General features: G+C 63.5%; 107 protein-coding genes and 2 pseudogenes (1 of these 109 running past the window's edge). 62 read left to right on the forward strand and 47 right to left on the reverse strand.

Annotated features, from left to right (window positions below):
* Positions 1–196: 196 nt before the first annotated feature.
* The 7 genes from NKI22_RS05580 to NKI22_RS05610 form a co-directional block, all read right to left on the reverse strand.
* On the reverse strand, positions 197–688 hold the full coding sequence (locus tag NKI22_RS05580; RefSeq protein ID WP_023716855.1) for a F0F1 ATP synthase subunit B: 492 nt from the start codon (positions 686–688) through the stop codon (positions 197–199).
* 10 nt (positions 689–698) lie between these two features.
* Entirely contained in the window at positions 699–1,280 is a 582-nt protein-coding gene (locus NKI22_RS05585) for a F0F1 ATP synthase subunit B (protein ID WP_352913992.1), read from the reverse strand.
* Positions 1,281–1,361: 81 nt separating this feature from the next.
* Positions 1,362–1,586 carry a F0F1 ATP synthase subunit C gene (locus NKI22_RS05590; RefSeq protein ID WP_006206606.1) on the reverse strand — a complete coding sequence of 75 codons (225 nt, stop codon included), beginning with the start codon at positions 1,584–1,586 and terminating at the stop codon, positions 1,362–1,364.
* Between the two features lie 67 nt (positions 1,587–1,653).
* Complete coding sequence (locus NKI22_RS05595; protein ID WP_023716853.1) at positions 1,654–2,412, reverse strand: F0F1 ATP synthase subunit A; 759 nt, start codon at positions 2,410–2,412, stop codon at positions 1,654–1,656.
* A 70-nt stretch (positions 2,413–2,482) separates the two neighbouring features.
* Positions 2,483–2,881: an AtpZ/AtpI family protein gene (locus NKI22_RS05600; RefSeq protein WP_023716852.1), complete on the reverse strand. Its 399-nt coding sequence runs from the start codon at positions 2,879–2,881 to the stop codon at positions 2,483–2,485.
* Positions 2,882–3,136: 255 nt separating this feature from the next.
* On the reverse strand, positions 3,137–4,321 hold the full coding sequence (locus NKI22_RS05605) for a cell wall hydrolase (protein WP_023716851.1): 1,185 nt from the start codon (positions 4,319–4,321) through the stop codon (positions 3,137–3,139).
* Positions 4,322–4,428: 107 nt separating this feature from the next.
* Positions 4,429–5,748 carry an MFS transporter gene (locus NKI22_RS05610; RefSeq protein ID WP_352913994.1) on the reverse strand — a complete coding sequence of 440 codons (1,320 nt, stop codon included), beginning with the start codon at positions 5,746–5,748 and terminating at the stop codon, positions 4,429–4,431.
* Between the two features lie 120 nt (positions 5,749–5,868).
* Here NKI22_RS05610 and NKI22_RS05615 point away from each other — a divergent pair, with 120 nt between their 5' ends.
* Positions 5,869–6,786, forward strand: a complete 918-nt coding sequence (locus NKI22_RS05615) for a LysR substrate-binding domain-containing protein (protein WP_352914097.1) — start codon at positions 5,869–5,871, stop codon at positions 6,784–6,786.
* A 14-nt stretch (positions 6,787–6,800) separates the two neighbouring features.
* On the opposite strand, the gene der is transcribed toward NKI22_RS05615, so the two are convergent.
* Together der and NKI22_RS05625 are read right to left on the reverse strand one after the other, a co-directional pair.
* A complete protein-coding gene (der, locus tag NKI22_RS05620; protein ID WP_352913996.1) occupies positions 6,801–8,234 on the reverse strand; it encodes a ribosome biogenesis GTPase Der in 1,434 nt (477 codons plus the stop codon).
* Between the two features lie 59 nt (positions 8,235–8,293).
* Positions 8,294–8,959: a tetratricopeptide repeat protein gene (locus NKI22_RS05625; protein ID WP_352548679.1), complete on the reverse strand. Its 666-nt coding sequence runs from the start codon at positions 8,957–8,959 to the stop codon at positions 8,294–8,296.
* A gap of 198 nt (positions 8,960–9,157) precedes the next feature.
* On the opposite strand from NKI22_RS05625, the gene NKI22_RS05630 reads away from it, so the two are divergent.
* On the forward strand, positions 9,158–10,147 hold the full coding sequence (locus NKI22_RS05630) for a polysaccharide deacetylase family protein (RefSeq protein WP_502897683.1): 990 nt from the start codon (positions 9,158–9,160) through the stop codon (positions 10,145–10,147).
* Between the two features lie 28 nt (positions 10,148–10,175).
* Here the strand turns inward: NKI22_RS05630 and sbmA are convergent, their stop codons facing one another.
* The 3 genes from sbmA to NKI22_RS05645 form a co-directional block, all read right to left on the reverse strand.
* Positions 10,176–11,453 carry a peptide antibiotic transporter SbmA gene (gene sbmA / locus NKI22_RS05635; RefSeq protein WP_023716846.1) on the reverse strand — a complete coding sequence of 426 codons (1,278 nt, stop codon included), beginning with the start codon at positions 11,451–11,453 and terminating at the stop codon, positions 10,176–10,178.
* Positions 11,454–11,568: 115 nt separating this feature from the next.
* Positions 11,569–12,723, reverse strand: coding sequence for a YbfB/YjiJ family MFS transporter (locus tag NKI22_RS05640; RefSeq protein ID WP_352914000.1), 1,155 nt, complete (start codon positions 12,721–12,723; stop codon positions 11,569–11,571).
* A gap of 111 nt (positions 12,724–12,834) precedes the next feature.
* Complete coding sequence (locus tag NKI22_RS05645) at positions 12,835–13,044, reverse strand: hypothetical protein (RefSeq protein WP_352484072.1); 210 nt, start codon at positions 13,042–13,044, stop codon at positions 12,835–12,837.
* Positions 13,045–13,141: 97 nt separating this feature from the next.
* On the opposite strand from NKI22_RS05645, the gene NKI22_RS05650 reads away from it, so the two are divergent.
* The gene (locus tag NKI22_RS05650; protein WP_352914002.1) at positions 13,142–14,056 is read left to right on the forward strand and encodes a LysR substrate-binding domain-containing protein; all 915 of its coding nucleotides are present in this window, start codon (positions 13,142–13,144) and stop codon (positions 14,054–14,056) included.
* Here NKI22_RS05650 and NKI22_RS05655 read toward each other — a convergent pair.
* From NKI22_RS05655 to NKI22_RS05665, 3 genes and pseudogenes are all read right to left on the reverse strand, one after another.
* Positions 14,053–14,685 (reverse strand): annotated as a pseudogene (locus tag NKI22_RS05655) (IS5 family transposase). The gene NKI22_RS05650 and the pseudogene NKI22_RS05655 overlap by 4 nt on opposite strands.
* Before the next feature lie 190 nt (positions 14,686–14,875).
* Entirely contained in the window at positions 14,876–15,718 is an 843-nt protein-coding gene (locus NKI22_RS05660; RefSeq protein ID WP_352548684.1) for an SDR family oxidoreductase, read from the reverse strand.
* A gap of 102 nt (positions 15,719–15,820) precedes the next feature.
* Complete coding sequence (locus tag NKI22_RS05665) at positions 15,821–16,204, reverse strand: DUF1330 domain-containing protein (protein ID WP_352484075.1); 384 nt, start codon at positions 16,202–16,204, stop codon at positions 15,821–15,823.
* A 152-nt stretch (positions 16,205–16,356) separates the two neighbouring features.
* Here NKI22_RS05665 and NKI22_RS05670 point away from each other — a divergent pair, with 152 nt between their 5' ends.
* The 3 genes from NKI22_RS05670 to NKI22_RS05680 all read left to right on the forward strand — a co-directional run bounded on the left by NKI22_RS05670 (position 16,357) and on the right by NKI22_RS05680 (position 19,129).
* Positions 16,357–17,247: a LysR family transcriptional regulator gene (locus NKI22_RS05670; protein WP_352958286.1), complete on the forward strand. Its 891-nt coding sequence runs from the start codon at positions 16,357–16,359 to the stop codon at positions 17,245–17,247.
* A 211-nt stretch (positions 17,248–17,458) separates the two neighbouring features.
* Positions 17,459–18,715, forward strand: a complete 1,257-nt coding sequence (locus NKI22_RS05675; RefSeq protein ID WP_352914005.1) for an aminopeptidase — start codon at positions 17,459–17,461, stop codon at positions 18,713–18,715.
* Between the two features lie 57 nt (positions 18,716–18,772).
* Positions 18,773–19,129, forward strand: a complete 357-nt coding sequence (locus tag NKI22_RS05680) for a DUF488 domain-containing protein (RefSeq protein WP_023716841.1) — start codon at positions 18,773–18,775, stop codon at positions 19,127–19,129.
* A gap of 201 nt (positions 19,130–19,330) precedes the next feature.
* Here NKI22_RS05680 and NKI22_RS05685 read toward each other — a convergent pair whose 3' ends face one another.
* The gene (locus NKI22_RS05685; RefSeq protein WP_023716840.1) at positions 19,331–19,684 is read right to left on the reverse strand and encodes an ArsC family reductase; all 354 of its coding nucleotides are present in this window, start codon (positions 19,682–19,684) and stop codon (positions 19,331–19,333) included.
* Positions 19,685–19,858: 174 nt separating this feature from the next.
* Here NKI22_RS05685 and NKI22_RS05690 point away from each other — a divergent pair, with 174 nt between their 5' ends.
* Positions 19,859–20,209 (forward strand): ArsR/SmtB family transcription factor, encoded by a 351-nt coding sequence (locus tag NKI22_RS05690; RefSeq protein ID WP_031193345.1) that lies wholly within the window; start codon positions 19,859–19,861, stop codon positions 20,207–20,209.
* A 2-nt stretch (positions 20,210–20,211) separates the two neighbouring features.
* Entirely contained in the window at positions 20,212–20,691 is a 480-nt protein-coding gene (locus tag NKI22_RS05695) for an SRPBCC family protein (protein ID WP_352914100.1), read from the forward strand.
* A gap of 17 nt (positions 20,692–20,708) precedes the next feature.
* Here NKI22_RS05695 and NKI22_RS05700 read toward each other — a convergent pair whose 3' ends face one another.
* The 7 genes from NKI22_RS05700 to NKI22_RS05730 all read right to left on the reverse strand — a co-directional run bounded on the left by NKI22_RS05700 (position 20,709) and on the right by NKI22_RS05730 (position 27,494).
* On the reverse strand, positions 20,709–21,344 hold the full coding sequence (locus tag NKI22_RS05700) for a 2'-5' RNA ligase family protein (protein ID WP_352484078.1): 636 nt from the start codon (positions 21,342–21,344) through the stop codon (positions 20,709–20,711).
* Between the two features lie 221 nt (positions 21,345–21,565).
* The gene (locus NKI22_RS05705; RefSeq protein WP_023716836.1) at positions 21,566–22,651 is read right to left on the reverse strand and encodes an ABC transporter ATP-binding protein; all 1,086 of its coding nucleotides are present in this window, start codon (positions 22,649–22,651) and stop codon (positions 21,566–21,568) included.
* Positions 22,641–23,249 (reverse strand): cupin domain-containing protein, encoded by a 609-nt coding sequence (locus tag NKI22_RS05710; RefSeq protein WP_352914008.1) that lies wholly within the window; start codon positions 23,247–23,249, stop codon positions 22,641–22,643. The genes NKI22_RS05705 and NKI22_RS05710 overlap by 11 nt, the downstream gene beginning before the upstream one ends.
* Before the next feature lie 59 nt (positions 23,250–23,308).
* A complete protein-coding gene (locus NKI22_RS05715) occupies positions 23,309–24,379 on the reverse strand; it encodes an ABC transporter substrate-binding protein (protein ID WP_352484080.1) in 1,071 nt (356 codons plus the stop codon).
* Positions 24,364–25,242: an ABC transporter permease gene (locus NKI22_RS05720; RefSeq protein ID WP_023716833.1), complete on the reverse strand. Its 879-nt coding sequence runs from the start codon at positions 25,240–25,242 to the stop codon at positions 24,364–24,366. The genes NKI22_RS05715 and NKI22_RS05720 overlap by 16 nt, the downstream gene beginning before the upstream one ends.
* Positions 25,239–26,126 (reverse strand): ABC transporter permease, encoded by an 888-nt coding sequence (locus NKI22_RS05725; protein ID WP_352484081.1) that lies wholly within the window; start codon positions 26,124–26,126, stop codon positions 25,239–25,241. Before NKI22_RS05725 ends, NKI22_RS05720 begins: the two co-directional genes overlap by 4 nt.
* 84 nt (positions 26,127–26,210) lie before the next feature.
* Positions 26,211–27,494, reverse strand: coding sequence for an NAD(P)/FAD-dependent oxidoreductase (locus NKI22_RS05730; RefSeq protein WP_352914011.1), 1,284 nt, complete (start codon positions 27,492–27,494; stop codon positions 26,211–26,213).
* 225 nt (positions 27,495–27,719) lie between these two features.
* Here NKI22_RS05730 and NKI22_RS05735 point away from each other — a divergent pair, with 225 nt between their 5' ends.
* On the forward strand, positions 27,720–28,877 hold the full coding sequence (locus NKI22_RS05735; RefSeq protein ID WP_352639069.1) for a fumarylacetoacetate hydrolase family protein: 1,158 nt from the start codon (positions 27,720–27,722) through the stop codon (positions 28,875–28,877).
* A gap of 45 nt (positions 28,878–28,922) precedes the next feature.
* Here the strand turns inward: NKI22_RS05735 and NKI22_RS05740 are convergent, their stop codons facing one another.
* Together NKI22_RS05740 and NKI22_RS05745 are read right to left on the reverse strand one after the other, a co-directional pair.
* On the reverse strand, positions 28,923–29,357 hold the full coding sequence (locus NKI22_RS05740) for a substrate-binding domain-containing protein (protein ID WP_352958289.1): 435 nt from the start codon (positions 29,355–29,357) through the stop codon (positions 28,923–28,925).
* Between the two features lie 85 nt (positions 29,358–29,442).
* Positions 29,443–30,099, reverse strand: a pseudogene (locus tag NKI22_RS05745) (LacI family DNA-binding transcriptional regulator); the annotation flags it as partial.
* Here NKI22_RS05745 and NKI22_RS05750 point away from each other — a divergent pair.
* Complete coding sequence (locus NKI22_RS05750; RefSeq protein WP_352914103.1) at positions 29,981–30,271, forward strand: AMP-binding enzyme; 291 nt, start codon at positions 29,981–29,983, stop codon at positions 30,269–30,271. The pseudogene NKI22_RS05745 and the gene NKI22_RS05750 sit on opposite strands and share 119 nt — an antisense overlap.
* A gap of 6 nt (positions 30,272–30,277) precedes the next feature.
* Here the strand turns inward: NKI22_RS05750 and NKI22_RS05755 are convergent, their stop codons facing one another.
* The 4 genes from NKI22_RS05755 to NKI22_RS05770 form a co-directional block, all read right to left on the reverse strand.
* A complete protein-coding gene (locus NKI22_RS05755) occupies positions 30,278–31,486 on the reverse strand; it encodes a CaiB/BaiF CoA transferase family protein (RefSeq protein WP_352484086.1) in 1,209 nt (402 codons plus the stop codon).
* On the reverse strand, positions 31,486–31,977 hold the full coding sequence (locus NKI22_RS05760) for a MaoC family dehydratase (RefSeq protein ID WP_023716825.1): 492 nt from the start codon (positions 31,975–31,977) through the stop codon (positions 31,486–31,488). The genes NKI22_RS05755 and NKI22_RS05760 overlap by 1 nt, the downstream gene beginning before the upstream one ends.
* Before the next feature lies 1 nt (position 31,978).
* Positions 31,979–32,215 (reverse strand): biotin/lipoyl-containing protein, encoded by a 237-nt coding sequence (locus NKI22_RS05765; protein ID WP_023716824.1) that lies wholly within the window; start codon positions 32,213–32,215, stop codon positions 31,979–31,981.
* Between the two features lie 172 nt (positions 32,216–32,387).
* Positions 32,388–33,575, reverse strand: coding sequence for an ABC transporter ATP-binding protein (locus tag NKI22_RS05770; protein WP_352914015.1), 1,188 nt, complete (start codon positions 33,573–33,575; stop codon positions 32,388–32,390).
* Positions 33,576–33,821: 246 nt separating this feature from the next.
* On the opposite strand from NKI22_RS05770, the gene NKI22_RS05775 reads away from it, so the two are divergent.
* From NKI22_RS05775 to NKI22_RS05810, 8 genes are all read left to right on the forward strand, one after another.
* Positions 33,822–34,955: an enolase C-terminal domain-like protein gene (locus tag NKI22_RS05775; RefSeq protein ID WP_023716822.1), complete on the forward strand. Its 1,134-nt coding sequence runs from the start codon at positions 33,822–33,824 to the stop codon at positions 34,953–34,955.
* 39 nt (positions 34,956–34,994) lie between these two features.
* On the forward strand, positions 34,995–35,792 hold the full coding sequence (locus tag NKI22_RS05780) for an SDR family NAD(P)-dependent oxidoreductase (protein ID WP_023716821.1): 798 nt from the start codon (positions 34,995–34,997) through the stop codon (positions 35,790–35,792).
* A gap of 19 nt (positions 35,793–35,811) precedes the next feature.
* Positions 35,812–36,285, forward strand: coding sequence for a VOC family protein (locus NKI22_RS05785; protein WP_023716820.1), 474 nt, complete (start codon positions 35,812–35,814; stop codon positions 36,283–36,285).
* Positions 36,286–36,380: 95 nt separating this feature from the next.
* Entirely contained in the window at positions 36,381–37,388 is a 1,008-nt protein-coding gene (locus NKI22_RS05790) for an alpha-ketoacid dehydrogenase subunit beta (protein ID WP_023716819.1), read from the forward strand.
* Positions 37,385–38,419 (forward strand): thiamine pyrophosphate-dependent dehydrogenase E1 component subunit alpha, encoded by a 1,035-nt coding sequence (locus tag NKI22_RS05795; RefSeq protein WP_352715765.1) that lies wholly within the window; start codon positions 37,385–37,387, stop codon positions 38,417–38,419. Before NKI22_RS05790 ends, NKI22_RS05795 begins: the two co-directional genes overlap by 4 nt.
* A complete protein-coding gene (locus NKI22_RS05800; RefSeq protein ID WP_023716817.1) occupies positions 38,398–38,682 on the forward strand; it encodes a muconolactone Delta-isomerase family protein in 285 nt (94 codons plus the stop codon). Before NKI22_RS05795 ends, NKI22_RS05800 begins: the two co-directional genes overlap by 22 nt.
* A 15-nt stretch (positions 38,683–38,697) precedes the next feature.
* Complete coding sequence (locus tag NKI22_RS05805) at positions 38,698–39,702, forward strand: MaoC family dehydratase (RefSeq protein WP_023716816.1); 1,005 nt, start codon at positions 38,698–38,700, stop codon at positions 39,700–39,702.
* Positions 39,699–40,913 carry a CoA transferase gene (locus NKI22_RS05810; RefSeq protein ID WP_031193340.1) on the forward strand — a complete coding sequence of 405 codons (1,215 nt, stop codon included), beginning with the start codon at positions 39,699–39,701 and terminating at the stop codon, positions 40,911–40,913. Before NKI22_RS05805 ends, NKI22_RS05810 begins: the two co-directional genes overlap by 4 nt.
* A 113-nt stretch (positions 40,914–41,026) precedes the next feature.
* On the opposite strand, the gene NKI22_RS05815 is transcribed toward NKI22_RS05810, so the two are convergent.
* Together NKI22_RS05815 and NKI22_RS05820 are read right to left on the reverse strand one after the other, a co-directional pair.
* A complete protein-coding gene (locus NKI22_RS05815; RefSeq protein ID WP_352484090.1) occupies positions 41,027–42,043 on the reverse strand; it encodes a LacI family DNA-binding transcriptional regulator in 1,017 nt (338 codons plus the stop codon).
* Positions 42,044–42,048: 5 nt separating this feature from the next.
* Positions 42,049–42,846 carry an SDR family NAD(P)-dependent oxidoreductase gene (locus NKI22_RS05820; protein ID WP_023716813.1) on the reverse strand — a complete coding sequence of 266 codons (798 nt, stop codon included), beginning with the start codon at positions 42,844–42,846 and terminating at the stop codon, positions 42,049–42,051.
* A 294-nt stretch (positions 42,847–43,140) separates the two neighbouring features.
* Here NKI22_RS05820 and NKI22_RS05825 point away from each other — a divergent pair, with 294 nt between their 5' ends.
* The 9 genes from NKI22_RS05825 (at position 43,141) to NKI22_RS05865 (ending at position 52,359) form a co-directional block, all read left to right on the forward strand.
* Positions 43,141–44,583, forward strand: a complete 1,443-nt coding sequence (locus NKI22_RS05825; protein WP_023716812.1) for an extracellular solute-binding protein — start codon at positions 43,141–43,143, stop codon at positions 44,581–44,583.
* A gap of 37 nt (positions 44,584–44,620) precedes the next feature.
* On the forward strand, positions 44,621–45,544 hold the full coding sequence (locus NKI22_RS05830) for a carbohydrate ABC transporter permease (RefSeq protein WP_352484091.1): 924 nt from the start codon (positions 44,621–44,623) through the stop codon (positions 45,542–45,544).
* Positions 45,541–46,374, forward strand: a complete 834-nt coding sequence (locus NKI22_RS05835) for a carbohydrate ABC transporter permease (RefSeq protein WP_352850407.1) — start codon at positions 45,541–45,543, stop codon at positions 46,372–46,374. The genes NKI22_RS05830 and NKI22_RS05835 overlap by 4 nt, the downstream gene beginning before the upstream one ends.
* Positions 46,371–47,279: an SMP-30/gluconolactonase/LRE family protein gene (locus NKI22_RS05840; protein WP_352515634.1), complete on the forward strand. Its 909-nt coding sequence runs from the start codon at positions 46,371–46,373 to the stop codon at positions 47,277–47,279. Before NKI22_RS05835 ends, NKI22_RS05840 begins: the two co-directional genes overlap by 4 nt.
* Entirely contained in the window at positions 47,276–48,103 is an 828-nt protein-coding gene (locus NKI22_RS05845) for an SDR family NAD(P)-dependent oxidoreductase (RefSeq protein ID WP_352588911.1), read from the forward strand. Before NKI22_RS05840 ends, NKI22_RS05845 begins: the two co-directional genes overlap by 4 nt.
* 357 nt (positions 48,104–48,460) lie before the next feature.
* Complete coding sequence (locus NKI22_RS05850; protein WP_023716807.1) at positions 48,461–49,393, forward strand: substrate-binding domain-containing protein; 933 nt, start codon at positions 48,461–48,463, stop codon at positions 49,391–49,393.
* 107 nt (positions 49,394–49,500) lie between these two features.
* Positions 49,501–50,487 carry an ABC transporter permease gene (locus tag NKI22_RS05855; RefSeq protein ID WP_352493998.1) on the forward strand — a complete coding sequence of 329 codons (987 nt, stop codon included), beginning with the start codon at positions 49,501–49,503 and terminating at the stop codon, positions 50,485–50,487.
* A gap of 4 nt (positions 50,488–50,491) precedes the next feature.
* Positions 50,492–51,286 carry an ATP-binding cassette domain-containing protein gene (locus NKI22_RS05860; RefSeq protein WP_023716805.1) on the forward strand — a complete coding sequence of 265 codons (795 nt, stop codon included), beginning with the start codon at positions 50,492–50,494 and terminating at the stop codon, positions 51,284–51,286.
* A 50-nt stretch (positions 51,287–51,336) separates the two neighbouring features.
* On the forward strand, positions 51,337–52,359 hold the full coding sequence (locus NKI22_RS05865; RefSeq protein WP_352810320.1) for a LacI family DNA-binding transcriptional regulator: 1,023 nt from the start codon (positions 51,337–51,339) through the stop codon (positions 52,357–52,359).
* 544 nt (positions 52,360–52,903) lie between these two features.
* Here the strand turns inward: NKI22_RS05865 and NKI22_RS05870 are convergent.
* On the reverse strand, positions 52,904–53,485 hold the full coding sequence (locus tag NKI22_RS05870; protein WP_023716803.1) for a TetR/AcrR family transcriptional regulator: 582 nt from the start codon (positions 53,483–53,485) through the stop codon (positions 52,904–52,906).
* Positions 53,486–53,737: 252 nt separating this feature from the next.
* Between NKI22_RS05870 and NKI22_RS05875 the strand changes: the two genes are divergently transcribed.
* From NKI22_RS05875 to NKI22_RS05905, 7 genes are all read left to right on the forward strand, one after another.
* The gene (locus NKI22_RS05875) at positions 53,738–54,013 is read left to right on the forward strand and encodes a hypothetical protein (protein ID WP_023716802.1); all 276 of its coding nucleotides are present in this window, start codon (positions 53,738–53,740) and stop codon (positions 54,011–54,013) included.
* A complete protein-coding gene (locus tag NKI22_RS05880; RefSeq protein ID WP_023716801.1) occupies positions 54,007–57,186 on the forward strand; it encodes an efflux RND transporter permease subunit in 3,180 nt (1,059 codons plus the stop codon). Before NKI22_RS05875 ends, NKI22_RS05880 begins: the two co-directional genes overlap by 7 nt.
* A 16-nt stretch (positions 57,187–57,202) precedes the next feature.
* On the forward strand, positions 57,203–58,357 hold the full coding sequence (locus tag NKI22_RS05885; RefSeq protein WP_352639057.1) for an efflux RND transporter periplasmic adaptor subunit: 1,155 nt from the start codon (positions 57,203–57,205) through the stop codon (positions 58,355–58,357).
* A 259-nt stretch (positions 58,358–58,616) separates the two neighbouring features.
* On the forward strand, positions 58,617–59,342 hold the full coding sequence (locus tag NKI22_RS05890; RefSeq protein ID WP_023716799.1) for a GntR family transcriptional regulator: 726 nt from the start codon (positions 58,617–58,619) through the stop codon (positions 59,340–59,342).
* A gap of 51 nt (positions 59,343–59,393) precedes the next feature.
* A complete protein-coding gene (locus NKI22_RS05895; protein WP_352484096.1) occupies positions 59,394–60,500 on the forward strand; it encodes a mandelate racemase/muconate lactonizing enzyme family protein in 1,107 nt (368 codons plus the stop codon).
* Positions 60,501–60,725: 225 nt separating this feature from the next.
* Positions 60,726–62,048 carry an NAD(P)H-dependent oxidoreductase gene (locus NKI22_RS05900; RefSeq protein WP_023716797.1) on the forward strand — a complete coding sequence of 441 codons (1,323 nt, stop codon included), beginning with the start codon at positions 60,726–60,728 and terminating at the stop codon, positions 62,046–62,048.
* Positions 62,049–62,068: 20 nt separating this feature from the next.
* Positions 62,069–63,568 carry a xylulokinase gene (locus NKI22_RS05905; RefSeq protein WP_023716796.1) on the forward strand — a complete coding sequence of 500 codons (1,500 nt, stop codon included), beginning with the start codon at positions 62,069–62,071 and terminating at the stop codon, positions 63,566–63,568.
* On the opposite strand, the gene NKI22_RS05910 is transcribed toward NKI22_RS05905, so the two are convergent.
* Positions 63,558–64,520: a sugar-binding transcriptional regulator gene (locus NKI22_RS05910; protein ID WP_031193335.1), complete on the reverse strand. Its 963-nt coding sequence runs from the start codon at positions 64,518–64,520 to the stop codon at positions 63,558–63,560. The genes NKI22_RS05905 and NKI22_RS05910 overlap by 11 nt on opposite strands.
* A 292-nt stretch (positions 64,521–64,812) precedes the next feature.
* Here NKI22_RS05910 and NKI22_RS05915 point away from each other — a divergent pair, with 292 nt between their 5' ends.
* From NKI22_RS05915 to NKI22_RS05935, 5 genes are all read left to right on the forward strand, one after another.
* Positions 64,813–65,796, forward strand: a complete 984-nt coding sequence (locus NKI22_RS05915) for an ABC transporter permease (RefSeq protein WP_198030454.1) — start codon at positions 64,813–64,815, stop codon at positions 65,794–65,796.
* 149 nt (positions 65,797–65,945) lie between these two features.
* Entirely contained in the window at positions 65,946–66,884 is a 939-nt protein-coding gene (locus NKI22_RS05920) for a sugar ABC transporter substrate-binding protein (RefSeq protein ID WP_352484098.1), read from the forward strand.
* 33 nt (positions 66,885–66,917) lie between these two features.
* The gene (locus NKI22_RS05925) at positions 66,918–68,426 is read left to right on the forward strand and encodes a sugar ABC transporter ATP-binding protein (protein WP_023716792.1); all 1,509 of its coding nucleotides are present in this window, start codon (positions 66,918–66,920) and stop codon (positions 68,424–68,426) included.
* Between the two features lie 126 nt (positions 68,427–68,552).
* Positions 68,553–69,317 (forward strand): SDR family oxidoreductase, encoded by a 765-nt coding sequence (locus NKI22_RS05930; RefSeq protein ID WP_023716791.1) that lies wholly within the window; start codon positions 68,553–68,555, stop codon positions 69,315–69,317.
* Between the two features lie 8 nt (positions 69,318–69,325).
* Positions 69,326–70,111, forward strand: coding sequence for a glucose 1-dehydrogenase (locus NKI22_RS05935; protein ID WP_023716790.1), 786 nt, complete (start codon positions 69,326–69,328; stop codon positions 70,109–70,111).
* 56 nt (positions 70,112–70,167) lie between these two features.
* On the opposite strand, the gene NKI22_RS05940 is transcribed toward NKI22_RS05935, so the two are convergent.
* Both NKI22_RS05940 and NKI22_RS05945 read right to left on the reverse strand, forming a co-directional pair.
* Complete coding sequence (locus tag NKI22_RS05940) at positions 70,168–71,244, reverse strand: D-alanine--D-alanine ligase family protein (protein ID WP_023716789.1); 1,077 nt, start codon at positions 71,242–71,244, stop codon at positions 70,168–70,170.
* A 291-nt stretch (positions 71,245–71,535) separates the two neighbouring features.
* Positions 71,536–71,718 carry a hypothetical protein gene (locus NKI22_RS05945; RefSeq protein ID WP_023716788.1) on the reverse strand — a complete coding sequence of 61 codons (183 nt, stop codon included), beginning with the start codon at positions 71,716–71,718 and terminating at the stop codon, positions 71,536–71,538.
* Between the two features lie 85 nt (positions 71,719–71,803).
* On the opposite strand from NKI22_RS05945, the gene NKI22_RS05950 reads away from it, so the two are divergent.
* The 4 genes from NKI22_RS05950 to NKI22_RS05965 all read left to right on the forward strand — a co-directional run bounded on the left by NKI22_RS05950 (position 71,804) and on the right by NKI22_RS05965 (position 77,633).
* Positions 71,804–72,778 carry an ABC transporter substrate-binding protein gene (locus NKI22_RS05950; protein WP_023716787.1) on the forward strand — a complete coding sequence of 325 codons (975 nt, stop codon included), beginning with the start codon at positions 71,804–71,806 and terminating at the stop codon, positions 72,776–72,778.
* A gap of 73 nt (positions 72,779–72,851) precedes the next feature.
* Positions 72,852–73,928 carry a quaternary amine ABC transporter ATP-binding protein gene (locus NKI22_RS05955; RefSeq protein WP_023716786.1) on the forward strand — a complete coding sequence of 359 codons (1,077 nt, stop codon included), beginning with the start codon at positions 72,852–72,854 and terminating at the stop codon, positions 73,926–73,928.
* Positions 73,925–75,907, forward strand: a complete 1,983-nt coding sequence (locus NKI22_RS05960) for an ABC transporter permease (protein ID WP_352958292.1) — start codon at positions 73,925–73,927, stop codon at positions 75,905–75,907. Before NKI22_RS05955 ends, NKI22_RS05960 begins: the two co-directional genes overlap by 4 nt.
* 160 nt (positions 75,908–76,067) lie before the next feature.
* Positions 76,068–77,633, forward strand: coding sequence for a hypothetical protein (locus NKI22_RS05965; protein WP_352484106.1), 1,566 nt, complete (start codon positions 76,068–76,070; stop codon positions 77,631–77,633).
* A 123-nt stretch (positions 77,634–77,756) separates the two neighbouring features.
* On the opposite strand, the gene NKI22_RS05970 is transcribed toward NKI22_RS05965, so the two are convergent.
* The 5 genes from NKI22_RS05970 to NKI22_RS05990 are packed head-to-tail and all read right to left on the reverse strand — an operon-like array spanning position 77,757 to position 82,562.
* Complete coding sequence (locus tag NKI22_RS05970) at positions 77,757–78,938, reverse strand: M20 aminoacylase family protein (protein ID WP_023716783.1); 1,182 nt, start codon at positions 78,936–78,938, stop codon at positions 77,757–77,759.
* A gap of 42 nt (positions 78,939–78,980) precedes the next feature.
* The gene (locus tag NKI22_RS05975) at positions 78,981–79,754 is read right to left on the reverse strand and encodes an amino acid ABC transporter ATP-binding protein (protein WP_023716782.1); all 774 of its coding nucleotides are present in this window, start codon (positions 79,752–79,754) and stop codon (positions 78,981–78,983) included.
* Positions 79,741–80,661, reverse strand: coding sequence for an amino acid ABC transporter permease (locus NKI22_RS05980; protein ID WP_023716781.1), 921 nt, complete (start codon positions 80,659–80,661; stop codon positions 79,741–79,743). The genes NKI22_RS05975 and NKI22_RS05980 overlap by 14 nt, the downstream gene beginning before the upstream one ends.
* Positions 80,662–80,669: 8 nt before the next feature.
* On the reverse strand, positions 80,670–81,539 hold the full coding sequence (locus tag NKI22_RS05985) for an ABC transporter substrate-binding protein (protein WP_031193332.1): 870 nt from the start codon (positions 81,537–81,539) through the stop codon (positions 80,670–80,672).
* Between the two features lie 33 nt (positions 81,540–81,572).
* Positions 81,573–82,562, reverse strand: a complete 990-nt coding sequence (locus tag NKI22_RS05990) for a substrate-binding domain-containing protein (protein WP_031193330.1) — start codon at positions 82,560–82,562, stop codon at positions 81,573–81,575.
* A 108-nt stretch (positions 82,563–82,670) separates the two neighbouring features.
* Here NKI22_RS05990 and NKI22_RS05995 point away from each other — a divergent pair, with 108 nt between their 5' ends.
* Positions 82,671–84,008 (forward strand): aminotransferase-like domain-containing protein, encoded by a 1,338-nt coding sequence (locus tag NKI22_RS05995; protein ID WP_023716779.1) that lies wholly within the window; start codon positions 82,671–82,673, stop codon positions 84,006–84,008.
* Between the two features lie 27 nt (positions 84,009–84,035).
* Here NKI22_RS05995 and NKI22_RS06000 read toward each other — a convergent pair whose 3' ends face one another.
* Entirely contained in the window at positions 84,036–85,394 is a 1,359-nt protein-coding gene (locus tag NKI22_RS06000; RefSeq protein WP_023716778.1) for a trimethylamine monooxygenase, read from the reverse strand.
* A 260-nt stretch (positions 85,395–85,654) separates the two neighbouring features.
* Here NKI22_RS06000 and NKI22_RS06005 point away from each other — a divergent pair, with 260 nt between their 5' ends.
* Both NKI22_RS06005 and NKI22_RS06010 read left to right on the forward strand, forming a co-directional pair.
* Positions 85,655–86,371: a helix-turn-helix domain-containing protein gene (locus NKI22_RS06005; RefSeq protein WP_023716777.1), complete on the forward strand. Its 717-nt coding sequence runs from the start codon at positions 85,655–85,657 to the stop codon at positions 86,369–86,371.
* Between the two features lie 156 nt (positions 86,372–86,527).
* Entirely contained in the window at positions 86,528–86,899 is a 372-nt protein-coding gene (locus NKI22_RS06010; RefSeq protein WP_023716776.1) for an endonuclease domain-containing protein, read from the forward strand.
* A gap of 135 nt (positions 86,900–87,034) precedes the next feature.
* Here NKI22_RS06010 and NKI22_RS06015 read toward each other — a convergent pair whose 3' ends face one another.
* From NKI22_RS06015 to NKI22_RS06030, 4 genes are read right to left on the reverse strand one after another with little or no spacing between them, the layout of a single operon-like run.
* Positions 87,035–88,075, reverse strand: a complete 1,041-nt coding sequence (locus NKI22_RS06015; protein ID WP_023716775.1) for a heme-dependent oxidative N-demethylase family protein — start codon at positions 88,073–88,075, stop codon at positions 87,035–87,037.
* A 9-nt stretch (positions 88,076–88,084) separates the two neighbouring features.
* Complete coding sequence (locus NKI22_RS06020) at positions 88,085–89,050, reverse strand: PDR/VanB family oxidoreductase (RefSeq protein ID WP_023716774.1); 966 nt, start codon at positions 89,048–89,050, stop codon at positions 88,085–88,087.
* On the reverse strand, positions 89,047–89,643 hold the full coding sequence (locus tag NKI22_RS06025; RefSeq protein WP_023716773.1) for a dimethylamine monooxygenase subunit DmmA family protein: 597 nt from the start codon (positions 89,641–89,643) through the stop codon (positions 89,047–89,049). Before NKI22_RS06025 ends, NKI22_RS06020 begins: the two co-directional genes overlap by 4 nt.
* A gap of 14 nt (positions 89,644–89,657) precedes the next feature.
* Entirely contained in the window at positions 89,658–90,791 is a 1,134-nt protein-coding gene (locus tag NKI22_RS06030) for an aminomethyl transferase family protein (RefSeq protein WP_023716772.1), read from the reverse strand.
* A 248-nt stretch (positions 90,792–91,039) separates the two neighbouring features.
* On the opposite strand from NKI22_RS06030, the gene NKI22_RS06035 reads away from it, so the two are divergent.
* The 16 genes from NKI22_RS06035 to NKI22_RS06110 all read left to right on the forward strand — a co-directional run bounded on the left by NKI22_RS06035 (position 91,040) and on the right by NKI22_RS06110 (position 108,729).
* Entirely contained in the window at positions 91,040–91,327 is a 288-nt protein-coding gene (locus NKI22_RS06035) for a hypothetical protein (RefSeq protein WP_023716771.1), read from the forward strand.
* A gap of 11 nt (positions 91,328–91,338) precedes the next feature.
* On the forward strand, positions 91,339–91,716 hold the full coding sequence (locus tag NKI22_RS06040) for a hypothetical protein (protein ID WP_023716770.1): 378 nt from the start codon (positions 91,339–91,341) through the stop codon (positions 91,714–91,716).
* A 16-nt stretch (positions 91,717–91,732) separates the two neighbouring features.
* Positions 91,733–91,894, forward strand: a complete 162-nt coding sequence (locus NKI22_RS06045; RefSeq protein WP_023716769.1) for a hypothetical protein — start codon at positions 91,733–91,735, stop codon at positions 91,892–91,894.
* 15 nt (positions 91,895–91,909) lie between these two features.
* A complete protein-coding gene (locus NKI22_RS06050) occupies positions 91,910–93,310 on the forward strand; it encodes an APC family permease (protein ID WP_031193329.1) in 1,401 nt (466 codons plus the stop codon).
* A 102-nt stretch (positions 93,311–93,412) separates the two neighbouring features.
* Entirely contained in the window at positions 93,413–94,042 is a 630-nt protein-coding gene (locus NKI22_RS06055; protein WP_051409557.1) for a hypothetical protein, read from the forward strand.
* Positions 94,039–94,359 carry a hypothetical protein gene (locus NKI22_RS06060; protein WP_031193328.1) on the forward strand — a complete coding sequence of 107 codons (321 nt, stop codon included), beginning with the start codon at positions 94,039–94,041 and terminating at the stop codon, positions 94,357–94,359. Before NKI22_RS06055 ends, NKI22_RS06060 begins: the two co-directional genes overlap by 4 nt.
* A 95-nt stretch (positions 94,360–94,454) precedes the next feature.
* Positions 94,455–95,348, forward strand: a complete 894-nt coding sequence (locus tag NKI22_RS06065; protein WP_023716765.1) for a class II glutamine amidotransferase — start codon at positions 94,455–94,457, stop codon at positions 95,346–95,348.
* 4 nt (positions 95,349–95,352) lie between these two features.
* The gene (locus NKI22_RS06070) at positions 95,353–96,087 is read left to right on the forward strand and encodes a GltB/FmdC/FwdC-like GXGXG domain-containing protein (protein ID WP_023716764.1); all 735 of its coding nucleotides are present in this window, start codon (positions 95,353–95,355) and stop codon (positions 96,085–96,087) included.
* A gap of 6 nt (positions 96,088–96,093) precedes the next feature.
* Positions 96,094–97,422 carry an FMN-binding glutamate synthase family protein gene (locus tag NKI22_RS06075; protein ID WP_023716763.1) on the forward strand — a complete coding sequence of 443 codons (1,329 nt, stop codon included), beginning with the start codon at positions 96,094–96,096 and terminating at the stop codon, positions 97,420–97,422.
* Positions 97,423–97,456: 34 nt separating this feature from the next.
* Positions 97,457–98,764 (forward strand): type III glutamate--ammonia ligase, encoded by a 1,308-nt coding sequence (glnT, locus tag NKI22_RS06080; RefSeq protein WP_023716762.1) that lies wholly within the window; start codon positions 97,457–97,459, stop codon positions 98,762–98,764.
* Between the two features lie 36 nt (positions 98,765–98,800).
* The gene (locus tag NKI22_RS06085; RefSeq protein ID WP_023716761.1) at positions 98,801–100,054 is read left to right on the forward strand and encodes a sarcosine oxidase subunit beta family protein; all 1,254 of its coding nucleotides are present in this window, start codon (positions 98,801–98,803) and stop codon (positions 100,052–100,054) included.
* 17 nt (positions 100,055–100,071) lie between these two features.
* Positions 100,072–100,347 (forward strand): sarcosine oxidase subunit delta, encoded by a 276-nt coding sequence (locus tag NKI22_RS06090; protein ID WP_023716760.1) that lies wholly within the window; start codon positions 100,072–100,074, stop codon positions 100,345–100,347.
* On the forward strand, positions 100,347–103,331 hold the full coding sequence (locus tag NKI22_RS06095) for a sarcosine oxidase subunit alpha (protein WP_023716759.1): 2,985 nt from the start codon (positions 100,347–100,349) through the stop codon (positions 103,329–103,331). Before NKI22_RS06090 ends, NKI22_RS06095 begins: the two co-directional genes overlap by 1 nt.
* The gene (locus NKI22_RS06100) at positions 103,324–103,953 is read left to right on the forward strand and encodes a sarcosine oxidase subunit gamma (RefSeq protein WP_023716758.1); all 630 of its coding nucleotides are present in this window, start codon (positions 103,324–103,326) and stop codon (positions 103,951–103,953) included. Before NKI22_RS06095 ends, NKI22_RS06100 begins: the two co-directional genes overlap by 8 nt.
* Positions 103,954–104,254: 301 nt before the next feature.
* Positions 104,255–106,624 carry a trimethylamine N-oxide demethylase gene (locus NKI22_RS06105; RefSeq protein WP_023716757.1) on the forward strand — a complete coding sequence of 790 codons (2,370 nt, stop codon included), beginning with the start codon at positions 104,255–104,257 and terminating at the stop codon, positions 106,622–106,624.
* 395 nt (positions 106,625–107,019) lie between these two features.
* The gene (locus NKI22_RS06110; protein ID WP_023716756.1) at positions 107,020–108,729 is read left to right on the forward strand and encodes a trimethylamine N-oxide permease; all 1,710 of its coding nucleotides are present in this window, start codon (positions 107,020–107,022) and stop codon (positions 108,727–108,729) included.
* A gap of 258 nt (positions 108,730–108,987) precedes the next feature.
* On the opposite strand, the gene NKI22_RS06115 is transcribed toward NKI22_RS06110, so the two are convergent.
* Positions 108,988–110,475 carry an aldehyde dehydrogenase family protein gene (locus NKI22_RS06115; RefSeq protein WP_023716755.1) on the reverse strand — a complete coding sequence of 496 codons (1,488 nt, stop codon included), beginning with the start codon at positions 110,473–110,475 and terminating at the stop codon, positions 108,988–108,990.
* A gap of 70 nt (positions 110,476–110,545) precedes the next feature.
* Positions 110,546–113,192, reverse strand: partial view of an efflux RND transporter permease subunit gene (locus NKI22_RS06120; RefSeq protein WP_023716754.1) — the 3' portion only. 488 nt of this gene lie beyond the right edge of the window; only the last 2,647 of its 3,135 coding nucleotides appear in the window; the start codon falls outside the window, past its right edge — the gene reads right to left on this strand; the stop codon is at positions 110,546–110,548.

The following is a 113,192-nucleotide window of genomic DNA, read 5'->3' on the forward strand; positions in this document are numbered from 1 at the left end:
GCCGCCGATGCTGCCAAAGTTCCCATCAGCCATCGCATCAAGAAATGCGCCTGGAACGACGACTATCTCATCAATGCCATCACTCATATGCGATAGCCCTGCCTTACAGGGGGAGATTTGCGCTCAGCCGCTTTCGCTAACAAAAAAGCCGCCAGGTTTCCCAGGCGGCCTTGGATGAATTTCTCGACGACGTCGCTTAATTCAGCTTCGACTTCAAATCCTGCAGCGAGGCGTTGAAAAGGTCGGCGCCGGCCTTGGCGTCGATCTTGCCGGCCAGCAGCGCGCGCGCGGCTTCGACCGCGATGTCGACGGCGCTGGCGCGCACTTCGCCGATCGCCTCGCGCTCGGCCTGGCCGATCTTCTGCTCTGCCAAGGCGGTACGCCGGGCGACATAATCCTCGGTCTTCTTGTGCGCCTCGGCGGCGAGCATGTCGGCTTCGCGCTTGGCGGCGGCGACGATGGCCGCGGCCTCCTGCTCGGCTTCCTTGCGCTTGCGCTGATATTGGCCGAGCAACTGCTGGGCCTCTTCGCGCAACCGGCGCGCTTCCTCGAGTTCGCTGCTGATCTTGTCGGCACGGGCATCGAGCGCCTTGGCGATCATGCCCGGCACCTTGATGTAGATGGCAATGCCGAGGAAGATTATGAGGGCAACGGTTGCCCAAAGCGTCGCGAGAGATGTGGCGTCCATGATGCGCTCCTCACCCGGCCACGGATTTGACCGCGGCCGCGATCTCGGCCTTGCTGGCCTTGCCGCCGACCAGCGCCTCGACGATGGCCGAAGCGGTGTCCTCGGCGATCGTGCCGACTTCCTTCATGGCATTGGCCTTGATGGAAGATATGCGCGCCTCGGCCTCGCCAAGCTTCTGGTCAAGCGCTGCCTCGATCGTCTTGCGGGCAGCCTCGGCTTCCGCCTTGGCCGCATCGTTGGCCTGCTGGCCGATCGCATTGGCCTTGCCCTTGGCTTCCGCCAATTCCTGCTCATAGGCGGCAACGGCGGCATCGGCCTCGCCTTTCAGCCGGGCAGCATGATCGAGATCCTGCGTGATGCGGTCGTTGCGCACGTCGATGATGCCGCCGACGCGCGGCATCACTATCCGCTTCAAGAAGAGGTAGAACAGCCCGAAAGTGATTGCCAGCCACAGCAGCTGTGACGGGTACGTCGCCGGATTGAATGGCGGGAACGTGCCGTGCGCCTCGGCAGGCACGCCGGTGGCGGCGTGCGTTTCGCCTTCCGTTGCGGCGGGCGCGGACTCTTGCGCAAAGGCAGATGTCACGAACATGGACTATCCCCGAAATTCAGACCCGCCGCAGGATCGCGGCCGGCCTGTTCAATTCTTCCCAATGTTCAGCCGAACAAGTATTCAGCCGAACAGGGCGAGAAGCGCGATGAGAAGCGAGAAAATACCCAGCGCTTCGGTCACGGCGAAGCCGAAAATCAGGCGGCCGAACTGGCCGTCGGCGGCCGACGGGTTGCGCAGCGCGCCCGCCAGATAGCTGCCGAATATGTTGCCGAGGCCAATGCCCGCGCCGCCCATGCCGAGGCATGCGATGCCGGCGCCGATGTACTTTGCTGCTTCTGCGTCCATTTGTTCAACTCCTTTGGATCTAAAATTCCGTTGCAAATTCGATCCGGCGGCAATGCCGGAAACCTTGTTAGTGCCCGGGATGCAGGGCGTCGTTGAGATACATGCAAGTCAGCACGGCAAAGACGTAGGCCTGCAGGAACGCGACCAGCAGCTCCAGCGCCGTCAGCGCCACGGCCATCGCCAGCGGCAGAACCGAGCCCGCCACGCCGACCGCGCCGAGCGCGCTCAGGCTGACGACAAAGCCCGAGAACACTTTCAGCGTGATGTGACCGGCAAGCATGTTGGCGAACAGACGAACCGAGAGGCTGACCGGACGCGAGACGAAGGAAATCACCTCGATCAGCACCACCAGCGGCAGCAGGTAGACCGGCACGCCATGCGGGACGAACAGCTTCAGGAAGCCAAAGCCGTGCTTGGTGAAGCCGTAGACGACGACCGTTCCGATCACCAGCGCAGCGAGGCCGAAGGTGACGATGATGTGGCTGGTGATGGTGAAGAAATATGGGAACAGGCCAAGCAGGTTGGCGACAAGCACGAACATGAACAGCGAGAACACGAAGGGGAAGAACTTCATGCCTTGCGTGCCCGCGGCGTCCCTCAGCATATTGCCGACAAATTCATAGGCCATTTCCGAGACCGACTGAAGGCGGCCGGGAACGAGGCTGCGGCTCGACGTGCTGAGGTAGAGAAACGCCGATGCAACAGCAACCGTCGCAAGCATAAACAGAGCCGAATTGGTGAAAGACAGGTCGTAGCCGCCGATGTGAATCGGAATGATCGGCTGAATCTGGAACTGGTGGATCGGATCGACCTTGTCAGCAGCCACTTTAAATCCCCATCGAAGCCGCAGACGGCTTGAGTATCCTGTTCAATGCGCCGGCATGCGGCGCCTCAATTCATTCTTTCGGATCGCGCGGTTTGTCGCCCGTTCCGAATTCCGACACAAGCCCGGCTGAACGCAGGACATTGAGCACGCCGGCGCCAAAACCCAGCAACAGCCCGACTATCAGACCCCATGGCGATGTCCCCGCCACGCGATCGATAAACCAGCCGAGAGCCGCGCCGACCACTATCCCGGCGATGAACTCGCTGGACAGCTTGAGCGCCTGGCCGTACCCGGCCACACTGCCCGCTTTCGCGTCGTCTTTCCCCTCGAGCCGGTCCGGCCGCCTTGTCGCAAGCGATGCTTCAAGGTCGCGCCGACGGCGCTCAAGATCGTCGTCGCGGATGTCGGCTTCATGCTGCTTGCCGCGGCCGGTTTTTCCGGTTCCGTCTGGCCCATTCTTGTCGGCCACGCAACCCCCCTGCCCGGTCAGACCGTCACCGTCCGTCCGCTTCTTAAAGTCGCCGGCAACATAGTTAGAGGGTCCGCGCCCGTCAAGCCACGAGCGGACGTTCAAGCTCAAGTATTTTTTCGTTATAAATCAGCTACTTGCTTGGGTGCGACATCGTGCCCGACGCGGTCTCTGGCGGGCTGCGGCCGAATCCCCACGACGACGGGTCTTCGATCGGCCGCTCTCCCGCGAAAGATGCAAGGGCTGCCCGAGCACTCAGCTCCAGCCGCCGCCATAGGTGCGGTAGAAGATATGCAGGCCGATCCTGGTCATTTTCTTCATCGTCCTCGCCCAGCCCGGATGGACGTAGTTGGCGTAATAATGGGTCGACGAGCCGACTTCCGGAATGAATATCTTGCCGGCTGTGACGGCCATGGCGACATCCTGGGCGGTCTTGTAGGCGGCGGGATTGTCGATGCGCTTCTTCCTGCCGTCGCAGGCGAAGGAAAACTGGCAGCGGTTGAACCAGTTGTCGTTCTGGTAGACGACGCCGCAGATCGAGTTCGGATAGGCCGGGTTGCGGACGCGGTTGAGGATAACCTGGGCGACGGCGGCCTGGCCGCGCACGGATTCGCCGCGCGCCTCGAAATAGATGCCGTTGGCGAGACAGGCCTGCTCCGGTTTGGAAAAGACGCTCGCCGGCAGCGGCGTCTGCATCCAAGAATGATCGCCCTTGCTCAGCGGTGGAATGAAGCGGCCATCGTTCGGGTCCTCGTCCTGCAGCAAGGCCTCGAAAGGCGATGCCTTGGCATAGTCGGGAGCCGACGAGGCATAGGCGGTTGCCAGCACGTCGGGATGATCGTTGTTGACCAGCGCGGCAAGCATCGCCGGCACGCCGGGATCCGGCTTCTTGTCGACGCGCGTGTGGAAGGCGGCGGCGATCTGGATTTCCTTGCCTTTGATCTCGGGCTTGGCGAAAGCCATCCTCAGGCCGCTGTCCATGCTTGGGCGGAGCAGTGAGGAGGTGCGCTCGAAGATCGAGCCGGCGTTGAAGTTCTTCGGCGGCGAGACGGGCGAGACCTGGATGATGCGGCCCTTCTTGTCGGCACGCGTGATACGGTTCTCGTCCGGCGTCGTGCCGGCGATGCCGCCCTTGCCGCGAAACGAGACGGAGCCGATGCCGGGCAGTTGGACGCCGGAGCCGGAGAGCGAGCCGGTGCTGCTGGAATCGAGGAAGGGCATTTCGGCGGCGTGAACGGAGCCGGCGACGGACTTCTCGACATAGGCGTTCCAGCGGACGCTCGGCGCCTCAAGGCCGGAGACCAGGCTTGTCATGTCCTGATAGGCAGCGACCGTCGGAAAGCCGATCCAGATGCCAAGGCCAATAATAAACGGAGACAGGAAGGAACGTTTTTTGTCACCGGCGGCGGCGACAAGCCGCGTCAAAACACGTCGATGCACGGAACTCTCCAGAAACGCAACGGACCCCACTGGAGAGCTACAATGATGCATTAACCTTGATGGGGCGTTAACAGCTTAGAACGTTGTTTTCCCATCTCATGTCGAAGTCAGGCGCTTTTGCGGCCATCGCTTGACGGAAGAAAGATCGGCCAGGCGATCAGTGCGCAAATAGCCGCACCCAGCCAGACGCCTGCCCACGAGCAGAGCACGAGAAGTCCGGGAATGGCGATCGGCACCAGGAAGAAGGCAATAAAGACCAGGCTGTTGGCGAGGCCGAGCGCCGTTCCGGCCTGGCTCGCGCCGGCCAGCGTCGCAAGCTCGGTGTAGGCGACGCCATGCCAGGAGGAGACGCAAATGCCGGCCACGACCAGCATCGCGACGATCGCCGGCGACAGCATCGGCACTTGGCCTGACAAGAATTGGGCCGCCAACAAGACGAGCGCCGCAAGCACGGTGAAGGCGATCAGGCTCAACAGGCTGCACAGACGCAGAAACGACCGGCGGTTGCCGTGACGGTCGGTGTAGCGGCCGCTCCAGACGCGCATGACCATGGCGCCGACCTGCACGGTGGCGAGGCTGGCGCTGATCACGGCTGTTCCCATGCCGGCGAAATCATGCAGGAAGACGGAAGCAAAGGTGAGCACCGCCACCTGCGGAAAGCACAGCAGGCCGATGGCTGTTGCGATGCGCCAGACGGCCGGGTTGCGCAGCGGCGCCGGGCCGGCCGGCAATGCCGTGCTGCTCGAATTGGTATCGTCATGCACCGGTGGCTGATGCAGCCAGCGCCAGGCGAGAGAGGTCGAGACGGCGGATGCAGCCGCCAGAAGTCCGAAGACCGCCGTGAAGCCATGGGCCGAAGCGAGCGACGGCAGCACGAGCGCGCCAAGCCCGCCGCCAAGCGGCACCGCTGTCTGCCTGATGCTCATGGCAAAGCCGCGCTCGCCTTCGCCGAACCAGGCCATGATGGCACGGCCGCTGGAGCCGTTGACGCTGCCGCCGAGCAATCCGGTGACCAGCAGGGCAGCGGCGAGAAGCGCGATGCCAGGAATGTGGGCCGGTGACGGCACGATCAGCGCGGCCATGACAAGCAGCCAAACCGCGGTTGCGCCGAGCCCGGTCAGCAGCACGCGGCGGTCGCCCCAGCGATCGGTCAGCAGTCCCCACGGCAATTCGCTCAGCGCTACGCCCAGGCCGAGAAGACCAAGCGCCATGCCGAGTTCGCCATTGGAGAGATGATAGCCCGAGCGCAGGAACACCGCCGTCGCCGGAATGCCGGAGAAGGTCGCGGAAAAGCAGGCATTGGCGGCGACGCCGATGCCCAGCACCTTCCAGCGATGATTGGCTCGAAGTGCCGCCGCTTCCGACGGGGCGGCAACGGCGCCTGGGCGAAACGGTTTGCAATCTGGTCCTGTGGCGACAGCAGACATGGTTCAGCTCCTGCATGGGCTGGTTGCGTTCGGTCTTGACGCGCTGTCTCTATCGCCATAGCTTCGTCCTGAATATCAGGAAGTTTTTGACGTAATGTCCCAAATACCAGGATTATTGCCATCCGACGCGTGACATTCCATCTCGACGTCCTGCGCAGCTTCGTCACCGGTATGGAGTTGGGCAGCTTCGCCAAGGCCGCCGACCGGCTCGGCCGCTCGACCTCGGCAATCAGCGCACAATTGAAGAAACTGGAGGAGCAGGCGGCGACGCCGATCTTCCGAAAGTCGGGGCGCAGCCTGGCGCTGACCGAGGCAGGCGAGACCATGCTGGGCTATGCGCGGCGGCTGATCGAGCTCAACGACGAGGCCGCGTCCGCCATCCACGACGTCGAGCTGGAGGGCTGGGTGCGGCTTGGATTGCAGGAGGATTTCGGCGAGGCGGTCCTGCCGGAGGTGCTCGGGCGCTTCGCCCGCGCCCATCCCAAGGTCAAGATCGAAGCCAGGATCGCACGCAGCCACGAGCTTGCCGAACGGATCATTTCGGGCAGCCTGGATATCGCGCTTGCCTGGCACAATGGCGCGACGCTGCCTTACAGCCGGCATGTCGCCGACGTCCAGATGCGCTGGATCGGCCCGACAAAACCGATCGAGATCAGCCTGCGCGATAGCGAGCCATTGCCGCTGGTGGCGCTTGAGGCGCCGTGCCTGCTGCGCAGCGTGGCGACCGAAACGCTCGACCGCGCCGGCCTGTCATGGCGGATGGCGTTCTCCAGCCCGAGCCTTGGCGGCATCTGGGCGGCCGTTGCCGCCGGGCTCGGACTGACGATCCGCACCGATATCGGCCTGCCGGCCACCGTCAGGGCGATGACGCCGGAGATCGCCGGACTGCCCGCCTTGCCCAAGATGGCGCTGTTCCTGCACCGCAAGGAGGCCGAGCCCGACCCGGTGGCGGCGCGGCTTGGCGACATCCTGCTGCAGGCGGCGCTGGAAGCGTTGCCGCAGACGCAAACAGCGCCTGTCCTGCGCAACGTGGCGTAGAGGAGAAGTGGCGCTCAGTGGCGCTTCTTTGCCTTGCTGGCGAACGGGTTGTCCGAGGTGCGCAAGGCGATGCGGATCGGCACGCCGGGCATGTCGAAAGCCTCGCGCAGGCTGTTCGAGAGATAGCGGACGTAGGATTGCGGCATCGCATCCGGCCGTGAGCAGGAGACGACGAAGCCCGGCGGCCGCGTCTTGGCCTGCGTGACATATTTGATCTTCAGCCGACGCCCGGCGACGGCGGGCGGCGGATGATGCGCCAGGATGCCTTCCAGCCAGCGGTTGAGCTTGCCGGTCGACACACGGCTGTTCCAAACTCGATGCGTCCTGATGACGCCATCCATCAGCTTGTCGAGGCCACGCCCGGTCTCGGCCGACACCGGCACCGCCTGCATGCCGCGCGCCTGCGGCAGCAGCCGCTCGGTTTTTTCGCGCAGCTCGGCCAGCAACTCCTGGGGATGGTCGATAAGGTCCCATTTGTTGAAGGCGATCACCGGGGCACGGCCCTCGCGGATGATCAGGTCGGCGATCTGCAGATCCTGCTTCTCGAAGGGAATGGTGGCGTCGAGCACGATGATGACGATCTCGGCAAACCGGATGGCGCGCAAGCCGTCCTGCACCGACATCACTTCGAGCTTTTCGTGGATCCTGGCCTTGCGGCGCATGCCGGCGGTGTCGAACAATTTTAAGCGGCGCCCATGCCAGTCCCAGTCGACCGAGATGGAATCGCGGGTGATGCCGGCCTCGGGGCCGGTCAACAGCCGTTCCTCGCCGATCAGCGCGTTGATCAGCGTCGACTTGCCGGCGTTGGGACGGCCGACGACGGCGATGCGCATCGGCTTGGTGTCGTCATAGCTCGGCTCTGCGTCCGGGTCGGTGATGTCCTCGCCGATCAGCACCTCGCTGGCGGCGACCTCATCCTCGCCGGCCTCTTCGTCCTCGCCGAAGGCGCGCGCCTCGCCAAGTGCCGCGATCACCGCGTCGCGCAGATCGGGCAGGCCCTGGCCGTGTTCGGCCGAGACCGGGATCGGTTCGCCAAGGCCGAGCTCCCAGGCCTCCAGCATGCCGCCCTGGGCGCCGCGCGCCTCGGCCTTGTTGGCAACGACGACAACCGGCTTGCCGGACTTGCGCACGATCTCGGCGAACGTCTTGTCGTCGGGCATCAGCCCGGACTTGGCATCGATCGTAAAAAAGATCAGGTCGGCCTCGCGGATGGCGATCTCGGTCTGGGCGCGCATGCGGCCGGGCAGCGTCGAGGCGGCCGCATCCTCGAAGCCGGCGGTGTCGATGACGTCGAAATGCAGATCGTAGAGTTTTGCGGCATGGACGCGTCGATCGCGGGTGACGCCCGGCGTATCGTCGACAAGCGCCAGCTTCCTTCCCACCAGCCGATTGAAAAGGGTCGATTTGCCGACGTTAGGCCGGCCGATGATGGCGACTTTGAAGGTCATCCGGCCCTGCTATGCATGTCGTTGCCCCAAAACCGCTGTGCACTTTTGGGCGACATGCATTACGATACACCGCCCGAGCCGCGGATCAGCTCCGACATCAACGTCGCCCGCTCGCGCGTGTTGCGCGGGGCGCCGTCGTCCGCGGCGATCTGGTCGAACAGCTTCAATGCATCCGCCGCCTTGCCTTCCTTCCAGGCGGCAAGGCCAAGCGCCTCGCGCGCCGTATGGCGCAGCGTGTTGGTGTCGGCGGTCAGCGCCTCGACGCGGCTGGAGACATCGGCGAAAGAGCCATGGTCGACCAGAAGCAGCGCTGCCCTGAGCCGCGCCATGTCGCGAATGCCGGAGGGGATCTTGGTGTCGGCGGCGACCTCGTCGAAATCCTTGACGGCGGCGTCGACGTCGCCCTTGTCCGCCTTGACGGTTGCCGCACGCATGCGGGCGAGCAGCGGATAGGCGCCGTAGCCGTCCTTCTCAAGCCCCTCCAGAGCGGCAAGCGCCTCGTCGTTCTTGCCCTCATTGGCAAGCTTTAGCGCTTGCGAGAAGGCATCCCCCGAGCGGTTGGCGCGGGTCTCGTCCCAATAGCGGTAGCCGACGACAGCAGCGGTGCCGAGCACCACCAGCACGGCCAGCACAAGCACGGCGGGACCGAAACGGTCCCACAGCGCATGCGCCTGATCGCGACGAATCTCTTCGTTGACTTCGCGGATAAAACTGTCGTCCGACATGGATCAAAACCATTCATGCCCCGGCCGGGGCGGTTGATGAGCCCGCGTTTTAGCGAAATTTCGCCGGCATGGAAGGGGTTCGGCAGGAAAATCGCCCATTCACGAGGCAACCACCGCCAACGGCGGCCGCGCAGGTCGATCGTACCCGTGCCATATTTCACCGGTAGGCGGTGCTTCTACATTCCTCAATCCGGTCAGATGCCTTTGTCCCGTTTGTCCCGCGTTGTTGCGTTTTCGATTGCTACCGGCGCGGCTTTTGCCGACCCGCCGGCGGCGCCGGCAAAACCGAAGCAGATCGTCATCATCTCGTTCGACAGCGCCCGCGACATTTCGCAGTGGCAGCGCAGCCGGGCATTGGCCGCACGCACAGGCGCGCATTTCACCTATTTCGTCTCGTGCGTGTTCCTGCTGTCGCCCGAGACACGCAAGCAATACACCGCGCCCGGCAAGACAGAAGGCAAATCGAATATCGGCTTTGCCGCTTCCAAACAGGAAGTCGCCGAGCGGCTCGAGCAGATCAACCTCGCCGCCAGGGAAGGCCACGACATCGGCAGCCATGGCTGCGGCCATTTCGACGGCAAGGACTGGAGCAAAGCCGACTGGCTGAGCGAGTTCGGCTCGTTCAAGCACATTCTCCAAAACGCCTATTCGATCAACGGCATCGCGCCCGAACCAACGGGCTGGCGCGATTTCGCAGGCAAGGCAGTGGTCGGCTTCCGCGCGCCTTATCTGTCGGCAAACAAGGCGCTCTACGAGGCGCTGCCCGCGGCCGGTTTCCTGCTCGACGCAAGCGGCGTTTCGCGCGGGCCGGTCGAGCCGCCGACCGTCAACGGCATCACGCGCTTTTCGCTGCCGCAGATCCCGGAAGGGCCGAGCTCAAGGCGCGTGATCGCCATGGATTACAATCTCTATGTCAGACATTCCGGCGGCTTCGAGCGGCCGAGCATGGCAGAAGAGTTCGCTGACCGGACCTATCACGCGTTCCGCGCCGCCTTCGATGCGCAATACCAGGACAAGCGCATTCCGCTTGAGCTCGGCTTCCACTTCACGCTGATGAATGACGGCGCCTACTGGAATGCGCTGGAACGCTTTGCCGGCGAGGTCTGCGTCAAAGCGGACGTCGAGTGCATCAGTTTTCACGATTATGTCGCGCGGCGAGGCGAAAAGCAGGCGGCGGTGGGCGGCTGAGCCGCCCAGCGCCCTCCACCCGATTTTCTTAGCTTGCTGGCTGATCCTCAGGGCGCAGGCCAGCTTGCTCCCGTTCCAGATAGTGCTGATCGATTACCGGCAGCGGTGCCCCTTCAAGGGTCGCTTCGAACGCGCGCAGACGTTTGTAGATAGAAATCAACTCGACGATAGTAGGCCAGGAATTGACGAGATACTGGAACGAACTGGCGACTTGGGAAAAGGCGGAGACGACCTGCTGAAAAATGCCGAAGCTTATCTTGCCTACAGCGAGAGTCGGAACAAGAATAAGTGTGGCGAAAACATTGTCTACCTGGAGATAGAGATACCTGACCATGTCGAAGTAGACATAATGAGCGTAGAGGGTGAAATAGTTCTTCCGAACATTCGCGAACAGCTCAGCTAGGGTTGGCGGTTGCGCTCTTGCCATATCGTCCTCACCAAGGACAAGTTCCTTGCGCAGAGCGGCTTCAACCCGTTGATTCCGAAATTCCAGGCCAGGAAGCTTGACCCCGACCACGGCCAACAACCCAGTGCCGAACAACGACCACACGATTGCGGCGATGACCAGTGGATAGGGAATCGCTCCGACGATGGGAAGGGTTGGGACATGACGAGACAGAGCTGCCAGCAAGGGCAGGAATGCGATGAGGGTCATAACGGAATCGATGAAGTTCACTCCCAGCCCTTGCATTGTGCTCGAGAAGCGCATCGTGTCGTCCTGAACGCGCTGCGACGCCCCTTCGATATGACGTAGCCTCGGCCAATAGGCGGTAAAATAGTCGTTCATGGCCGTCCGCCAGCGGAAGACATAGTGCCTGACGAAGAAGACGTTCAAAACCGCGATGGTCATATAGACCAGCGCCAAAGAGAGGAACTGCCACACTCCGTAGTAAAGCTCGGCAGGCGTGACAGAGCCGGGCGTGGTCAGGGCCCTCTGCACCATGTCGTAGAACATGCCACGCCAATCGTTCAGCGCCACACTTATCTGGACGATGAAATTAGTGACAAAAACAACCAAACCAGAACCAAGGATCGACCAATTCTGCCAGGGATGGGGGGCGTACAGCGCCCAAAAAAGGTAAAATATGCCGATACCAGCGAAGAAATATCCGTAGAACCAGAGGAATGACGGCGTCAGGAATCTCACTGGGCTTATGACAGGCGCTGCCTGCGGATCGACTGGCGGCATGCCAAGCATCGTGCCGAGGTGTTCGCCGCCGAAAAACCAAAGAACAACGAGCAGAAGGCTCCAGACGGCCGCCGAGGTGAAAAACAGCTTCGGCTGCGGAAAAAACGATACAAACACTGTGGGAAAATCCTCGGTCGATGCGCAAATCAGCGGGTTCAGCGGGCATAAAGTCACACATTAGTGGGAAAGAAAATGCCCGCTACCCGACGCCCGGTGCCGAGCAAGACCATAATCATGGCGATTTTGGCGCAGCCGACCAGGCGATCGCGCCGGAGGCTAGCAGGACGGCGGCGGCCACGATCGAGGCAAGGAAAAAGTTACCCGAGGCCTGCGCAAGCAGCCCGGCGACGATCGGGCCGATGATCTGGCCAAGGCCGAAGGCGGCCGTCATTACCGCCAGCATCCGGCGTGGTGCTTGCGGAGCAAGCTGCCTGCCGGCCTGCAGGCCAAGCGCGGTGATGGCAATGAAGGTGCCGCCGACAAGAAGGCCGCCGAGCAGCGGCCCGGTGCACCCGCCCATGACGACACTGGCGCTGACGCCGACCACCTCGACCAGGCACCCCAAGGCGTAGGTGGCATAGAGCCCGATTTTAGCCGCGAGCTTCTGCCACAGCCAGACCGAGGGAAAACCGGCAAGTCCGGTGACCATCCAGACCACAGTCTCGAAGACGCGGCTGCCGCCGCCCTGGCGGACGATGGCGACCAAGAACGTTGCCGTGACGATGTAGCCGAAGCCGAACAGGCCGTAGGCGACGATGATCTTCACCAGCGACTGGTGTGTCGGCAATGCCGGCTCGCTCCCGGTGGTGCTGTTCGCGGCCGAGGTGCCGCCGGCCAGCAAGGCGACGGCGGCAAAGCCGCAGGCTGAAATCACCGCCGACCACAGCCAGCCCGCAGCCCAGCCGGCATGTTCGGTGACGAGGACTGCCAACAGCGCCGAAGACGCCGCGATGCCGAGGCCGACTCCGCCGAAATACAGCGCCTGCAGGTCGCTTCGCCCGGCTGCGGCGAGATGACCGAAAACGATGCTGGTCATGAAGACCAGCACGAAAGCGCTGGCGAGGCCAGCAAGAAAGCGGATGAGGAGAAAGGCGGGCATCGTGCCGGTCAGGCCCATCAGCCCGGCGAGGATCGCAGTGGCGGCAAGGCCGGCCAGCATCAGGTGGCGCTCGCGGCCTTGCGCCCAGCCGTCGGTGGCGGCAAGCGCGCCGACGAGGTAGCCGAGATAATTGGCCGATGCGATCCAGCCGGCATCGGCCGGCGACAGGCCGAGCTCTTCCATCATTCCGGGCAGGATCGGCGTATAGACGAAGCGGCCGATGCCCATGGCGACGGCCAGGGCGATCATGCCGGCGATTGCCAGGCGCAAGGGCGAAGCGATGTTCATCGCGGTGCACCATAGGTGCGCCTGCCGGTGAGACAATCCGCCTTTTATTGGGCCAGAAGTGTTCGCGGCCGCGTCGGCGGCTGGCTCACCTGAGTGCTTCGTTCAGGAGACTCAGTCGCAGCAGGTCCTTGTCGAGGCCGTCTCATAATGAGTGCGACGCGCGGTCAGCCTGAACGGCATGTCGGCGAGTTCGCGCTCCGACATGGTATCGAGGAGCGGATGCGCCAACGGATCGGTCACCCGATTGATGGCCTGGCTGTCATGCCGGTGTGGCTGCATTCCAATCGGAGAAAAGGCGCCGAGCCATGATAAAATCTTCATCGGATTTGCCTCCTCACTCTGAGTAACCCACCTAGAATCCGGCATTCGGCAGCGCTTGGCAATTGAGGTTTCAGCCGTACGAGTTTAGAGAAACTGTATGGCTATGCTGAACCGTGTCCATCTCAACGGCCTGCGCGCCGTCGAAGCCGTCGCCCGCCTGGGCTCGCTTGCAGCGGCGGCCGGCGAGCTCAACGTCTCGGTCAGCGCCGTCAGCCAGCAGATCAACCGGACCGAAAAGCAGCTCGGCCGGACGCTGTTCGAACGAACGCCAGCTGGCCTCGTGGCGACCGAATTCGGTGCCATCTTCACAACGCGGCTCAGCGCAGGCTTTCGCGAACTTGCGCAGGCGATGGCGCTTGCCGATGAAAGCTCGGAGTGCACGCTGGTGGTTTCGGTGGCGCCGGCTTTCGCCTCGAAATGGCTGCTGCCGCGGCTGTCGCGGCATTTCGCCCGCCATCCGAACGTGCTCCTGCGCATCGATGCCTCGGTGCGGCTTGCCGATCTCGATCGCTCGGACATCGACGTCGCCATCCGGCTCGGCGACGGCAAATGGCCGGGCGGGCGGGCAGAATTGCTGCTGGCGCAGGAGGTGTTTCCGGTCTGTGCACCGGTGATCGCCAGCAAGCTGAAATCGATCGAGGACCTTGCTTTGACCTGTGCGATCACCGACGAAAGATCGATGATCAGCTGGGGGAGCTGGTTCGAAGCGGCGGGGGTGGAGCCGGTCACCTTCATGAAGGGCGCGCGCTTCACCGATCCGATGCTGTGCCTGGAATCGGCGATTGCCGGTCACGGCGTCATGCTCGGCTGGCAGTTGCTGGCCGCCGACGCACTGGCCGACGGCCGGCTCGTCGCGCCGTTCGGCGTACGCGCGCAGAGCGGCCTCGGCTATTGGCTGGTGACTTCGGCCAGCAAGGGCGAAAGCCGCAAGGTCAGGGATTTCAAGACCTGGATGCGCGAAGAGATCGAGGCGACGATGGCGCAGTTCAGATCGCTCGAGAGGGCCAGCTAGGACGTAGACTCATTACCGCGTAGCCAGATGCGGATTGCGACGAGTTTGAGCGCGGTAAGATAGTTCTCAGCCAGCTTGTCGTAGCGGGTTGCGATGCGGCGGAATTGCTTCGCTTTGTTGAAGAAGCGCTCAACTAAGTTGCGGGCCTTATACAAGAAGGGGCTGAAGCAGATCGGGTCCTTGCGGTTGGCCTTGGGCGGGATGTTGGCCCATGCTTTTCGCTCGCTGACCGCATTGCGCAAGGCGTCGGCATCATAGCCCTTGTCGGCGAGTAGCATGGCACCCTCCGGCAAATCCGTGATCAGGTCCGCGGCCGAGGTAATGTCACTCATCTGACCTGCCGTGAGCATCAGTTTGATCGGCATGCCTTTGGCGTCGACAAGAGCATGGATTTTGGTTGTCAGCCCGCCTCGGGAACGACCGAGACAATGATCTCGATCCCCCTTTTTTGCCGTCGCGCCCTGCTGATGGACGCGAACAATAGAGGTGTCGATCATCTGCACCTTGCCGTCATGGACTTTGGTGATAGCACGCGCCGATCATCGACACGCGGCACACCTCGTGGCCTTTTTGGGCAAAAGTGGCTTGATCACGTGCCATTCGAAGTCGGTCAGGTCATATCGGCTCATGCAGAGTCTGGAATCAGATTCCCCTGCAATAGGAAAGCCGCCAGTCGACAATCGACCTCTTAGCGGACGTATTTGATCAATTCACAGGTGGTCTTGGGAGTGCCGCAGCCACGAAGTCTTGACCTCGGAATTGCAGTGCCAATGGTGTTCAGCCACCAGCACGGCAAGTCCGGACGTTCCGCAGGGGTCGTTAGTTGCGGCCGTTGTCGTCGATGGCGAGGGAACTCGACAGCTCGCGATAGGTATCGATCTGCTGCTGCAGAATGGCAATCTTCTGCTCTGCCGTGGCAATGGCATCGGCACCGGCAAGGAAACGGTGGGGCAGCACGTCCCCAGCCGCGAGCGTGATCAGGGCGCGCGCAAGCTTGGCGGGGTCACCCCCTTGCTTGCCGTTTTGAGAACGCCAGAAAGCGATCTGCGCCGTCCGCCGCTCATGGTAGTCCTCGACGGAAGGCGCGGCATAGTTGGTCGACTCTTCCGTGAGAAGCTCGGTGCGGAAGAAGCCGGGGTTCACGATCATCGTCTCGATGCCGAACGGCACGACTTCGGTCTGCAGCGCCTCCATCCAGCCGTCGAGGCCGAACTTCGAGGCTGAATAGGCCGAGCAGAACTCGAAACCCATCAGCCCGGCCGTCGAGGAGATCGAAATGACCCTGCCGGACCGCTGGTTGCGCATCGCTGGCAGAAAGGCCCGCGTCACCTTCATGGGACCGACGAGGCTGGTGCTGAGCTGCAGTTGCATCTGTTCGGCGGTCAACTCTTCGAAGTACCCGGCAAAGAAACTCGCCGCATTGTTGACCAGCACGTCGATGCGGCCAAACCGGTCAAGCGTTGCCTGGGCAGCGGCTTCGGCGTCGGCCGCGCTCGTCACGTCCAGCTTGACGATAAGGAGGTTCTCGGACTTTCCGACGGCCCTTGCGACCTTTTCCGTGTTGCGGCCGGTTGCCACCACCTTGTGGCCCGCCGCCAACGCGGCCTTGGCGATATCCAGACCGAGGCCCCGGCCTGCGCCGGTGATGAACCAAACACTCATATTGGGCTCCTGTTGTCTAGGCCGCAGCTCGGCCTCGAATTCGGACGGATGGCCAGCATGGGCTGACGTCCCATGCTGGTACCCATCCGCTAGCGGACTGCATCACTGCGGAAGGCCGGCGCCTTCGGTGATGATGCGAAATCCTTCGGTCGACTTGGTAAAAAACTGCCGGGCCGCCGTGTATCCCGGCGAGTTGTAGTAGCGCTTGGCGTCAGCAAGGCTCGGGAACTCGGCGATGGCGATCACCGATCTCGAGCTTCCTTCGATGGCAGTGACATTAGGATTGTAGACGATCACGCGGCCGCCATACTGGGTGACGAGCGGCGAGGCGGCTTCGATGTACTGCTGAAACACCGCCTGATCCTTGATGTCATAGCTGCCGATCATGTAGGCGCGGGGGACGGCGCCCGTCGCTTCCTGAGCAAAGGCGGCCGGGCTCACGATCATGGTGAGAGCGGTGAGCGCGCCCACGATTACCTTCTTCATTTTGTTCTCCTTCAGTGGGCCAGTTGGACGGTAGGCATTGCGCGGAGAGTTGCTCCGGTTGACCGTCTGGCCTTGATGTCAGGAAGTTAGCTCCTTTAGCGGCATGCAATTAGATGGTATAATTTGCATGAGCTTAGAAGGGGGATTGATGAATGCGTCGCGACAGCCTGGATGACTTCCTGACCTTCATCGCCGTCGCCCGCGAGCGCAGCTTCACCAAGGCGGCCGCCATGCTCGGCGTGTCGCAGTCGGCTCTGAGCTATTCGATCCGGACGATGGAAGAGCGCCTCGGCGTTAGGCTGCTGACCCGCACGACCCGCAGCGTCTCGCTAACCGAAGCGGGGGATCGCCTGTTTCGAAGCATCGCTCCCAAGTTAGATGAGATCGCAAGCGAGATTGCCGCCCTCAGCGCCCTGCGCGACAAGCCGGCCGGCACAGTCCGGATCACCACCGTGGAGCATGCCGGCGAGACCATCATCTGGCCCGCCATGGTCGGGCTCATGCGCGACTATCCCGACATCAGGGTCGAGATTATCCACGACTACGGCTTGGCAGACATTGCGGCCGATCGCTTCGATGCGGGTGTACGGCTTAGCGAACAGGTGGACAAGGACATGATCTCGGCGCGCGTTGGGCCAGACTTCCGCATGGCGGTTGTGGTAGCGCCTTCATACTTCGCAAGCCGCTCCCGTCCGGTCACGCCTGAAGACCTTGCCGATCATGCGTGCATACCCCTGCGACTGCCCACAGGCGGCTGTGCACCGTGGGAGTTTCGCAAGGAGGGGCGGGAGTTGAAGGTGCGCGTTCAAGGACACGCCGCGTTCAACACCCTCGCGATGATCTGTCAGGCCAGCCTTGAAGGATTCGGGCTCGCCTATCTGCCCGAGGATCTGGTGACCTACCCACTCGAACAGGGTCGCCTGGTGCGTGTTCTTGAGGACTGGTGCCCCCTTCGGCCGGGATATCACCTGTATTATCCAAGCCGGCGCCAACACTCGCCGGCTTTCGCACTCGTGCTGGAAACGCTGCGCTACCGCGACTGAGTGCGGTTGAAATAAGGGTCGTCAGACCTCGACGACCATGGCACCTATCCAAGCCGCCCAGTACAGGAAGTCCGGAGCGTCCGTTTCCCACCGATCCCAGTCTTCCCCAATTTATGAGTTCACGGCCTAGGGCTGCCGGCGTCATCAGAGTGGAAAGGTCGGTAGCGCCGGTCTATGTAAGACACAGTCCCCAATCACGGCAGGCAGGATCATGACCACACATTCGCGCGGCGTTTCCGCAACCATCGACCCGGTAAAGCTCGACAGGCTGGCGGAGGTCGCCGTCAAGGTCGGGCTGCAATTGCAGCCGGGGCAGGATCTGGTGCTGACCTCGTCTATCGCCGCGCTGCCTCTGACGCGGCGGATCGTCGAGCACGCCTACAAGGCAGGTGCGGGCCTGGTGACGCCGATCTTCAACGATGACGAGATCACGCTGGCGCGCTTCCGCTACGGCGCCGACGCCGGCTTCGACCGCGCCGCCGGCTGGCTCTTTGAAGGCATGGCAAAAGCCTTCGCCAATAATGCGGCGAGGCTTGCCGTGCGCGGCGAGGATCCGTCGCTGCTTTCTTCTCAGGACCCGGCAAAGGTGGCGCGTGCCAACAAGGCGAATTCGATGGCTTACCAGCCGGCGCTGGAGAAGATCACCGGCTTCGATATCAACTGGAACATCGTCGCCTATCCCGATCAGGCCTGGGCCAAGCAGGTTTTCCCGGACGACGCCGAAGACGTCGCCGTGGCCAAGCTAGCCGACGCCATCTTTGCGGCCTCGCGGGTGGACGTCGAAGACCCGATCGGCAACTGGACGGCGCACAATGCGGCGTTGAAGACCCGCACCGAATGGCTGAACGGCCACAATTTCCACGCACTGCATTTCACCGGCCCCGGCACCGACCTGACCGTCGGACTGGCCGAAGGCCACGAGTGGATGGGTGGTGCCTCGACCGCCAAGAACGGCATCACCTGCAACCCCAACATCCCGACCGAAGAGGTTTTCACCACGCCGCATGCAAGGCGCGTCGAGGGTCATGTCACCAGCACCAAGCCGCTGTCCTACCAGGGCACGCTGATCGACGGCATTGCGGTGCGTTTCGAGGCGGGGCGCATTGTCGAGGCCAAGGCCACGAAGGGCGAGGATGTGCTGCAAAAGGTGCTGGACACCGACGAAGGCTCGCGCCGTCTCGGCGAGGTGGCGCTGGTGCCGCATTCCTCGCCGATCGCCAAGAGCGGGCTGCTGTTTTTCAACACGCTGTTCGACGAGAACGCCGCCTGCCACATTGCGCTCGGCCAGTGCTACTCGAAGTGCTTCGTCGACGGCGCCTCGCTCAGCCAGGACGAGATCGCGGCGCGCGGCGGCAACAAGAGTTTCATCCACATCGACTGGATGATCGGCTCCGACAAGATCGACATAGACGGCATCCACAAGGACGGCAGCCGCGTGCCGGTGATGCGCAAGGGCGAGTGGGTTTAGGCCCGGGATCGCTAAGCGAAGGCCAGCAAGCATCGGCGCCTGCTGGCCCATGCGGAGTTGGCAATGGAGCTCGCGGTCAAGCGCATCTATGAGCCGCCGGCGCCCGATGACGGGCAGCGGGTGCTCGTCGATCGCATATGGCCGCGCGGCATCGCCAAGCAGGACGCGGCGCTGACGGCCTGGCTAAAGGACATCGCGCCAAGCGACGCGTTGCGCAAATGGTTCGGCCATGAGCCGGCGCGCTGGGCGGAGTTCCAGCGGCGATACCGCGATGAGCTCGAACGGAACGGCGAGGCGGTGGCGGAACTGCGCGCCTTGCTCCGTGAAGGCAAGGTGACGCTGCTCTACGGCGCCCATGACGAGGCGCACAACAATGCGGTGGCACTGGCTAGCTATTTGCGTGAGAACAATTAGTCACGCCGGCGGGACAGCACCCCTCTCTGTCCTGCCGGACATCTCCCCCTCGTGGGCCCCCAAGGGGGGGAGATTGGCAGCTTCGCCGAAAGCGCCCTTCTTTGGAGACTAGCGAACGCCGAAGTGACATCCAATCACCCCACTAGAGTGGGAGATGTCCGGCAGGACAGAGGGGGCGCGACGGATCGCGGCGGGTCGGTCCTATTTCCCACTCACCGCCTGCTGATAAACATCAGGCTTGAAGCCAACGAGAACCCTGTCGCCAAGTTCCAGCACCGGTCGCTTTATCATCGTCGGTTTGGCCAGCATCAGCGCCTTGGCCTTGTTCTCGTCCAGACCCAGTCTGTCCTCCTCCGACAGTTCGCGAAACGTCGTGCTCGCCTTGTTGAGCAGGATTTCCCAGCCGACCTTGCCTGACCAGCCGTTCAGCCGATCCGCGTCAAGCCCGTCTGCCCTGTAATCGTGAAAGCGATAGGCAACATCATGGCTCGCCAGCCAGGAACGCGCCTTCTTGACCGTATCGCAATTGGTGATGCCGTACATGGTGATCGTCAAAACGCTTCCTCGGATCGGTCGAATCTGATGGCACCCTAAAACCGTGCCTCTCACTTTTCCAGCTGCCTTGCCAGGCATCCGTGATTTTTGCGCTTGCCAATAGTAAGGAATTTTCCTAACTATTGTCCCGAGCTAATTTTGGTCACGCGGAATGGCCGAGGCAAGGAAATGACCATGACGAGCCTGCAGACCGAAAGCCCCCCACCGATCGACGGCATTTTCCGTGCGCTCGCCGATCCGACCCGGCGGCGCGTGGTCGAGCGGCTGAACCGAAGCCCCGCCTCGGTCAGCGAGCTTGCCCAGCCGTTCGAGATGGCCCTGCCATCCTTCATCGAGCATCTCAGGGTTTTGGAAGGCTGCGGGCTGGTGCGTTCGGAGAAGGCCGGCCGCGTCAGGACCTACCGGCTTGCGCCGGAGCCGCTGAAGCTCGCGGAAAGCTGGCTGGCCGAGCAGCGTGAGCTGTGGGAGCGCCGTCTCGACCAGTTCGACGACTACGTGCTGAAACTCAAGGAGACAGACAGATGAATATGGTCGCGTTTTTTCAACCCGATCCGAAGCTCGACCTCGTGCTCGAACGGACGATCGAGGCGCCACGAGAACTGCTGTGGACGGCCTTGACGAAGCCCCAGCATGTCCGCCAATGGTTCACGCCGAAGCCGTGGATCATCACCGATTGCGAGATCGACCTGCGGCCCGGCGGTCTGTTCCGCACCCGCATGCAGTCGCCCGACGGCAAGGAGGTCAACGACAGGCGTTGCTGCTACCTCGAGATCGTCCAGAACGAGCGGCTGGTGTGGACCGATGCGCTGCTGCCCGGCTACCGGCCGTCAGGCGACCCATTCATCACAGCCGTCATATCGCTGCAATCGCAGGGCGAGGCGACGCGCTACACCGCGACCGCTATCCACCGCGACGAAGCCACGCGCAACAGCCACGAGGAGATGGGCTTTTACGACGGCTGGGGCACGGTGGCGGATCAGTTGGCGGGCTACGTCAAGACGATCTGAGGGGACCCTGGCTTGGCTCACATTGCGGCCACGGAATCGTCGTGGCCGTTCAACCGCCAGCGCCCGAGCTCTTCGTACCGGCCTTGCCGGATCAGACTGCGGATGAGCACAAAGTCACGTACGGTCCAGCTGATGGGTTCGATCGCCCGTTCTCGAACCCTTTGAACCCGCAATTTGTCACGAAGCAATGTAACATGAGGTTCAAAGGAGCTCCCCACAAAGGGCTTCAGCGGGCTGTCGGCGATCAGGGCGGTAAGATTGCGCCAGAACGCTTGCAGCGGCGGGACGCCGTCGCTGCCACGCAGCACCAACGCACCGCCGCCGAAAGCCGACAACCGATCGAACGACACCTCAAACGGTTTCGCCTGGACCATCGAGGCGACGTGGCGGGCGATTTTGACCAATTCCTCCGGCAGTCCATCATAGTCGCCGAGCCCAATAAGCGAGATGTGCAGGCGTTCCGCCGGAAACACTTGCCCTCGCAATCCCGATTCTCGCCGCCAGACGGCGGCCCGGCGTGCAAGCGGCACGGCGATCGTACTTTCAAGAAGAATGGCGAAGAACAGCCGGTCATTCCAGCGCCGATCCAGCTCCTGCCAGTTGAACACGGCTTGGCCGTTTTCGGTGATCCTGAATGCGGGCAGCTCATTCATGTTCATTGCTCCTCTCAAAGCCATTCCCGCCCAGCCAAGCAGAATAGAACAAAAAGGGAACAAATCAAACGAAAATGATACGAGCGCCGGTACTGGCAGCACCAACGCTCGCAACCACATTTCGGTCGGCCGTATGTTGATGGCTCAGGCGCCGTCGCCGATGATGCCCTTGATCTCGAGGAAATCGTGGATCGCCCGGTCGGCGTATTCGCGGCCGTTGCCTAGCTGGACAGCATAGGGCAGTTGGCGCCACGGCGCAGGCTGATATGCGCCACGTCGCCGACGCTGAATTGAAAACCCTCCGCCCGGCGCGGCGCGTCGATCACCACCTGTGTCCCCTGCCCCAGCTCCGCATGAAGGCGCAAGGTGCGGCCGTGGAAGACGATGCTGTTCACCCGCACCGGTACAGTGCCGGCCGCCGCTTCGGTCGTCGCCAAAAAATCCTCTGGACGCACGCCGATGGTGCGCACCGTGCCCTCGCCAGGCAGTTCGCCCGTCTCCGAAACCGCTTCCAGCGGCAGGGCGCCGGCGGCGAACCGCAAGCGCTCGCCGTCACGGCCGACGAAGCGCGACTGCAGAAGGTTCATCGTGCCGATGAAGCTGGCAACGAATTTGGTGGCGGGCCGGTCGTAGAGGGTCGCCGGCGGCGCAATCTGCTCGATGCGGCCTTTGTTCATGACGACGATGCGATCAGAGATCGACAGCGCCTCGGTCTGGTCGTGCGTGACCATGACGAAAGTGGTGCCGAGGCGCGACTGCAGTCGCTTCAATTCGACCTGCATCTGTTCGCGCAGATGCGCATCGAGCGCCGATAACGGCTCGTCGAGCAGCAGCACGCGCGGTTCGCAGACGATGGCGCGGGCAAGCGCGACGCGCTGGCGCTGGCCACCCGACAATTCGGACACGCGGGCGCCGAGCTTTTCAGCAAGGCCGACCATGTCGAGCGCTGCGCCGACGCGCTTTGCCTGTTCGGCACCGGAGAGCTTGCGCAGCGACAAGCCGAAGCCGACATTTTCGGCGACGTTCATGTGCGGGAACAGCGCGTAGTCCTGGAATACGGTATTGACCGGACGGTCGAAGGGCCTGAGCGCACTGATGTCGCGGCCTTCGAGCAGAACCTTGCCGCTCGACGGGCTTTCGAAGCCGGCGATGACCCGCAGGCTGGTGGTCTTGCCGCAGCCGGATGGTCCGAGCAGGGTCAGGAACTCGCCGCGCGAAATATCGAGATCGACGGCATCGAGCCCGACGATGCTGCCGGGGAATATCTTGGAGACCTTGTCCAGCCGGACGAGTGGATCAGGTGCCATTGCGAACCTCGGACGGCTTGGTCGTGTTGACCCACAGGATCTGGCAGCGCTCGCTGCCCGGATTGCGGAAAGCATGCAGCAAGGTGCTCTTGAAGGCGAAGCTGTCGCCGGCCTTCAGGCCGTATCTGGTCGAATCGACCACCAGCTCGACCTCGCCCGAAAGGACGAACCCGAATTCATGGCCGGCATGGGCGTAGGCTTCGGCGGTGCCGCCACCGGCCTCCACCGTCACCAGCATGCCGGTCAGCGCAGCAGCCGGCGGCGACAGCAGCGACTTGGCGATGCCTTCCGACTTGACCGGGATCTGACGCCGGCTGTTGGCGCGCACACAATAAAGATCGTTGCCGGCGTCGTTGCCGTCGGCGATCAGCGCGGACGGCTCGATGTCGAGGGCGGCGGCGAGCGGCCAGATCACTCGGACCCGCAATGACGACATGCCGCGCTCGATCTGGCTCAGCGCTCCGATCGAGACGCCGGCTTTGGCTGCAAGTTCGGCCAGCGAGAGATTACGCTCCAGCCTGAGCGCCCGCACGCGCCGGCCGACCCTGACGTCGGCGTCGTCCTTCGGCTTCTCAGCCGCTTCGTCCAGCATGTCCATCCATTCGTCCTTTTTGCCAATGCTTTCCCTTCCCCTTGCGGGAGAAGGAAGAAGCAGGCTCAGCCGCCCGCCTTGACCTTCTCGAACATCTTGGCGAGTTCATCATTCTGTTTCATCGGCCCGGTGAAGATGGTGGTCTTCAACATCACTTCCGGATCGGACGGCAGCTGCAATTTCTCCAGCTCCTCCTTCGGCACGGCAGCGAAAGCCGAGCTGGTCGAGCTGCCATAGCCATAGGCCTGGATCAGGTATTTGCCCGAGTCCGTTTCCAGCCGGCTGTTGATGAAGTCATAGGCGAGGTCGACGTTCTTGGCGTCCTTGAGCATGACGAAACCGCAAGCCCAGGTAAGCATGCCTTCCTTCGGCTTCATGAACTCGACAGGCACGCCTTGCTTCTTCAGCGACGTGGCCGAGGCATTCCAGGTCATGGCGGCGACCAGCTGGCCGCTGGCCAGCGCCTGTTCGACCGATGTCATGTCTGTGGTGTAGTTTGAGAGCAGCGGGCGCTGCTCGCGCAGTTTCTCCGCAACCTTGTCCATCTGTTCCGCCGTCATGTCGAATGGATTGACGCCGGCAAGAAGGGCCGCCACCACCGGAGTGTCGTGGACGGCATCGATGGTCGCCATGCGCCCGGCATATTGCTTGTCCCAGAGCAGGTTCCAGCTCGCTTCCGGGTTCTTCACCAGATCGGTGCGGTAGAGAATCGAGGTGTTGCCCCAGTCCCACGGCACCATCCAGACCTTGCCGTCGCCGGCCTGCAGGTCGGGCAGGTTCTTGAAGACCGGGAAGATCGAATCCCAGTTCTTGATGCGCTTGGTGTCGATCGGCTGCAGCAGGCCTTCCTTGTTCCAGCGCGCCACCTTGTCATAGCATGGGTGCGCGACATCGGGGCGGAAGCCGGCCTTGACCTTGGTGAAAGCGTCATCGTCGTCGCCGAACATCGAGGCTTCGACACCATCCGGGTGCGCGGCGAGGAAGCTCTTGTTGAAGTCGGGCAGCTCATAGCCCGACCAGGTGAAATATTGCAGCTTGTCGCCGGCAAAAGCGACAGTCGACGCAAGCGCCAGCGCGAAGGCGGCCAGTCCGGTTTTCGCTGTCTTTGTCGTTATCGATTTCAGGTCGAATGCCATTGCAGTTCTCCTCTTTCGGTTTCTTCTGGTTTTGACAGGCTGGCGGTCGCTGGCCGCTGAGCGGCGGCAAGCCCGCGATGGCGCAGGATTTCGGCGAGTGCGGCGGTGACGAAGGACACGGCCAAGATCGCCGTGCCCAGCGCCATGACGGTCGGCAGCGATTTCGGGAAGCGCAGCTGGCTCCAGATATAAAGCGGCAGCGTCGGCTCGGTACCGGCAAGGAAGAAGGCGACGATGAACTCGTCGAACGAGGTCAGGAAGGCCAGCATGAACGCCGAGATAATGGCGGGCAGGCTGAGTGGCAGCATCACCCGCCTGAAGGTCGTCCAGTCGGAGGCGCCGAGGTCGAGCGCTGCCTCACGGATGGTCTTCGGGATGGCGGCGAAGCGGCTGCGCATGACCACCACCGTCGCCGGCAGCGCCACCAATATGTGGCCGAGCACAATGGCAATGCGCGACGGCCCAAAGCCGGCGAGGTTGACGAGGATGAGCAGCGATATGCCGACGATGACGCCTGGGATCAGGATCGGCAGCCGCGCTATGGCACTGATGGTGGCGGCCAGCGGCGAGCGTCCGTAGAGGTCCATGTAGGACACCGTGATGCCACAGAGCGTGGCGCCGGTGGCGGCAATGGCGCCGATGACGAGGCTGTTGGCGAGCGCACCGGACAGCGCCGAATTGCCTAACAGCGTGCCGTACCATTCAAGCGTAAAGCCTTGCAGGGGAAATGCCGCCTGGACGGAATTGTTGAAGGAAAACAGCGGGATCAGCAATATCGGCAAATACAGGAACACCAGATAGGCAAGGACATAGGCACCGAGCCAGCCGCCGCCCTGCCTTGCATCGATACGCGCTGTGTTCATGTGCGGCTGCGGTATCGGCGGTCGGCGAAGCGCACCACCAGCACCACGGCGAGAATGACAAGCATGACGGCGACGGCGAGTGCGGCGCCGAACGGCCAGTCATTGGCCTTGCCGAACTCGGCCTGGATCAGTGTGCCGATCATCGTGCTGGCAGGGCCGCCGACCAGCGCCGGGGTGACGTAGTCGCCGACGGTCGGCACAAAAACGACGAGGGCCGCAGCCAGCACGCCGGGCATCGAATTGGGCAGCACGACGCGGCGGAAGCTGGTGAACGGTTTTGCGCCGAGATCGGAAGCGGCTTCGAGCAGCGATTTCGGGATCGTGTCCAGCGCCACGTAGATGGGCAGGATAGCGAATGGCGCATAAGCGTGGGCGAGCGTGACGACGACTGCTGCCGGCGTATTCAAGAACGCCAATGTCGGCTCCGACCAGATGCCGCTTTCAATCAGCGCCGAGTTCAGCACGCCATTATAGGCAAGCACGATCTTCCAGGCGAAGACGCGCAGGAGATAGCTGGTCCAGAACGGCAGGGTCAGCAGGAACAGCAGCAGCCCACGCCGCCGCCCGGCATGGAAAGCCAGATAATAGGCGACGGGATAGGCGGTGACGACGGTTGCGAGCGTGACCAGGCCGGCGATGCCCAGCGAGCGCAGCGTCACCGTCCAGTACAGTGGATCGGTGGCCACAGTGACGAAATTCGCAAGGGTAAAACCAGCCCCCAGCAGCGAGCCGTCATTGCCGCGGAAGGCAAGGAAGAACACCAAGCCAAGGGCGAAAAGGATCAGCAGAAAGGTGACCAGCCCGCCGGGCAGCAGCATAGCGAAACGGAAGCCTGGCGAAGACCGGGTTTCCGGCAGCGGCTGCGTTGCGGCAATGGTCGACATTGACTGTCCGTCGAAATTTGAAATCGACTAAGCTTTTTTCATATTGGTGAAACTGTCAAGCTGTTTCACGCTGGGGAATGCAAGTCAGCGTTCGAACGCGTCCAGCATCCGGTACCAGGCGATGGTCGCGGCAACGCCGACCTGCCGAAACGCGTGAAAAGGGATCGGCCGGATCGGCGATATCGGGAACGGCAATTGCCTGGTGTCGCCGCTCGACAGATAGGAGGCGATGCGCTCGCCAAGCGCGGTCATCAGGCCGATGCCGCGGCCCTGGCAGCCGACGACCGCCAGCAGACCCTTCTCTGGCTCGTGGATATGCGGGAGATGGTCCGGCGTCATTGCCACCCGGCCGAACCACCGCTTTTCAATGGCAATGTCTGACAGCGCCGGATAAAGCCGCAGCAGCGCGCGTTCAAGATGCGCCCAGTCGGCCGGGCCGTTCGGCAAAGCCATGCGGCCGCGCCCGCCGAGCACCAGCCGGCCGTCGGCACTCTTGCGGTAATAGACGAGGATGCGGCGCGAATCCGAAACCGGCTGCCCTTCCGGCAGGATCGCCGCGGCGAGATTGGACGATAGCGGCGCTGTCGCGATCTGGAAGGAATGCAGCGGAACGATCGTCTCGGCGAGGCCCCGAAGCAGGCCGCCGGTATAGGCGTTGGTCGCCAGAACGACCGCCTTGGCCTTCAGTTCGGCGCCGCTTTCCGCCGAAACGTGCCAAATGCCAGCACCCTTGCTGATCTGCATCACGTTCTGGCGTTCGGCGATCTTCACGCCCGCCGCGGCAGCGACGCGCGCCAGTTCCGACGTGTAGGCGAGCGGATCGATGACACCGGCGCGGCGATCGAGCCAGCCGCCGAGATAGCCTTGCGCGCCGGTCATCGTCGCAATCTCCGTCGCGCTCAGCAGCCGGACATCGGCGCCGCGGGCGCGCCACTGCCGATCCCGGTTTGCCGCCGCTTTTAGCGCGGTCCCGGTATGCGCCGCCTGGATCCAGCCATTACGGACGAACGGCACCGCCAGTCCTTCGTCGCGGATCAATTCGAAGACGGTGTCAGCGGTCGAGGCGGCAAAGTTGACGAGCGCTTCGCCGCGCTCCAGACCAAAATGCTCCAGCAGCCAGTCCGGATCGTATTTCAGGCCGGGAATGACCTGACCGCCGTTCAGGCCGGATGCGCCATTGCCGATTTCGCCGGCGTCCAGCACCTGGACGGCAAGACCGAGCCGGGCGGCGTGCAAGGCCGTCGACAGCCCCATGATGCCGCCGCCGACGATGACGACATCGACGCGTCGGCCGGCTGGAAAAAGCGACTGGAACGCGGTTGCTGTCCGCGGCTTTTGCCAGATTGGATCGGAAAACCGTAAGCGCAAGCGTCACCTGGAGATTTCAGTAAGTGAAAACCCTAGCGACGGTTTCATTATTTTGAAAGAGCGTTTTCCATGGCCATGGGCGCACGTCAGGCTCGATCAAGGTCCAGCGATGCGAAGACCGCTGGAAAGAATTGACAAAGCTCACCCTGGAAGCGGGATAGACGTTTGGCGGGAATTTGTTGAAAGTGCCGCGGCCAAAGGACAAGACAACAGGAAACGCAAGTCATGACGAACGCCACACATTTGCCCGCCGAGGGCCTCTTCGTAGGCCGCGCCCGGACGAGCGATGCTTCCCATCCGCTGGTGGTCACGGTGCGCGACGGCACGGTCTTCGACATCACGTCAAATGTGGCACCGACCGTACGCGACATTTGCGAATTGCCGGATCCGGCAGGACACGTCCGCTCGGCCAAGTGGCGGCCGATCGGCCCGCTCGAAGCCATTGCCGCCAACAGTTTCGAGACAGCGCGCGATCCGGGAACGCCGTACCTGCTGTCCCCCGTCGACCTGCAGGCGATCAAGGCGTCTGGCGTTACCTTTGTCGTCAGCCTGCTCGAGCGCGTCATCGAGGAACAGGCGCGCGGCTCGGCGGAGAAGGCCGACGCCATTCGAGCCGACATCGCCGGGCTGATCGGCCACGATCTGTCGAAGCTCAAACCCGGCTCGCCGGAAGCGATGGAGATCAAGGCCAAGCTGATCGCGCGCGGCGCCTGGTCGCAATATCTGGAAGTCGGCATCGGGCCCGATGCCGAGATCTTCACCAAATGCCAGCCGATGGCCTCGGTCGGCTTCGGCGCCGATGTTGGCCTGCATCCGGTTTCGACATGGAACAATCCGGAGCCGGAGATCGCCATGATTGCCGCCAGCAGCGGCAGGATTGTCGGGGCGACGATCGGCAACGACGTCAATCTGCGCGACGTCGAGGGACGCTCGGCGCTCCTGCTCGGCAAAGCCAAGGACAACAACGCTTCGGCAGCACTTGGCCCCTTTATCCGGCTGTTCGACGAGACATTTTCCATCGGCGACGTGAAGAAGGCGGTCGTACGGCTGAAGGTCGAGGGCGAGGACGGGTTCTCGCTGGAGGGCGCCAGTTCGATGGCCGAGATCAGCCGTTCGCCGGAAGAGTTGGTCGCCGCCGCGATGGGGCCGCACCACCAGTACCCGGACGGGCTCGCGCTCTATCTCGGCACGATGTTCGTGCCGTCGAAGGATCGCGGCGAAAAAGGCAAGGGTTTTACCCACAAGGTCGGCGACATCGTCACCATCTCGTCGGAGAAGTTCGGCGCCTTGGTCAACCGCGTGCGGCTGTCACCCGACTGCCCGCACTGGACCTATGGCGCCAGCCATCTGATGCGCGACCTCGCCAGAGCCGACCTGATCTGAATAGAGAACGATCCAATTCGGCAGTAACCAGGCCGTGAACCGCCTCTATTTCGGGACGGGCAAGCAGGAGCCGCCGAGGATCAGATGGGTCGGAAAGGCGATGCGTTGCGCCGGCCGCTCGCTCTGGCGGCCGAGCCGCTCCAGCAGAAGCTGTGCTGCGGTGCGGCCGATCTCCTCGACGGCCCGGTCGATGAGCGTGATCGGGCCGGGATAAAGCAGCGCGACGTCCGACCTGTCGCAGCCGATCAGCGAGATATCGCCCGGGACCGAAACGCCTTGCTGCTGGATGGCGCGCAGCACGCCGACCAGAATGCGGTTGCCGGCGGCGATGATGGCGGTTGGACGCTCCTTCATCTGGAACAGGCCGGTGGCCTCGCGGAAACCGAAGTCCACCGAGAGGCTTTGCGAGCGGATCAGGTCCTGCGGCACCGGCAGGCCGCTGCGCTGGAACGCCTCGACGAAGCCGCGCACCCCGTTCACGGCCCGGCCTGATGTCGCTGCCGGCCGTGATGATGGCAATGCGACGGTGCCCGAGTTCGATCAGATAGCTTGTCGCCTGCCGTAACCCGGCGGCGTGCTCGGTCAGCACCGCGTCGATCTCGAGCGGAATGTCGCGATCGAGCAGTACTGATGGAATCCGCAACTCCTTCAAGCGCTTGATGGTGCGCGCATCCTGTTCGTTGTTGATGGTCATGATCATGCCGTCGGCCCGCCCATGCTGCAGCATGTCGATCGCCGCCGCCTCCTCGGTGGCGCGGCCGTTGGTGCTCATCAGGTAAAGCGAATAGCCGCGCTGGCGCATTTCCGCGTCCACCGCCTTGAAGCAACTGGCATGCCAGGGATTGGCAATGTCGTCGATGACGAAACCAACCGTCATGGTGTTTCGACGGCGCATGTTCTGGGCGCGCGAATCGGGCTGGAAGCCGAGCGACTGGATTGCCGCGCGTACCTTCCCCAACGTCTCCGGCCTGACAGTCTCAGGCGCGTTCAAGCTCCGCGAAACGGTTCCGACGGACACGCCGGAAACGCGCGCCACGTCGCGTATTGTCGCCGCCAGAATCCGGGTTTTCCATGTCGCGAAACTGAAAATCGAACGCGACATGATGAATGCTGGCGACTTCCGCGTCTCGCCGCTGGAAGTCGAGGCAGCGCTTGCGCCCTCCCCCAGCGTCGCCGAGATCGCCGTTGCCGAACACCGGGTGCGCGACGATGTCTCGGTCATCGCGGCCTATGTCGTGCGCAAGGCAGGCGTCAGCGTCAGCGCCGAAGATATCGTCGCCCTGGCGGGGCAAAGGCTCGCCGCCTACAAACGGCCGAAACAGGTGTTCTTCGTGCCGAGCCTGCCGCGCAGCGCCAACGGCAAATTGCTGCGCCGAAATCTCGCGCCGGACTGAAGTGGTTCAGGTCTTCTGCGTCGGCTTCTTTGCGGCTCCCCGACCCCCAGCGAAGCGGGCGAGCACCGCCTCGGTATCGGCGTCGAACGGACGGCCCTGATGACGCAGGCGGCCGGGTGTCTTCGACATGCCGGCAACGACATTCTGCATCACCACGCCGTCCACTTCGGCGATCATACCGCGGGCGCGGAAATGCTCGTCGTCAAAGATGTCCCTCATGTCGAGGACCTTGGCGATTGCCGCATCGACGCGGCGGAACTCGCGCAGCACCTCCTCGGATGGCCGGCCGGCGACCCAGGCGGCGACATAGGCCTCCAATGCCTCGCGGTTCTGGCTGCGGGCCTGGAAGCCGGCAAAGCGGGGATCGTCACCGTGACCGATCAAGGCCAGGACGCGGCGGGCGACGGAATCGGACGAGCTCGAAATCGCCACCCACACGCCATCGGCGCAACGATAGGTGCCGCGCGGGACGGTGTAGGGGATGCCGGAGCCGAGCCGCGGCTGCAGATAGCCGAGATGGGCATAGGCGGACGGTAACGGCCCCATGATCTGGAACATCGAGTTGAGCAGATTGACGTCGACTGTCTGGCCTTCGCCTGTCCGCTCGGCATGACGCAGCGCCGCCAGCGCCGCAAAGGCGCCGACAAGGGCGGTGACTTCGTCGGTCATGGCGATCGGCGGCAGCAGCGGCGGGCCCCCGGCCTCGCCGAGGAGCCCGGAAAACCCACTCATCGCCTCGGCAATCGTGGCGAAGCCCGGATGCATGGCATAGGGACCATCCTGGCCGAAACCGGTGATGCGCAGGATCACCAGCCTGGGATTGCGGCGCAGCAGTTCGTCCGGCGCAAAACCCAGCGCCTCGAGCTTGCCCGGCCGCATGTTCTCGATCAGTACGTTGGCGTCGAGCAGCAGCGACCAGAGATTTTCCTTGCCGGTATCGGTCTTGAGGTCGAGCGCAATGACCTGCTTGTTTCGGTTGACCAGTTTCCAGAAATAGGAATCCGTTTCCCCCGGACCGGTCCACCCCATGCGGCGGGTCGGATCGCCACCCGGCCCCTCGACCTTGATGACCTCCGCGCCGAAATCAGCAAGATAACGGCCGGCACCCGGCCCGGCTACGACGGTGGCCAGCTCGATGACGCGGACGCCGTCGAGCGGCCCCGACGCTTCGGCCTTCGGCACGGTCTTGGTCGCTGGCGGAGCCGGCTTGTCCATCACGCGTCCTTCCCGGGGCGCAGCGGCAGCAGGACCGAGCGCGTGAATGTGCAGACTTTGAGCCGGTCCTGGTTGAACCCATCCGTGCGAACGGTCAAAACCCCCTCGCCCTGCCTGGAGGCGGATGGACGCTGCGCCAGTATTTCGGTCTCGCCATAGAGCGTATCGCCATGGAACAACGGAGCGAGATGGCGCAGCTCGCTAAGGCCGAGATTGGCGACCGCGCGTCCGGAAATGTCGGGTACGCTCATGCCGAGAAGCAGCGAGTAGACATAGGTGCCGACGACGACATTGCGGCCTTGCGCCATTTCGGTCTCGGCGAAATGGCGGTCGATGTGGAGCGGGCTGGCCGCCATGGTCAGCAGGCAAAAGAGGTGGTCATCGGCCTCGGTAACGGTCTTGCCCGGCCAGTGCTTGAACACGTCGCCGATCTCGTAGTCGTCGAGATACGAGCCAAACCTTTCGTCGCGGGCCGAATGAACCCTCGGCATGTCAGACCTCGAGCACCAGGGTCGGGGCGCCGGTCCTCACGTCATCGCCGACAGCGATCAATATCTCGATGACGGTTCCGGCGAAGGGTGCGGGAACCTCGACCTGGGTTTTGTCGGTCTCCACCGTGAACAGGGTTTGCCCCTCGGTGATCTTGGCACCGATGCTGGCCTGGATTTCGCTGATGACGACTTCATCGACGGCATCGCCGACCTTGGGCATCTTGAGTGTGGAACGCATCGTCAGTTCTCCGTCTGCAAGGCGAGGGTTGAAGGAAGTCCGCCGGCTGGCAGCCAGGCTTCGCGGCGGATGGGCGCTTGAAAACACCCACTTCTTCGTTGCCAGACGACAAGACCCCCGCCAAGATCGAGCGCAAAGACTTCGGTGAAATTCGAGGCGGCACGCGTTCTCATCACAGCGCCTTGCCCGTGGTGCCGTCGAAGAGATGCGCGCGGCTACCATCGATGACGAGTTCCAGCATCGTGTCGCGGCGCGGCACCTTGTCGGCGCTGACGCGAAGCACGATCAGGCGGGCATCCCGGCGCACCAGCTCGGCCGGATCGGCGGGAGTGCCGATCGAATAATCATCAGCGGTGCGGATGACGACCTGGGGATTGGCTGGAGCCACCGCGATGAAGGATTCAGGTTCGAGCTGTTCGACCAGCTCGACACGGGCGGCCAGACAGCTTGCTGCCCCCCCGCTGGCCGAAGCTTCGCCTGCAGGCCGCCATGACAGGTGCTCCGGCCGGAGGCCGGCCAGCAATGTTCTGCCGGCCGGGAGGTCGTGGGCATCCGACTTCGGTGTCACAACCAGCCGACCGTCGCCGATGGACACGACCATCTTGCCGCGCCCGGCATCGACTACAGTTGCCTCAAGGAAATTCATCGCCGGGCTGCCGATGAAACCGGCAACGAAAATGTTGGACGGCGCGTGATAGAGCGCGTGCGGCGTGTCGTACTGCTGCAGCGCGCCGCGCGAAAAGACGGCGACGCGGCTGCCGAGCGTCATCGCTTCGACCTGGTCGTGGGTGACATGGATTGTGGTGACGCCGAGCCGCACATGCAGGCGGCTGAGCTCGGCGCGTAGCTGGACGCGCAATTTCGCGTCAAGATTGGAGAGCGGCTCGTCGAGCAAAAAGGCCTCCGGATCGCGCACAATGGCGCGGCCCATGGCGACACGCTGCCGCTGGCCGCCGGAGAGCTCGCGCGGCTTACGGTCAAGCAGATCGGCGAGGTCGAGAATTCGCGCCGCTTCGCTGACGCGGCGGTCGATCTCGGCCTTGGCAAATTTACGCAACTGCAGCGCGAAGGCGATGTTCTCGCGCACCGTCATTTGCGGATAGAGCGCATAGTTCTGGAAGACCATGGCAATGTCGCGATCGCGCGGCGACACCTCGTTCATCACCTTGCCATTGATGCTGATCTTGCCGGTGGTGATGGATTCCAGCCCAGCGATCATGCGCAACAATGTCGACTTGCCGCAGCCGGACGGGCCGACGAAGACGACGAACTCGCCGTCCTCGACCTCAAGGTCGACGCCATGGACCGCCGAAACGGCGCCATAGAGCTTGCCGACCTTCTGCAGGCTGATCGATCCCATCAACACCCTTCCCTGCGCAACGGCCTGCAAGCAGCCAGGCGCGGGCGATGCAGGAGCGCATTTCGCACCGTTGGCGACTGCCGACAAAAGCGGTCCCGCACCAGAAATTGTGGCGCGAGACTAGGCAATTCGAGAATCTATGTCAATCGTTTGACCAGACCAGATCAATCGGTTGACCAAACCGCCTCGCGGGGCTATGGTTGCTCCGCTTTCCCGGGTCGGCCGGGGTCCTTGGGAGGGGATGGAATGCCTGGTCCTTCAACTATCGTCGATATCAGCGTCGCCGCCATACAGGGCCAATTGCCGGCGCCGGTGATCTTTGGCGACTGGGTGATGAAGCAAAGGGAATTCGTGGTCGTGCGGCTGCGCACGCAGTCCGGCCATGAGGGCTGGTCGTTCACGCTGACGCGGGATGGCGCCTGCGCCGAGCAGATCCGCAAGAGCATCGCCCCAGTTTATATCGGTACCGACGTTGGCGACCGCGTGAAGACCTTCAAGACAGCCAAGGGGCGCAGCTACGGTTCGCACAGCGCCGGTGTCGGCTTGCGCGCGCTGTCGCAGGTCGACCTCGCCGCATGGGACGCGGCAGCAAAGATAGCCGACAAGTCGATCGCCGAGTTCCTCGGCGGAACAACCGCGCCAATGCCGGCAACCGCGATCGTCGGCTACCCGCCGGCGCTGATGAACCCGCAGCAGATCGGCGACCAGGTGAAAGGGCTCTATGCCGCGGGCTGGCGCCGGTTCAAGGCGCCAATGGGCGTCACGCTGGATGAATCCGAAGCGCGGCTGCGCGCCGCGCGCAGGAACGCGCCGGACGCCTGGCTCGGCACCGATCTGGTCTGGATGTTCTCGGACGTCGACGCGGCTGCCGCCTATGCCAACCGCCTCGCCGATCTCAATATGGGCTGCATCGAAGACATCTTCCCGCCGGGAAACGCCAGGAAGCTCGCCGAGCTGCGCAAACGCGTGCCGATGCCGATCTGGCAAGGCGACGAACAGGGCGGCTCTTACTATCCCGAAGCGCTGATCATGGCCGGCTCCGTCGACCGCGTGCGCGTCGACCTGACCTGCATGGGTGGGATTACCGGCGGCCGCGCCATCATCGACGAGTGCCTTGCCGCGGGCGTCGATTTCGGTCCGCACATGTTCGCGCATGTGCACAGCCAGGTGTTCAGCGCCTGGGGCTTTTCCGACAAGCCGGTCGAATGGGGCGTGCCGTGGAGCGGCGTCGACCCCTATGCGGACAGCCTGGTGCAACCGGAAATCATCAAGGGCGGGCTGATGAAGCCGCTTCCTGCCAAACCCGGCTTCGGCGACATGATCAACCGGGAATGGGCGCTGAGCCAACCGCACCAGGATCCCGACCACATTCTCGACTGACCAAAGCCGCCGCGGAGCGGCCTAGACACGGGCATAGCGATGACCGACGACCAGACCGTTCCCGCCAATTATGCAGCGGGCCTTTTCGACCTCTCCGGCCGCGTCGCCGTCGTGACCGGCGGCGGCAGCGGGCTGGGTGCCGCGATCGCGATCGGCTACGCGCAATTGGGCGTCACCGTCATCGTTGCCGACATCAACATGGCCGGCGCCGAAGCGACGCGCGCAACGATCGCCGAACAGGGTGGCAAAGCCGAGGTCGCCAGCCTCGATGTCACCAAGCGCGACCAGTGCTTCGCCTTGGCCGAGGCGGTCAAGCGCGGTCACGGCCATATCGACATACTGGTCAACAGCGCCGGCTCGGCCTTCCGCAGCCCGGCCGAGGAGTTCCCCGAGGACAAATTCAACTTCATCCTCGACCTCAACCTGAAGGGCACGTATTTCTGCTGCCAGGCCTTTGGCGGAGTGATGCTCGGCCAGAACAAGGGCTCGATCATCAACATCGCCTCGATCGGCTCGTTCAAAGCCTATCCCTGGGCGAGCGCCTATCTCGCGTCGAAGGGCGGCGTCCTGCAGGTCACCCGCGCACTGGCGCTCGAGTGGCGCGACCGCGGCGTCAGGGTCAACGGCATCGGGCCGACACTGATGGAATCGCCGCTGACCAGGGCGGCGGGAGCGACAAGCTCGATCACCGCCGATTTCATCAAGGCGCGCATGCCGCGGCCGCGACTCGGCTTGCCGCGCGAACTGATCGGCACGGCGGTGTTCCTCGCCAGCGACGCCTCGGAACTGGTCACCGGCCATGTCGTCATGTGCGACGACGGCTATCTGAACGCCTGACCAAAGGAGCGCAGACGGAATGGCCAGGATCACGAAAGCCCATCACACCGGCTTCACCGTGCGGTCGCTCGACCGCTCGATCGCGTTCTATCGCGACGTGCTCGGATTCGAGCTGGCGTTCCAATGGAACCCGCGTGCGCCCTATATCGGCGAATTGGTCGGCTATCCGGAAGTCGACCTGCACAGCGCCATCCTGCGCCTGCCCGGTACCGACGTCTGCCTCGAGCTTCTGGAATACCGCAATGTCGAGCAGATTCCCGTCGACATGCATAACGGCAATGTCGGCAATGGCCACATCGCCTTCAACGTCGATGACCTCATGTCGTTCTACGAAAAACTGACGGCGATGGGCGTCAAATCCGTGTCGCCGCCGGTGACACCGACGATCGGGCCGAACAAGGGCGGCAAGGCGGTTTACATGATCGACCCGGACGGCTTCCGCGTCGAGCTCATCGAAAGTGCCCAAGCCTTCGGCAGCTACAAACCGGAATGACGCCAGTGCCGATAAAAACGTTCCAAATTTCTTCCGCTGCGATAATTTCGCCGACGCTATCGACGATCCGGGCAGTGCATTGGGAGGTCTGAACCTTGGCTAAGATCTGGATACGGCAAGCGGTTCTGCGGGCACTTGACGACGCGATGACGGATGACCCCAGCGTCATCGTCATGGGTGAAGACATCGCCGCCGCCGGGGGTCCGTTCAAGGTGACCGAGGGGCTGCTTGCCACGCATGGCCCCGAACGGGTGATCGACACACCGATTTCGGAAATGGCGTTCATGGGTGCCGCGGTCGGTGCTGCCGTCTGCGGCCTGAAGCCGGTGGTCGAGATGATGTTCATCGAATTCATCGGCGTCGCGCTCGACCAGTTGACGACGCAGGCGGCAACGATGCGCTATCTGTCGCGCGGCCGGCTGACGACGCCGCTCGTCGTGCGCGCGTCAGCCGGCGCCGGCCAGGGGTTTGGCTGCCAGCATTCGCAGATGCTCGACCACTGGTTCCGCGGCACGCCCGGCCTCAAGGTCGCGGTGACCAGCAATGCGCGCACGACCTATGGCCTGCTGCGGTCGGCGATCGAAGATCCGGATCCGGTGGTGGTGCTCGAACCGCGCGTGCTTTACGCCGAGCGCGAGGAATACGAATTCGACCGCAACTACCGCATTCCGCTCGGCCAAGCCGAGATCGCGCGGCCCGGCAGCGACGTGACGCTCGTCACCTGCGGCGCGATGCGGCGGGTGGCGCTCGCGGCAGCGGAAACCAGCCACGCCAATATCGAGGTCGTCGACCTTCTGACGCTGTGGCCATGGGACCGCCGGACCGTTGCCGAATCGGTTGTGCGCACAGGCCGCCTGGTGACGCTCGAAGAGGCGCCGGCCGGCAGCGGCTGGGGCGGCGATGTCGTCTCGTCGATCGCCATCGAAGCGTTCGGCCGGCTGAAGGCGCCGCCGCATCGTATCACGCTTCCCGAAGCGCCCGTACCTTATAGCGGCGCGCTCGAAGCCCGTTTCCTGCCGAGCCCGGCCTATGTGGCCGAACAGATCGCAACGCTTGTCTCGACCAACAAGCCACCCCTTCCGTGGTGGAGGAACGCAGCATGACGCTCTCCAATTCGAATGTGCCGATCGTGCGGCGCGAGGCCTTGAAGAACAGGCTGGAGCAGCTCACGCGCATGGTCGAGATTCGCGCGGTCGAGGAGCGCATCCAGAAACTCTTCGCCGAAGGGCACGTCCGCGGCAGCACGCATCTTGCCAGCGGACAGGAGGCCGTCTCGCTCGGCATCGCGCGCTCGATCGATCCCGACGACATCGTCACCTGCACCTATCGCGGCCATGGCCATGCATTGGCGCTCGGCGTGTCGCCAACGGCGGTCATCGGCGAGATCTGCGGCCGCGTCATCGGTTGCGCCGGTGGCCTCGGCGGTTCCATGCATCTGGTCGAGCCGGAGGTCGGGCTGCTGCCGACCGCCGCCATCGTCGGCGCCGGCCTGCCGATCGCCTGCGGCGCGGCGATGGCGGCTCGCGCCCGCGGCAAGGACCGCATCGCCGTATCCATTTTCGGCGACGGCTCGGCCAATATCGGCGCCTTCCACGAGTCGCTCAATTTCGCGGCGATCCGCAAGCTGCCGGTGGTCTTCGTCTGCGAGAACAATCTCTACGGCGAATACACCCGTATCCAGCTGTCGACGCCGGTCGAGGACATCGCCATACGTGCCGCGAGCTACAACATGCCGGGCGTCGTCGCCGACGGGCAGGATGTCGACAAGGTGGCGGAGGCGATGGCGACCGCCGTCGCCCGCGCCCGCCGCGGCGGAGGGCCGACACTGATCGAAATGAAGACCTATCGCTATTCCGGCCATTCACGTTCGGACCCGGCGACCTATCGGCCGGCCGGCGAGCTCGATGCCTGGCTGAAGCGTGACCCTATCGACATCCTGGCAGAGCGGCTGGCCGGCGAAAAAATATTGGCGCCGGGCGGTCTCGACCAGCTTAAGGCCGACATAAGCGATGCCGTGGAGCGGGCGACAATGGAGGTGCTGGACTCACCGGCGCCGGATCTCGGCGAAATCCTGTCGCATGTCGGCGCCCATTCGGCTGGAGGGGACCAGAGATGGAATTTCTGGTCGAAATAGAGGTCAATTTCCCGCCCGACGGCGACCCCCGGCAAAAGGCGGAGCTGATCGCGGCAGAAGGCCGTCGCGCCAAGGAATTGGCCGCGGCCGGCATCGTGCGCCGGCTGTGGCGTCAGCCGGGCCGATGGGCGAATTTCGGCATCTGGGAGGCGCCCGACGCGACCGCGCTGCATGAGGCGATCGCGTCGCTGCCGTTCTACCCCTGGCTGAAGGTGGTGGTGCGGCCGCTGGCAGCGCATCCTTCTGATCCGGGCCGAAGCTGACGAAGGATCAGCAGCGTGAGCACGTCTCCACCCGCAATAGGCATCGACGGTCCGTTCTACGAGGATCTCCGCATCGGCGACCGCTTCGACGGAGCGCCGGTGATGCGGCTGAGCGACGGCCTTGCCGCTGCCCACCATACAATCGTCGGCGGCAGGCTGAGGCTGGCCTTCGATGCGGCACTGTCGGCATCCGTGACCGGACTAAAGCAGCCTTTTGCCGCGCCGGCGCTGGTCTGGGACGTGGCGATCGGCCAGTCGACGCTGGTGACGCAGCGGGCGATCGCCAACCTCTTCTACCGCGGTCTGATCTTTCGCCGGGCGCCGGCGATCGGCGACAGTTTGAAGACCGTTACCACCATCATCGGGCTGCGGTCCGCCGCCGCCAGGCCGGGGCGTGCGTCGCGCGGCCTGGTCACCATGCGGATCGCCACCAGCGATCAGGAGGACCGACCGGTACTCGATTTCTGCCGGTGCGCGCTACTACCGGCCAGACAGGCAGGGGATGGTGCCGCGCAGGGCGAAACCGATCCGCCGCGATCCGAGTTCATGGGAGCGCCGGCGGCGATCGGCGGATGGAACCTCGACGCTTACCGCAAGGCGGTGCCTGGCCCGCATTTCAACGATCTCAGCGCCGGCACCATCCATCGCCTTGCCGGCGGCGATGTGGTGAGCAGCGCGCCGGAGCTGGCGCGGCTGACGATGAACCTGGCGACGATCCACCATGACCGCACCCAGACGGGGCAGCGCCTCGTCTATGGCGGCCATACGATCGGGCTGGCAGCGGCACAGTTGACCCGTGCACTGCCGTCGCTGGTAACCATTTTGGGCTGGCAGGACTGCGATCATCTGGGGCCGGTGCACGAGGGCGACACGCTGCACTCCGAAATCGGCATCGGGCACTGCGAGCCTCTGCCCGGCGGCGGTGGGCTGGTGCATTTGCGCTCACTGGTGCGGGCGACCGCTTCCGATGGCGGGATTTCCGACGTGCTCGACTGGCGATCAGTGGGGCTGTTCGCATGAGCGGCGGCATTCTCGCCGGCCTTAGCATCGTCGAGGGCTCGGCCTTCGTGGCGGCACCGCTTGGCGGCATGACGCTGGCACAATTGGGGGCCGACGTGATCCGCTACGACCAGATCGGCGGTGGGCTCGACCATGGCCGGTGGCCAGTGGCGGACAACGGCCAGAGCCTGTTCTGGGCCGGCATGAACAAGGGCAAGCGTTCGATCCAGATCAACCTGCAGTCGCCCGAAGGGCAGGACGTCGTGGCCAGTCTGATCGCGAGACCGGGGCCGGGCAACGGCATCTTCCTGACCAATTTTGCGGCGCGCGGCGCCCTCTCCTACGAGGCCCTGAAGCACCGGCGCAACGACGTCATCATGATCGCGCTGACCGGCAACAATGATGGAACCAGCGAGGTCGACTATACCGTCAACGCGGCAACCGGCTTTGCCGAAATCACCGGCGCGCGCGGCGCCACGGAGCCTACCAATAGCGTGCTGCCGGCCTGGGACATCGCGATGGGCGAGATGGCGGCGGTGGGCGTGCTTGCCGCCGACCGCCACCGCAGCCGCACCGGCAACGGGTCATTGGTGAAACTGGCGCTATCGGACGTAGCGCTGGCCATGACCGGCAATCTCGGTCGGCTGGCGCAGGCCGAACTTGGAGGCAGTGCCGAAAAGGACGGCAACTATCTCTATGGTGCGTTCGGGCGGGATTTCCTCACCGCCGACGACCGCCGCGTCATGGTGATGGCGCTGACCGGCCGGCAATGGGCCGTACTGCTGCAGGCGACCGGGCTGGACACGGCAAAGCTCGCGGCAACAAGCGGCGCCGACCTCGACAGCGAAGGCGGGCGTTATGCGGCGCGCGAGGCGATCGCCGCCCTACTGGCGCCGTGGTTTTCGGCACGGAGCTTCGCCGACGTGCGGCGCAGCTTCACGGCATCCGGCGTCTCGTGGGGGCCTTACCAGACATTCCGGCAATTGTTGGTCGAGGATCCGCGCTGCTCGACGGACAACCCGATGTTCGCAAAGGTCGATCACCCCGGTCTCGGATCGCTGCTGACGCCGACTTCGCCACTGGATTTCTCCTCGGTGGAACGGCTTCCTGCAGTCCGCGCGCCCGTACTTGGCGAGCACACCGACGAGATCCTGACCGAACTGGGGTTGAGCGACGGCGAGATCGGAAGCCTGCACGACCGCGGCATCGTCGCCGGTCCGGCGACGGCTTGAGCCGCGAAGGCTTTAGCGCAATTCCAGGAAAGGTGTGAAACGGTTTTCCGTCCAAATTGCGTAGAAACAAAGAGATAGAGCGGTTCGGCGTTTCCGTGAAACGATGAACCGCTTTAGCGAGGCGGCGGCGCCACGGATTCGCGGTAAACCAGCTTCGGCGGGATATCGATGACGACATCCTGCGGTTCGCGCCCCTGGATCATGGCTTCGAGCTCGACGACGGCGCGCGCGCCCATTTCGGCGAGCGGGGTAATGATGGCGGTCAGCGGCGGCGCGGTAAAGATGGCGTCCTCGCCGTCGAGCGTGACCACCGAAAGATCGTCCGGCACGCGCACGCCGCGCACACGGGCCGCCGCCAGCGCACCGATGCCGACCAGCATGTTGAAGGCGAAGACGCCGGTCGGGCGTTGCGCCTCATCGAGCAGCCTGTGCAAGGCATCGTAGCCACCGCGGCGCGAGACCGGGCCGGCGATTTCGACGACGGCTGGCAGGCCGGCAGCCTGGCAGACTTCGACGAAGCCATGGCGCCGGCGTCGCGAGGTGTCGAGTTCGGGCAACGCGCCGATGAAGCCGAGGCGCCGATGGCCGGCCTCGATCAGGGTCTGCGCGGCAAGCCGTCCCGAAGCCTGGTCGTCGACGGTGACGCTGCGGCCGATGCTGGAACGGCGGTTGACGAAGACGTGCGGCACCGGATTGTTCTCGATGGCAGCGATCATCTCGCTGGTTTCGGCGCTGACGGCGATGATCAGCCCGTCGATGCGGCGTTCGCTGACCAACCGCATATAGGCGGCGGCGGAGGTGCGCTCGTCCGCAACCTCGGCAATGAGCATGACGTAGCCGGACCGTTCGGCCTGGCGCATCGCACCATGCACCGTCTCGGCATAGATTGGATTGGTGAGGTCGGGCAGCAGAATGCCGAGTGCGCCGGTGCGCTGGGTGCGCAGGTTGCGAGCAAGCGCATGTGGGCGATAGTTGACCCGGCTTGCCTCGTCGATGATTGCTTGGCGCGTCTGCGGCCGCACGCTGATGCCGCCGTCGTTGAGCACCTTGGAAACGGTGGAAACGTCGACGCCGACAGTGCGGGCAATGTCCTTCAGCGTGGCGCGCCCCGGCGGGCTGATTGGCTTCAAAGGCTTCAGCCCTTTCCGTACATGGCGAGCAGTTGCGCGTCGGGCGCATAGCGGTAGCAGCGCGAGGTCAAGCCGCCATCGACGGCCAGCGACTGGCCGGTGACGAACGAGGCCTCGGACGAAATCAGCCACGAGACGGCGGCCGCGATCTCCTCCGGCTCGCCGATGCGCTCGAGCGGATGCTGAATCGACATTTCCTTTTCAGCCACCGCGCTGTCGGGGCTGTCGCGGATCACGCGTTGCACCAGCGCCGTACGGACGGCGCCGGGCGCGACCGCATTGGCGCGGATGCCGATCGGCCCGTATTCGACCGCGATATAGCGGGTCAGCGCATCGATGCCGGCCTTGGCCACATCATAGGCCGCCCACATGTTGAAGGCCGAGCGGCCATGCACCGAGGAGACATTGACGATCGAACCGGTCGCCCGGTCTCGAACCCACGTCCGGATGGCTTCGGACGAGCCCCAGAAATGCGACATCAGGTTGACGGCGAACAAACGCTCGACCTCGGGCTCATTGGGTTCATGCAGATTGCCCATCAAGGCGATGCCGACATTGTTGACCCATCCGCGCAACGGCGCGAGTTGTTCCGCCGCCTCGCGGGCGGCTTTCAGCACCGAGCGGTCGGATGCGTCGCCGCACACCGCATGATGGCCGTTGCCAAGCGTCTTGCCAAGCGCCTCGGCTGCCGCCCGGTCAAGTTCGAGGCCGACGACATTCCAGCCGTCGGCGGCCAATCGGATCGCTATGGCGCGTCCTATGCCGTCGCCCGCACCTGTCACGACAACGCTTCCCAGGCTCATCGACGACCTCCCTGTCGGTTCGGGCTTCGGATGCGCTGGAAGGCCGCCATTCAGTCGCCTGGCACATTGTTGTTTGCCAGCGTGTAGAGGCCGTGCGCGACAGCTGTCAAGCGCCTGCGCCCGAGACAATTTTCACCCATAGAGCACGGCATCGATAACACGACGTGTTTGTTCAAGCAATCGTTTGAGCGATCATTAAGCAATCGATTGACTATTTAGATCGCCGGATGCAATCTGCCGTCCGGACCGATGCAGTCCCGTCGGCAGAACAAAGAAGAAACTGGGGAGTGAGACATGAGCGGAAAAGAGCAGACGGATCACCCGCGGCCCGGCGAAAACGCCGCCGTGGATACAGGCGGCCTGACGCGCCGCGACCTGATGCAGCGCGCCGGCATGCTGGGCCTGGCAACGGCGTTTGGAGGACTTGGCGGCACCGTGCCGCTCTACGCCGCCGGTTTCGACATGAAGAAGTTCGCCGGCACCAAAATCAACATCCTGATGACCGGCGATGAGAACGACCATCGCGCGCTCGCCGACATGATGCCGAAATTCGTCGAGGAGACCGGCATGGAACTGGAGATCACCTCGCCGGCACTCGGCGCGCTGATCGAAAAGACATTGCAGAACCTCAAGGCAGACAAATCCTCGTTCGAATTGATCGAGTATCTTGGGTTCCTGACGACCCAGCAGGTCGGCGGCGGCTATTACGAGCAGCTCAACGCCTATATCGACGATCCCGCAAAAACGCCGCCGGACTGGGATTTCGCCGATCTCATCCCGGCGGCGATGAAGAATGTCGGCATTTTCGACATGGCCTCCGGCACGGTTGGCAAAGGCAAGGACGTCTACGGCATACCCGGCCTGCATTCCGGGTCGGTCATCTATTTCTATCGCAAGGACCTGTTCGACGCGGCAGGCCTGCAGCCGGCCAAGACCTGGGACGAGTTCAAGGCTGCCGCCGAGAAGCTCAACACCGACGACGTGGCCGGTTGCTCCTTCATCGGCGCCAACGATTTCTCGCTCGCCGCGGTCGACTGGTACACTCGCTTCATCACCACTGGCGGCGTGCTGATGACCGGCAGCGCCAAGGAGAAGAATTTTAAGCCGCAGGTCAATTCCAAGGAAGGCATCGGCGCCTTGCAGATGCTGATCGACCTGCTGCCCTATGCGCCGAAGAATGTGACCAAATACGGCTTTGCCGAAAACGTCGACGGCTTCTCCACCGGCAAGATCGCGCAGATGATCTTCTGGTCTACAATTGCCGGGCCGATCCTGAACAGCGAGAATTCCATGGTCGCCGAGACCACCGCGACCACCCCGGTTCCTTCCGGCGACGGCAAGTCGCCGCGGGCAATCCAAGGCGGCTGGGGGGTCGGCATCCCGAAGAATATCGACCCGGCGAAGAAGGACGCCGCCTGGCTGGCGCTGACCTGGATCACCAGCAAGGCGGTGAACCGCTATTCCATCGAGAAATACAACATCGATGCGAACCGCACCTCGGCTTTCACAGATCCCGAGCTGGTGGCGAAGTTCCCCTACCTCAAGGACGCGCTGACGGCGATCGAGACGGCCGACACCATACCGACGTCGCTGATCCCGGAATTCTTTCAACTCAACGATGTCATGAACGTCGAGTTCAACGCGGCGCTGATCGGCACGCAAGATGCCAAGACTGCCTGTGAAAAAGTGCAGACCCAGTGGGAGGCGATCTTGCGGAAGGCAGGCCACCTTGCCTGATCGGTGCCCGCGCGGATCGCTGTGGATGTGATTTTCGATGAGCCTTGCGACAACCGCCGCCACCCAGACGAAATTCGTCTTCGGCACACGTGACGAGCCGGGGAGAGCCGTGTGGCTGCTCCTCGGCCCGTGCCTGCTTTACCTGATCGTCTTCAGCATTTATCCGCTGTTCCACAGCCTGCGCCTGTCGCTTACAGATTTGACCGCCGCGACCGGCACCGGCAATTTCGTCGGCCTCGCCAATTACCGTGCCCTGCTGGTCGATCCGCTGTTTTGGAACGCCGCCATGAACAGCGCCATCATGGTGTTTTTCTCGGTTTCCATCCAGGTCGTGCTCGGCGTCGCACTGGCGATGTTCTTCAACCTGCAGCTGAAGGGCGCCTGGATCGTGCGCGGCATCCTGTTGCTGCCGATGCTGATGACGCCGATCATCGTCGGGGTGATGTGGCGCGCCCTGCTCAATCCGGACTGGGGGCTGGTCAACTGGGCGATAAAGCAGATCGGACTGACGCCACCCGACTGGCTGGGCTCGGTCGGCATGTCGATGGTCACGGTGATCCTCGTCGACTGCTGGCAATGGACGCCATTCGTCTTCATCATCGTCTTTGCGCGCCTGCAGGCGCTGTCGCAGGACGTCTTCGAAGCCGCCCAGGTCGACGGCGCCGGCCCATTCGTCACCTTCCGGCGCATCACGCTGCCGATGCTGACGCCGGCCATCGTCTTCGCCGCCGTGTTCCGCGCCGTCGATGCTTTCCGTTCGTTCGACCTGATCTACGGGCTGAGCTATGGCGGGCCAGCGCGCAGCACGACGACGCTGTCCTTTTTCTCGTTCCAGAACGGCTTCCAGTTCCAGAATTACGGCTATGCCGCGGCGGTCGCCTACATGATGCTTCTGATCCTCGCCGTCGGCACGACAGTGATGCTCAGATACGTCCAGATCCGGCCCGGGAACTCGCGATGAGTATCCGCCCGGGCCGGGTCATCGCCTACCTCTTCCTCATTGTGCTCGGCATCTTCGGCGCCGCGCCCTTCCTCTATCTGGCGGTGCTGTCTACCAAGAAGCGCATCGAGATCCTGGCGCAGGTGCCACCGACGCTCAACCTCAACTGGACGCAGATCGTCAAGAACTACAATGAGGTGCTGTTCAGCCAGGGGATGCTGGCCTTCACCCTCAACTCCATCATCGTGGTCGGCATCGCAACCGCAGCCGCGATTCTGATCGGCACGCCGGCGGCCTATGCGTTTTCAAGGCTGCGCTTCAAGCGTAGCGAGCAGCTGGCAAGCACCATCCTGTCGATGCGCTTCATGCCGCCGATCGCGGTCGCCATTCCGCTGTTTCTGATGGTCAAGACGGCCGGCCTGCAGGACAGTTATCCGGGCCTGATCCTGCCCTATATCGCCTTTTCGCTGCCGCTCGTGGTGTGGATCATGATCGGCTTCTTCGACGAAATCCCGAGCGAGATCGATGAAGCGGCGATGATCGACGGCTGCACGCGCGTCGGTGTGCTGTGGCACGTCATGCTGCCGATCGTGCGGCCGGGCCTGGTGACGGCAGCGCTGTTCGGCGCGCTGTTCATCTGGAACGAGTTCCTGGTCGCACTCTACGTCATCGACAGCCGTGCCTTCCAGACCATATCGCTGGGTGCCGCGACCCTGGTCAGCGCGCAGCGACCGATCGACTGGAACATCGCCGCGACGGTCGGCGTCGTCACTGTCATCCCGATCCTCCTCTTCTCGCTTTTCGTCCAGCGCTACATCGTGCGCGGACTAACCGCAGGGGCCGTGAAATGAAGAACGATCTTTCGCCGGAACTGGTGACGGACAATCTCGGATGGCCGGAAGGGCCGACCGTGATGCCGGACGGCAGCCTGGTCTTCGTCGAAAGCTACCGCAGCCAGCTGACCATCGTTGGCAAGGACGACAAGGCAAGGCAATTCGCCTATGTCACCGGCGCGCCGAACTCCTGCGTGCTTGGCTCCGACGGCGCGCTCTATGTCTGCCAGAACGGCGGCACCGTCGGTCCGTGGCGCGCGCCTGAGATGACCGTGCCATCGATCCAGCGGGTGCGGCCGGGCGCCGGGCCGGAAATTCTGGTGACCGAGGTCGAGGGCGTCAAACTCAATGGCCCGAACGATCTGGTCTTTGCGCCGGATGGTACGCTGGTCTGGACCGACCCCGGCACCTATAATCCCGCCAGTCCCGACCCGAGCTACATTTTTGCGCTGGCGCCGGACGGCAAGGCGACAATCAAGGTGGCCTTCCCAGAACCGGTGTTTCCGAACGGCATCGTCGTCGAGGCCGACGGCTCGATCGTCTGGGACGAATCTTACACCGGCCGTGTCAGGCGACTGAAGGGCGACGGCAGCATCGAGGATCTCGGCCGCATGCCGGGGGATAACCCGATCCTCGACGGCATGACGATCGCCGCCGACGGTTCGCTGCTGGTCACGGATCTGGTCGGCGGCGGCATCCATGTCGTCGCCCGCGACGGCGCCATCAAGGGCTTCATCAAGTGCGGCGGCGCGCCGACCAATCTCGCCTTCGATGGCGAGACGCTGTGGGTGACCGACGCCAGCGTGCTGGCATCGAGCGACAAACCGTCCTATGCCGGGCGCCTGTGGCGGCTGAAAGTGCCGGGCGGCGGCGCCCCGACCTACAAAGGCACGATCAAAATGGCAGCGGAGGCGGGCGCATGAGCCCGCGCGAACCGTTTCCCGGACTTTCCTATCAAGGCAAGGTCGCCTTCATCACCGGCGGCGGCTCGGGCATAGGCCGCGAGACGGCGCTGACACTGGCCGATCTCGGCGCCGATGTCGCCATCCTCGACTGGACCGCGGGCGCTGCTGCAGACACCGCCAGGCAGGTCAAGCACATCGGTCGGAAAGCGATCGCCTTCGAAGGCGATGCCGGTCATGAGAAGACCGTCGCCGATGCCTTTGCGGCGACGCGCAAGCAGCTTGGCGAAATCGATGTCGCCGTGGCCTGTGCCGGCGTGCTCGGCGTCGGCGGGCCGGTGTTCGAGACCTCGGTCGAGGATTTCGAGCAGGTGATGGGCGTCAACGTGCGAGGCTCATTCCTGGTGGTGCGCGAGGCGGCCAAGGGCATGCGCAAGCAAAAGAGCGGCGCCATCGTGCTGCTCTCCAGCCTCGATGGGCTGCAGGCCGAGCACGGCATGTTCTCCTACTGCGTGTCGAAGGGAGCGCTGCTCAACCTTGCCCGCGCGGCGGCGCTCGACCTGGCGCGGGACCGGGTCACGGTCAATTGCGTCTGCCCGAGCGTGACCCATACGCCGCTGCTGGCCGGACGGCTGGCAGCGCTGCCGAATGGTGACGAGATCCTCGCCTCCTACGCCGAGCGGCATCCGCTCGGCCGGGTGCTGACACCGCGTGACATCGCAGCGGCGATTGCGTTCGTCGCCTCGCCCATAGCCAATGGCATTACAGGCGCTGCCATTCCGGTCGATGCAGGCATCGGTGCCACATGGGACAATTTTCGCGACCCGGCCTGGATCAAGGGCTGATCTTGACATCCGGAATCTGAGGTCTTCGGTATCAAACAGGCCCGCAGCGCCCACGACAAGGGACGTCATGGTCGTTTGGAGTAGATGGGCGCCGGGAGCAATCCGGCCGACGCAGTCCAGGAATCGCCTGCCTGAAAAATATCACGCAAACTGATGCAATCTGATGGTAGGGCTGATGGCGCCTGCGGATGCGCCAACTACCACTGGCAGATGAAGGCTTGCCATCGATCGAAAAAGGGGATGCTCTGATGCACCCAGGTCGACGCTGGCAGAATACGATCGCGGTTTTTGCCGCGCACGGTTTTTCGCCGCGATCGTCGTGGGAGGAGGAGTTCGGTTCAAATGGGAGGAAATCAAATGCTGACGAGGCTAAGACTGCTTGTACTTGGCTTGGTGGTGGCGCTGGCCATTCCGGCCGCGGCACAGGCCAAGACATTCTACTGGATTTCGCATGGCGGCCCGGCCGATCCGGTCTGGACCTACTTCCTTGCCGGCGCCAAGCAATGGGCGACGGACACCGGCAATACCGTCAACACCTCGTTCCACAATGGTGACGTGGCGTCGCAGCAGGAAGCCGTTCGCGCCGCAATCGCCGCCAAGGCCGACGGCATCACCACCACCAGCCCCGATCCGGGCAGCCTTGTCGAGATCGTCAAGGAAGCGCGGGCGGCGAACATCCCGATCATCAACTTCAACACGCCCGACCCGAAGGCGGATTTCAACGCCTATGTCGGCGGCGACAACGTCACCTTCGGCAAGCATTGGGCGCAGTATCTGGTCGACAAGGGCCTGGTGAAGAAGGGCGACTTCGTCTGGATGCCGGTCGAAATTCCCGGCGCCACCTATGGCGTCCAGGAAGAGGAAGGCATCAAGAGCGTCTTCGAGCCGCTCGGCATCACTTATGAAATCACCGAAGCGACGCTCGACCAGGCCGAAGTGATCAACCGCATGGTCGATTACCTCACCGCCAACAGGGCCAAGGTCAAGGCGGTCATCGGTCTCGGCGACCTTGTCACCGGTTCGATCAAGCGAGTGTTCGACCAGGTCGGCGTCAAGCCGGGCGAAATCCCGGTTGTCGGCTGGGGCAACTCGCTCGATACCACCCAGGAAGTGCTGAACGGCTACGTCAATGCCGGCCAGTGGCAGGATCCGCAGGCGACCAGCTACGTCGCGCTCTCGCTCGCCAACATGGCGGCGAGCGGCATTCCGCCCGGCTTCGACGTGATCACCGGCGCGCTGTACGAGAAGGACACCGCGGCAGTCTACGACAAGATCCTGTCCGGCAAATAAATCCGCGATCGAGTTGGTCACGGCCGCTCCGGCGGCCGTGACTGTCTCATCATTCCGCCGAAGCCGGTTGCCGTCTCGGCCAGTTCCAATCCTATCGCGGGTCCAAGGTGGAAAATCGTTCCCTTATCCAACGCTCGATCGCGCGGCCAGAGTTCGGGCCTTTCGTGCTGCTTGTCGTCGAGATTGCCGTGTTCTGGGGCATCAATCACGACTTCCTGTCGCCGCAGAACATCTCGAACACGCTGGCCTTCACGGTCGAACTCGGGCTGATCGCGCTGGCGATGACACTGCTGATGACATCGGGCGAATTCGACCTCTCGGTCGGCTCGGTGTTCGGCTTCTCGCCGGTCCTGATGTGGACGCTGTTCAACAGCGGTCTCACCTCGCTCGAAGCCGCCTTCGCCGTTGCCCTGGTGGTTGCCGCCTTCATCGGGCTGGTCAATGGCTGGTTCGTGACGCAGCTCAAGATCCCGTCCTTCCTGGTGACGCTGGGCATGCTGCTGGTGGTGCGCGGCACCGCTTTGTTCGTCACCAACGGGTTTCCGCAGCGGACCTGGAGCGCCGAGGGGAGCTGGCTGGCGGAAGCCCTGGTCGGCGATTTCTTCATCGGGCCGTTCCGTATCTATATGTCGCTGTTCTGGTTCATCGCGGCCGCCGTCGCGCTCGGCTACGTGCTGACGCAGAGCCGGATCGGCAACTGGATCCAGGCGGCCGGCGGCAACCCGAGTGCCGCAAGGGCGCGCGGCGTCAATGTCAGCGGCGTCAAGATCGGCCTGTTCATCCTGTCGTCGATCCTGGCCTCGCTTGCCGGCGTCATCAGCTCGCTGCGCACCTCGGCGGCCAACCCCAACAGCGGCACCGGCTACGAGCTCGAAGTCATCGCCATGGTGGTGATCGGCGGTACGGCGCTGACCGGCGGGCGCGGCACCATCATCGGCACAGTGCTCGGTATCCTGATCCTGCGCGTGATGCGCAACGGCATCGTGCTGATCGGTGTGCCGGGCCTTGCCTACAACATCTTCATCGGCGCTATCATCCTCGGCATGATGGCGCTCCACTCCTGGCTGGAACGCCGGCATCAGGCAGGGACTTGAGACGATGGTCGAGCCGCTGATCCGCATGACGAACATCCGCAAGTCCTATGGCCGCGTTCAGGCGCTGGTTGATGCCAATTTCCATGTCAACGAAAGGGAGATCGTCGGACTGCTCGGCGACAATGGCGCCGGCAAGTCGACGCTGATCAAGGTGCTGTCGGGCGCGGTCCCGCTGACCAGCGGCGACATCTTCATCCGCGGCAAGAGGGTAAATTTGCGCAGCACCAGCGACGCCATCGCCCACGGCATCGAGACGATCTACCAGGACTCGGCGCTGGTGACGCAACTGTCGATCGCCCGCAACCTGTTCCTTGGACGCGAGCCGATCAAGCCGCCGCGTTTCCTCAACCGCATGGACCAGGAGGCGATGAACGTGGTTGCCCGCGACCTGCTCAAGCAGGTCGGCATCTCGAAGAACATTCCGCCGACGACGCCGATCGGCTCGCTCTCCGGCGGCGAGCGGCAGGCGGTGGCGATTGCACGCGCCATGCATTTCGACAGCGACCTCATCATCCTCGACGAGCCGACCAACAATCTCGGCGTCGCCGAAACGCAAGGCGTTCTAAGCTTCGTGCGCAGCGCCCGCGATTCCGGCCATTCCTGCATCTTCATCGCCCACAACATCCACCACGTCTTCCAGGTGGTCGACCGCATCGTCGTCATGCGCCGCGGCAAGGTGGTCGCCGACGATATCGACCCGAAGAAGACCAGCGTCGCCGAAGTCGAACGCGTCATCACCGGCATGTCGGACAAGGAGATCCACGACGCGCTGGTCGAGCGCACAAAGCGGCACGACTGACCGCCGGCTGACCGCCGAGGCACTGGATCGCATCGCCACATGGTTGCGAGATGAAAGCCACCGTTTCGGATATTGCCAGGAGCTGCGGCCTGTCGACCGCGACGGTCGACCGTGTGCTCAACAACCGGCCGGGGGCGAGTGCCGCCAACCGGCAGCGCGTGATGGAGGCAGCCAAGCAGCTCGGCTATCTGCCGGTTGTCGACCAGGTCGCGTTGCCCTCACGGCCGGCACATCTCGAATTCTTCCTGCCGATCGGCAGCAATGCCTTCATGGCCGATCTGGCCAGGCACATCGAGGATTATGCGGCGCGCCTGCCGCTGGTCGCCTCCTGCCGCATCCACAAGCTCGCCGGGATCTCGCCGAGCGCCTTACAAGGGGCCGTCGAAAACCTCTCGCTCAAGGCGAACGGTGTCGGCGTCATCGCCATCGATCATCCGAGAACGCGCAACATCTTGCGCGAGATCGTCGAGGCCGGCATCCGCCTGGTCACGCTGGTGTCCGACGTTCCCGGCGCGCCCCGCTCGGCCTATGTCGGCATCGACAACCGGGTGGCCGGCCGTACCGCGGCGCTGCTGATGGGACGGTTCCTCGGCGGCCGCCAAGGCCATCTGGCGATGGTGGTCGGCTCACGTTCCTATCGCGGCCACGAGGAACGTGAAATGGGCTTTCGCTCGGTGCTCGGCGAGGAGTTCCCCAATCTGACCGTCACCAGTGCCGTCGAGATCAACGACGAGCCGGAGGTCAGTTATACCGCGACCATGAAGGCGCTGCACAACCAGCCGGAGCTGCTCGGCATCTACTGTATCGGCGCCGGGCGCTCGGGCGTGGCAAAAGCATTGCTCGAAGCCAGGCCGCAGAAGAAGCCGGTGTTCATCTGCCATGACCTGACGCGCGAAACGCGCGGCTATCTTGTCGACGATCTGCTCGACGTCGTCATCGACCAGAATGCGCGGCTGATCGCGGAACAGTCGGTCATTCGCCTGCTCGGCTCGATTGCCTCGTCGGCGCCCTATCTGACGCGGAAATTCATCGAGCCGCGCCTGATCTTCAAGGAAAATGTCCCGGTGCAGTGATGCCGCGCGAGGGCGATGTTCGCTCGGCCTCGATCGTTAAAATTCGGCTGATACCGCAAATCTGCACATCAGCTATGCAACTTTTGTGGTTGCCGAATCATTGGGCAATCGATACTTTCGGAGGTGTCGGCCATCTACTCCTCCCAGATGCGATGCCGACGCTGAGTGCGGTACACCTCCTCCCGTGCCGTATTCGAAATCGAGCCCGCTGCCACCTCCTCCCGGCAGCGGGCTTTTTTCGTTCCAGCTCCGAGGTATCGGCCAAGGCTGGGGCCATCACCGGGACGAGTATCGATCCGCGAATCGATGGGCCTTCGCTGAGATCGCCACGGCTTTTCCGGGCGGAATCCTGTCACACTTGTCACTCTCACCAATTCGCTGCCGGCCCTATCTTGCCTCACAACCAACAAGCAATACGCCGCGCAAGGAATGGCGCGGCGGCAGACGGAGAAGTGTGGTGACGACACATCCGAATGGGACGAAAGAGCGCTCGGCGGCGCGGCTCGTAACCAACGAGCTGTCAATGGTTTCGCCGCTTGCGAGACTATCTGGCCCTGAAAGAAGTGATCAGGCCTTCCGCCATGCGGACGAACTGCGCGCTCGGGCCCTCGGCGCCAACGCTTTGCAGGCTGACACGGGCGCCCTCGAGCAGAAGCGACAGCGTGTCGGCGAGAAGTTCGGCCTGGCCGATGCCTGCATCGCGACACAGGGAGACCAGCCGCTCGCGCTGCGCTTCCTTGAGTTCCTTGATCACTTGCCTTGCCGGATGATCGGTCTCGCTCAGCTCGATGGCGGCGTTGGCCATGTCGCAACCGCGACGATCCGACATCAGGCAATCGGCCGCCATCCGGACCCAGGCGTGCAGCTGCGCCAGTTTGTCGCCCGGATTCTCGGCCTCGAACTTTTCCCACATCGCGTTGGCGCTGCAGGCGGTCGCCCGCAGACATTCGATGATCAGGTCGTCCTTGGACTCGAAATGCCGGTAGAGCGTCATCTTGTTGGTACCGGCGGCCTCGGTGATGGCGTCGATGCCGACGCCGCGAATGCCATGCTTGTGAAACATGTCCCGTGCCGTCTCCAGGATCCTGTCCCGGGGGCGAACACGCTCCACAACACCGTCTGTCATCAAAACCTCCGTGATTGCGTTTCCCGAAATTCCCTCGGTGCACCTCTTGACTAGGGTGTTACCGGTCTGTAACGTTAGAGATGTTACTTACCTGTAACACCCGCATTGCATCATGTCAAACTCGCAAGTGCCGGCCATCAGCCCCGCCCAATCGGCAAGGGGACGAACCGCACCTTACGGCCTCGGCCGGCGAGCAAGAGAACACCCGATCCGCGGCCTGCCGCGGATCGCCAAAAACCAGGAGCCGCTTCGATGTCGCAGCGCAATGATCTGACGATCGATGAAGTCGTGAAGGATCCGATGATCCGCATGCTGATGAAGGCCGACCGCGTCGACCCGCGGTCTTTCGAGGCGATGCTGCGTGCGCTGGCGGACGAGCAGGCCGAGCGCCGCAACGCGCCGCGTCGCCCGCTGCAAGATTTCGGCTTTCTCGAAGATTCCGGCTCAACGCGCAGCCGGCGACTGTCCAGGGTGGCCAGGGCCTTTGGCCGGGCCAGAGCATCGGGCGAGGCGTGCATCTCATGGTAAACTTCTTCATTCATCGTCCGATCTTTGCGTCGGCGATCGCCATCATCATGGTGCTCGCCGGGGGCATTTGTTATTTTCTGCTGCCCGTCTCGCAGTTTCCCGACATCACGCCGCCCCAGGTCGTGGTCAGCGCACACTACCCGGGCGCCAGCGCGCAGGTTGTCGCCGACACGGTGACGACGCCGCTCGAACAGCAGATCAACGGCGTTCAGGGCATGACCTATATGTCGTCGTCGAGCTCCAATGACGGCTCCTCGACGATCACCATCACTTTCGAGGTCGGCTATTCCCTGAGCACCGCCGCCGTCGACGTCCAGAACCGCGTTTCGCAGGCGGCTTCCTCGTTGCCGGCCATCGTCAACCAGGGCGGCGTGACGATCAAGAAACAGAACCCGAACTTCGTCCTGATCGTCGACCTCACCTCCCCGGACGGCTCCGTCAACCCAGTCACTTTGAGCAATCTCGCCTACCTGCAGGTGGTCGATCCGCTGAAGCGCCTGCCTGGCGTCGGCGACGTGCAGATCTTCGGCGAGCGGCGCTATTCGATGCGCGTTTGGCTCGATCCCGACAAGCTCGCCAATCTCGGCATCACCGCCGTCGACGTGCAGAACGCCGTCGCCGAGCAGAACGTCCAGGTGGCGGCCGGCAAGATCGGGCAATCGCCGGCTCCGGCCGGCACCGCTTTCGAGATGCAGGTCAACGCCGTCGGCAGGCTGAGCGACCCCAAGGAGTTCGGCGACATCGTCGTGCGGGCCAATACCGCCAACGGCTCGTTGGTGCGGCTCCGCGACGTTGCGCGCATCGAGCTCGGCGCGCTGCAATATTCGTCGTCGGCCTTCTTCGGCAAGGACCCGACGGTGGTGCTCGCGGTCTACCAGATGCCGGGCTCCAACGCGCTCGATCTGCAGCAGCGCGTCAAGGACAAGATGCAGGAGCTGTCGGCCCGCTTCCCGAAGGGGGTCAGCTATGCCATGCATTACGATACGACACGTTTCGTATCGGCGTCTATGCATGACGTGCTGATCACGCTCGGCGAGGCGCTGGTCCTGGTCGTCGCGGTGGTGTTCATCTTCCTGCAAAGCTGGCGCACCACGATCATCCCGACGATCGCGATTCCGGTGTCGCTGGTGTCGACATTAGTCGTCATGTACATGTTCGGCTTCTCCCTGAACATGCTCAGCCTGCTCGGCATGGTGCTGGCGATCGGCCTCGTCGTCGACGACGCTATCGTCGTCGTCGAGAATGTCGAACGCCAGCTCGAGGCCGGCCTCAAACCGCTGGCTGCCACGCGTACGGCGATGGCCGAGGTCACCGGACCGATCATCGCCACGACCGCCGTGCTGATGGCCGTGTTTGTGCCGGTTGCCTTCATCCCCGGCGTTTCCGGCCGGCTCTACAACCAGTTTGCCCTGACGGTCGCGATCTCCTTCGGCATCTCGGCCTTTGTCTCGCTCACGCTTACTCCGGCGCTCAGCGCGGCGTTCCTGCGCCACCGGCCTGAAACGCAGTTCGTGCTGTTCCGCTGGTTCAACATGGGCTTCGAACGGCTGTCGCATGCGTATGCGAATGGCGTGCGCATTCTCATCCGTCTGCGCTGGATCATGCTTGGCCTGTTCGCGGCCGGACTTGTCGCGACCTATTTCGTCTGGCAGCGCCTGCCCTCGACCTTCCTTCCGGTCGAGGACCAGGGCTACTTCTTCGTCGTTATCCAGCTCCCCGACGGGGCCTCGCTGGAACGCACCGATGCAGTGGCGCAAAAGGCACGCGACATCCTGCAGAACACGCCCGGCGTCGACATTGTCGGCTCGATCAGCGGCTTGAACTTCCTGACCAGTGCCGCGCAGTCGAACTCGGCGGTCGAATTCGCCATCCTGAAGCCATGGGACGAACGCGGTCCCGACCAGAGCGCCTCGAAGCTCGTCGCCGACGTGCGCAACAAGCTGCTGCAAATTCCGGAGGCTTTTGCGCTGAGCTTCGACCCGCCGTCGATCCCGGGCATCGGCACCACCGGTGGCTTCGAGTTCCAGGTCGAAGATCTGACCGGCCGCGGCAGCGTGGCGCTCAACGATGCGACGCAAGCTGTGATTGCCGAGGCGCGCAAGCAGCCGGAGCTCAACCCACAGCAATTGTTCTCGTCGTTCTCGACCTCGACGCCGCAGTTCAACTACGATCTCGATCGCGCCAAGGCAAAGCTGCTCGGGCTCAACCTGCCGGACGTCTTCAACACGCTGCAGATCTATCTCGGCTCGCTTTATGTGAACGACTTCAACCTGTTTGGCCGCACCTTCCGGGTGACGATCCAGGCCGACAAGGACTCTCGAGCCGGTCCGGCCGACATTTCGCGGCTCTATGTCCGCAATGCGTCGGGTGGCATGGTGCCGCTGAGCACGCTGGGCAAGCTTGTGCCCATCGTCGGCCCCGAGACCGTGCCGCACTACAACAACAATGCGTCGGCCCTGATCAATGGCGGCGCCGCCCCCGGCTTTTCGTCCGGTCAGGCGGTGGCGGCAATGGAACGTGCCGCTGCCACGGCGTTGCCGAGAGATTTCGGCTACGAATGGACCGGCATCACCTATCAGGAGCTCAAGGCGGGATCGATCGCATCCGTCGTCTTCGGCCTCGCCATCGTCTTCGTTTTCCTCATCCTTGCCGCGCAATATGAGAGCTGGGCGATGCCGTTCATGGTGCTGCTGGCGGTGCCGCTCGCATTGTTCGGTGCGTTCGTCGTGCTGTGGCTGCGCGGCATGCAGATCGACGTCTACTCGCAGATCGGCTTCGTCATGCTGATCGGACTGGCGGCCAAGAACGCGATTCTGATCGTCGAGTTTGCCCGGCGCCGGCGCGAAGAAGGCCTCAGCATCGTCGACGCCGCGATGGAAGCGGCGCGGCTGCGGCTGCGGCCGATCCTGATGACCGCCTTCGCCTTCATCCTCGGCGTGCTGCCGCTGATGTTCGCCACAGGTGCGGGTGCCGCAAGCCGGCAGTCGATCGGCACCACCGTCTTTGGCGGCATGGTCGCGGCGACCATTCTGTCGCTGGTGTTCGTGCCGGTCTTCTATGCGGTGATCGAGCAGCTGCGCGAGCGCCGCAGCGAGAGCGAACCGGTCTCCGAAACGACTGAACAACCAACCGCCGAACCCGCCTTCGAGCCATTGGCCGAAGCGGCTGAATAGGACTGGAGAATCGATCATGCGTAAATGGAAAATCGCGCTGGGAACGGCCGTCGCCCTTGGGGCGATTTCGATGGCGAGCGTTCACTTGCTCGACATGGGCAGTCTCAGCCTCAACGCCGGCACAGCCGGGGCGGCAACACCCAAGCCGGAAGCCTTTGTCATGCCGGTGCCGGTGGTGAGCGTCGTCAAGAAGACGATCCCGATCTATCTCGACTATGCCGCTCGGGTGGAGCCGATCCGCAGCATCACGCTGCAGGCGCGCGTGCCGGGCTATCTACAGGAGCAGGTCGCCACCGACGGCAGCGACGTTGCGAAGGGCGACCTTCTCTACAAGATCGCCCCGGAGGATTTCCAGGCTGCCCTCGAGCAGGCGAAGGCGCTTATCCAGCGCGACACGGCAACACTCGACTATGCGCGCTCCAATCTCGGGCGCGGCAGCGAGCTCGCCAAGAGCGGCTATCTCGCCAAGGACGTGTTCGACCAGCGCACCAGCACCTTGCGCGAGGCTCAGGCCTCGCTCGCCGTGAACCAAGCCGCCTTGCGGACCGCCGAGCTCAATTTGAGCTATACCGAAATCCGTGCCCCGTTCGCGGGACGCATCGGACGCAGCCAGGCTTCCGTCGGAACGCTGGTCAGCGTTGCCGGCACGGTGCTCAACTCGCTGGTGCAGCTCGATCCGATCTACGTCACCTTCAATCCGAGCGAAACGGACCTGACCCAGATCGAGGAAGCTCGGGCTGCGGGACCGATCAGTGTCGACGTCCTGCTTCCCGGTGAAACCGAACCGCGCCAGAAGGGCGATCTTACCTTCATGGACAACACAATCGATCGCTCGACCGGCACGATCACGGCACGGGCGACGGTCGGCAACGGCAAATTCACGCTGCTGCCCGGGCAGTATGTCCGCGTCCGGCTGCACGTCAAAGAGCAGCCCGATGCGCTGATGGTGCCGCAGACGGCACTCGGCTCAGGCCAGCTCGGCAAATACCTCTATGTCGTCGGCAAGGACAACACCGTCGACCAGCGCATCGTTTCGCTCGGACCGACCAATGGCGATCAGGTGGCCATCTTGAGCGGCGTAGCCGAAGGCGACCAGGTGATCACCGGCAATCTGCAGAAGATCGGCCCGGGAATGCCGGTCTCGCCGCTACCCCAGAAACCGGCCACCTGATAACCCCCATCAGGTCCGGTCCCGCGGCGCCCTCGGCTCCCACGCCGAGGGCGCCGTTTTCTTGCTGAGCAGGGTCGGCAAGATTGGCCTCATCGGCGCACTCGGCCTTGGCAGGAGCCATCAAGGCGCAAATAGAGCGGGCCGTGACGTACCCATCTGCCGCAAGCTGCAGGCCAGCGGAGAACCTGAACCCGCAATTACCCTCTTGTTAGATTGTCGACAATCTGCTTGTGTAGCTTTTGGTCTCCTGGAGCACCGAATGGCGAAGCTGGATTTCAGTCCGATCGCGGATACGACACGCCGGGCCGAGATCGTGGCGCTGCTCCGGCGCGCGATCCTGACCGGCCAGTTAGAGCCAGGACAAAAACTCAACGAACTCAGGATTTCCGAGCAGATGCGGGTGAGTCGTGCGCCGCTGCGTGAGGCGATGCGCGAGCTGGTGCAGGAAGGCATCCTGACCAGCATCCCCTACGCCGGAACCTTCGTCATCGACGTTACCGCCAAGGACATCGACGATGCCTATTCGCTCAACAAGGTGCTGGACGAATTCGCCATCGAGCGGACCTGGCCGCTTCGCGACCAGCGCTTCTTCGACGAGATCGACCGGCGGCATGCGGCGGTGAAGCAGGCGACGCGCGAGTTGGACACGACGCGGCAGATCGAAACGGCGCTGCAACTGCATGGACTGATCCACGAATGGGCCGACAACTCGGTGCTGCTGGAAACCTGGCAGCGGCTGGCCAGCCGGCTGCAGATGTATTTTGCGCTGCACCAGCGGGCCCGCAACGAGCCGGTGCCTGCCGAAGACGCTCACGAAACCTATGTGCAGTTGCTCCAGGGCAGCGACATGCGCGCTGCCCAGCGCCACGCCAAGGAGCATATCGATTTGGATTTCGAGGAACTGCTCGCCTATGCGCGCGGGCTGGAAGAGCGCGGCTCAAAGGGCGCCGGTGCCGATCGTAGCGGCCGGCCCGAAGGCGGTTGAAACCGACAAGTTTGGCGGGTCATCCCGGAACATAGGCAACGGACAGAAAACGTGCAGATCAAAACCATCAAAGCCTACCATGTCGTGCAGCCCTTCGTTGACGGGCCTTATCGTATGTCCAAGGGGCGCGTCGCCGATGCGTTCGACGCGGTGATTGTCGCCGTCATCGCAGATAGCGGGCTCACCGGCTGGGGCGAGATGGCGCCGCTCGGCAATTTTTATTCACCGGCGTTCGCCGCCGGCACGCGCGCCGGCGTCGTCGAGATCGCGCCGCATCTCATGGGCCATGACCCACGCGGGCTTGCCGGGATCAACAGGCTCATGGATACGGTGTTCAAGGGCCATCCCTACGTCAAGTCGGCGCTCGACATGGCATGCTCGGATCTCGCGGCGCGCGCCGCCGACGTGCCGCTGGTTACGTTGCTTGGCGGACGCGAGAGCGAGACGGCCGAACTCTACAAGGTCGTCACCCATGGCACGGTCGACGCGATGGCTGCACTTGCCAAGCGCATCGTCAAAGACGGCTTTCATCGACTGCAGGTCAAGGTCGGCGGCAACGTCCATGACGACATCGAACGCGTCACAGCCGTCGCCGCCGCGGTGCCGAAGGGCACCGTCATCTTCTGCGACGCCAATGCCGGCTGGACGCCTTACCAGGCACGCCAGTTCGTGGATGCGACGCGCACCATCGACTACACGTTCGAACAGCCCTGCACGACGATCGACGAATGCATGTCGGTGCGCCGCTCGCTTGACAAACCGATGGTGCTCGACGAATCCGTCGCCTCGCTGGACGACATGCTCGACATCCACCGCAAGCGCGCTGCCGACGGGCTGACGCTGAAGATCTCGCGGCTCGGAGGAGTGACCAAAACGCGCCAAATCCGCGACCTCGCCGTCGATCTCGGCTTCATGATCACCGTCGAGGACACTGGCGGCGCCGAGATCGACACATCGGCCATGGCGCATCTGTCGCTGTCGACGCCCGAGGAGCGCCGGCTGCACGCCATCGCCTTCCACGAATGGGTGACGGTGCGCACCGCATCCAATATGCCGCCGGTCTCGGGCAGCCGCATGGGCATTCCGGACGGGCCGGGACTTGGCATCGATGTCGTTCCCGACCTGCTCGGCGCGCCCTTCTTCGAGATCGGCAGCTGAGGTAGAGACCGCGCCACCTCAAGGCAACGTCGAGCAACCCGCATCGGTCGGCGCCGTCCGGCTACCTGCAGAGGTCGTGCCCTGACCGGCAGCTGACCCCAAGCGATCGGCCATTCCAGAGCGGGAATGTCCCAATTGCAGGTTGAAATATTTTTCATTTGGAAATAGGAATGTTCAAAACGTTGATTTGGACGCTGCGGCGCGTCAAGAACTGGAGGAAGCGACATGTCCCATCCGCAATTTGCAGCGGAACTTCTGCAGCGCGCTGAACAGCAGGGGCCGATCACCATCGGGCTTGCCGGCGCCGGTCAGATGGGCACCGACATCGTCGTCCAGGTGGCACTGATGCCGGGCATGCGGATCGGCGCTATTTCCGAGGTCAGGCCGCAGGCAGCGATCGACGCGGCGCTGCTCGCTGGCCACGACCGTTCCGACATCGTCCAGGCCGGCAATGCGGCGGCGATCGACCGCGCCATCGAGGCCGGCAAGATTGCGGTGACCGAAGATTTGCACGCGCTGGCGGCGGCCGGCCGGATCGACGTCATCATCGACGCGACGGGCAATCCCAATATCGGCACGCTGTTCGCGCTGGAAGTGATGAAGAACGGCAAGCACATCGTCATGCTCAATGTCGAGGCCGACATCACGATCGGCCGCTTCCTCAAGGACGAGGCACGCAAGGCCGGCGTCGTCTATACCGGTGCCGCCGGCGACGAGCCGGCCTGCACGCTGGAGATCATCGGCTTTGCCAAAAGCCTCGGCTTCAACATCATCGCCGCCGGCAAGGGCAAGAACAATCCGCTGAAGATCGACGCCATGCCGGCCGATTACGAGAAAGAAGCGGCCGAGCGCAACATGAATGCGCGCATGCTGGTCGAATTCGTCGACGGCTCGAAGACGGCCATCGAAATGGTGGCGATCGCCAATGCCACCGGCCTGGTGCCCGACGTGCCGGGCATGCACGGCCCAACCGCAACGCTGGAGGAGCTCGCCAGCGTGCTCTGCCCGCGCGAGGATGGCGGCGTGCTGCATCGCAAGGGCGTGGTCGATTATTCGATCGGCAAGGGCGTGGCGCCCGGCGTGTTCTGCATCATCGAGACCCAGCATCCGCGCGTGCTGGAGCGCATGATCGACCTCAAGGTCGGCAAAGGCCCCTATTTCACGATCTTCCGGCCCTATCATCTGACCAGCCTGGAAGTGCCGCTGTCGGCGGCGCGCGCCGTCGTCTACAAACGGGCCGACATGGAGCCGCTCGACCGTCCGGTCGCCGAGGCGGTGGCGGTTGCCAAGAGCGATCTTGGCGTCGGCCAGTCGCTCGGCATGATCGGCGAGAACGACTATCGCGGCTTCGCCATGACATGGGAAGATGCACGCGCCCGGGGCGCGCTGCCGCTCGGCCTTGCCGAACGGGCCAAGGTGGTCAAGCCGCTCAAGATCGGCGATTTCCTGACCTATGAAAATTGTGTACCCGACGATTCGATGGTGATAACCCAGATCCGCCGTCGTCTCGATCAGTCGGACGGACGGTTCGCTACCAACGCGGCTTGACCCCGCCGGATCTCCGCCTGATGGACGATATCGTAATCGGGATCGACGCCTCGACCACGGCCGTGAAGGCGATTGCCTTCACCCGCGACGGCGAGGAGCTGTTCCAGGCGCGCGAGACTTATCCGCTTTCAAATCCGAAGCCCAGCCATTTCGAGCAGGACGCCGAACATTGGTGGACGGCGCTGCTTGGCGCATTGAAGCAGGTCACTGAGGCGGTCGGCGCTTTCCGCGTGGCGGCGATCTCCATTGCCCACCAGCGCGAGACCTTCACGCTGGTCGACAGCGCCGGCAAACCACTTATTCCGGCGATCCTGTGGCTGGACGAACGCGCCCGGCCGCAGGTTATCAGGCTTTCGGCCGAACTCGGCCGCGAGGCGATCCGCGACTGGAGCGGCAAGCCGCCGGACCCGACGCCGGCGCTCTACGCCATCGCCTGGCTTGCCGAACACCAGCCTCAGGTGCTTCACCAGGCAGCGGCACTGGTCGACGTGCACGGTTTCTTCGTCCAGCGGCTGACCGGGCGATTGGTCACCAGCACCGCAAGTGCGGATCCGCTCGGGCTCCTCGACGTCGAGAGAGGTACCTGGCATCCCCGCCTCGTTGCGGCCGCCGGACTGCAGATGGAGCAATTGCCCGACCTGGTCGCGCCGGGCGCAATTTGCGGCGGGCTTTCCGCAACCGCGGCGCAACTGACCGGCCTGAGGGCCGGCACGCCGGTCGTTGCCGGCGCTGGGGACGGCCAGGCGATGGGCCTCGGCATGGGCGTCTACGGCGAAGGCAAGAGCTATCTCTCGCTCGGCTCCGGCGTGGTCAGCGGCTGCTATTCCGGCAAGGTGAAAACCTCGGACGCCTTTCGCACGCTGGTCTCGCCGACCGGTTCCGGTTTCATGCTGGAGACAGTGCTGCGTTCGGGCATGCAACTGGTCGACTGGATTGTCCGCACGACCGGTTCGCCGTCGGCGGCAGCACTGGAGAAAGCGGCGCTGGAGGTTGCCGCTGGCAGCGAGGGCCTGCTCGTCATGCCCTATTGGGCCGGCGTCATGAGCCCCTATTGGGATGGTGCCGCGCGTGGCGCCATTGTCGGCCTGTCGCTCGACCACCGGCCGGAGCATCTTTTCCGCGCTGTCCTGGAAGGCATCGCCTTCGAGCAGGCCGTTGCCACCGAGGCCATGGAAGCCCAGGCCGGCGGACAGGCGGCGATGATTGCCGCCGGCGGCGGCACCAATTGCGTACTCCTCATGCAGATCATGGCAAGCGTGCTCGAGCGGCCGATCTCGGTTTCGCCGGTCAACGAAGCCGCCGCACTCGGCGCCGCCATGCTGGCGGCCGCCGCGGTCGGCTGGTTTGCCTCGCCGGAAGCCGCCGCAAAGGCAATGGCTGCCGCTCCCACCATGCATGTCGACCCGGTCGATGGACTTGTTGCCGGCTATCGCGGCCGCAAGGCAATCTACCGCGATCTCTATCAAGCGACGCGCGATATCCACGTGCGGCTGAGTGCTCTCAACGCGACTAGCGGTTGAGCAGCCCCTTTGCCGCATCCTCGTCGGTGATCAGAACCGATACCTTGGTGTTGGCGAGTGCTGCCCGCATGATGGCAATCTTTTCCTGCCCTCCCGACACCAGGATGATGCTCGGGATATCCGACAGATCCTGCAGCGGATAGGCACAGACGCGGCGGTTCACCTCGTGGTCGACCGGGCGGCCCTCGGCGTCGATGAAATGACACAGAATATCGCCGACGGCGCCGGCCGCCTGCAGTTCCTCGAGTTCGCTTGGCTTGATGAAGCCGTAATTGGCGATCGGGCTGTCGTTGGAAAACGAGCCGACGCTGAGCACGGCAATGTTTGCCCGGCGTGCACGGAAGACAACGTCCTGAACGCTGCGCTGGCTCATGAACGCGTCGCGCTGTTCCGGCCGGTCGGCATAGACCGGCACCGGCAGCAGGAAGCACTCCGCACCGATCTTCTCGGCGAAATCCCAGGCGCTTTCTGTCGGGTTGAGCGGCTGTGCATGGGTCAGGCCGCCAAGCATCGAAACCACCGTGGTCCTGGCGATAGGCCGCCTTGGCAACTCATTGATGGCGAATTTCAGCGTCCGCCCCCAGCCCAGCGCAATGACATCGCCGGCATTCACATGGTCGGCCAGATAGGCGGCGGCGGCGTGGCCGATCATCAGCGGTGCGTTGCTTCGGTCGGCAGCCGACGGCACCACAACAGCCTGGCTGAGCCCGAACCTCTGCTTGAGGCTTTCCTCCAAAACCACGCATTCGACGACGCTGTCGCGGATGCGAAACTGGACGACACCCTCTTCGCGGGCGGCTGAGAGAATGCGATGTACCTTGATGCGGCCGACGCCAAGAATTTCGGAAATCCGCTCCTGTGTAAGACCCTCGACATAATAGTGCCAGGCGGCGCGGGCCTTGAGTTCGGCGTCGGGAAAGCGCGAGGCTCTTTCGTTCTCTACGATCGTCATCTGTTTGCCTTGCCGCAGCCGCCGGCTCTGCTCATGATATTCCAATCCGGCGACTTCGAAATGCCCAAGATTTCCGAGACCTTGCGTAAGGCAAACCGGCGGACAGCGCAAACCGTCGTCGAATGAAACGGCAGGCCTTGACAATTTTCCGACGAACAGTTTAGCTGAACAAAATTGCATGTTAAAGATAAATTGTTCACATGGAGGGGCCTGGTGAACAAAGTGGCCCGGTGATGCAGCGCCGGATTGCTGTGGAGGAGACGAAGTGGCTGTGAGCAACGACGCAAGCGAGTTGAAAGCAGGCTCTGGTACGCAGGCCACGACGGGCGCAAAGTTTTCGGCTGTCTTTGCCGGAACCATGGGCCCGCTGATCGGGCTGGTCCTGCTGTGCCTGGCGCTCTCGCTGACCACCGATACGTTCCTGACCATCCGCAACATCCTCAACGTGCTCGACCAGGTTACCGTACTCGGCATCATGGCGATCGGCATGACGCTGGTCATCCTGATCGGCGGCATCGACCTGTCCGTTGGCTCGGTGCTGGCGCTGGCTTCCATGGTGATGGGCTTCGTCGCCCATCCGGACTATCTCAATCTCGGCCTGCCGGCCGGCATCGCCGCAGCCCTCGTCGTCGCCGGCCTTTGCGGGCTGGTTTCGGGCCTGCTGGTGACGGTCACCAAGCTGCCGCCCTTCATCGCCACGCTGGCCATGATGTCGGTGGCGCGCGGTCTCGCCAATATGATCACCGACGGCTCGCAGATCGTCGGCTTTCCCGACTGGTTCACCAGCCTGTCGATCATCCGCCATTTCGGCTTCCTGTCGGTCACCGTCGGGCTGATGATCGTGCTTGCCGTCATTTTCGCGATCTTCCTGAATTATCGCGCCACCGGCCGCAGCCTCTACGCAATCGGCGGCAGCGCCGAAGTCGCCCGGCTGTCCGGCATACCGGTCAGGTCGCTGACAAACTGGGTCTATACGATCTGCGCCGTGCTGGCCGGTCTCGCCGGCATCGTGCTTGCCGCCCGGCTCGATTCCGTCCAGCCGAGCTCCGGCCTTGGCTACGAGCTCGACACCATCGCGGCGGTGGTTATCGGCGGCGCCAGCCTGTCGGGCGGCGTCGGTTCGATCGGCGGCACCGCCATCGGCGTCCTCATCATCGGCGTGCTGCGCAACGGGCTGAACCTGCTCGGTGTCTCGCCCTTCATCCAGCAAGTGGTTATCGGCGTGGTGATCGCGCTGGCGGTGGCCACCGACACCTGGCGGCGCAGAGCACAATGAAAAATGGGGCACAATGAAGAATTGGGCTCAATGAGATTCACCCGGATATTCGGGCGAAAACGGATCGGTGATCCGAAACTGGGAGTTGTTCGGCCACGGGGCGCCGCGATGCGCGGGCAGGACAGATTGAACATCAACGGAGGAATAACATGCTGACTAAACGTTCATTGCTGCTTGCCGCCGCGGCCATCATCCCGCTGCTTAGCCTGTCCGACATGGCCTCGGCCAAGGAAGCCAAGAAGCTCGGCCTCGCCGTCGCCAATCTGCAGGCCGACTTCTTCAACCAGATCAAGCAGTCCGTCGAAGCCTACGGCAAGGAAAAGGGCATCGAGGTCGTCACCGTCGACGCCAAGGGCGATTCGGCGACCCAGGTCAGCCAGGTGCAGGATCTGATCACGCAGAATATCGATGCGCTGATCTACATTCCGGCCGGCGCCACCGCCGCCACCGTGCCGACCAAGACGGCCAAGGCTGCCAGCATCCCAGTCATCAATGTCGACCGCAACGCCGACGGCGCGCCCGGCGACACCTTCATCGCCACCAATAGCGTGGCATCGGCGAAAGCGGTTTGCGACTACATCGCCAAGCAGGCCGGCGGCAAGGGCGAGCTGATCATCATCCACGGCCAGAAGGGTACGACGCCCGAGGTCGATCGCTCGAAGGGCTGCGGCGAAGCGCTGAAGGGCTATCCCGACATCAAGGTCGTCGGCGAATTGTGGAGCGAAGGCTGGCACCAGGACGAAGGTTTCAAGCTGACGCAGGATCTGTTGCAGTCGCATCCCGACGTGTCGATCGTCATCGGCCAGGCCGATGCGCTGGCGCTCGGTGCGGCGCAGGCGGTCAAGGTCGCCAATCCCGGCCACAAGGTCTGGGTTGCCGGCTTCGACGGCGACGTGGCGGCGCTCAAGGCGCTGAAGGACGGCGTCTTCGACGTGACGGCGACGCAGCAGACCCAGGGCATGGGCCGGCTTGCCGTCGATGCGGCAATCAAGCTGGTGGCCGGCGAGACCATTCCCGCAGAACAGCTGCAGGATGCGACGCTGACCACCAAGGACAATGTCGAGCAGTTCATCGCCAAGCATCCCTGATTTAGACCAGTCCGGCAGTCGACGAGCGCAACAATGTCCACCGAACCTCGCCACACGCACAGCCCCAATCTGGGTCTCGTCGTCAGCGGCCTCTGCAAAAGCTACGGACCGGTGCAGGTCCTGGCCGATGCGAGCTTCGAGGTGCGGCCGGGCGAGGTCGTGGCGCTGCTTGGCGAAAACGGCGCCGGCAAGTCCACCGTCTCGAACATCATCGCCGGGTCGACCAAGCCCGATGCCGGCACCATCACCTGGCGGGGGAACGCTTATTCCCCCGCCAATCCTGCCGCGGCGATCGACGCCGGCATCGGCATGATCCACCAGGAGCTGAAGCTGCTGCCGGATCTGTCGGTCGCCGAAAACGTCTATGTCGGGCGCCTGCCGATGCGCGGCGGCCGCATCGACCGCGCGGCAATGAATGCACGGGCATCAGCCCAGTTGAAGCGCCTCGGGCTCGATGTCTCGCCCGAGCGCAAGGTGCGCACGCTGCGTATCGCCGCCCAGCAGCAGGTCGAGATTGCCAAGGCGCTGACGCTCAATGCCGAGCTGCTGATCTTCGATGAACCGACGGCCGCCCTTGGCGGCGAGGAAACGGAGCTCCTGTTCCAGCAAATCCGCAAGCTCAAGGCGGAAGGCATGTCCTTCATCTATATCAGCCACCGGCTGGACGAAATCGCCCAAATCGCCGACCGTGTGGTGGTGATGCGCGACGGGCGCATCGTCGCGCGGCACGAGCGCGCCGACATTCCGGTGCGCACCGTTGTCGAGCAGATGGTCGGCCGCAGCGTCGAGCGGATGTTCCCGACTTTGTCGGCGCCCCGCAACGACACGCTGCTCGAGGTCGAGAACCTGTCCTCGCCGGAACGCAGTTTTCAAAATGTCAGCTTTTCGGTGCGGGCCGGCGAAATCCTCGGCATTGCCGGGCTGATCGGCGCCGGCCGCACGGAGCTGGTGAGGGCGATCGCCGGCGCCGACCCGATCTCATCCGGCTCGGTGCGCGTCGCCGGCAAGCCGGTGCATCTCAATGGGCCGGCGGCGGCGATCAAGGCCGGCGTCGTGCTCGTGCCGGAAGACCGCAAGGCGCAAGGCGTGGTGCTCGACCAGACGATCGGCGAGAATCTGGCGATCGGCAATTTCGACCATGTCGCGCCGAATGGCTGGGTGTTCCCGAAGGCGGTGCAGAAATTCGCCGAGGCCGGTATTCGCCGGCTCGGCGTCAAAGGCCGGCCGAACCAGGCGGTCAGCAAGCTTTCAGGCGGCAACCAGCAGAAGGTGATCATTGCCAAATGGGTGTCGCGCCCGCCCAAGGTGTTTATCCTGGACGAGCCGACGCGCGGCATCGACGTTGGTGCCCGCGCCGCGATCTACGATGTCATCGCCGACCTTGCCCGTTCCGGCATGGCGGTGGTGGTGGTGAGTTCCGACCTCGAGGAAGTGCTCGGCCTGTCGCATCGCGTGCTCGTGCTGAGCCGCGGCCGTCAGCGCGGCATTCTCGACCGCAGTGATGCGAGCAATGTCGCCGTCATGGAACTCGCCACAAGCTAGGACAGCCCATCGAAACAAAGCGCAGCAGGTGGTATCCTCCCGGGCACCAGACCGCGCGGGGCGCCAGCAACAGAGTTGGCGCCCCTTTATTTCCGGAGGACGGCGGTTGGAGGAGAGGGACCGACGATGAAACTATTCGAACTTCATGGTGACGTGGCACTTGTGACAGGCGCCGGCAGCGGCATCGGGCAAGCAATCGCCATCGGCCTGGCCGAAGCCGGCGCCGACATAGCCTGTTTCGGTCACGCCTCCAAAGGCGGGCTGGAGGAGACCGCACACCAGATCACAGCACTCGGCCGCAAGGCACTGGTGCTGACTGGCACGGTGACTTCAGAGGCCGATTTGGCGGCTGCGATCGAGCGTACGGAGGCTGAGCTCGGCGCGCTGACCGTCGCCGTCAACAATGCCGGCGTTGCCGCTGCCGAGCCGGCCGAGACGCTGTCGCTGGAGAAATGGCAGAAGCTCTACGACGTCAATGTCAGCGGCGTGTTCCTGTCCTGCCAGGCCGAGGCCCGTGCCATGCTGACGCGGCGCAAGGGCTCGATCATCAACATCGCGTCGATGTCGGGCTCGATCGTCAATCGCGGCCTGACCCAGGCGCATTACAACTCGTCGAAGGCCGCGGTCATCCACATGTCGAAGAGCCTCGCCATGGAATGGGCCGATCGCGGCCTGCGCGTCAACGTCGTCAGCCCCGGCTACACGCTGACGCCGATGAACAAGCGGCCGGAGGTCGCCGACCAGGTCAGGATCTTTGAGCGCGACACGCCGATGGGCCGCATGGCGGCGCCGGAAGAGATGGTCGGCCCGACCGTGTTCCTGGCCAGCCGCGCCGCGAGTTTCGTCACCGGCATCGACCTGATCGTCGATGGCGGCTTCGTCTGCTGGTAGGAGAAAAAATGCAGAAGCGATTCCAGGGAAAAACGGCGGTGATCACCGGCGCGAGCGGCGGCATTGGCGCGGCAATGGCCAGGCGCTTCGCGGCGGAAGGTGCTGCGGTCGTCGTCAGCGCCATCGACGCGCGCGTCGAAGAGGTTGCCGCCGATCTGAAGACTGCGGGCGCCAAGGTCGCGTGGATGCGCATGGACGTGACCAAAAAGGACGAAGTCGTCGCGCTCTACGATCTGGCCGAGCAGGAGTTCGGCCGCGTCGACATCTCCGTGCAGAATGCCGGTGTCATCACCATCGCCAGGATCGAGGCGATGACCGAGGCAGAATGGGACAAGGTGATGGCGGTCAACACCAAGGGCGTGTTCCTGTGCTGCCAGGAGGCGATCGCGCGCATCCGCAAGCATGGCGATGGCGGCCGGCTGATCAACACCGCATCCGGCCAGGCGCGGCAGGGCTTTATCTACACGCCGCATTATGCGGCCTCGAAATTCGGCGTCGTCGGCATCACCCAGAGCCTCGCCAAGGAAGTGGCGAAGGAGAAGATCACCGTCAACGCGATCTGCCCCGGCATCATCGACACCGATATGTGGGCCTATAACGATGCCGCATGGGGCAAGTTGATGGGCGACTACAAGCCCGGCGAGCTGATGGCCGAATGGGTGGAGAACATCCCGATGGGCCGCGCCGGCAGCGGCGAGGACGTCTCCGGCCTGGTCAGCTTTCTCGCCAGCGACGATGCGGCCTATATCACCGGGCAGACCATCAATGTCGATGGCGGCCTGATCATGTCGTAAGATACGACACAGGCCAACGTTCCATCCGCCGGGATCTGAAAGCCGCTTCGCTGCATTCAGGCTGCTCGGCCGGCCCGCGCCAATCCATGTTCCACGAGCCGGTCGATGATTTCGGAATAGCTGACGCCGCTTGCCGCCATTGCCTTGGAGTACATGCTGATATCGGTGAAGCCGGGGATGGTGTTGATTTCATTGACCAAGAACTGCATGTCCGGTGTCAGGAAAAAGTCGATGCGCGCCATCCCGTCACAGCCGACGGCTCTGAAAGCCCTTGCAGCCACATCCCGCATGCTTGCCTCGACCTCGGGCGGCAGTTCGGCCGGCACTTTTAGCGCCGCGCCGTTCTCGTCGATGTATTTGGCATCGTAGCTGTAGAAACCGTGGCTTTCCGCCGGCACGATCTCGCCTGGCCGCGAGACGAACAGGTCGCCTGCCGGGTCCTCCAACACGCTACATTCGATCTCGCGCCCATGAACGAATTCCTCGGCCAACAGCTTGCAATCGTGCTGGAAGGCTTCAGCAAGCGCCCCATCGAATTCCTGGCTGGCATTGACCTTTCTGACCCCGACAGACGACCCCTGACGCGCCGGTTTGATGAAGAACGGCAGGCCGAGTTCGCTTTCTAGTATGGCGAGGGCAGGCGCCGCACCTTCATAGACCGTCACTGAGCGCGCGATTGGCAGACCCGCCGCTTTCAGGAGCCGCTTGGTGATATCCTTGTCCAGTGCGGTTGCTGAACCCAGGATGCCGCAGCCGGCGAGCGGCACCAGAGCCACCTCGGCCACCCCCTGTACCGAGCCGTCTTCGCCATGGGGGCCGTGCAGGACGGGAAACAGGATGTCGATCGTTGGCAGATCATAGGGCGTGCCGTCGGCCGGGATCGCCATCATCCGTCCGCGCCCACCCGGAAGCAGGCAAACTTCCGTGCCGCCTGCAGGTTTCGCGAGCTTACCATCCTGAAAGCTGCTCAGCCGCCACCGTCCCTCGCGCGTGACGAAGATTGGGACGGCATCGTATTTGGCAGGCAGCAGCGCACGCATGACATTGGTTGCGGAAAGCACCGAAACGTCATGTTCGGCGGAACGTCCGCCAAAGAGCACGGCAATGCGCAGTCTGTTCAAGGAAGAGGTCATGCAAGCCTCGGAGACGATCTGGTGTTGAAAGGGTCAGAAGCCGACGGCGATACCGCGGTTGGCGAAGAAATAAGGCGCTCTGGTCTGCTGCATTGTGTCGATATCCTGTCGTCGCGGCTGGTAACCCGATGACTGGCAACCTTGGCTTTTTTCGAACCGATCTAAGGGTTCATGCAAAAAGACGGCCGTGAAATTGGCGCAGGCGTTAATCGTTGCGCCACGTGAACGTTGGTATATATAATTTCATCTCATGAAAGTGGCTCTGGCAAATTACAGAGCCAACAGCCGAGATCATGGGACTTTGATGGTTTGCACCTCAAGACCGGCGATCGATCCGTGGATCACTGCCTCGGCAGCAATCGTTCGGCAGTCATGACGCGGCCGGTCCCGCCACATCTTCACCAATTTGGGCACCACGCCGTTTTGCGCCGGCATCCGCTTCGGCAGCATTGTGGCGCCGACGGCCTTGCGCAACGACCAGCTTTTCCAACACAATCAAAAAAAGACGCAAGAAGGGAACGAACGATAACGTCCACCAGAGCTTGACAGGAGAACAAGCATGTTACTTCGGAGCATGATTTCGAAACTATCAATGGGAGCCTTGGCGCTTGCCGCAGCAAGCGCGCTGACACTACCGGCACAAGCAGCGGCGCCGGAATCCAACGACCCGATCAAGATCGCGCTGTTCGACTGGACCAGCGTCAATCTGAACGCCAAGATCCTCGGCGGCATCCTCGAAAAGCTCGGCTATACCGTCGAGTACCCGACCGCCGACTATCTCTCCAGCCTGACCACCGGCCTGACCAATGGCGACATCGATGTCGGCATGGAGTTCTGGGACACGACGGCCGGCGAAGCGATGAAGGCCTCGGATGCGACCGGCCAGACCGAACGTCTCGGCAAGCTCGGGCCCAAGGCCAAGGAGGAATGGTGGTTTCCTGAATATATGAAAGAGAAATGCCCGGGCCTGCCGAACTGGGAGGCATTGAAGGACCCGAAATGCGCCGAGACCTTTTCGACGGCGGAAACAACACCGAAGGGGCGCTATCTCGGCGGCCCTGTGACATGGGAAGGTTTTGACGACGAGCGCGTCGAGGCGCTGAAACTGCCCTTCACCGTCATCCATGCTGGCACCGATGCAGCGATGTTCGCCGAACTGGACTCGGCCTATCAGCGCAAGGCGCCGATAATGCTGTGGATCTATTCGCCGCATTGGGCACCGGCCAAATACAAGGGCGAATGGATCGAATTCCCCGACTATACTGTAGAGTGCTACACCGACCCGAAATGGGGCGTGAACCCCGATGCGAAATACGACTGTGGCAAGCCGCATGGCGAGATCTGGAAATATTCCTGGGCCGGCATGAAGGACAAATGGCCGGTCGCCTACAAGGTCGCCAAAAACTACACGGTCGATACCGACGAGCTCAACAAGATGAGCGGCGAGATCGATCTCGAAGGCAAGACGCCGGAAGACGTCGCCGCCGCCTGGATCGCCGCCCACGAAGCCGACTGGAAAGCTTGGGCCGAGTGACCGTCTGACTGGAAATCCGACGGCCCGGCCATTCGTGGCCGGGTCTCGATCCCTATTCCAGAAGGACGATTGCATGACCGATACGATTGAACGCGCGGCGAAAGCGGGCAACGATGCCCGCCCGATAAAGCTTGCCTGCCGCAATGTCTGGAAGCTGTTCGGGGCGGACGCGGCCAATTTCATCCGCCGGCGCGACGGCAAGGCCAGCCTGGCGGACATCGCCGCTGCCGGACTGGTTGGCGCGGTGCGCGCCGTCGATCTCGAAATCCGGCAAGGCGAGATCTTCATCATCATGGGACTTTCGGGATCAGGCAAGTCGACGCTGGTGCGCTGCATGTCGCGGCTGATCGAGCCGACCCACGGCAAGGTCGAGTTTGAAGGCAAGGACCTGCTCAAGATTTCCGATGCCGCGCTGATCGAGCTGCGACGCCACCGCATGGGCATGGTGTTCCAGAATTTTGCCCTGCTGCCGCATCTCAACGTACTGGAGAACATCGCCTTTCCCTTGGGCATCCAGGGGCAGGACCGGCCGACGCGCGAAAAGCGGGCTCGCGAGGTCATCGAGTTGGTCGGCCTGCGCGGCCGCGAGCATTTCTATCCACGCGAGCTTTCCGGCGGCCAGCAGCAGCGTGTCGGCATCGCCCGCAGCCTCGCCACCAAGCCGGAAATCTGGTTCCTCGACGAGCCATTCTCGGCGCTCGATCCGCTGATCCGCCGTGAGATGCAGGACGAGCTGATGCGGCTGCAGACCATGCTGCACAAGACCATCGTCTTCATCACCCATGATTTCGACGAGGCCATCCGGCTGGCCGACCGGATCGCCATCATGAAGGACGGCGAGGTCATCCAGATCGGCACGCCGGAAGAGCTGGTGGTCAACCCGGCGACGGATTATGTCGCCGAATTCACCCGCGACGTCGACCGCGCCAAGGTGATCTCGGCCAAGAGCCTGATGCGCGCCTGCGACGGCGCTGAACATGGCGGCACGGTCGCGCCCGATGCCAAGATCGCCAGTTTCTCGGCAGATATCGTCTCTGCCGGCAAGCCCTTCGCGGTGGTCAACGGCACCGGCAAGCCGATCGGCGAGGTAACGCCGCAGGCGGTGATCGATCTTCTCGCTGGCATCGAACGTCCCGGAGCCGGCGCATGACGGTCACGGCAAGCGCGAGCGCAGCGAGGCCGCGGCAGGGTCAGACCTGGCTGGTGATCTGGGCCTGCGCGCTCGCCGCCGTGCTTGTTGTCTTCCTGCTGCAGGAAAGCCTGCCCTGGACGGTCAATTACCCAGCCAATGCCGTCATTCCCGTCGCCGACTGGGTCAGCGCGCTGATGAACTGGGTGAAGTCGAACTTCTCCTGGCTGACGCGCTCGCTCACCGCCGTGCTCGGCGTGCCGCTCGATTTCGCGCTCAATCTTCTCGCCAAGAATTTCAAGATCGGCCATGGCGCGGATATGATCGTCTTGCCGCGCCTGTCCTGGGTCGGCGTCTGCGCTGCCGCGTACCTTGCCGGCCGCGCTGCCGGCGGCTGGAAGCTGGGCGCGCTGGTCGGCGGGTGTTTTCTCTACATCGCGCTGTTCGGGCAGTGGACCAGCGCCATGCTGACGCTGGGCCTGATCTCGATCGCTGTGCCGTTTTGCATTGTCACCGGGCTGTTCGCCGGCATCTGGGCATGGCGCAAGCCTTGGGCAGAAAGGCTATTGATCTCCCCTGCCCTCGATCTGATGCAGACGATCCCAACCTTCGCCTATCTCATCCCGATGCTGCTTTTGTTCGGCAACAGCCCAGTCTCGGCAATGATCGCGACGGCAATCTTCGCGACACCGCCAATGGTGCGGGCGACGATGCTGGGCCTGTCGCGGGTGCCGTCGGAGATCGACGATTTCAGCGAGATGGCCGGCTGCACGGCACGGCAGAAGCTGTGGCGGGTGCTGTTGCCGTCGGCGCGGCCGACGCTGATGGTCGGCGTCAACCAGGTTATCATGCTGGCGCTCAATATGGTGATCATCGCCTCGATGATCGGCGCCGGCGGCCTCGGCTATGATGTGCTTTTGGCGCTGCGCGCGCTCAAGGTCGGCGAGGCGATGGAGGCAGGCCTCGCCATCGTCGCACTGGCAATTGCGCTCGACCGGCTGAGCCAGGCGATCGCGCACAATCACGCCAAGGGCAATGTCTATCAGGACGTGAGCCCGAGCTTCTGGCGCCGTTATCCCAATCTGACGCTGGCCGTTGCCATCCTTGCCGTCAGCACACTGTTCGGCCTGTTCGTGCCGGCCTTCGCGGCGGTGCCGAAGGCGATCACCTTCACCACCGCGCCTTTGTGGAAGGCGGCGGTGAACTGGATCACCATCAACTTCTTCGACACGATCGAGGCGTTCCGCGTGGCGCTGATCCTCAATGTGCTGAACCCGGTGCGCGCTCTCTGCGAGGGCTTTCCGTGGCTGGGCGCGGTTTGTCTCCTCGGCCTTGCCGGATACCAGCTCGGCGGCTTGCGCTTCGCCGCCCTGGTCGCGGCATTGACAGCGTTCTGCGCCGTCACCGGCCTTTGGGAAAAGACCATGGCGACGGTCTACCTGTGCGGCATCTCGGCCTTTATCGCTTGCCTGATCGGCATCCCTATCGGGCTGATGGCATCGCGCAGCGACCGCTTCGAAAAGATCGTGACGCCGGTCATCGACACGCTGCAGGTGCTGCCGTCGTTCTGCTTCATCATTCCGGTGGTGATGCTGTTCAGAGTCGGCCACGTCACCGCGATGATCGCCACCGTCGCCTTCGCCGTGGTGCCGGCCATCCGCTACACCAATCACGGAATCCGGCAGGTGCCGCCGGCGCTGATCGAGGCGGCGAAGGTTTCCGGCTGCACCAAGCGCCAGACCTTCTTTCGCGTGCAGCTGCCGCTGGCGTTGCCGGAGATCATGCTCGGCGTCAACCAGACTATCCTGATGGCGCTGGCAATGATCATCATCTGCGCCATGGTCGGCACGCGCGATCTCGGCCAGGAAGTGTTCATCGCCCTGTCCAAGGCCGATTCCGGCCGCGGCATCGTCGCCGGCCTGGCCATCGCCTTCATCGGCATCGTCGCCGACCGGCTGTTCAATGCATGGACGGCCAAGGCGAGAGCGAGGCTGGGATAGCCGGGAATAGGACGGCCACAGGAAGCTGCCGTTAATGGCGCCCCGGTGACGAGTTACCGATCCCTACGCCTAACGACATAGCCCTTCGGGATTATTGCTCGCTCTTGGCTCACATCGTACGGCTGTGATGGGACGGGTAGGCTCAACAGGAGAGCGGATAATGTCTAAACGCGTTCCCTTTACTACCGGTGATCTAGCAGATCATCAGTGGGGTATCGATGACGCCCTCACAGGCGATCCAAACACGAATATCTTGACCGGCGACGCCGGCGGCAGCCTGCTCGATTTCTCGAGAGGCGGCAACGATACCTTTACGGAAACCGCACCGTCGACCTACACCTTCTACGGTGACGCGGCTCGGAGCTTGTTCAATTTTGCTCGGGGCGGTGACGACACCTTCACCACGGGGCTTTCGTCCACCACGACGACTGCCTATGGTGACGCGGGCGACGATATGTCGGACCACAGCAAGGGCGGCAACGATACCTTCAACAGTGGATTGGCAAGGCAGGTAGTCGATACCTTCTATGGTGACGCCGGCGGCAACATGCTCGGCCATGCTCATGGGGGTGACGACACTTTCCTGACCCAAACCAAACAAGGAGCCGACCACACCTTCTACGGTGATGCAGGCGGCGAGATGTCCGATCGCAGCAAGGGCGGCAACGACACCTTCGAGGGCTCGAAAGAAGCCAATAACATTTTCTACGGTGACGCCGGCAGCAACATGTCCGGCAATGCGCGGGGCGGCGACGATAGCTTCACGGGCAAGAGCGATTCATTCAACACTTTCTACGGCGATGCCGGCGGCGACATGTCGGACGACAGTAGGGGTGGCAACGATACCTTTACGGGCCGCTCCTTTTCCACCAACACTTTCTTCGGCGACGCCGGCGGCAACATGTCTGGCCATGCTCTGGGCGGCGACGACTATTACACAGACACGTTTGGGGATCTCGGGAGCAAAACTCTCTATGGCGATGCGGGCGGCGATCTTTCCGGTTTTGCCACGGGCGGCAACGACACCTTCACGAGCGTGGGTGGGTCCCGGGTAACGTTCTACGGTGACGCGGGCGGCAGTATGTTCGACCATGCGCTTGGGGGCGATGACGTGGCCGTGCTGCAAGGCACCGCCCATAATGTGGGGTATGGCGACGCCGTGACGATGCTCGGCAACGCTGTGGGCGGCAATGACACCCTGACCGGCGGGGACAAGAGCGCCTTTCCTGACGTTCTAAACGAGTTGTCCGGCGACGCGCGCGCTATGTCCGGCTCCGCCCAGGGCGGCAATGACATTCTTACCGGGGGCCAGAACAGCGAAAGCGGCCAAGTTCGCAACTTCCTGTGCGGCGACGCTCTGCAAATGTCCGGTTCGGCTCAGGGCGGCAACGATGTCCTGTACGCAGGGAGCGCGGCACCTGGCTGCACGGTCATCAATGACATGTGGGGGGATGGACAACTGAGCGAGTTGGCTCAGGGCGGCGCAGACCAATTCATATTCAAGGACGATGGTTCAATGACGGTCGGAACCCAAAACACCATCTACGACTTCAGCCAGACCCAAGGCGACACTATCGTGTTTAGTGGCGTGGAGGGCGTGCAATCGTTCGATGATCTCACAATTGCGCAAAGTGGAACCGACACCATTATTACCGCGGGAGTCGATCAAGTTACTCTCGCAAACTTTGCGAGCCCGCTGACAACGAGTGACTTTTTGTTCGTCTGAAAGTGAAACCTTACCTGTTCGAAGTAGCTGGAATGCGGTGAGAGTTCGTTGAAGATGGTCGCGCGGCCGGTCGCCCCAATTCTGCTCGACCGGCCGATCGGCGATCCCAGCCGCAAGTATGGATCAAGCGGCCAGGAATCTCTCGGTCAATCGAGCCCAGAGCGCTGCGCCAACGGTCAAATTGCCGTCGTTGAAATCATATTTCGAGCTGTGAAGGATGGCTGAATCCTCGCCGTTGCCGAGGCGGAGGAAGCAACCGGGTTTGTGCTCGAGGAAATAGGAAAAGTCTTCGCTGCCGGGGATCAACGGGCAGACGGCCACCTTGTCGTGACCAACGAGTTCAACAGCGACGTCTGTCGCAAAGGACGTCTCGCTCTCGGAATTGACCACCACCGGGTAGCCGCGCTCGTAGTCGATCTCGACGGTTGCGCCATGCGCCTGCGCCACAAGTGCTGCGATACTGCGAATACGCTGCTCGAGCCTATCGCGAATCTCGACCGAGAAGGAGCGGACGCTGAGCGTGATCTCGGCCTGTTCGGGGATGACGTTGGAGGCCGTGCCGCCGTGAATGGTGCCGACGGTGACGACAGCCGTCTCGATCGGGTTGACGTTGCGCGACACCACCGTCTGGAGGGTCATGATGATGTTGGCGGCAGCGACGATCGGGTCGACCGTCAGGTGCGGACGCGAGGCGTGGCCGCCACGCCCGGCGATCTTGATGGTGACGGTATCGCTCGCTGCCATCAGCGGCCCCGCGCGCATCAGGAAGGAACCCGCCGGCGCGCCCGGATGGTTGTGCAGCCCGAAAATCGCATCGCAGGGAAAGCGCTCGAACAGGCCGTCGGCGATCATCGCCTGCGCCCCGCTTCCTTTGCCGGCTTCCTCGGCCGGCTGGAAGATGAGGTTCACCGTGCCGTTGAAATGGCGCGTGCGCGCCAGGTATTCGGCCGCGCCGAGCAGCATCGTGGTGTGGCCGTCATGGCCGCAGGCGTGCATCTTGCCGCTGGCTTGGCTGGCATAAGGGAGATTGGTCGCTTCGGTGATCGGCAAGGCGTCCATGTCGGCGCGGATGGCAATGCTGCGGCCGCTGCCTTGGCGCAAGCGGCCGACGACCCCGAGCCCGCCGACATTGCGTGTCACCTCATAGCCCCAGCTTTCGAGCCGTTCGGCAACGTATGCACCCGTTTCGTGCTCCTGGAAGGAAAGCTCGGGATGCGCGTGCAGGTGCTGGCGAGCCGCAGCAAGCTCGGCGGCCTTGTCGGCGAAGTCGGAAACATCGGCGAACTGGTTGGAGGTCTTTGGCATGAGGGGTCCTTTGCCGAGCACGTAATGGCGCCGGCTTTTCTGTCAGATGAAACGGCTTAAAAAGGCCCGCGTGCGCGGGTGCCTGGGTTTGGCGAGAACCTCGTCCGGAGGCCCGGCCTCGATCACATTGCCGTCGTCCATGAACACCACCCGATCCGCCGCTTCGCGGGCGAAGCCGATCTCATGCGTGACCACGATCATGGTCAAGCCCTGCCTGGCAAGATCGCGCATGGTGGCGAGCACCTCGCCGACCAACTCCGGATCGAGCGCCGACGTCGGCTCGTCGAAGAGCATCAATTTCGGGCGGATGGCGAGCGCACGGGCGATGGCGACGCGCTGCTGCTGGCCGCCTGAAAGCTGGCGCGGATAGGCGTCGATCTTGTCGGCGAGACCGACACGGGTCAGCAGTTCGCGGGCGTAGCCGATCGCTTCCTTGCGGTTCTCCCGGTGAACGCCGACCGGAGCCTCGATGACGTTCTGAAGGGTCGTCATGTGTGGATAGAGATTGAACTGCTGGAACACCATGCCGATCTTGCGCCGCTGCGCCGCGATCGCCCGATCGGAGAGCTTGTCGAGACGGTCGTCGTGCAACCGGTAGCCGATCTGCTCGCCGTCCACCTCGATCGCCCCTTGGTCGATCGCCTCGAGATGATTGATGCATCGCAGGAAGGTCGACTTTCCGGAGCCGGACGGTCCGAGAACGACCACCACCTCGCCAGGCGCGACGTCCAGGTCGATGCCCTTCAGCACCTCGAGCGGGCCGAAGGCCTTGTGAACGTTGCGCGCCCGGACCAAGGGCGTGTCATGCGCGCTCATTGGCGGCCTCCAGGGTGGCGGTCGCCGTCTTCTCGCGGGCGCCGCGGTCGCCGCGGCTGTAATGGCGTTCGATCGCGCCCTGCGCGACATTGAGAACCGAGATGATCAGCAGGTACCAGAGCACCGCAACCATCAGCAGCGGAATGATTTCGAAGGTGCGGTTGTAGATCGACTGCACGGAGTACAGCAGGTCGGCCATGGCGATGACGCTGACCAGCGACGTCGCCTTGATCATGCTGATCAGCTGATTGCCGGTCGGCGGCACGATCGAGCGCATCGCCTGCGGGATGATGATGCGCCGCAGGGCCCGCGCGCGGGTCATGCCGAAGGCTTCAGCCGTTTCGGCCTGCCCCTTGTCCACCGACAGCAGCCCACCACGAATGATCTCTGCCATATAGGCGGCCTCATTCAGCGCCAGACCGAGGATAGCCGCCGTCAAAGGCGTGATCAGGTCGTTGGTGTTCCAACTGGCGAAACCGATGGAAATGCGCGGAAACAGCGTCGAAAGATTGTACCACAGGATGAGCTGCACCAGCAGCGGCGTTCCCCGGAAGAACCAGATGAACAGTCCGGATAGAAAAGATGCCAGCCTGTCTTTCGACATGCGCGCGATGGCGAGCAGCAGGCCGAGCACGATACCCAGGATCATCGCCACGACCGTCAGGCCGAGCGTTACGGAAAGCCCCTGCATGACCGTCGGATCGAAGAAATACTGGGCGACGACTGGCCAACCGAAATTCGGGTTGACCGCGACGATATAGGCGAAGCCGGCCGCCACGGCGACGGTGAACGCCCAGAGCGCCAGCCGGACAAGCGGAAACGGCCGGTGGGCTCGCTTGACATCGCGCAGAGCGTCGTCGGGACGTCGCGGCACCTCGGACGCGTAGGCAGCGGTCGCGTCGGTCATGGCAGCCTCTACTGTCCCTGGTTGATGCCGGGCGCGTCGATCATGTTCTTCTCGAGACCCCACTTCTTCATCACCGCGGCGTAGGTGCCGTTCTTCATCAGGATCTTGAACGCGTCGAGTAGTACACCGCCCAGCGGCGAGCCCTTCTTGACGACGGCGCCTTGATAGATGTCCTTGAAGCCATTGGCCTGGCCGACACCTGAAAGTTCCAGTTGGCCCTTCGCCTGCTCGACGAAATAGGTCAGTGGCGCCTGCGAGGAGAAGAATGCGTCGGAGCGCTTCGACCGGACGGCCAGTATCGAGCTCGGCTGGTCGGTGAAGGATTGCACCTCGACGGCCGGCTTGCCGCCCTCGGTGCATTTCTGCGCCTGCTGCTTGATGACCTTTTCGGCTGAGCCACCCGACATCACGGCGATGCGCTTGCCGCACGCCGTGTCGAGCGAGGTGATGCCTTGCGGATTGCCCTTCTCGACGGAAAAGACGACGTATTCGCGCACCCAATCGATGAAGTCGTTGGATTTCTGGCGGTCGGGATAGTCGCCGACAGGTCCCATCGCGAACTGATAACGGCCGGCATTGATGCCGCTCAGCAAGGCCGGCAAGCCGGCGACCGAGGCGTGATCGACTTCGACACCGAGCAGCTGGCCGATGGCGTCGGAAATGTCCCTGGTTGCCCCGGTCAGTTCGGTGCCGGTGACGATCTCATAGGGCGGGAACGAGCCGTTGTTGACGGCCGTGATCTTTCCCGCCGTGCGGATCTCTTCCGGCAGCCGGGCCCGCAAATCTTCGTTCACCGATTGCTTCTGGATATCCTGGGCGAAGCTGGCCTGCGCCAGAATGGTGACGAGCGAGGCGAATATGAAGCTGATTGTCCTCATGGCATTCTCCTTCGTGTTCTTCGTTGCGCGTTGTCAGGCTGCGGTGGCCCGCGACCTGGCGTCGAAAGGAAACAAGGCTTCGGCGGAAATCGGTTCCGTCAGAATGCCCTGGGCATGTAGCTCGGTGACGAAATCCTCGATCATGCGCCGGTTGGCGGGCAGGCCGCTGGCGTTCCAGGAGGCAGGCAGGTCGCGCCCCGCATGAAGCAGCTCCTCGAGGATCCAGGGCGAGGTATCGGCATATTTTCGGCGCTTGCCCGTCCAGACGCGCTGGCTTTCGTCGATCAGCCTGGCGAGTTCCTGCGGCAGCCAGGGGTGCTCCCTGGCCAGGACGGCCTTGACGGCGACCAGATGCATGCCCGGGACATAACCGACGTCGGCGAAATAGGCGCGTTCGGCCGCGCGAAAATCGCGCAGCACTTGCCGGAAGCCGGAAGCCGGGCCGAAAAAGCCGTCCGGCATGAAGGGTGTGAAAACGGCGTCGAGCTCGCCTTGCGCCAGCAGCTCCATCATCGGGCGCTCGCCTGGCGCTGCTTCGATGCGACCCGGCCTGCCGAATCCGTCGAGGCGGTCGGCGACCGGGTGCTCGGATGTCAGCCTGCCGGCAAACCAGTAGGCGTCCTCGACGCCGACACCTTCGCGGCGAAGTGCCGCCCGCGTCCATGTGTTGCCGGAATCGCGCCAGCCGGTGACGCCGATGCGTTTGCCGGCAAGGTCGGAGAGCCGTACCAGCGGACTGTCACTGACCGTGATGATGCAGCGGTGGCGAAAGCCGCGCATGATGAAACACGGTATTCCAACCACCGTATCCCGGCCCGACGCCATGGCCGACACATAACGGCTGAACGAGACCTCCGCCGCATCGTAGTTCGGATCCGTGCAGAGATCCGGGATCAGCGTGGCGACACGGTCGACCTTCACCGACAGGCGGCTCGAAGTGACGTCACCCAGGACCAAGGGAGTGAGGTAGTCCCAATCGCGGGTGGCTATGGTGATGGAGACGGGCGTGGTGGAGGCGGGCATCGGCATGAACTTCAAAGCTATGTTTGACCGGCGATTGGTAAATGTTTATTTTTGGCCGATCAAATGTTATTATGTTACTGAACATTCACACTGACAGTCGTTGATTCGATGGATTTCGATGCAGGATGGTTCGCTGAACGCCTCGGTGACCGCACGACGCGCGGCATCGCGCGCGAGACCAGCGCGCTGATCAGAAGCGGCGCGCTGCCTGTCGGCGCAAAGCTTCCGCCGGTGCGCGATCTTGCCTATGTGCTCGGCGTCAGCCCGGCGACGGTCTCGCAGGCGTGGAGCGAGCTGCGGCGCTACAAGATCATCGGCGGCCGCGGGCGCAACGGCACCTGGATCATGGGCAACCGCTTTGCCGCCCGGCCCGAGCGCCACATGAGCGGCGGCAATTACGGTGCGGACATTCTGAACCTGGCGATCGCGGAGCCCGATGTGAAGCTCTTGCCGCCGCTCGACATCGCGCTGGCGCATGGCGCGCGCGCCGAAAAGCTCAACAGCTACGACCGGGTGCGCATCCTGCCCGAGCTGGAGGCCGCGGTGCGCCCGTCATGGCCGTACGATCCCGGCGCGTTCCTGGCCACCAATGGCGGTTACAACGCCATCTACACCTTGCTGCATGCGCTGGTCCCGACGGGGGCGCCTGTGGCCATCGAGAATCCGACGGCGCTTCGCCTGCTCGACATCCTCGAAGATCTCGACGTGCCGATCATCCCGGTCGACTGCGACAGTGACGGCCCCTTGCCCGACGCGCTCGCCAACGCTCTGCGGCAGCGGCCGGTCGCGTTCCTATTCCAGCCGCGCGTCCATTCGGTGACCGGCGCCTGCATGTCGTCGGCGCGGCTGGAAGTCATCGGCGACCTGCTCGCCGGCACCGACGTGCTGATTGTCGAAGATGACGGCGTTGGCGATATTGCCGATGCGCCGGGCATTTCGCTTGGCCGGCGTTTTCCCGATCGCGTCGTCCACATCCTGTCCTATTCCAAGACCCATGGCCCGGACCTGCGGCTCGCCGTGCTGTCCGGATCGGCGACGATCGTCGAACAGATCCAGTCCTATCGCAGCTTCAGCTCGGGATGGACCAGCCGTATCCTGCAGGCGGCCACCGCCTGGCTGCTGCAAGACCCGGCCACGGCTGTCTTGGTCGAGCAGGCGAAGGAAGTGTACCGCCGCCGTCGCGAACGGCTCGCCGGCGAACTGGCGAAACGCAATGTCGGGATCGACGCCGGACACGGTCTCAGCGTCCTCATTCCGGTTGCTTCGGAACCTTACGCAATGGTCACGCTGGCTGCCCACGGCATCGCGGTCCATGCCGGGGCCAAGTTTTCGACCGGGAAGACCAGTGCCGTGCGCGTCGCGACCAGCATCTTGAGCGAGGAGCACCTCGAGCACGTCGCAAATTCCCTGGCGCTGGCGGCCGACCCGGCGCGGGACGTTGTCTGAGGCAAGGCAATCGTCGTTCGGACTTGCCTACTCCGCCGCCACGCCCTTCACCTCGAGATAGCTCTCCATCGAATCGTCCATCGCCTGCAGCCAGGGCGTGTGATGCAGCGGCGCCATCGTGCCGGTCATCAGCGAGCGATAGGAATGGTCGCGGAAGCCCATGATGTCTTCCGCCTTGTGGTGCTCCCACTCCATGAAGGTCTGATTGACAGCCTCGACATCGAAGCCGGGATAGTCGGTCTGCTCCATCAACTCCCTGGTGTAGTCGCCCTGGAACCAGATCATCTGCTCGGCGTCTTCCAGCGTTTCCTCGCGTGCCCGCCACTTTTTGCCGTGCTCGGCCATCGCATCGGCCGAGGGCAGTTTGATGCGGCCCATGATGACGTCGCGGGCGAACCAGGCCTGCGCGTCGAACATGTTGAAGGTGTAGAACTGGTCCTGCATGCCGATATAGGACAGCTTCAGGTTTTTCTCCCAGACGACGCCCTCGTAGAGCCCGTCCGGCCACATGCGGTTGGCGGTCTTCAGCTTCAGATCTTCGGTCAGGAACGGGAAGGAGTGGAGATAGCCGGTGCACAGGATGATGGCGTCAACGTCTTTGGTGCTGCCGTCCTTGAAATGCGCGGTCTTGCCGACGACCTTCTGCAGCAGCGGCACTTCCTTCCAGTTCTCCGGCCATCTGAAGCCCATCGGCTTCGAGCGGTAGCTGGAGGTGATCGATCTGGCGCCGTATTTGTAGCATTGCGAGCCGATGTCCTCGGCCGAATAGGAGCGGCCGATGATCAAAATGTCCTTGCCCTTGAATTCCATCGCGTCGCGGAAGTCATGGCTGTGCAGGATACGGCCGTTGAAGGTCGAAAAGCCCTCGAAATAAGGAACGTTGGGCACGGAGAAATGCCCCGAAGCGACGACGACATTGTCGAACTCTTCCGAGTAGGTGACGTCGTTGGTGCGGTCATGCGCGGTGACGGTGAACTTCTTCGTCGCATCGGAAAAGGTGACCATGCGCACCGGGCTGTTGAAGCGCACCCATTGGCGCACGCCGGATTTTTCGACACGGCCCTTGATGTAGTCCCACAGCACGGCGCGAGGCGGATAGGAGCCGATCGGCCGGCCGAAATGCTCCTCGAACGTATAGTCGGCGAATTCGAGGCATTCCTTCGGGCCGTTCGACCAGAGATAGCGGTACATCGAGCCGTGCACCGGGTCGCCGTGCTCGTCGAGGCCGGTGCGCCAGGTGTAGTTCCACAGGCCGCCCCAGTCGGACTGCTTTTCGAAGCAGACGATCTCGGGAATGTCGGCGCCGTTGTCGGCGGCCGACTTGAAGGCCCTGAGCTGGGCCATGCCGGACGGCCCGGCTCCGATGACGGCAACACGATCTTTCATTTCGGGCCTCCCGATCTCATTTCTCTAACGAAACAAATTTCACTGACAGGACAGTAATTACCCCTTCGATGCTGTCAACAGGCCTTGTCGCGAAACCCTCGTTTCACCACGCTGGATTTCCAAGCGACGCGGTAGCTCGGGCGAAATCCGGACATTGCGCAATTCGACACGGGTGGCTTGCCGTAAGAGTTGCGCTTCTGTATCGGCACCGAATATGTTCACCGTGAGTGAAATGAATCGGCAAGGTCCGGGGTGGCGAAATGGCGAAAAAAGCGACCAGTCTAAAGCCTGCGGCAGCCGCCGCGGGCAAAGCCAAGCCGTCGGTTGCTGTAATCGATCCGCGCAAGATGCGCGCGCCGCTCACCCAGAACCCGCACGCCATTCGCGACACTCGCGAAAAAGTGCTGGAGGTCGCGATCGGCCGCGAGGTGCGGGCATTCCGCAAGAAGCTCGGCATCACCGTCGCCGATCTGGCGGCCGCCACCGACATTTCGCTTGGCATGCTGTCGAAGATCGAGAACGGCATCACCTCGCCGTCGCTGACCACGTTGCAGGCGCTGTCGCGGGCACTCGGCGTTCCCGTCACCGCATTCTTCCGCCGCTTCGAGGAAGAGCGCAGCGCCGTCTTTGTCAAGGCCGGGGAAGGCCTTGACGTCGAGCGCCGCGGCACGCGCGCCGGCCACCAGTACAATCTGCTCGGCCATATCGGCTCCAACACCAGCGGCGTCGTCGTCGAACCCTATCTGATCACGCTGACCGAAGATTCCGACGTGTTTCCGACCTTCCAGCACGAAGGCATGGAGTTCCTGTATATGCTCGAAGGCGAAGTGGTTTACCGGCACGGCAGCAATCTCTACCCGATGAAGCCCGGCGACAGCCTATTCTTCGACGCCGACGCACCGCACGGACCGGAAGTGCTGACCGTTCTGCCGATGCGCTATTTGTCGATCATTTGCTACCCGCAGAGCGCGGGGTGAGCGGAGCTCGATCTCCCCTTGGTCGCCTCGTGAGGGAGATCGGCGGCTTCGCGACGGCTACTCTTTGCAGCATTGGGGATTGGCGAAGCCGAAGTGACATTCGATCTCCCCCCTTGAGGGGGAGATGTCCGGCAGGACAGAGGGGGGCGAACCGCGATGACGCATAATCTAGTATCCGCCAACAACCGCCGCAATGCGCGCAAGATGCGCAAGGTGATGACCGATGCCGAACTCAAGCTTTGGAATGAGATCAGGGCACACAGGTTGATGGGACTGGGATTTCGACGCCAGATGCCTATCGCCGGCCATGTCGTCGATTTTGCATGCCCGGACAAAAAGCTGATCGTCGAGCTTGATGGTTCCCAGCATGGCCAGGCCGAAACGTCGGAATCGGACGCTGCAAGAACCGCGAAGTTCGAAGCGCTGGGCTGGACGGTCCTGCGCTTCTGGAACGACGATGTCATTCGCGATATCGACAATGTCTGTCAGCATGTCGTGATCGTGGCTGGGCTGGGCGGCGCGTCGTGAGCTTCGCGGAGGCGCTGGGGTGGAGATTGGGCAAGGCCGGCGCTCCACGGCGCCCCCCTCTGCCCTGCCGGGCATCTCCCCCTCTAGGGGGGAGATTGGCTGCTTTAGGGCAGCGCCAACAGGGGCAAGAAAAACTCAATCCGGCCCAAACCCCGGCGACGTCGCACTGCCGTCATCCAACTTCGACAGCCATTCGACGAGCGTCGCGCGGTAGCGCGTCAGGCCCTTGTAGGTGGCGAGTTCCTCGGGCAGGTCGCGGATGACGCGGTGCAGGCGCCGTGCCCATTTCGGCTGCATCACCAGCTCGTCCATCTTGATCAGGTAACAGCGGATCGGGAACACGATCGCATTCGAGCGCGGCAGCCGCCAGAAGCTCTGCAGCTCGACGCGCAGATGAACCTTGTCGCCGACATTTTCCGGCGTCACCGTGGCGCGGTCCGGACCCCATTTGTGGTAATTTTCCGGGCTGGTATCGAGGCGCGGATTGATGGTCATCGTCCAGTTCAGCCGGCGCGCCGGCTTACCCTGCTGGATATTGGTGAGGAACTTCAGCGCCCGGACGAATATGCCCTTCTCATGCGCCAGCGGCACCGGCGCGTGCCATTCGAAGAAGTTCATGCCGATGTCGAAATCGAGCGACCAGTCGGCCTGGGTGGTGACCATGCCGGCATCCATCCACAGATTGCCGTCGCGCTGGTCGAGGATGCAGAAATCGCCCTGGCTCTGGCGGGTGATGTATTCCATCGGCCCATAGGGCAGCGTCGAGACGTCACCGAAGGTGAAGCTGTCGTCGATGCCGAGCGGCCGGTTGATCCAGCGCCAGCGGTCGCCGTCGCGGGCCAGGGTGAAATGCTCGGGATAGGCCAGCGCCTGCTGCTCCATCAAAAGCTCAAGCAGATCCCAGCCGGCCAGCGTCATGTGCGGCAGCGATTGGCAGCGCAGCGGATCCTCGGCCAGCACCAAAGCGCGGTCCTGCATCTCGGCGACATAGTGCTCGTCGACGTCGATCAAATTCTGCAGCACGCTGCCCTTCGGCCCGACGACATGCGGCTCGATGTTGACCGCATACATGTAGCTGTCTTCGTGGAACGGGAACGGGAACCGCCTGATGTGCTCGGGGCTGTTCCTGAAGGTGAAGTCGTCGCGAAAGGTTTCCTTGCGAAAGGTGATGCCCAAGCTCGCCTCCTATCTTTCCAGCACCAGCGACCGGCCCTCGAAGCGCGAGACGCAGGGCATGATCTTGCAGCCCGAACGGTGGTCTTCCTCGCTCAGCCAGTGGTCGTTGTGGATGAATTTACCGTCATGCGAAATGACGTTGGTCTCGCACTGGCCGCAGACGCCGCCGCGGCAGAGATAGGGCGGATCGACGCCGGCCGCCTCGATCGCCTCGAGCAGGCTCTGCTGCTCGTCGACACTGATGGTCTTGTCGCTGAGCGCCAGCGTCACGTCGAAGGGCGCGCCGGGCTGCGGGGCCGCGAAATGCTCGAAATGCACGGTCTCGGGAGGCCAGCCGAGGGCGGCGGCACGCTCGCGCACCCAGCCGATCATGCCGGACGGGCCGCAGACATAGAGGTGCGTGCCGAGTGGCTGCGACGACAACAGCCGGTCGAGATCGACGCGCTCGTCGCGGTCGTCGTGATAGAGCCTGACCCGGCGATCGTAGCGCTCCTTGAGCAGGTCGGCATAGGTGCCGAGCGAGGCGGTGCGGCAGGTGTAATGCAACTCGAAATTGCCGCCTTCCGCCGCCAGCTGCGCGGTCTGCGCCATGAACGGGGTGATGCCGATGCCGCCGGCCAGCATCAGATGCTTCCTGGCGCGCAGATCGAGCGAGAACAGGTTGACGGGATAGCTGACCACCATCTCGGTGCCGGGCCTGACCTGCCTGTGCATGAACAGCGAGCCGCCGCGGCCGGCGTCGTCGCGGCGAACCGAGATGGTGTATTCGCGGGTATCGAGCGGCGAGCCCATCAGCGAATAGGGATTGAGCCTGGTGCGTTCGCCATCGCGCATCTCGACGACGACATGGGCGCCGCCGGAAAAGGTCGGCAAGAGCTCGCCGTCGCGCCTGCGGAAGTGAAAGCGCGTCACCAACTCGTTGACCGGAACGACATCGCTGACGATGACGTCGAGCTTGGTGGTGCCGGTGCTCATCGAAAGACCTCCTCCGTCGGAGGAATTTCACTGCGGTCCTCGGCGTTGATGCAGACGCCCTGAAAGGCGGCGAGCCGCCGCGAATAGTGATCGCGCACCAGAAGCAGCAGGCCGCAATGCGAACAGGTCGCCGGCTGCGTCGTGACATTCTCGGTGATGCCCTTGCAGTGGACGCACTGCATGCGGCGCGCCAGCGAGCCGCGATGCTCGGTCTGGATCGAGGTGTGGTCGATGCCGGCTTCGAGCGCCGCCTGCATGGCCTGGCCGATCAGCCCTTCGGTGCCGGCAAGGTAGAGCCTGAGTCCCATATGCGCGTTTGCCAGCGTCTGCTTCAGCCGCGGCAAAGCGCTGGCAAAGGAATGGCCGAGGTAGAACTGCGCCGGCTTCAGCGCTTCGAGCACATCGGCATATTTGCTGTCGCGGCCGGGAATGAAAATGATGTGGGCGCCGCCGAAGAAATCCGCCGGTGCCTTGGCGGCCAGATCGGCAATGGCCAGCGCTCCCTCTGCATCCGCTATGAAAAGATGATGCTTGCCGGGCTGCGGAGACAGGGTCCCATAGACCGGCCGGCTGATGATGCTTTTCGCTGCCATACCCGCAGTATGCCTCAGCCTTTCGCCGTGCGCTTGGTCTTCTTCGGATCGTCGAACGGAAGCGGCTCGGCGGTTGCGCTGATGGCGCCGCTCTTGTTGCGGATCTCGAGCCTGGTGCCTTGTACCGCGCAGTCGACGTCGAGCCGGGCGATGCCCATCGATTTTTTGACCAGCGGCGAATACATGGCGCAGGTCACCACGCCGACTTTTTTGCCGTCGCGATAGACTGGCGCGCCCTCGTCGGCCGGCTCCTTGCCTTCGAGCAGCACGCCGAAGATCTTGAAGCGCTCCTTGCCCTTGAGGCGATAATGCTCCTCGGCGCCGCGAAAGCCTGTCTTGCCGGGGCTGACGGTGAAATCGAGGCCGAGCTCCCACAGCGTGTCGCCGGGGCCTTCGTTCTCGAACGGGTATTTCTGCGAATTGTCGTAGGGGTAAAACAGCAGGTAGCTCTCGACGCGCAGCATGTCGAGCGTGGTGAAGCGGCACGGGATGATGCCGGCGCTCTTGCCCTCGTCGAGGATCCTGTCCCAGATCGTGCCGGCGTCCTGGCCACGGCAGAAGATCTCGTAGCCGCGCTCGCCGGTGTAGCCAGTGCGCGAGATCATCACCGGCAAGCCGAACAGCTGCGTCTGCATGTGATGGAAATAGTTGAGGTCGCGAATGCCCGGCACATGCTTTGCCAGATAGTCGACGGCGGTCGGGCCTTGCAGCGAAAGGTCGTGCAGATTGTCATCGAAGCGCAGCGACACGTCACGACCGACCGAAGCGCGCTGCAGCTCTTCATGGCCGGTGCCCGAGCCATGCACCACCATCCAGGAATTCGGGCCGGTGCGGTAGAGGATGCAGTCGTCGGTGAACTTGCCGGCCTCGTTCAGCATGCAGGCATAGGCCGACTTGCCGGGATAGATCTTTTCGACGTCGCGCGTCGTCGCCAGGTCGATCAGGTGCGAGGCGTGCGGCCCGGTGATGTGGACCTTCTTCAAGCCGGACACGTCCATCAGGCCGGCCTTGGTGCGGATGGCGATATACTCTTCGTCGGCGTCCTTGTCGTAGGTCCACGCGGTGCCCATGCCGCTCCAGTCTTCGAGCTTCGAGCCGAGCGCGCGATGGCGGTCCGCAAGGGCCGAAAATCTCCAGGATGCCGTCATCCGCTGGTCCTCCGTTCGAAAAAACTTCTTGCTTTCCCCTGCTCCCTGGCGGGAGCGTTGCCCGAATATTGATCGCAAACGCCGAGAGCCTGCAATACCCGCAAGCAAATAATTTCATTGTCAGGCAAAATCCGGCTGGTCAAACAAACAGTTAACGTTGCGTAAAATCGTCTTGACAATTGCGGAGTTCGGCTTGAAGTTATGAAAAAAATTTCACTCTCTTGAAAGAGAGCGATGGAGGGGAACCGATGTCCGACATGCAGCAGCGCATTGAAGCCCTGTACCGTTCCGACCTTCGTGGATCGGTGCTCCTAATCGTCTGTCTGTGGGCGACGATCCTCTTCGTCCTCTTCATGACATGGCCGTACATCCCCGACGCAGGCATCAAGCTAGTCGTCGCGGTCGCTGCCGCCGCGGTGCTGATCTTCAACACGGCCGCCATCCTGGCGATGGTCAACCACTACAAGGAAGACAAGGACTTCATCTACGGCCTCGACATCAAGAATGCCGACGCTTACCGCAACCGCAAGTCCTGAGGGGGAGACGCATGGCCCGCTACACACCGCCCGAACAGAGCAAGGCCGGACAGGTTTTCGATATCGCCGTCGTCGTGGTCGCGATTTTTGTCGCGCTGTGGCTGCCGCTGAAACTGGGGCTGGCAGGGGCGGCAAAATCCATCGACGCGCTCGACGCCAAGACGTGGGAAGCGCTCGGCCAGAACCCGACCATGGCCTCGATCTGGGAAAAGCTCGGCTACACGCCGGAAACCGCGCACGACATCATCCAGAACCGGTTCCACTACATCATCGACTGGCCGACGCTGATCATCATGGCCGCAGTGCTGATCGGCTATTTCATCTTTCTGTTCCGCGCATCGGACCGCGAATACCGCGACGTCATCAACGAAAAATTCGACGACAAATAAACCGGGAAGCATCGTCATGTGGGTGGCACTATCTTACGCATGCTGGGGCATCTCGATCGTGCTCGCGCTGTGGATGCTCTACGACTGGTTCAAGATCGACACGACATTTTCCGAAGACGTGCTGACCTCGTCCAGGGAAGGCGAACTTGAAGCCGTGTCCGAAAAACACCGGATCTGAGTAGGGGATTGAACGATGACGGTCACGCTTGAACCGGCAGTGCAAGTGCAAGGCGACAGGGTTTCGCTGCTCAGGGTGCTCGGCCCCGCCCATGTCTGGGCACTCGGCGTCGGCATTGTTCTGGTCGGAGAATTCACCGGCTGGAATTTCGCGGCGGACAAGGGCGGCGCGCTGGCGGCGCTGATCGTCTGCTGGATCGTCGGCCTGCTCTACACCTCGGTCGCCATGATCGATTCCGAAGTCACCTCAACGGTTGCCGCCGCCGGCGGCCAATATGCGCAGGCAAAGCACATTGTCGGGCCGCTGATGGCCTTCAACGTCGCGCTGTTCCTGGTCTTTGCCTACACCATGCTCGAAGTGTCGGACGCTATCCTGCTCGGCGACACGATCGTCGCCAAGGCCGGCGTCGAAGGCCTCAACCACAATTCCTTCATCGCCGCGACCATCGTCGTGCTGGCATGGCTGAACTATCGCGGCGTGCTGATGACGCTCAACGTAAACTTCGTCATCACCGCCATCGCCTATGTCTCGATCGTCATCCTGTTCTTCTCGGTCAGCCCGTGGACGCAAGGCGCCGTGCTCAAGCTGAACGAGCTGGTCACCCCCGGCAACGCCCTGCCCTATGGCTGGATCGGCGTCATCGCCGCCTTCCAGTTCGGCATCTGGTACTATCTCGGCATCGAGGGCACCACGCAGGCCGCCGAGGAAGTTCGCTCGCCGGCGCGCTCGCTGCCTTACGGCACGATGGCCGGCATGATTACGCTTTTGATCGCCGCCGCCATGACCTGGTATGTCTGCGCCTCGCTGATGCCCTGGGAATATCTCGGCATCACCTATTATCCGCTCTGGGACGCAGGCAAGCTGACCGGCAGCCCGCTGCTGGAGAACCTGTTGTTCATCGCGACGCTGCTTGCTGCACTTGCTTCGGCCAATGGCTGCATCAACGACGCCGCGCGCGCCTGGTTCTCGCTTGGCCGCGACCGCTATCTGCCGACCTGGTTCTCGGCGGTGCATCCGAAATACCGCACGCCCTATCGCTCGATCCTGTTCCTGCTGCCGATCGCGCTGGCCTTTGCCTTCATCGCCGACCTCAACCAGGCGATCACCTTCTCGATCCTGTCGGGCGTGCTGCAATACACCTTCATGAGCATCAACATCATCATGTTCAGGAAGAAGTGGCCGCTCGGCTCGATCCGCCGCGGCTACACCCATCCCTTCCATCCGCTGCCGGCGATCGTGCTGTTCTGCCTTTGCGTGGTCACCTTCTTTGCGATCTTCCTCGGCTTCGGCTCGCAGCTGATCGCCATGGTCGCCTTCTACTTCCTGATCTCGCTATGGTTCCATTTCTACCGCTACAGATTCGTGCGCCGCGGTGCCCAGTTCACCATGCCGTGGCCGAAACCACAGGGGTACTGACAGGAGGGCGCGCCCTGTCTGGGCGGGCATTTGCGTGACGAGGTGCGTTAGGTGATCTCAGCATTGCTCGCCGGGGCGGTTGCCCTGGCTCTCGTCCTCCACATGACCTGGTTTGCGCGCGCCAACCGCAACAAGGCTTCGACCGCACTTGCCGCCGACGAAGCGGGACTTCGCGAAATCATTCCCGACGTGGCCAACGTCTCGGACGGCACCGCCGGCGTCGTCACCTTCGCCGGCTCGTGGAACGGCCGGCGGGTGCAGGTACGGACCATCGTTGACACGCTGGCGATCAGGAAGCTGCCAGCGCGCTGGCTGAGCGTTTCGATCAACGAAAAAGTCGCGGTGCCAGGCACTTTCGACATGATGATGCGGCCAGGATCGCCGACGACTTTTTCCAATTTCGATCATCTCGACCATACACTGCCGAAGGCGGCGGAATTTCCAGCCGAAGCGGTGCTGCGGAGCGACCGCAAGGGCGTGCGCTTCCCTGACGCCATTATCACCGACCACCTCGATGTCTTTGTCGAGGGGCGCGCCAAGGAATTGCTGATCACGCCGAACGGCGTGCGCATCGTCTGGCTGCTGGCCGAGGCCGAGCGGGCGCGCTATGGCGTGTTCCGGCAAGCCGAATTCGGCACGGTCAGGCTCGATCCGGCGCTGGTCGAGAGGCTGCTGTCGTCGGCGTCGGCACTGCGCGATGCCATCAATCAAAGCGAACGGCAAGCGGCATGAGCAGGCAGAGCACCACCTCCCCCGCGCCACCGAACCCGTATCTGGTTCTCGGCGCCGCGATCGTCTTGCCGGCGAGCGGGCATGTCGTGCTAGGTGTGCCGGTGCGCGGCCTGCAGTTCCTGTTTTTCATGGTGATCCTGGCCTGGGTCACCGCCAAGATCGCGCCGCCGGATGCCAGCTTCATCGGCCGGCATGCCGGCGGCTTCCTGATCTATGCCCTGTCGATCCTGGATGCCTACAAGATCGCCCGCGTCCGCCATGCCAAATGGGTTCACAATGGCGGCAAGCGCAGCGATAGTGCGGCCGGCAGCGCCTGAGCCGATATATAACGACAGGAAAATTTTTTTCATACTAATTGAATTCCCGGGACTCATTCGATACATCTCCAAGGGAACAAATCTCGGAGCCTGACATGTGCGGAATCGTCGGACTGTTTTTGAAGGACAAGTCGCTTGAGCCCCAGCTTGGCGCGATGCTGTCGGAGATGCTGATCTCGCTCAGCGATCGCGGTCCCGACAGCGCCGGCATCGCCATCTATGGCGCGTCTTCCAATGAAGCCAAGATCACCATCCAGTCGGCCAAGCCGGAGCGCGATTTCCGCGGCCTCGACGCCGACCTCGCCAAGGCGATCGGCGCGCCGGTGAGCTTGGCTGCGAAGTCGACGCATGCGGTGGTCAGGACGACGCCTGCCAAGATCGACGAAGCGCGCGAGGCGATCCAGGCGCTGCGCCCCGACATCCGCATCATGGGCGCCGGCGACGTCGTCGAGATCTACAAGGAAGTCGGCTTGCCGGAAGCGGTCGTCGATCGGTTCGGCGTCCGCGAGATGACCGGCACGCACGGCATCGGCCATACCCGCATGGCGACCGAATCGGCGGTGACGACGATGGGCGCGCATCCGTTCTCGACCGGCGCCGACCAGTGCCTGGTGCATAATGGCTCGCTGTCCAACCACAACAATGTCCGCCGCGAGCTGATCCGCGAAGGCATGACATTCGAGACCGAGAACGACACCGAAGTCGCGGCCGCCTATCTCTCCTCGCAGATGGCGCATGGCAAGAACCTCGGCGAGGCGCTGGAAGGCACGCTGAGCGACCTCGACGGCTTCTTCACCTTCGTCGTCGGCACCAAGAATGGCTTCGGCGTGGTGCGCGATCCGATCGCCTGCAAGCCCGCCGTGATGGCCGAAACCGACCAGTATGTCGCCTTCGGCTCGGAATATCGTGCGCTGACCAAACTGCCCGGCATAGACAATGCGAAGGTCTGGGAACCCGAGCCCGCAACCGTCTATTTCTGGGAGCATTGATCTTATGCCGGCAATTAACCTCTCCAAGGCCGCGCGCGAGCCGGGCCAGGCATCGAGGGTCTTCGACCTGGCCGAAATGTCGCTGCGCGAGCTCAACCAGGCGCTGCACGATCTGGCTCCCGGTTCGAACGAGACCGCCTGGGAGGTACTGCATCCGCGCGGCAGCCATTCGGTCGCCGTCGGCGTCGACCAGCCGGTCGCCATCGATGTCCGCGGCAGCGTCGGCTATTATTGCGGCGGCATGAACGACGGCGGCACCATCACCGTGCATGGTTCGGCCGGGCCCGGCGTAGGCGAAAACATGATGTCCGGCCAGATCGTCGTCAAAGGCGATGCCAGCCAGTATGCCGGCGCCACCGGCCGGGGCGGGCTGCTGGTCATCGAAGGCAATGCGTCGTCGCGCTGCGGAATCTCGATGAAAGGCATCGACATCGTCGTCCACGGCAATATCGGCCACATGTCGGCCTTCATGGCGCAATCCGGCAACCTCGTGGTGCTGGGCGATGCCGGCGATGCGCTCGGCGATTCCATCTACGAGGCGCGGCTCTTCGTGCGCGGCAAGGTCGAAAGCCTCGGCGCCGACTGCATCGCCAAGGAGATGCGGCCCGAACACCTGGAATTGCTGCAAAACCTGCTCGACCGTGCCGGCGTGACCGGCGTCAAGGCGGCGGAGTTCAAGCGCTACGGTTCGGCGCGCACGCTTTACAATTTCAATATCGACAACGCCGATGCGTATTGAGGCAGCATGACCTATCGCAACCCGCCGACGACGCCGCGCAAATCCGCGACCTTCGACGACTATACGCTTTCCGAGATCCGCCGCGCCGCGGCGACCGGCATCTATGATATCAGGGGCGCCGGCGCCAAGCGCAAGCTTCCGCATTTCGACGACCTTCTGTTCCTCGGCGCTTCGATCTCGCGCTATCCGCTCGAAGGCTATCGCGAGCGCTGCGACACCAGCGTCGTGCTCGGTTCGCGCTATGCGAAGAAACCGATCGAGCTGAAGATCCCGATCACCATTGCTGGCATGAGCTTCGGCTCGCTGTCCGGTCCGGCCAAGGAAGCGCTCGGCCGCGGGGCGACGCTGTCCGGCACCTCGACCACCACCGGCGACGGCGGCATGACCGAGGAAGAGCGCGGCCATTCGAAGACGCTGGTTTACCAGTACCTGCCGTCGCGCTACGGCATGAACCCCCGCGATCTGCGCCGCGCCGATGCGATCGAGGTGGTCGTCGGCCAGGGCGCCAAGCCCGGGGGCGGCGGCATGCTGCTCGGCCAGAAGATTTCCGACCGCGTTGCCGAAATGCGCACGCTGCCGAAAGGCATCGACCAGCGCTCGGCCTCGCGCCACCCCGACTGGACCGGGCCGGACGACCTCGAGATCAAGATCCTCGAACTGCGCGAAATCACCGATTGGGAAAAGCCGATCTACGTCAAGGTCGGCGGCGCGCGGCCCTATTATGATACCGCGCTTGCCGTGAAATCGGGCGCCGATGTCGTCGTCGTCGACGGCATGCAGGGCGGCACGGCGGCAACCCAGGAAGTGTTCATCGAAAATGTCGGCCAGCCGACGCTTGCCTGCATCAGGCCGGCTGTGCAGGCGCTGCAGGATCTCGGCATGCACCGCAAGGTGCAGCTGATCGTCTCCGGCGGCATACGCAACGGCGCCGACGTCGCCAAGGCGCTGGCGCTCGGCGTCGACGCGGTGTCGATCGGCACGGCAGCGCTTGTCGCGCTCGGCGACAATGACCCGCGCTGGGAAGCGGAATACAACGAGCTCGGCACCACCGCCGGCGCCTATGACGACTGGCATGAGGGACGCGACCCGGCCGGCATCACCACGCAGGATCCCGAGCTAATGAAACGGGTCGATCCGATTGCGGCCGGACGACGGCTGGCGAACTATCTTAAGGTAATGACACTTGAGGCTCAGACAATCGCCCGCGCCTGCGGCAAGAACAGCCTGCACAATCTCGAGCCCGAGGATCTTGTCGCCTTGACGATCGAAGCCGCCGCCATGGCCGGCGTGCCGCTGACCGGCACCAACTGGATACCGGGCAAGAACGGCTTCTAAGACAAACCAAAATGCCAGTAAGCGAGGAATTATAATGGGGAACGATCTCGCCGCCTTCGCCAAGGAGAAGGGCGTCAAATATTTCATGATATCCTACACCGACCTGTTCGGCGGGCAGCGTGCCAAGCTGGTGCCGTCGCAGGCGATCGCCGACATGCAGCGGGACGGCGCCGGCTTTGCCGGCTTTGCTACCTGGCTCGACCTGACGCCGGCGCATCCCGACATGCTGGCCGTGCCGGATCCGGATTCGGTGATCCAGTTGCCGTGGAAGCCCGAAGTCGCCTGGGTCGCCGCCAACTGCATGATGGACGACAAATCGGTCGAGCAGGCGCCGCGCAACACGCTGAAGCGGCTGATCGCCGAGGCCGCCGGCGACGGCATGCACATCAAGACCGGCGTCGAGGCCGAGTTCTTCCTGATCTCGCCGGACGGCAAGACGATTTCCGACGAATACGACACGGCGTCGAAGCCCTGCTACGACCAGCAGGCGGTGATGCGCCGCTACGACGTCATCGCCGAGATCTGCGACCATATGCTGGCGCTCGGCTGGGGCGCCTACCAGAACGACCATGAGGACGCCAACGGCCAGTTCGAGATGAACTGGGCCTTCGACGATGCTCTGGCGACCGCCGACAAGCATTCCTTCTTCAAATTCATGGTGAAATCCGTTGCCGAAAAGCACGGGCTGCGCGCGACCTTCATGCCGAAGCCGTTCCAGGGCCTGACCGGCAATGGCTGCCATGCCCACATCTCGGTTTGGGACAGGGACGGCAAGACCAATGTCTTTGCCGATAATGCGATGGAACTCGGCCTGTCGGCCAAGGGCAGGAATTTCCTCGGCGGCATCATGAAACATGCTTCCGCGCTTGCCGCCATCACCAACCCGACGGTCAATTCCTACAAGCGCATCAACGCACCGCGCACCATCTCCGGCGCCACCTGGGCGCCGAACACCGTGACCTGGACCGGCAACAACCGCACCCACATGGTGCGCGTGCCCGGCCCCGGCCGCTTCGAGCTGCGCCTGCCCGACGGCGCGGCAAACCCCTATCTGCTGCAGGCCGTGATCATCGCCGCCGGGCTCGACGGTGTCCGCTCGAAGGCCGATCCCGGCCGGCGCTACGACATCGACATGTACCAGTTCGGCCATACGGTCGAAGGGGCGCCGAAGCTGCCGCTCAACCTGCTCGACGCATTGCGCGAGTTCGACAACGACAAATCGCTCAAGGCGGCGCTGGGTGAGGAATTCTCGTCGGCCTATCTAAAGCTCAAGCAACAGGAATGGAATTCCTATGCTTCCCACTTCACCCAGTGGGAGCGCGACCACACGCTCGACATCTGATCCGGAATTGTTGCACGCCCGGCGCGAAACAGGTTCATGAAATACTCGATCTTCTCCCTCGCCCGGGCGGCATTTTCCGGCCATAAGAACTGGCAGCGTACCTGGCGCGACGCCAGCCCGAAGAGCCACTACGACGTGGTGATTATCGGCGGCGGCGGCCATGGACTGGCGACGGCATGGTTCCTCGCCAGCGAGTACGGCATCAGGAATGTCGCGGTGCTGGAAAAAGGCTGGATCGGCTCCGGCAATGCCGGCCGCAACACCACCATCATCCGCTCCAATTACGGGCTGCCCGGCAATACCGGCTTCTACGAGCTGTCGATGAAGCTGTGGGAACGGATGGAGCAGGACCTCAACTACAACACCATGGTCAGCCAGCGCGGCGTCATCAATCTCTACCATTCCGACGCGCAGCGCGACGCCTACGCACGGCGCGGCAACACCATGCGCATCAACGGCATCGATGCCGAACTGCTCGATCTGACGGCGGTCAGGAAGATGATGCCGTTCCTGAACTTCGACAACGCACGTTTCCCGGTGCAGGGCGGCCTCTTGCAGCGACGCGGCGGCACGGCACGACACGATGCCGTGGTCTGGGGCTACGCGCATGCGGCGAGCGCGCTCGGCGTCGACATCATCCAGAATTGCGAAGTGACCGGCTTTATCCGCGACGGCAGCGGCAAGGTGACCGGCGTCGAGACGAGCCGCGGCAGGATCGGCGCGGCCAAGGTCGGCATGGCGGTCGCCGGCTCCTCGTCGCGCGTCGCGGCGATGGCCGGCATGCGGCTGCCGATCGAAAGCCATGTGCTGCAGGCCTTCGTCTCCGAGGCGATCAAGCCGCTGATCCCCAATGTCATGACGTTCGGCGCCGGGCATTTCTACGTCAGCCAGTCCGACAAGGGCGGCCTGGTCTTCGGCGGCGATATAGACGGCTACAATTCCTACGCCCAGCGCGGCAATCTGCCTGTCATGGAAGACGTCTGCGAAGGCGGCATGGCGCTGATGCCGATGATCGGCCGGATACGGCTTCTGCGTCAGTGGGGCGGCATCATGGACATGTCGATGGACGGCTCGCCGATCATCGACAAAACACCGGTCGACGGGCTCTATCTCAACGCCGGCTGGTGCTATGGCGGCTTCAAGGCGACGCCCGGCTCCGGCCTGGTCTTTGCCCATCTGCTGGCGCGCGACGAGCCGCACAAGGAGGCTACTCGCTTTCGTCTCGACCGCTTCCGGCGAGGTGCGATGATCGACGAAAAGGGCCAGGGCGCCCAACCGAACCTGCATTGAAGGCTGGCTGAAGAAGCATGCGCATTGTCTGTCCCTTCTGCGGCGAACGCGAACTCGGCGAGTTCACCTATCTGGGCGACGCCAGGCCGGTGCGTCCGGCGGCCGGCTCCTCCGAAGACGAGGTCTTCGACTATGTCTATCTGCGCGACAATGTCGCCGGGCCGATGAGCGAATACTGGTATCATGGCGGCGGCTGCCGGGCCTGGCTGAAGGTCGCCCGCAACACGCTGACGCACGAGATTTCGTCGGTCGAGCCGGCTGCGGGCGTTGGCGCCGCCAAGGTGGGCGCCTGATGGTTGGCCCTGCGCAGACACACCGGCTGGAGAGCGGCGGTCTCATCGATCGCGCCGCGCCGCTGAGCTTCCGCTTCGACGGCAAGAGCTTTGCCGGCTTCCAAGGCGACACGCTGGCCTCGGCGCTGATTGCCAATGGCGTCAAGTTGATCGGCCGATCGTTCAAATACCATCGCCCGCGCGGCATCCTGACCGCCGGGTCGGAGGAGCCCAACGCGCTGGTCGAACTGCGCAGCGGAGCGCGGCGCGAGCCGAACACCAAGGCGACCACGGCCGAACTTTACGACGGGCTCGAGGCCGCCAGCCAGAACCGCTGGCCGTCGCTGCGCCACGATCTGATGGCGGTCAACCAGCTGTTTGCGCCGATCTTCGTCGCCGGCTTCTACTACAAGACCTTCATGTGGCCGGCGAAATTCTGGGAAGCGGTCTACGAACCGGCGATCCGCCGAGCCGCCGGTCTCGGCCGCGCCGCCGGCGTCGCCGATCCCGACCATTACGACAAGGCGTGGGCGCATTGCGACGTGCTGATCGCCGGCTCTGGCCCGGCCGGGCTCGCGGCGGCATTGGCGGCCGGGCGCAGCGGCGCCCGTGTCATCCTGTGCGAGGAAGATTTTGCGTTCGGCGGCCGTCTGCTTGCCGACGGCGGCACCATCGACAGCCTGCCGGCGGCCGAATGGATTTCGCGCACGCTGGCCGAACTCGCAGCACTCCCCGATATCCGCATCATGAACCGCACGACATTGTTCGGCGTCTATGATGGCGGCACCTATGGCGCGATCGAGCGGGTCAATGACCACCTGCCCTCCCCGCCAGAGCACCAAGTGCGCCAAAGGCTATGGCGGATCGTGGCTAGGCGCTGCGTCGTTGCCGCCGGCGCCATCGAGCGGCCGATCGTGTTTGCCGGCAACGACACGCCCGGCGTGATGATGGCTTCGGCGATGCGGACCTATGTCGCGCGCTACGCGGCGGCGCCGGCAAAGAGGATCGCGCTGTCCACCAACAATGCGGATGGCTGGCGCACGGTCGAGACCGCGCTCGCCGCCGGATTGCAGATCGCGGCGGTCGTCGATGCGCGCCCGGACGTCTCCGCCGCACATCGCGCGCTCGCCGCCAAGGCCGGCTTTCCGGTGCTCAGCGGCTCGGTCAACGGGGTCGAAGGCGGCAAGGCCGGCGTCCGGAAAATCGCGATCTCGCTGACCGGCGGCGCACGGGCGGAAGTCGAAGCCGACGGGCTTGCCGTCTCCGGCGGCTGGAATCCGGCGGTCGGGCTGACCTCCTACCATCGCGGCCGGCCGAAATGGCAGGACGACATCGCAGCCTTCGTCCCGGACGGTGCGCCTCCGGGCATGATGGCCGCAGGCGCCGCCAACGGCGCCTTCGGGCTGGGCGACTGCCTGCGCCAGGGCTTTGCCGCAGGAGCGGCGGCAGCACAGAGTGCCGGGCGCAGCGGCAATGCCGGCACGCCGCCGGTCGCCGACGATGAGGCGTTTTCGCTGACGTCGCTCTGGCATGTCGCCGGCAAGGGCAAAGCCTTTGTCGACTACCAGCACGATGTCACGGCGTCCGACATCGAACTGGCGCAGCGCGAGGGTTTCGAATCGGTCGAGCATCTGAAGCGCTATACGACGCTCGGCATGGCCACCGACCAGGGCAAGACCTCGAACGTCGCCGGCCTCGCCATCATGGCTACGTTGTCAGGCAAATCCATTCCCGAGACCGGCACGACGATCTACCGCCCGCCCTATGTGCCGGTCGCTATCGGCGCCTTCGCCGGCCATCATCGCGACGAGAACTTCCATGCGACGAGGCTGACGCCGTCGCATCACTGGGCAGCCGAACAGGGCGCGGTGTTCGTCGACACCGGCCTGTGGAAGCGCGCGCAATGGTATCCGCGCGCCGGCGAAAAGGACTGGCTGGAATCGGTGACGCGCGAGGTCAAGGCGGTGCGCTCCGGCGTCGGCTTCTGCGACGTCTCGACGCTCGGCAAGATCGACGTGCACGGCCCGGACGCCGGCGCTTTCCTCGACCGCGTCTACATCAACACCTTCTCCAGTCTTGCCGTGGGAAAAGCCCGCTACGGGCTGATGCTGCGCGAGGACGGCATCGTCTATGACGACGGCACCACCTCGCGGCTGGCCGAGGACCATTATTTCCTGACCACCACCACCGCCAAGGCCGGGCTGGTGATGCAGCATCTCGAATTCTGCCGGCAGGTGCTATTTCCTGAGCTCGACGTCCAGCTCACCTCCGTCTCTGACCAGTGGGCGCAATTCTCGATCGCTGGACCTAGGACCCGGGACCTGCTCCGGGAAATCGTCGATCCGGCCGAGGATCTGTCGAATGAAGGTTTTCCGTTCATGGGGGCGCGCGAGGTATCGCTTCGCGGCGGCACCAGGGCACGGCTGTTCCGCATCTCGTTCTCCGGTGAGATGGCGTTCGAGATTTCGGTTCCCGCCCGTTACGGCGACGCGCTGGTGCGCAATTTGATGCTGGCCGGGAAGCCATTCGGCGTTACGCCCTACGGCACCGAGGCGCTCGGCGTCATGCGCATCGAAAAGGGCCATGTCGCCGGGCCGGAGCTGAACGGCACGACGACGGCCGCCGACCTAGGCCTCGGCAAGATGATGTCGACCAAGAAGGATTTTATCGGCCGCGTCATGGCCGGGCGCGAGGCGCTGGTCGCCCCGGACCGGCAGGTCGTGGTCGGCATCAAGCCGACGGATAAGGCAAGCCGCCTGCGTTCCGGCGCGCATATCATTCCGAAGGACAAGACACCCGGTCCCGACAACGACCAGGGCTACGTCACCTCGGTCTGCTTCTCGCCGACGCTCGACCAGTGGATCGGGCTTGGCCTGGTCGAATGCGGCCGCGAGCGCATCGGCGAGATCGTCCATACGCATGACCCGCTGCGCGGCGAAGACTACGATGTCGAGCTGTGCAGCCCGGTCTTCTACGATCCGGATGGAGGGCGCCAGCGTGGCTGAGTTTTCCTGGATTGCCCGCAGTCCGCTGGAGCACGCGCTCGTCGTCGGCGCCCATGGCGCGCGCGGCACCGAGGCCGGCGTTTGGCTGACGGAAATCCGCAATTTCGACCTGATCCAGGTGATGGCGCGGCGCGGCAAAACGGCGGAGCTGGCAAAAGCTGCCCAGGCCCGTTTCGGCGTTGCCGCACCGGAAACGCCCAAGGCGGTCCGAGTTCCCGACGCTACGCTGATCTGGTCGGGACCGGATCAGTTCCTCGTCCTGTCCAATGCCGGCAAGCACGCGATCGAACCGCTGAGCCAGGCGTTCTCGCAATCCGCCTCGCTATCGGACCAGTCGCATGCGCGCGTCCTGATCAGCGTTTCGGGAGAAAAAGCGCGCTCGATGCTGGCCAAATTGTCTTCACTAGACCTGCACCCGGCGGCATTTCCGGTCGGCACCGCCGCCGCAACATCGGTCGATCACACCAGCATCAATCTCTGGCGCGGCAATGACTGGCCGGATGGACAGGCGGTGTTCAATCTCCTGGTGTTCGCGACGTTTGCCGGGAGCCTGTGGCACACGATGCTCGATGCCGCCGCGGAGTATGGCGTCGATATCCGGCATTCCGAGGAATTGGCATAGCCTTGGCGCGTCTTCCCTTCTCCCCTTGTGGGGTCCGAAGGACGGGACGAGACCCGTGGCTCGCCCAGGGCGGTGGATCGGCGCGCAGCGCCGAGACGGATGAGGGGTGTTCCAGCGGAGTGAGAGGCTGGCGTTCCCTGGAACACCCCTCATCCGTCGCCTTCGGCGACACCTTCTCTCCAAGGGGAGAAGGGGGAGCTTGTGCCACCTTCACCTTGCCAACTCCGGCTCTTCTGCCCTATTCTTCCCGCTAAAATAATTTCACGCACAGGCAAACTTGTTTCTCGAAACCAGGGTTGAGATGAGCCAGTCGCCCTACCCCGTAATCGCCGCCGGACCGCCCCGGCCGAGTCTGATCCTGCGGCCAGGCCAGATCGCGCTGCCGGCCGGGATGGAGCGCTATTCGGTTCAGGGCAATGGCGCGGTGCTGATCGAGGTCGAGGCCGGCGACAGCATCACTGTGCGCAATATCGAGGGCGGGCAGGCCTGCGAGCTGCTGGTATGGGACAGCACCGGCGTAACCGATCCCGGTATTCTCGGCGAAAAATCGAACAGCAATGCCGCCGGCATTAAGGCGCTGCTGGCCGATAGCGACGATAGCCTCGCTTCCTTGCGCCGAGGCCTCGAACGTCGCCAGGTACAGCTAGATCAGGCAAAGGCGGTCCGCGTCTTCGGCGGCTCCACCCCTGCCGGCACCGAACAGAGCTTTGCGATCGCCCGCGACGGCTCGATGCTCGTCGCTGCACCCGGCGGTCCGATGCTGGTCGACGGCCACGATACCGCAACGCCGCTCAGCGTCATCCTGCGCCGCGCCACGATCCGTCCAGCTGCGAAGTCGCGGCTTGCCGACCCGCTGGCCGATCCGGTGCTCGATCTGCGCGTCCATTCGGCGACGGCGGAAGCCTATTTCGTCAAAGCCGGCGACTATCTGCAGATCATCGATGTCGACGGGCGCCAATGCACCGACTTCCAGTGCTTTTCGGCGCGCAAGCTGGACAAGGGCCGCGATCATCCGCTCGACGTGACGACGACGCGCACGCTGATGGGTTCGAGCTATCCGATGCCCGGGCTGCACTCGAAATATTATGACCAGGACATGGAGCCGCTGGTCGAGGTTATCCAGGACACTTGCGGCCGCCACGATGCATTCGCGCTCGCCTGCGCTGCCAAATATTACGACGACATCGGCTATCCCGGCCATCCCAACTGCTCGGAGAATTTCAACCGCGCGCTGGCCGACAAGGGCGTGACGCCCCGCGCCGGCTGGATGGCGATCAACTTCTTCTTCAACACGGCCATCGACGCGTATGGCGTCGTGGTTTCCGACGAGCCGTGGTCGCGGCCGGGCGACTATGTGCTGCTGCGGGCGCTGACCGACATCGTCTGCGTCTCGTCCGCCTGCCCCGACGATACGACGCCGGCCAATGGCTGGAACCCGACCGACATCCATGTGCGGACCTATTCCGGCCAGCACAAATTCTCGCGAGCGATCGCCAGACGCATGACGCCCGATTCGGAACCGAAAATGACCCGCGAGACCGCCTTTCATTCGAGCTTTGCCAAGCACACCCGCAACTTCGTCGAGTACAAGGGTTATTGGCTGGCCAATTCCTTCGCCAAGCAAGGCCCGATCGGCGAATACTGGGCCTGCCGGCAGGATGCAGTGATCATGGACCTGTCGCCGCTGCGCAAGTTCGAGATCACCGGCCCGGATTCGGAAGCGCTGCTGCAATACACGCTGACCCGCGACATCAGGAAGCTCGGCGTCGGCCAGGTCGTCTATTCCGCCATGTGCTACGAGCATGGCGGCATGATCGACGACGGCACGCTGCTTCGGCTCGGCAAGGATAATTTCCGCTGGGTTGGCGGCGACGATCTATTCGGCGAATGGCTGCGCGAAACGGCGACGAAACTCGGCCTTACCGTGCTGGTGCGTTCATCGACCGACCAGATGCACAATGTCGCCGTGCAGGGACCGAAAAGCCGCGACATTCTCAGGCAGATCATCTGGACCTCGCCGCTGCAGCCGTCGATCGACGAGCTCGAGTGGTTCCGCTTTGCCGTCGCCCGCATCGGCGGCGGCAACGGCATTCCCGTCGTTGTCTCGCGCACCGGCTACACCGGCGAGCTCGGCTACGAGATCTGGTGCCATCCGCGCGACGCGGAAAAGGTGTTCGACGCCATCTGGGAGGCTGGCCAGCCGCACGGCCTGAAGCCGATGGGACTGCAGGCGCTCGACATGGTGCGCATCGAGGCCGGGCTGATCTTTGCCGGCTACGAGTTCTCCGACCAGACCGATCCGTTCGAGGCCGGCATCGGCTTCACCGTGCCGCTGAAGACCAAGAGCGACGATTTCATCGGCCGCGAGGCGCTGATCCGACGCAAGGAAAATCCGCAGAAGAAGCTGGTCGGCCTCGACATCGACGCCAATGTCGCGGTCGGCCACGGCGATTGCGTGCATGTCGGTCGCGCCCAGATCGGCGTCGTCACCTCCGGCATGCGCTCGCCAGTGCTGAACAAGACCATCGCGCTGGCCAGGCTCGACGTCACCCATTCGGCGATCGGCACCGAGGTCGAGATCGGCAAGCTCGACGGCCACAGCAAGCGGCTGCCGGCGCGCGTCGTCGCCATTGCCCACTACGATCCGCAGAAGACCAGGCCGCGCTCCTGATCGACGCTGCCCGGTTCTTCCCTTCTCCCCTTGTGGGAGAAGGTGGATCGGCGCGCAGCGCCGAGACGGTTGAGGCGCGCTGGACGAAGTGCGGTTTTGCCAAGCTGGAACACCCCTCATCCGACCGAGCTACGCTCGGCCACCTTCTCCCACAAGGGGAGAAGGAAAGACCGCACCCGTTGGCAGCGCCAACGAAGCTCGACTGTTTCACACGCGCAATGTGCACAGCGTCACAAACCGCTTGACGTGAAAGCGCGTTGGGTCAATCTTCACTGCTAAGAATAAAATACTACTGAGCGGAAAACGCCTGGGCAGTTCAACGTGAGCGTCGATGACGCCTCGCGAGATTGCGGCTGTTGCCGATGGGGAACATCAAAAATGGGGAATCCACGTAAATGAGCACGATAGTCACCACCTTGGTGCCGCCTGCCGAAGGGCAGCTGCACCGGAACATCGATTGGCGCGGCGCCTTTTGGGTGGCAAGCGGCGTTCCGGCCCTTGTCCTGTTTTCGATCGGCGGCATTGCCGGCACCACCGGAACGCTGGCCTTCATGATCTGGACCGCATCCATGATCATGGGCTTCCTGCAATCCTTCACCTATGCGGAAATCGCCGGCCTGTTCCCGAACAAGTCCGGCGGCGCCTCGATCTATGGCGCCACCGCGTGGCTGCGCTATTCGAAATTCATCGCGCCGCTTTCGGTGTGGTGCAACTGGTTCGCCTGGTCGCCGGTGCTGTCGCTCGGCTGCTCGATCGCCGCCGCCTATATCCTCAACGCGCTGGCGCCGGTGCCGCTGTTCACCGACACTTCGCCGGAGGTCGCCGCCTATATCGCGGCCCATGCCGGAACCAGCGCCGCCGACGCCATCACCGCGGTCACCGCGGCGGCGACGCCGGCGATCCGCAACTGGACGCTCTACGGTCACACGCTTGGTCCGGTTTCCTTCACCTTCAACGCCACCTTCTTCATCGGCGCGGTGCTGATGCTGATCATCTTCTCGATCCAGCATCGCGGCATCTTGGGCACGGCCAATGTGCAGAAATATATCGGCCTGCTGGTTATCATCCCGATGCTCATCGTCGGCGTGGTGCCGATCGTCACCGGCCAGATCAACTGGGCGAATTTCTCCCCGCTGGTGCCGCTCGCGGCAGCCTATGCGCCGGAGCCCGGTGCGTGGAACATCGCCGGCTGGACGCTGGTGCTCGGCGGCATGTTCATCGCGGCCTGGTCAACTTACGGTTTCGAGACCGCCGTCTGTTACACCTCCGAGTTCAAGAACCCCGGCACAGATACCTTCAAGGCGATCTTTTATTCCGGCCTGTTGTGCATGCTGCTGTTCATCCTGGTGCCATTCACCTTTCAGGGCGTGCTCGGCTTGAACGGCATGCTGGCGACGCCGATCGTCGACGGCTCCGGCGTTGCCGACGCGCTGGCCGGCATGGTCGGCGGCGGACAGTTGATCCACAGCCTGCTGGTGATGCTGATGATCCTGGCGCTGGTGCTCTGCATCATGACGGCGATGGCCGGCTCCTCGCGCACGCTCTACCAGGGTTCGGTCGATGGCTGGCTGCCGCGCTACCTCAGCCATGTCAACGAGCACGGCGCGCCGACGCGGGCGATGTGGACGGACCTGATCTTCAACCTGATCGTGCTGGCCATCGCCTCGGCCGACGCGACGAGCTTCTTCTTCATCCTGGCGGTGTCGAATTGCGGCTACATCATCTTCAATTTCCTCAACCTCAACGCCGGCTGGATCCACCGCATCGACAATGGCCACATCGCGCGGCCTTGGAAGGCGCCGAGCTGGCTGCTCGGCCTCGGCGCGATCTTTGCCTATGTCAACGCGGTCTTCATGGGCGCCGGAGCCAAGGTCTGGAACCCGATGGCATTGTGGGCCGGGCTGATCACGGCCGCCTTGATCATCCCGGTGTTCTGCTTCCGGCACTACATCCAGGACAAAGGCAAGTTCCCCGACCACATGCTGGCCGATCTCGGCATGAACTCGTCCGACCTCGCAGTGCGAAAGGCGGGCATGCTGCCCTACCTGACGCTGATCGCCGGCGTCGCGGTGATGCTGCTCGCCAACTGGCTGTTCGTCATCTGAGGCTTGCCTTGAGAGCAATTCCAGGAAAAGGTGTGAACGGTTTTCCGGCCGGAATTGCCTCAAAACAAAAAATAGAGCGGTTCGGCGTTTCCGTGAAACGATGAACCGTTCTACGGATTGGGCGCGCGATGCGCGCTCGATCGCTTGCATTTTGTTCTTGCTTTGTGCCGGCAGCTATGCTACTAATCCCGCCATGGTGCTGATTCGCCCCGAGACCCGCCGCTGAGGCGGGTTTTTCGTTTCTGGGCCTATTCTGGCTCAATCGATCTTGATGAACACGCCCTTGGTGTTGAGATATTCGTCAAGGTGTTCGGCGCCGCCCTCGCGGCCGTAGCCGCTCATCTTGTAGCCGCCGAAGGGCACGGCCGGATCGATGGCGTGATAGGTGTTGACCCAGACCGAGCCGGCGCGGATCTTTTGCGACAGCCGGTGGGCGGTGGCGAGATTTTGGGTGAAGACCCCTGCAGCCAGGCCGTAAGGCGTGTTGTTGGCCCGCTCGACCGCCTCGTCCAGCGTATCGAACGGCAAGGCTGAAATCACCGGCCCGAAGATCTCCTCGCGGGCGATCTTCATATCGTCCGAGACGCCGGCAAAGACAGTCGGCGCGACGAAATTGCCGGCGGCAAGCGCGCCTTCCACAAGCCGGGTGCCTCCGGTGACGAGTTTCGCCCCTTCTGCAGTACCGGCCTCGAGGTAACCGGTGACCCGTTGCAACTGCTTTTCGGAGACGAGCGGGCCGATCTCGGTCGCCGGGTCGATGCCGTCGCCGACCCTGAGACCCTTGGCGTATGCCGCGAGACGCTCGATGAACTCGTCATGGACCGCGCGTTCGACGAAAAGGCGCGAACCGGCGATGCAGATCTGGCCGGAATTGGCGAACACCGACATCGCGGCCACCGGCACCGCTTTGTCGAGATCGGCATCGGCGCAGACGATGACCGGCGACTTGCCGCCAAGCTCCAGCGAGACGCGCTTGAGGTTGCCGGCCGAGGCGCGCACGATCGACTGGCCGGTCGCCGTCGAGCCGGTGAAGACGATTTTGTCGACGCCCATGTGCTCGGCGAGTGCGGCGCCCGCCTCGGTGCCGGTGCCGGTGACGATGTTGACGACGCCTTCCGGGACGCCGGCCTCGTTCATGATGTCGGCGATCAGCAGTGGCGTCAGCGGCGCCTCTTCCGATGGTTTCAGCACGATGGTACAGCCGGTCGCCAGCGCCGGGCCAATTTTCCAGATCGACGCGGCGGTCGGCGCGTTCCAGGGAATGATGGCGCCGACGACGCCGACCGCCTCCTTGCGGGTGAAGGAGACGATTTCGCCGGGCAGCGAGTTCTCGATCGTCTCGCCGTGCAGCGCCGTCGCCATGCCGGCATAATAGCGCAGCATGCCGATGACGCGGTTGCGATTGGCGCGGGTGCGCACGATCGGCATACCCATGTCGGTGGTGTCGGAGAGGCTGATCTCTTCCCAGTTCTTTTCGAAGAGATCGGCGATCCTCAGCAGCAGTACCTGCCGCTCGTAAGGTTTGAGCCGGCTCCACGGTCCCTCGAACGCCTTGCGGGCGGCAGTCACCGCCAAGTCGATGTCGAGGCGGTCGCCGCGCGGCACCGTGGCGATGACCGCGCCGGTGGCAGGATTGCGGGTCTCCATGGTCCGGCCGGAGCGGGCATCGACCCAGCCACCGCCGATGAACATCTGGCGATGGCGTCCGTCGATCGGCAGCCGCAGCGGTGCCTGAGCTATGGTCATGACGGTCCTCCTCCGGCACCTACGCCTGGTGGGCGGATTAAACCGCCGGAGGTCACATTTGCCAACAGCTCTATTCGGCCGCCAGGGCCAGTTGCGGCCTTTCGTTCTTTTCTTCCGTCTCGGCCGGCTGCTCCACCACCTTCTTGGGCTCCCGGCCGAAGAACAGCGCGTAGGCTGCCGGCAGGACAAGGATGGTCAGCACCGTGGCGACCAGGATGCCGCCCATCATGGCATAGGCGAGCGGCCCCCAGAAGACGCCGCGCGAGATCGGGATCAGCGCCAGCACCGCCGTCAGCGCCGTCAGCACGATCGGCCGGAACCGGCGAACGGCCGAGCCGATGATGGCCTCGGAGCGCTCCACGCCGGCGGCGATGTCCTGGTCGATCTGATCGACCAGGATGATCGAGTTTCGCATGATGATGCCGAGCAGGGCGATAACACCGAGGATGGCGACGAAGCCGAACGGCGCACCGCTGATCAAAAGTGCCGCCGCCGCACCGATGATGCCGAGCGGACCGGTCGCCAGCACCAGCATCGCCTTCCCGAAATGCTGCAGCTGGATCATCAGCAGCACGACGATGACCGCCAGCATGACTGGAGCTTTCGCCGCAATCGAGGCCTGGCTTTCGGCCGCATCCTCGGCGCCGCCCTGGATCTCGATCTTGTAGCCGGGTGCGAGGCCGGCGCGCAGGCCCGACATCTCGCCATACATTTTCATGGCGACATCGTTCGGCTGCACGCCATCCGGCAGCGTGGCGCGTACGCTGATGGTCGGCAAGCGGTCGCGCCGCCATTCGACGCCTTGCTCCAGCACCGGGACAATCTTGGCGACCTGCGACAGCGGCACGGAGCCACCGAAATCCGTCGGGATATAGACGGAATCGACCGCCGACAGCAGGTGACGGCTTGCCTCCGGTTCGCGGGCGACGATCGAAACCGTCTCCTCGCCGTCGCGGAAGTCATCGAGCGGCGCTCCCGACATGGTCGCCTGCAGCATCTGGCGGATGCGCTGCGAGGTGACGCCGAGCGCACGGGCGCGATCCTGGTCGATCACCAGCTTCATCGCCGGCACCGGCTCCAGCCAGTCGTCGTGGATGGCGCCGAGCAGCGGATTTGCCTGGAACTTCGCCTTCACCTCGTCGGCGATGCGGCGCACCTCCTGGCGATCCGGACCCATGACGCGCATCTGCACCGGCCAGCCGGTCGGCGGACCAAGGAACAGGCGGTCGACCTTTGCGCGGATCGACGGGAAATCCTCGGCCAGGATGGTGCGCAGCTTGACAATCAGCCGCTCGCGGGCCGGTTCGTCATTGGCCATCACCAGAAGCTGGGCGAAATTCGGATTGCGAAGCTGCTGGTCGAGCGGCAGGAAGAAACGCGGCGCGCCTTCGCCGATATAGGTGGCGATGAAGCGCTTGTCCTTGTCGTCCATCATCCTGGCTTCGAGCGCCTTGGCCTGTGTCTCGACTTCCTTGATGCTGGTGCCTTCCGGCAGCCAGAGGTCGACAAGGATTTCCGGGCGCGACGATTGCGGGAAGAAATTCTGCGGGATGAACTGGAACGCCCACAGGCTGGTGGCAAAGGTCATCATCGTCATCACCAGCACGATGATGCGATGGCGCACGGCCCAGGTCACGGTCGAGCGAAGGCGACGGTAGAAGCCCGTGTCGAAGACATCGTGATGGCTGCCGGCGTGCTTGCGCTGCTTCAGGATCATGTGGCCGAGCCATGGCGTGAAATAGACCGCCGCGAACCAGGACACGACCAGCGCGATACCGACGACGTAGAACAGGGTGCGCACATATTCGCCAGCCGTCGAGGCGGCGAAACCGACGGGGATGAAGCCGGCCGTGGTGATCAGCGTGCCGGTCAGCATCGGGAAGGCGGTCGAGGAATAGGCGAAGCTCGCCGCCTCGACCTTGACCAAGCCTTCCTCGAGCTTTCGCTCCATCATTTCGACGACGATCATCGCGTCGTCGACCAAGAGGCCAAGGGCGATGATCAGCGCGCCGAGCGAGATGCGCTGCAGGTCGATGCCGAGCTCGTACATGATGGCGAAGGTGGCGGCCAGGACCAGCGGAATGACGATCGCGATCACCAGACCCGAACGCCAGCCGATCGACAGGAACGAGACGACAAGCACGATCAGCAGCGCTTCACCGAGCGCTTCCATGAACTCGGCCACCGCATCCTTGACGACTTCCGGCTGGTCGGAGACCTGGTCCACCGACACGCCGTAGGGCAGCGCCTCCTCGAAGCGCTTGTAGGTCGCTTCGACGTCCTTGCCGACGTCGGTGACGTTGAAGCCCTTGGCCATGACGACGCCGAGCTGGACGCTGTCATGGCCGTTGAAGCGGTATTTGCGCTGATAAGGGTCCTCGAGGCCGGAGGTCACGGTGGCGATGTCGCCGAGGCGCGTCACCTGGTTGCCGGCCCGCAGCCGAAGCTCGCGAATGTCGGCCGCCCTGGCCACGTCGCCTTCGACCGAGATGCGCACCGAACGCTGGCCGGTGTCGACCGAACCTGCCGGGTCGACATTGTTCTGGCCCCTGATCGCATTCTGCAGGTCGGTCAGCGTCAGGCCGCGTTCGGCAAGCACCTTGGATGAAACGTCGATGTAGAGCTTTTCCGGCTGGTCGCCGATGATCACGGCTTTCTCGACGCCGGGCGTCGTCAGCAGCATGTCGCGTGCCTGGATGGCGAATTTCTTCAGCTCG

Source organism: Mesorhizobium sp. M0778 (assembly GCF_040320105.1).
In the GTDB taxonomy this organism is placed as follows: domain Bacteria; phylum Pseudomonadota; class Alphaproteobacteria; order Rhizobiales; family Rhizobiaceae; genus Mesorhizobium.

Bases quoted from the DNA above. Each gene is read 5' to 3' on its own strand.
- NKI22_RS05580 (WP_023716855.1), bottom strand. From the start codon at position 688: ATGGACGCCACATCTCTCGCGACGCTTTGGGCAACCGTTGCCCTCATA.
- NKI22_RS05585 (WP_352913992.1), bottom strand. From the start codon at position 1,280: ATGTTCGTGACATCTGCCTTTGCGCAAGAGTCCGCGCCCGCCGCAACG.
- NKI22_RS05590 (WP_006206606.1), bottom strand. From the start codon at position 1,586: ATGGACGCAGAAGCAGCAAAGTACATCGGCGCCGGCATCGCATGCCTC.
- NKI22_RS05610 (WP_352913994.1), bottom strand. From the start codon at position 5,748: ATGTCTGCTGTCGCCACAGGACCAGATTGCAAACCGTTTCGCCCAGGC.
- der (WP_352913996.1), bottom strand. From the start codon at position 8,234: ATGACCTTCAAAGTCGCCATCATCGGCCGGCCTAACGTCGGCAAATCG.
- NKI22_RS05625 (WP_352548679.1), bottom strand. From the start codon at position 8,959: ATGTCGGACGACAGTTTTATCCGCGAAGTCAACGAAGAGATTCGTCGC.
- NKI22_RS05630 (WP_502897683.1), top strand. From the start codon at position 9,158: ATGCCTTTGTCCCGTTTGTCCCGCGTTGTTGCGTTTTCGATTGCTACC.
- NKI22_RS05640 (WP_352914000.1), bottom strand. From the start codon at position 12,723: ATGAACATCGCTTCGCCCTTGCGCCTGGCAATCGCCGGCATGATCGCC.
- NKI22_RS05645 (WP_352484072.1), bottom strand. From the start codon at position 13,044: ATGAAGATTTTATCATGGCTCGGCGCCTTTTCTCCGATTGGAATGCAG.
- NKI22_RS05650 (WP_352914002.1), top strand. From the start codon at position 13,142: ATGGCTATGCTGAACCGTGTCCATCTCAACGGCCTGCGCGCCGTCGAA.
- NKI22_RS05660 (WP_352548684.1), bottom strand. From the start codon at position 15,718: ATGAGTGTTTGGTTCATCACCGGCGCAGGCCGGGGCCTCGGTCTGGAT.
- NKI22_RS05665 (WP_352484075.1), bottom strand. From the start codon at position 16,204: ATGAAGAAGGTAATCGTGGGCGCGCTCACCGCTCTCACCATGATCGTG.
- NKI22_RS05670 (WP_352958286.1), top strand. From the start codon at position 16,357: ATGCGTCGCGACAGCCTGGATGACTTCCTGACCTTCATCGCCGTCGCC.
- NKI22_RS05675 (WP_352914005.1), top strand. From the start codon at position 17,459: ATGACCACACATTCGCGCGGCGTTTCCGCAACCATCGACCCGGTAAAG.
- NKI22_RS05690 (WP_031193345.1), top strand. From the start codon at position 19,859: ATGACGAGCCTGCAGACCGAAAGCCCCCCACCGATCGACGGCATTTTC.
- NKI22_RS05695 (WP_352914100.1), top strand. From the start codon at position 20,212: ATGGTCGCGTTTTTTCAACCCGATCCGAAGCTCGACCTCGTGCTCGAA.
- NKI22_RS05700 (WP_352484078.1), bottom strand. From the start codon at position 21,344: ATGAATGAGCTGCCCGCATTCAGGATCACCGAAAACGGCCAAGCCGTG.
- NKI22_RS05705 (WP_023716836.1), bottom strand. From the start codon at position 22,651: ATGGCACCTGATCCACTCGTCCGGCTGGACAAGGTCTCCAAGATATTC.
- NKI22_RS05710 (WP_352914008.1), bottom strand. From the start codon at position 23,249: ATGGACATGCTGGACGAAGCGGCTGAGAAGCCGAAGGACGACGCCGAC.
- NKI22_RS05715 (WP_352484080.1), bottom strand. From the start codon at position 24,379: ATGGCATTCGACCTGAAATCGATAACGACAAAGACAGCGAAAACCGGA.
- NKI22_RS05720 (WP_023716833.1), bottom strand. From the start codon at position 25,242: ATGAACACAGCGCGTATCGATGCAAGGCAGGGCGGCGGCTGGCTCGGT.
- NKI22_RS05725 (WP_352484081.1), bottom strand. From the start codon at position 26,126: ATGTCGACCATTGCCGCAACGCAGCCGCTGCCGGAAACCCGGTCTTCG.
- NKI22_RS05735 (WP_352639069.1), top strand. From the start codon at position 27,720: ATGACGAACGCCACACATTTGCCCGCCGAGGGCCTCTTCGTAGGCCGC.
- NKI22_RS05750 (WP_352914103.1), top strand. From the start codon at position 29,981: ATGAATGCTGGCGACTTCCGCGTCTCGCCGCTGGAAGTCGAGGCAGCG.
- NKI22_RS05755 (WP_352484086.1), bottom strand. From the start codon at position 31,486: ATGGACAAGCCGGCTCCGCCAGCGACCAAGACCGTGCCGAAGGCCGAA.
- NKI22_RS05760 (WP_023716825.1), bottom strand. From the start codon at position 31,977: ATGCCGAGGGTTCATTCGGCCCGCGACGAAAGGTTTGGCTCGTATCTC.
- NKI22_RS05765 (WP_023716824.1), bottom strand. From the start codon at position 32,215: ATGCGTTCCACACTCAAGATGCCCAAGGTCGGCGATGCCGTCGATGAA.
- NKI22_RS05770 (WP_352914015.1), bottom strand. From the start codon at position 33,575: ATGGGATCGATCAGCCTGCAGAAGGTCGGCAAGCTCTATGGCGCCGTT.
- NKI22_RS05775 (WP_023716822.1), top strand. From the start codon at position 33,822: ATGCCTGGTCCTTCAACTATCGTCGATATCAGCGTCGCCGCCATACAG.
- NKI22_RS05780 (WP_023716821.1), top strand. From the start codon at position 34,995: ATGACCGACGACCAGACCGTTCCCGCCAATTATGCAGCGGGCCTTTTC.
- NKI22_RS05785 (WP_023716820.1), top strand. From the start codon at position 35,812: ATGGCCAGGATCACGAAAGCCCATCACACCGGCTTCACCGTGCGGTCG.
- NKI22_RS05795 (WP_352715765.1), top strand. From the start codon at position 37,385: ATGACGCTCTCCAATTCGAATGTGCCGATCGTGCGGCGCGAGGCCTTG.
- NKI22_RS05800 (WP_023716817.1), top strand. From the start codon at position 38,398: ATGGAATTTCTGGTCGAAATAGAGGTCAATTTCCCGCCCGACGGCGAC.
- NKI22_RS05810 (WP_031193340.1), top strand. From the start codon at position 39,699: ATGAGCGGCGGCATTCTCGCCGGCCTTAGCATCGTCGAGGGCTCGGCC.
- NKI22_RS05820 (WP_023716813.1), bottom strand. From the start codon at position 42,846: ATGAGCCTGGGAAGCGTTGTCGTGACAGGTGCGGGCGACGGCATAGGA.
- NKI22_RS05825 (WP_023716812.1), top strand. From the start codon at position 43,141: ATGAGCGGAAAAGAGCAGACGGATCACCCGCGGCCCGGCGAAAACGCC.
- NKI22_RS05830 (WP_352484091.1), top strand. From the start codon at position 44,621: ATGAGCCTTGCGACAACCGCCGCCACCCAGACGAAATTCGTCTTCGGC.
- NKI22_RS05835 (WP_352850407.1), top strand. From the start codon at position 45,541: ATGAGTATCCGCCCGGGCCGGGTCATCGCCTACCTCTTCCTCATTGTG.
- NKI22_RS05840 (WP_352515634.1), top strand. From the start codon at position 46,371: ATGAAGAACGATCTTTCGCCGGAACTGGTGACGGACAATCTCGGATGG.
- NKI22_RS05845 (WP_352588911.1), top strand. From the start codon at position 47,276: ATGAGCCCGCGCGAACCGTTTCCCGGACTTTCCTATCAAGGCAAGGTC.
- NKI22_RS05850 (WP_023716807.1), top strand. From the start codon at position 48,461: ATGCTGACGAGGCTAAGACTGCTTGTACTTGGCTTGGTGGTGGCGCTG.
- NKI22_RS05860 (WP_023716805.1), top strand. From the start codon at position 50,492: ATGGTCGAGCCGCTGATCCGCATGACGAACATCCGCAAGTCCTATGGC.
- NKI22_RS05865 (WP_352810320.1), top strand. From the start codon at position 51,337: ATGAAAGCCACCGTTTCGGATATTGCCAGGAGCTGCGGCCTGTCGACC.
- NKI22_RS05870 (WP_023716803.1), bottom strand. From the start codon at position 53,485: ATGACAGACGGTGTTGTGGAGCGTGTTCGCCCCCGGGACAGGATCCTG.
- NKI22_RS05875 (WP_023716802.1), top strand. From the start codon at position 53,738: ATGTCGCAGCGCAATGATCTGACGATCGATGAAGTCGTGAAGGATCCG.
- NKI22_RS05880 (WP_023716801.1), top strand. From the start codon at position 54,007: ATGGTAAACTTCTTCATTCATCGTCCGATCTTTGCGTCGGCGATCGCC.
- NKI22_RS05885 (WP_352639057.1), top strand. From the start codon at position 57,203: ATGCGTAAATGGAAAATCGCGCTGGGAACGGCCGTCGCCCTTGGGGCG.
- NKI22_RS05890 (WP_023716799.1), top strand. From the start codon at position 58,617: ATGGCGAAGCTGGATTTCAGTCCGATCGCGGATACGACACGCCGGGCC.
- NKI22_RS05900 (WP_023716797.1), top strand. From the start codon at position 60,726: ATGTCCCATCCGCAATTTGCAGCGGAACTTCTGCAGCGCGCTGAACAG.
- NKI22_RS05905 (WP_023716796.1), top strand. From the start codon at position 62,069: ATGGACGATATCGTAATCGGGATCGACGCCTCGACCACGGCCGTGAAG.
- NKI22_RS05910 (WP_031193335.1), bottom strand. From the start codon at position 64,520: ATGACGATCGTAGAGAACGAAAGAGCCTCGCGCTTTCCCGACGCCGAA.
- NKI22_RS05920 (WP_352484098.1), top strand. From the start codon at position 65,946: ATGCTGACTAAACGTTCATTGCTGCTTGCCGCCGCGGCCATCATCCCG.
- NKI22_RS05925 (WP_023716792.1), top strand. From the start codon at position 66,918: ATGTCCACCGAACCTCGCCACACGCACAGCCCCAATCTGGGTCTCGTC.
- NKI22_RS05930 (WP_023716791.1), top strand. From the start codon at position 68,553: ATGAAACTATTCGAACTTCATGGTGACGTGGCACTTGTGACAGGCGCC.
- NKI22_RS05935 (WP_023716790.1), top strand. From the start codon at position 69,326: ATGCAGAAGCGATTCCAGGGAAAAACGGCGGTGATCACCGGCGCGAGC.
- NKI22_RS05940 (WP_023716789.1), bottom strand. From the start codon at position 71,244: ATGACCTCTTCCTTGAACAGACTGCGCATTGCCGTGCTCTTTGGCGGA.
- NKI22_RS05950 (WP_023716787.1), top strand. From the start codon at position 71,804: ATGTTACTTCGGAGCATGATTTCGAAACTATCAATGGGAGCCTTGGCG.
- NKI22_RS05955 (WP_023716786.1), top strand. From the start codon at position 72,852: ATGACCGATACGATTGAACGCGCGGCGAAAGCGGGCAACGATGCCCGC.
- NKI22_RS05960 (WP_352958292.1), top strand. From the start codon at position 73,925: ATGACGGTCACGGCAAGCGCGAGCGCAGCGAGGCCGCGGCAGGGTCAG.
- NKI22_RS05965 (WP_352484106.1), top strand. From the start codon at position 76,068: ATGTCTAAACGCGTTCCCTTTACTACCGGTGATCTAGCAGATCATCAG.
- NKI22_RS05970 (WP_023716783.1), bottom strand. From the start codon at position 78,938: ATGCCAAAGACCTCCAACCAGTTCGCCGATGTTTCCGACTTCGCCGAC.
- NKI22_RS05975 (WP_023716782.1), bottom strand. From the start codon at position 79,754: ATGAGCGCGCATGACACGCCCTTGGTCCGGGCGCGCAACGTTCACAAG.
- NKI22_RS05980 (WP_023716781.1), bottom strand. From the start codon at position 80,661: ATGACCGACGCGACCGCTGCCTACGCGTCCGAGGTGCCGCGACGTCCC.
- NKI22_RS05985 (WP_031193332.1), bottom strand. From the start codon at position 81,539: ATGAGGACAATCAGCTTCATATTCGCCTCGCTCGTCACCATTCTGGCG.
- NKI22_RS05990 (WP_031193330.1), bottom strand. From the start codon at position 82,562: ATGCCCGCCTCCACCACGCCCGTCTCCATCACCATAGCCACCCGCGAT.
- NKI22_RS05995 (WP_023716779.1), top strand. From the start codon at position 82,671: ATGGATTTCGATGCAGGATGGTTCGCTGAACGCCTCGGTGACCGCACG.
- NKI22_RS06000 (WP_023716778.1), bottom strand. From the start codon at position 85,394: ATGAAAGATCGTGTTGCCGTCATCGGAGCCGGGCCGTCCGGCATGGCC.
- NKI22_RS06005 (WP_023716777.1), top strand. From the start codon at position 85,655: ATGGCGAAAAAAGCGACCAGTCTAAAGCCTGCGGCAGCCGCCGCGGGC.
- NKI22_RS06010 (WP_023716776.1), top strand. From the start codon at position 86,528: ATGACGCATAATCTAGTATCCGCCAACAACCGCCGCAATGCGCGCAAG.
- NKI22_RS06020 (WP_023716774.1), bottom strand. From the start codon at position 89,050: ATGAGCACCGGCACCACCAAGCTCGACGTCATCGTCAGCGATGTCGTT.
- NKI22_RS06025 (WP_023716773.1), bottom strand. From the start codon at position 89,643: ATGGCAGCGAAAAGCATCATCAGCCGGCCGGTCTATGGGACCCTGTCT.
- NKI22_RS06030 (WP_023716772.1), bottom strand. From the start codon at position 90,791: ATGACGGCATCCTGGAGATTTTCGGCCCTTGCGGACCGCCATCGCGCG.
- NKI22_RS06035 (WP_023716771.1), top strand. From the start codon at position 91,040: ATGTCCGACATGCAGCAGCGCATTGAAGCCCTGTACCGTTCCGACCTT.
- NKI22_RS06040 (WP_023716770.1), top strand. From the start codon at position 91,339: ATGGCCCGCTACACACCGCCCGAACAGAGCAAGGCCGGACAGGTTTTC.
- NKI22_RS06045 (WP_023716769.1), top strand. From the start codon at position 91,733: ATGTGGGTGGCACTATCTTACGCATGCTGGGGCATCTCGATCGTGCTC.
- NKI22_RS06050 (WP_031193329.1), top strand. From the start codon at position 91,910: ATGACGGTCACGCTTGAACCGGCAGTGCAAGTGCAAGGCGACAGGGTT.
- NKI22_RS06055 (WP_051409557.1), top strand. From the start codon at position 93,413: ATGACCTGGTTTGCGCGCGCCAACCGCAACAAGGCTTCGACCGCACTT.
- NKI22_RS06060 (WP_031193328.1), top strand. From the start codon at position 94,039: ATGAGCAGGCAGAGCACCACCTCCCCCGCGCCACCGAACCCGTATCTG.
- NKI22_RS06065 (WP_023716765.1), top strand. From the start codon at position 94,455: ATGTGCGGAATCGTCGGACTGTTTTTGAAGGACAAGTCGCTTGAGCCC.
- NKI22_RS06070 (WP_023716764.1), top strand. From the start codon at position 95,353: ATGCCGGCAATTAACCTCTCCAAGGCCGCGCGCGAGCCGGGCCAGGCA.
- NKI22_RS06075 (WP_023716763.1), top strand. From the start codon at position 96,094: ATGACCTATCGCAACCCGCCGACGACGCCGCGCAAATCCGCGACCTTC.
- glnT (WP_023716762.1), top strand. From the start codon at position 97,457: ATGGGGAACGATCTCGCCGCCTTCGCCAAGGAGAAGGGCGTCAAATAT.
- NKI22_RS06085 (WP_023716761.1), top strand. From the start codon at position 98,801: ATGAAATACTCGATCTTCTCCCTCGCCCGGGCGGCATTTTCCGGCCAT.
- NKI22_RS06090 (WP_023716760.1), top strand. From the start codon at position 100,072: ATGCGCATTGTCTGTCCCTTCTGCGGCGAACGCGAACTCGGCGAGTTC.
- NKI22_RS06095 (WP_023716759.1), top strand. From the start codon at position 100,347: ATGGTTGGCCCTGCGCAGACACACCGGCTGGAGAGCGGCGGTCTCATC.
- NKI22_RS06105 (WP_023716757.1), top strand. From the start codon at position 104,255: ATGAGCCAGTCGCCCTACCCCGTAATCGCCGCCGGACCGCCCCGGCCG.
- NKI22_RS06110 (WP_023716756.1), top strand. From the start codon at position 107,020: ATGAGCACGATAGTCACCACCTTGGTGCCGCCTGCCGAAGGGCAGCTG.
- NKI22_RS06115 (WP_023716755.1), bottom strand. From the start codon at position 110,475: ATGACCATAGCTCAGGCACCGCTGCGGCTGCCGATCGACGGACGCCAT.